We start from the raw sequence: 115,343 nt of genomic DNA on the forward strand, positions 1-115,343 counted from the left end.
GAGAATAAAAAATTATGAACATATGGGACTTGGACTGTTTATTCATTGGGGACTTTATTCTCAATTAGAACAAGGAGAGTGGACAGAATTCATCCATAACATTGATCAAAGTAAGTATGAAAAGCTAATAAATACTTTCACCGCAAAAGACTTTGATGCTGAGTCAATTGTTAAAAGAGCTAAAAGTATGGGTGCTAAATACATCGTTTTAACCACAAAACATCACGAAGGTTTCTTTCTTTATGATACAAAAGGACTTAGTAGTTTTGATGTAATGCATAGTCCTGCGGGAAGAGATTTAATTAAAGAGTATGTCGATGCTTGTCATAAATATGACATTAGTCCATTCTTTTACATGGCATCCTATGATTGGCATAATCCTTTGTATAAAGATGATTTCAATAGATATTTGAAGTATTTACAAAAATCGGTGGAGTTGCTATGTAAAAATTATGGAAAAATTGGTGGTCTTTGGTTTGATGGTAACTGGAATAAAAAAGATGCCAATTGGCATCTTGATGAATTGTATGGGACTATTCGCAAATATCAACCAGAAGCTATTATTATCAATAACACTGGTTTGAAGAATATGGGGAAGGTCATTAACTCAGAAATTGATGCTGTGACTTATGAGCGTGGAATTCCCGACGTAATTAATCATGGGGAAAAGAATCAAAAGTATGTTGCAGGAGAAATGTCAATTACCTTAAACAAACATTGGGGTGTCGCTGCCAATGATGTTGACTATAAATCTCCAAGGGAAGTAATTGAAACTATTTGTCATGGGAAAAAAGTTGGTGCAAATGTATTAGTAAATATAGGACTTACAGGTACCGGAAGAATTCCGATTATATCTCAAGAATATATGAAAATGATTGGTCTTTGGATGAAATTTTATGGCCAAGCTATTTATAGTGCAAAGCCAACGCAAGTAAAAGCTGCGGAGGGACTAAAGGATTTTGCATTAAGTGATGGAGAAAACGATTATTTATTTATTTATAATATTAAGGTCACTGGAAATAGTAATGTAGTCTTAGGTGGTGAAGGTACAAATCCACGTTCCTTCGTTGGAATTAACAAAAAAATAGAGAAAATAACCTGGTTGGATAACGATGAACAATTAAATTTTTTACAAAATAATGATATGCTTACTGTTAACGCAACCGGTTTCAGGTATGGGACTGATTTGATAGTCCGTGTGGCCAAGGTTGACTTTGAAAACTAAGGAGAAAATCTCGGTAAATGTCAGTGCCTAAGTATAAAGAAATAATAGATGTTTTAAACGAAGAATTAGGTGGTGGAAAATTACATCAAGGAGACAAGTTTTACAGTGAATCTGAAATTTGTAGCCGATTTAATGTAAGCTCAACCACTGCGGTAAAAGTATTGAATGTTTTGCAGCAACAAAATAAGGTTACTAGAATTAAAGGAAAAGGTACTTTTGTTGCAAAAGAAAATCATAAAAGTGTTGTCCTTTACACTGATCTAAATATGTCTAATGGTCATTCAGAAGGAGTTAAGGTTTTAAATGTTGAAATCAAAGATGACAAGACAGTATTAAAAAAAATGGGGCTTCATTCAAGCGACAAGTATTTAAAAGTAACAAGGATAAGATGTATTGGAGAAAAAACATCTCAATATTCTGTAAGTAATATTCGCTTGGATTATATTGATAAGAATAAATTAGATGATGATAGTAATTTTGACTCTGTTTATAGCAGAATTAAGGAAGATGCTGGGCTAGATCCTTATAAATTGCCGTACACTCAAAGAACAACTATAAGTAAGGTGAAAGATTCAAATATTTTAAATTATTTTAACGGTACAAATGATTTATATATATATCAAGAAAGATTAACTTATTTACCTATCGTGGATAATTCTATTCTAGAATATGCATATACGTATAAATTGCCAGAATTTTGGGGTATGGAAACTGAATCAGTCTTTGGTGGAAATATTTAAACAATGGGATTCTCATTGTAAAAGTTTATAATCTCAAGAAGTAACACTTATTGATGATTTAAAATAATTATATTTAGATTTTAAAGAGACTGTTTTATCACAGTCTCTTTATTTTTATAAATAAATGAAAAAATTTTCTTTCAGTCGATCAATATCATTTTGAAGATGTTTTTTTGAGATAAAGTAGTTATTTTCATGTAAGGCCTCCATATAAAACAATATTAATTATATTCTGACTAAATTAGAAATAAACAAAAAACACAATAACTTCATAATTTCGTCAATCAATTTTAAGTTTGCTTAAATAAACAAGTTTTAAAGTATAAGTATCAATTAGCAAATGACAAATTATGAAAGGAGTGTTGGTTATGCGTTTTATACCTTTACTAATAATATTAACTATTTCGATAATCAGTGGTTTAATCATCAATTATAATATTAAGGAATTTGAGAAGCGTCATTTCTATCTAATAAGTCTAGTTTATTTAACCTTTTTAGGAATGATTCTCTTTACACCAATTTCGTTCGATGGAACATCGGTTTATGCGATGTCGGCGGGAACTGGGCGGGTAAATCTGCATCAACTTGATATAATTGATATCGGTTTTGCGGAGAATATTATTTTGACGGTGCCCTTAGGGTTCTTAATTAAAAAATTATTTCCACACGTATCGATACTTTCAATGGCCTTCACTGGTTTTATGATTGGTGGTGGAATTGAAACAGCTCAGTATTACTTATCACATATATTCCTGATCAATCGGACTAGTGATATCAATGATGTGTTGGCAAATGCTTTAGGTATTGTCGTCGGTGCTATCATGATGGTAATTTATGAATATATCATTAATAAAAAGACAGTTGTCGCAACTAAATAAAACAATTAATAGGTTAATATCGACAGAATTAATCTATTAATTGTTTTTTTATGCTAGAATTTTAAGTATATGGGGGCGCTTACAAAATGGAACAAAGAATAATTGATGCAATAATGGATTTTAGAAACGGAGCCAAAACTAGCGATGACGAACGTGATAAAGGACTTCCAACTGAAGTTGAAGGTGTTAAACGTGTTGACGATATAGCTTATGGACCAGATTCGAAGTGGAATTTATTAGATCTTTACTTACCAGAAAATGTTGAAGGACCAATTCCTACTATTATAAATATTCACGGTGGTGGTTGGTGCTATGGTACTAAAGAAACTTATCAATTTTATGGATTGAATTGGGCCCAACGAGGATTTGCATTCGTAAATCCCAATTATCGTTTGGCACCAGACGTAGTTTTCCCAGAAGAGTTGGACGATGTCGATCGCTATATTCATTGGGTAGCTGATCACGCAGCTGAATACGGTCTTGACACTAATAATGTTTTCCTAATAGGAGATAGTGCCGGTGGACAAATGGCGGAACAGTATACTACTATTTTGACTAATGAAAAATATCGTCAGATGTTCGGTTACGAATTAACTGATCTGCATTTCCGTGCGGTAGCTTTAAATAGTTCGGCTAATTTCATGTTTGACCCTGGAACGATTACAGATGTGGTTGGGGCTTACTTCACACCAGAGCTTTTGAATAGTAAGCACGATCAGATCAATACAGAAGAGTATATTCAATCCAATTTTCTACCAACATATATTTGCACTGCCAATTACGATTTTATTCGTAACAACTCTGTTAAATTTGACGGCTTTTTGACAGCTAAAAAAGTTCCACATGCTTTCAAAATGTATGGTGATGAAAAAAATCCACGTGAACATGTCTTCTTAATCAATCAAAAAGATGTGATTGCTAAACAAGCTAATGACGATGAAATGGCGTTCTTTAAGAAATATTTAGTCAAATAAGACTATTCGGTAGTAAAAACTTGTCAGAGGAATTATCGTATATCATACTAAAATAAAGAGTTATTTATATGATGGAGGTTCAATGATGGCAAAAGTTTTTATTGCTGGCAAAATTCCAGATAAAGCGACAGCCTTACTAAAAGCAACTGACTTAAAGATTGATATGTATACTGATGATAAGCTAATTGATGCAACGACTTTAAAGCGACATGTGGCTGATAGTGACTTTTTGATTACACCACTGTCAACACCAGTCGATCGTGATGTGTTGGATCACGCTCCTAAGTTGAAGTTAATTGCCAATTTTGGTGCTGGAACGAATAATATCGACACGATATATGCGAAAAAGTTGGGTATACCGGTAACCAATACGCCGATTGTCTCAACTGTTTCAACAGCCGAGTCTACTACTGGCTTAATTATTGGCTTGATGCATCGTATCGCTGAGGGCGATCATCTGATGAGGACAACCGGCTTTAATGGTTGGGCACCGCTATTTTTCCTAGGTCATGAGTTACAAGGCAAGACATTAGGTATTATAGGATTAGGTCAAATTGGACAAGCTGTTGCTAAGAGAATGCATGCTTTTGATATGCCAATTCTCTATACTCAGCACCATCGTCTCCCCGTTAGCCGTGAAGTCGAGTTGGGAGCCAGATTTGTACCTCAAGCTGAACTTCTAGAAAAGTCCGATATTGTAACTCTACATTTACCACTAAATGAACATACAAAACACTTATTAGGTGCTAAGGAATTTGCTCAAATGAAATCCAGTGCAGTCTTGATCAATGCCGCTCGCGGACCAATTATTGATGAGGTAGCTTTAACACAAGCATTGAAAGAGCATATTATTGCAGGTGCAGCTTTAGATGTTTACGAACATGAACCAGAAGTGTCAGATGAGTTAAAACAGATGCAAAATGTTTTGCTTACACCACATTTAGGTAATGCTACAGTGGAGGCACGTGATGCTATGGCAACAATTGTCGCTGAAAATGTTATTGCGGCGGCTGCTGGGCAACCAATTAAGTATATTGTTAATGGACTATAAAGTGATGGAGGGAAAGCTATGTTTGCTAATTTGATAAATGAAAGTAGTCAAAATCAGTTAACTGTCAAAGTAGGTTTTTCTTGGACTGAAATGTTTTTCGGATTCTGGACACCAGTTTTTCGCTCTGATTTTAAGTGGGCTGCTATTCTAGTTTTGGCGGAAATATTGTTTGGTTCATTCACCTGGGGTGGTGGTGCCTTTCTAGTAACCTTTGTTTTCGCTTTCTTTTACAATCGTCTTTATGTGAAAGATATGGTGGCTCAAGGGTACAAACCGGCCGATAAAGCGTCTACTGATATATTGAAGAGTTACGGTTATATTTAAAATAATTTCATAATAAGAGCTAGGTAAATCCAATATGGAATTACCTAGCTTTTTTGTATCTGTAAATGTTTAAAAGTCAAAATAACTTTAAATTTATTTTGATCAGTTTCCAAGTTAACTCTGCCACCAAGCGTTGTAACAAGAGATTGTACAATACTCAATCCCAGACCAACGCTATGATTAGTGCGAGAATTGTCAGCCGTGTAAAAGCGATTGAGTAGTTGATTACTATCATCGATATTCTCATTAGTTTGATTTTCAAATGAAAGTTGAATAATGCTATCTTCATTCTTTAAAGTGACAGCCATGTCATTTGAGGCATATTTCAGAATATTACCAATAAGATTTTGAAAGATTCGTTTGAACATCATTTCATCACTATTCACAATGATTTTAGGGGCAATCTTTATTTGAGCATTGATTCGTTTAGCAGTGAGTTGATCGTAATAGTTAAACAATTCCTTTTGCAAAGTATCGGATAAATTAAATTGGACGACACTAAGATTTTTACTCTTCTCCCGGATTAAATTAAAATCCATTAAGTAGTGTAGGTAGTAGTTGACTGAGTCAAGATTGTCCTGAACTCGAACTAGATCGCGTTGATTTTTACCAGTGCTCTGTTGTGTTAATAGCTGGACGTAGCCAATTGAGACTGTCAGCGGTGTTTTGATGTCATGGGTTAAGTTAGTCAGCATTTGATTGAACTGCCTATTTTGAATTGCTTGAGTTTCTTTCAGTTGATGGGTTTCATTAAGATTAAAGTTACAGGCCAGAGCCAATTTTTTAATGATGGGTAAACTAGTTCCAGTCGTAACTTCACCATTAGTATCATTTCTATTGATATATTCTAAATCTTTAGTAATTCGTTTGATATCATGCAAAATAAGACCAAGAATCAAAACTAAAATGAAGCAGATAACTGTTAAAAATATAATCATGAAGAACTCCTCCTCAGATCAAGCGAATACCGATGCCCCAGATAGAAACAATATAATTGTTACCAGTGGCTTCGGTTAATTTATGACGTAAATTGCTAATATGAACATTTAAAGTGTTGTCTGAACTTTCAAAATATTCTTCATGCCAGACCATTTGAAATAGCTGACTTTTTTCGTAGACTTGATGGGGATGGGCTAAGAGAATTTGCAGTAAATTAAATTCCTTTTTGGATAATACCAGTGGTTGATTGTTGGCAGTAACCTCATGAGTTTGGTCATTCAAGGTAATATTGTCATAGGATAATAAATGATTGTCGCCAGGTTGAGTCTGATTTCGTAATTGTACAGAAATACGAGCTTGCAATTCAGCAATATCAAATGGTTTAGTCAAATAATCATTAGCGCCGTCGTTAAGTAAAGCGACGGTTTTTTCTTTGCTTTGAATGGCAGTCAAGACAATAATGGGAATTTGTGATTGATTACGAATAACTTTCAAAACACTTTCGCCATTGATCTGTGGCAACATTAAATCCAAAATAACCAAATCTGGTTGGACGTTTTTGAATTCGTTGATGCCACTGACACCGTCAAGAGCTCTATAAATCAAATAATCATTTGATAGAACATCAAATAGAAGAGCCTGAATGTCTTCATTATCCTCAATTATTAATATTTTTGAATGCATGCTTTAACCCCTAATTATTTGTTACCTTAATTTTATCGTATAAAAAAGATGATTTCGTTAGAATTAATAATTAATTAAGGTTTATTTATATCTCAAATTAAGTAACGTTTTCTACTATATTAATTGAAGAGGAGGGATTGTTATGACAAAGACAATTCTGTCGGTAAATAATATCAGCAAGTCATTTGGCCGTTACAAAGCCATTGATAATGTGAGCTTCAACTTACAAAAAGGTGATATTTATGGTCTGATCGGATCTAATGGTGCTGGTAAAACCACTATTATGCGTTTGATTACACAATTATCGCCACTCAAGGTCGGTGAAATTAAGTTATTTGATCAAAAAATCAATCAGCAAGCACTTAAACATGTGGGAGCCGTTATTGAAACACCAGCTGCTTTTAGTAAATTGACGGTTCAAGAAAATTTGAAATTAGTTGCCATACAGCGCGGTATTAATGACACTAGAAAAATTACAGAAATAATTAAATTCGTTGGCCTAACAGAAAAAATTCATACGAAGGCTAAAGATTTGTCACTCGGTCAAAGACAACGTTTAGGATTGGCAATAGCCATTTTACCAGAGCCTGATTTGTTGATTTTGGATGAACCAATCAATGGACTTGATCCATCAGGAATCATTGAATTCAGAAAGTTATTAAAAAAATTAAATCAGGAAAAACAAATTACAATTTTAATTTCGAGTCATATTTTGACCGAGTTATATCAAGTGTCGACGCGATTTGGTTTTATCTATGATGGACAATTGATCAAAGAGATTACTAAAGAGGAATTGGATAAAGCCAATCGGTCAGGACTTGTATTAACAGTTGATGATGTTTCAAAAGCATCGAAAATTATTGACGAAAAGTTTATGGAAAAATTTACGGTAATTGATGATAAAAATATACTGATTCATTCATTGAATGTCGATCCTTCTAAATTGAATCGGGAATTGGTTGAAAAAGGTATCTCGGTTATCAGCTTGACTAAGAAAGAAAAATCATTAGAAGATTACTATACGAATTTGATAGGAGGGATTAAGAATGCTTAATCAATTACGAACTGACTTCTATCGTCTAAGTCACACTTTGGGGATCTATTTGACACTACTTTTTGCTATGGGATATTCAGCTCTTATCACTGGTAAAAATATCATTGGTGGAATTATGGTTACGACTGATTCAATGGCAAAATTGAATTCGACAAAAATTTGGACATTAAAGGATGGCATTAATGCCAGTACTTTATCATCAAGTCTTCTGGTATATGCTTTTATCGGTATCTTTGTAATGACAGTTGGCTATGAATTTAGCCAAAAGACGTATAAGAATACTTTGGTTTCAGGGATAACTCGAACACAATTTATTATTTCTAAATATTTGGTTATGCTGATCAATATTTTCGTATTAAGTCTGGTTTATTTTTTCACCAGTATCGTTACAGGGATGTTATCGTCCCGTTCTGTAGGCACAAGCTGGTCAAAATTGCTGGCAACAGTTTTTAAGACTTCCTTAGTAATTGCCTTTTTCATTAGTGTGATTTTTGGATTAGCCATCTTGGTATTGCTCTTAACATCTTCAATCGTGACTGGTTCGATTTTTATTGTGATCTGTCCAATTTTGGTAACAACGTTACATAACATTGCTAATTGGAGTTGGTTAAAGTACTTTGACTTCTTCAGTGTTGCAATGAAGATTAGCTTAGGCTTGATTCCTAATAATCAATTGTGGAATTACATTTCGATTAGTTTGTTAGTACTTCTAGTTACTATCGTGCTGTCAGTAATAGTGATCAGAAATAAGGAGATGTAATCTGATATGAAGAAGAAATACCTCATTGGAGTAGTAACCATTGCCATTGTAGGAATTTGGATTATCAAGAGTCCTCACGAATTGACCACCGCTCAGGTTTTACAAAGATTCAGTTGGGTTGTAAAGCAAAATGGTAACAGACAAGGTGTAGCAGAGTTCACGAAATCAAAGATGAGATTGAAAAATGGCCTACATCAGCGAACTTATAAGTATAAAGTTAATGATGAGGATGTATTAATTATCAAAAACGGTCAATATCGAGGAAGTTACGATATGAGAATGGAAGCGACAGATTATAAATTAGTTCCTAAAAAACGCGGTGTTTCGTTTTCATTGATTAGAAACGATTGATAAGTTTAAGAATAAAAGGTAATCACATGTTTAATATAATGTGGTTGCCTTTTTAGTATGAACAGACATATTTATTTTGTTATTTTATATCTTGAGGTTATTGAACATGACATAGATTCAAACTTTGGCCTTTGTTGATATGACAATGAAATGCTGAAAAATTATATTTAAGTATTAATAAATATAATTAATTCTATTGGAAATTTTTAAACTATATAATCTCACCAAATAAATGGACTTAATAAACTTGAGAAAATACCTTTCTTTATTCAGAAGTTATTGATAAGTTCTAAGCATTAATGATAGAAATGGAAGGAATAACATAATGAAAGCTAAAAAATTTATGTCTTTAGGTTTAGTTGTAGCAGCATCATTATGACAAGCATTAACACGGTTTCAGCCGATAGTACTAGTTCTTTTATACCATCAAAAAACGTTCAATCATCTATTATTGAATTTGCTAGTGGCGTAACGGTAAATGAAAAATCTATTCCACTGTATGACGTTAATGGTAAGCAACTTCCACGTTTCTTAGGAGAGGGTACTTCATGGCGTGTCGATATTCAAAATATCGTTGATGGGAATATTTATTATCGTGTGGGAAATAATGAATTTGTAAAGGGTGAACAAGTTGTTCTTTACAAAAATGATTCGGGTAATATCAAAATCAGCATTAGAACACCAGCAAGCCTTTATAACAGAAGTGGTGTTAGAATCTCACGTTCTTTAGCACCTAATACGGTTTGGCATACTGATCGATTCATAACGATCAATGGAATTTCCTATGTAAGAGTAGCAACAAATGAATATGTTCAAACGGTGCCTTTGTAGCGGTGGATTAAATTTTTGAATCTTAAAATAGTATTTATTTGAATGATTAGGGAGAAAAATTATGTGTGGAATTGTTGGCTTTGTCGATGGAAAGATTGCCGATAAAAAGCCAGTTTTGAATTCAATGATGGAAGCAATCAGACATCGTGGACCCAACAGTGCGGGGACACTTCAAGACAAGAATGTAGCCATTGGTTTTAGACGTTTGAGTATCATTGATGTTAATAATGGGATGCAACCAATCTACAACGAAGATAAGACGAAGGCTGTTGTCTTTAACGGTGAAATTTATAATTATGTAGAATTACGAGAAGAATTGAAATCTTTAGGACACATTTTCAGTACTTCTACGGATACAGAAGTATTGGTGCACGGATTTGAAGAGTGGGGTATCGACGAATTGTTAAAGCAAATTCGTGGTATGTTTGTTTTTATCATTTATGATTTTGAATCGGGTGAGATCACTGGTGCAAGGGACTTCTTCGGAATTAAACCTTTGTACTATTACAATCATAATGGTACCTTTCTGTTTGCCTCTGAAATCAAAGCTTTTTTGCATCATCCTAACTTTAAAAAAGAATTCAATGAAAGATCATTGAAACCGTTTTTAACTTTCCAATATTCAGCGACTGATGAAACTTTCTTTAAAAATGTTTATCGAATTCCTGAAGGCCATTATTTTACATTTAAGAATGATCAATTGAAGATTGTTAAGTATTGGGATATGAAATTTTCTGAAGAGAATTTATCTTTAGAGGATGCCGTAGATCAAATTGATCAGGCTATGCATGATTCGGTTAAAAAACATTCGGTTAGTGACGTGCCAGTGGGTTCATTGTTATCTAGTGGGGTCGATTCTAGTTATGTAACGGCCATCTTTAAACCACAACATACCTATTCTATCGATTTTGATACGAATACCTATGAAGAAGGTAGTGCTGCTTCAGCGTTGGCCTCAAAATTAGACTTGGAAAATACTAGAGGAATAGTGACTAGAGAAGAAGCTATCAAGGCGATACCATTGATTCAATATCATATGGATGAGCCAGAAGCCAATCCTTCGTGTGTTCCGCTGTATTTTTTGACCAAATTAGCTAGTAAAGATGTGACGGTGATCCTTTCTGGCGAGGGAGCCGATGAGTTATTTGCTGGATATGCTAACTACGGTTATCATTCACATTCTAAAGTAGTTCGAATTTTAGGGGAAAATTTAAAGAAGTTGCCAAAAGGAATAAGATACAATTTAGCACGTGGGTTAAAGCACCTTCCCAATTTCCCGGGTCGATTGCACTTATATGAATCAACCGCTAAAGCAGAAGAATTCTTCATTGGACAGGCTAAAGTTTTCAGTGAAATTGAAGCTAAACAATTATTGAAGTCTGAGTATCAAGATTCAGAATCAGTTTCAGAAATAGTAATGAAAAGTTATCAAAAAATCAGTCAATCTGAAGATGAAGTCAAGAAGATGCAATACTTAGATTTACATCAATTTATGGCTAAAGATATCCTTTTGAAGGCTGATCGAATGAGTATGGCTAATTCAACCGAATTACGAGTACCATTCTTAGATACAGAAATGGCGGAGATAGCAGCGAAGATTCCTACTAGATATCTGTTAAATAGCAAAGATAGTAAATATGCCTTGAGAGTAGCCGCCCAAAGAAATCTGCCTAAAGAATGGGCTAAACGAGAAAAATTAGGTTTTCCAGTTCCAATTAGGGATTGGATCAAAACAGATGATGTATACTTAGAATTTCGTAAATTATTCTCATCTAATTTTGCCGAAAAATTTTTTGACCAATCGCTAATTATAAAAATGTTGGATGATTGTCATGAAGGAAAGAATGATGATCGTCGTAAAGTATGGACGATTTATACTTTCTTAATTTGGTACAAGGTTTTCTTTATCGATGGTGGTAAGAAACCTGATGTTGATCCACAAGTATTACTTCAAGCGTAAGCAAAAAAGTCTAGTAAAGATGGAATTATCATCCAAAATTACTAGACTTTTCTTATACGGATTTTTTACAAAAACTGTAAATCGCTAATATAGTAAAGATTGCAATATAAACAGTATAACCAATAGAAATCTGTGTTAATGACAATTGAGTCATTTGATGAAGACCATGGTTTTGAATTTGTTCACCAAGATTCATCATGTTTAAAGGATTCCATTTGAGCCAGTCAAATTTAGCAATTAATGCAATTAACATTTGATTAAAGACGTTAATGACGAAGTAACCAATGATACCAATCATTAATGCAAGATTAGAACTATTGAGCAATGTTCCTAATAGAATAACTAGGCTCATTAAGAATAATAATGTTAAAAAGTTATTGAGATTAGTTAGTAACCAAACTTTCCAAATTTTATGAGTTAATTCAAGTTTATTAGCAAAAATAAATTTAAATACTAGGCTGACCAGTGAGTTACCGACAAAAAGTAAGATAGTGAAAGTTACCAATGTGATTATTTTACTAGTGATGACTTGAATGTAGGAAAATTTTCGATAGAGCAGAGAACGCAGGGTGCCAAATTGTCTTTCTTTAGTGATGATCGTACTACAGATGGCAATGACGAAGAAAGTAATTAGGATGATAGCCATGTAATTATTAAGAAAGGCATCCCTATCGCTTAAAAATTTGGGATATTTTTTGGAACAAAAAGCAACTAATAGTTGAAAAAGAAATAATCCAATTAAAAATATTTGTGTGCTACGTTGTTTCATAAGTTTATAAGATTCTTGTCTAATCAATGTTTTCATGTTTATTTACTGGATTGAAGTCAATATTTGAGACAGGTTTTAAGAGACATTCAGAACCGCGTTTACCTTCCACAGCTCAAATAAATCATTAATCGTGATTAATAACTTATTTGAACCCTGGAAAGCATTAAATCAGGCGGCCATTTGGCTCGCAAGTGTTGCGATTTCAACTTGTAAGGGGGTCTGGTAGCCCAGTGAACTATGAATTCTCTTCCTATTGTAGAAAGCATGCACATATTCAAAAAGGACAGCAGCGGCAGTTTCATAATTCTCAAAGACCGGCACTGGATAAACACATTCCTTTTTGAGGGAAGCATGAAAAGATTCCATTGGTGCATTATCGTATGGACACCCCTTACGGCTGTAAGAGTGGCGGATATGTAGTTCTGTTAACCGTTGGTTGTAATCATCGCTGGTGTACTGTGATCCTAAGTCTGTGTGGATAATCAGGTCCCCAGTAATGGTTCGATTTTTAACCGCGCTTTCCAGGGTCTTTAAGACTAAATCAGTATCCATCTTTTTTGAGAATGAATAGCCGATAATTCGTCTTGAGTGCAGATCCATGATGGTTGATAAGTAACACCAGCCATTACGCTTCGTTTGAATATAGGTCATATCAGCGGTCCATTTTTGATTTAAACCAGTGGTCGAGAAATCCTGCTTAAGCAAGTTGGGACGCTGTTCAACCTTGGTTTTGGAAGCCGAAGCCGCTTTCCATTTATTGACGGTAACGGAGTGGATATCCAGTTCCTTCATGAGCCGGGAAATCCGTCTTGGGCTGCACCGACGCTGCAGTGGTTGAAGTTCCAGATTCAATTCATGGTGGATCTTCATAACACCGTATCGCTGCTTAAATTCCGCAAAGATCCGCAGAATCCGTTGTTTTAAGTCCGCATCTTCGGCCCGGCGTTTTGAAGGCTTTGGGGATCGATAACGATAATACTGAGCTCTGGAAACACCGAGGATTCGGCACATCTTAGTTACCTGGTGGTGATGGCTTTCTTGGTGAATGTAATCAAAAATATTGGTTACTTCTGCGCAAGGAAGCCCAGGGCTTTTTTTAGGATTTCGTTCTCCTCAGACAGGGAAGCCAGCCGCTTTTCCATCGCTTTAATTTCGTCTGGCGATTTACCGGATTGAGTTTTGGCTTGGCCCTGGATCCACTTATGAACGGTTGAATAGCCAATGCCATATTCTCTGGCCAGTTGGGCAGCTGATTCGCCTTGCTTATATAGGTTGATGATGTTTTGTTTGAATTCTTTGTCGTAACGAGTTGGCATGTAAAAATTCCTTCCTTTTGAGAGACGATTTATTCATTATACCCTCTCTTAAAAGTTGTCTCAGGAATCAGCTTACATCCAGATTTAATTGATGAACCTAGTCGTCAAATTATTAGTCAATATAGAAATGAATTGTTGGGAATTAACGGTGTAGAGAAACGTGAGAAGTATGCTTGCCGCCTAACTACTAGTCTTTTCAGTGAACCAATTGGTATTTATTATGGAAAAAAATATTTTGGTGAGGATGCTAAGAAAAATGTTCATGGCATGGTTAAGAAAATAATTAATACATATAAGAAAAGGTTAATGAAAAATGAATGGCTCAGTGAGGATACCAGAAAAAATGCCATTTTGAAATTAGATAAAATGGTCGTTAAAGTCGGTTATCCAGAAAAAATTGATCCACTTTATGATAGATTTATCATTAATAACGAGGAAACGTTATATGAGAATGTTCGTCGCTTAAGGGGAATAGAGGTTCAAAATATGTTTGAACAATATCATAGGCCTTTTGACAGATCAAAATGGAATATGTCCGGTTATGAAGTTAATGCTAGTTATAACCCTTCAACTAATGATATAACATTTCCAGCGGCTATACTTCAGCGACCATTTTACGATTTGAAACAAACCGTTAGTCAGAATTATGGTGGAATTGGTTCAGTGATAGCACATGAAATTTCACATGCTTTTGATAACAATGGTGCAAATTTTGATGAATTGGGAAATATGAAGAACTGGTGGACCCAAAGAGATTATAAGAGGTTTCAAAGTTTGACTCAGAAAATGATTGATCAATTTGACGGTATTTCGTACATGGGCAGAAAAGTCAATGGAGCCTTAGTAGTAAATGAAAATATTGCTGATGTTGGAGGATTAGCTTGTGCTTTAGAAGTAGCCAAGTCGGAGCCTAATTTTAATTGTAAAGTATTTTTCGTTAACTGGGCACTTAATTGGAGAATCAAGTCGACCAAACAAATTAATGAGATGCTCTTGTCGGTAGATGTACATTCACCGGCCCCTTTGCGTTGCAATATTATTGCGCAAGACATGGATGATTTATATAAAGCCTTTGATATAAAAAAAACAGACGGTATGTGGTTGGATAAAACACAACGTCTGAATATTTGGTAAGTTGAGTCTCTTTTTTTAGGAAAGCGTTTGCTTTTACTAGTTTACTTCGATAGAGTGAATAGGTAAGCTTATAATTGAGAGGGATTTAAAAATATGTATAAAATGATTGTTTGTGATTTAGACGAAACTTTAATGAATGATGACGGTAGTTTGTCTGCTAAGAATGCAGAAGCCATTCAAGCCGCTGCAACTAAAGGAGTTTACTTTGTACCTAATTCAGGTCGAAGCTATACTTCTTTCCAAAATGATTTGGAGACAATGCACTTAAGAAATCAGCCTAATCAATATTCAATTTCCTATAATGGTGGATTGATTTTGGAAAATAAGGATAATCGTCCCATCGCTGTCAATGCGATGCCATTTGAAATTGCTAAGGCTGTTTTTGAAGCGGGAGCAGCCAATAAAAAAGCTGCTACACACGTATATACGCAAGATACACTTTATATTTATAATCCAGTTCCCGAGGATTCAGCCTATTTGAAGAACCGTGGTGTTAGTTTTCAGGAGATGAAGGATGCTAATTTTGATCAATTCAAAAATGAAAATATTATGAAAGTCATCATGGCTTTACCAACAATGCCGGAACGTAAACAAATGCGTGCTGATGTTGAGACAAAAGTTGATCCTAAGAATTTAGCCGTAACTTATTCATCTGATCGTTATGTTGAATTTAATCCAGCTGGAATCGATAAGGGGAGTGCTTCAGTTCAATTAGGTGAATTATTAGGAATCAAACCAGAAGAAATCATTGCTGCTGGTGATAACAGTAACGATTTACCAATGCTTAAAGTCGTTGGTTTGCCGGTTAGTGTTGCTAATGGAATTGATAGTGTTAAAAAAGCTGCTAAGTATATAACAGAAGCCGACAATAATCATGATGCTTTGGCTGAAGTTATTAATAAGTTTGTTTTGTAATCGAAAAATAGAGCTAGAAATTGAAAAATTCCTAGCTCTATTTTTTTATTTCAGTTAAAATAATATAACGCCGTTATGTCCATAAAATAGCTGATGTCAAATAACTTTGATGGTGGTATAAATCTCGACAAGTTAATCTAATAACTGAGGAGGTAGGGATAATGAAAGTACATGAGCAAATTAGAAAATATCGAAAACAATATAATTTTTCTCAAGAAGAATTAGCTGACAAAATTTATGTCTCTCGGCAAACAATTTCTAATTGGGAGAATGGAAAGAGCTATCCTGATATTGAGAATTTACTCATTTTGAGTACATTGTTCCATATCACCTTAGATGAGTTGATAAAAGGAGATATCGAAGTTATGCGAAAAGAACTAGATAATCATGTTATGGATGTTTGGACAGGTGTCATGTTAATCTTTTTAGTTTTAGGAGTAGTGGCTGGAATACCATTGACCTATGCTTTGTCATGGTGGGGCTTTGGTATAACGATTGTTTTATTGGCAATCGGTATGGGAGCTTCTATTAAAGTGGAGTTAATCAAGAAAAGGCACAATACTAAGACTTTTAAAGAAATTATGGCCTTCACAGAGAACAAGAATCTTAATTTGGAAGACAGATTAAAAAGTCAAAAAGGTTATTGGAAAGAGCAACTCTTAATGATAGTTGGATCAACAATTATTACCTTGATATTGGCATTAGTCGCTCTAATTATTACAAAATTGATTATGAATTAGATCAGATTGAAGTGTTTTAAACCGTTTACGATACCGCCATTAACGTTTTCAGTAGTGATATAAGTCGCAATGTCTTTAACTTCATCAATACCATTTGCCATTGCAATGCCATAGTCAGCAAATTCAATCATTGGAATATCATTAGCACCATCACCAAAAGCATAGACTGGTTTATCTTTCATATTTAATTCTTCAAGTAAGTGTTTGATACCGCTCATTTTAGAGACACCTTTAGCAACTGTATCGAGTGAATGGTAGCCAGTATTATAGATTTGAAGTTCTGGAAATTCTTTTTGATATTTTTTACCGTCATCGTCAGTAATGACAACGAACATTGGGATAGCGTCTTTCTTGTAGAAATTAGGATCAATTTCAGGGATTTCTAGTTTTAGTGCATGAAAGAACTCTTTAATAAAAGGTGTTTGAGCACTCAAAGAGTTTCTGGTGTGTGCATGCATAAAGAGAGAATCGCCATTTCTATGAGCCATATCCATTATATTTTTGATCACATCTGGTTTAATATCATTGCTATAAACGGTTTTACCTTGAGATTCGATCAAGGCACCGTTTAAGGTAACATAAGTATCAATACCAGTAACACTTGTGGCTGCTTCAATTTCAATAGGCGCACGCCCAGTACAGATAACAGGTAAATAATCATTTTTCTTTAACTGACGAACAGCAGAGGCAACTGAGTCTTCGACTTGAGATTGGTTATTTAGTAGGGTTCCGTCTAGATCAAAAAATACGGTTCCTTTATAATTTGTTTGCAAAAGATCACCAACTTAATTTTTATTTGTGTACTCGTAATATCTTAACATATGGAAAAAATGATACCGTGGACATTTATTTCAGTTCAAAATAAAAAACAACATCTATTAGATTACTTAATACATACAAAGTGTATTGAGCTTTCTAAAAAGATGTTGTTTTTTTAGTGCGTTAAAAACTATTTAATTACGTCAGTAGCAAAAGTTGGTTCAATCGCAGCAGCATATTTCAAACCACTTACAATTGTATTACCACCAGCATAATCTTGGATTGATCCGTCATTGAAGGGGAGCCATTCGTTAGTTGAAACTTGAACGAAGTATTGACCCTTACTATTTTGAACGGAGCGGTTAACTCTCCAAGAACTACCCTTTGGAAGTGTTCTAGTTAATGAATTAGTTGAAGTGTCATACAGTGTAATATCTTTATTGAGAGTAATGGCAATAGAACCGTTGGAGAAGATACTATTGGAACTGCCCTCGTAACCACCGTTAGTTACCCATTGATTAGTTGCGACACGATAATAAATATAATGATTCATTGTCTTCTTCTGATCAGCATGCCATGAAGAACCAGCTGGTAGAGTTTTACCAGTATTATTACCATTATCATCAAGAATGTATGAAGCACTGTACAAATTGATAGTTGTATTTACAGGGGTACTTTGTCCAACTGTATTTGAAGTACCTTTGACCTGGATATTTTTAACAGGTACGTATTCATTAGTAGCAACTTGATAATAGTTATTCATACCAATTCCGATAACTTTGCCTAACTTCCAAGAAGAACCAACAGGTAGAGTTACTCCGGATAAATGACCAGTTTCGTCTACAACTTGTGCAGGGTAAGTTACCGTACCAATTTGCCCTGATTCGTTAGTATTAGTACTTGTGTTAGTATTGCTTTGATTATTTGATGTTGCAGGGATGCTTGTTTTAATACCACTTTCAAGTGCATATTCATTATTTCCAACTTGGTAGTAAGTATTCATGCCAATATTATACATGCCATCTAGTTTCCAAGAAGAACCAGCAGGTAAAGTTCTACCAGTTGGATTTCCTTGTGCGTCAACCAATTTAACGGCATAGCTCAAAGTACCGATTTGATTATCGACAGCAGGCTTAACCATAGTTGGATTTACGACAGGCATACCATCAGTAAGAGTAATATGTTCAGAACTAATATAATTGTTAGTAGCGACTTCATAGTATCTTTGTCCATTGATAAGAACAGATTTGCCTAATTTCCAAGATGATTTACCGGAAAGAAAGAGATCAGTTTGTTTACCGGTAGCATCGACCGTATAGGCACCACCATAATCAACAGTACCGATTGGATTTTTAATGGTATTGTCTGTAGTAGTCGTGGCAGCTTGAACTGGAGTTGTCATATCATTAGAAATATTTCCTAAAACAGTTGGTGCTACTAAAACAGCTAGTGTTGAAGCTAAGATGATTCTTTTCTTGTTCATTTTTGTATCCCCTTAATTATGAAAATATAAATTATTAAAGCAGGTAGGTAATTTCTTATAGTTCAATTGAATCTAGTCCTGTTGATCACCCTTTCTAACTATATTTTATGCAATATGTAGCCAATTGACTGCATTTGTCGTAAACAATCTATTTCATATCATAAAAAGTTGTAAGACAAAGAGGATACATAATCTTTTACATAAGATTACATATCCTCGTTTCAATATTTTATTGGACCACTTGTTCGTTGATAATTTGACCAGCTTCAGAGTCAGTCAAATAGTTAATACTGGAACTAATTCCGACGACAGAAGGACCCGCTTTAGTAGTTATAGTTGAGGCAGCATTCCTAGGATTAGCAGTATCAACTCTGGTGAAAATATCAACCTGACCTTGTGGCAAATCAGTTGAAGAAATAGTGTCATTTGTTTTTTGATATTTGGTTACTTGACCGGCACCAATTCGAATTAATTCCTTCTTATTAGTAAAGAGATATAAGTAGCCGAGACTATCACCACTCGCAATTGTGTCACGTGACAATTGGTAACCAGCTTGGGCGGCCTCTCTTTTTTGTAGAGCATAAGTTGAATTTTGATTTAAAGAGATTAGTGAGTATTTACTTAAATCCTGAATAGCTGAACGTTCAAAACTATCATAGCGACGTTGATAAAGATAACCATCTTTTACTAAAAGTTTTCCAGAATCATTAGCACTAGTTGTCGTTTCAGGAGCAACCCAAGTTCCGTTAAGATTGTTTAAGTTTAAATGTTTGGCCGATTTTTTATTTTGAGTGTCGACGAAAGATTTACCACGTTCAATAGTTGTAGTTTGATCAACATCCATGTATTGAATATCAATAGCGTATAATTTATGACCTTTGGCGACAAATGCTTGATTCAACGATAAATCACCAAGTTCCGGTTTTAGGAAGACTAAGTCAGTCAGTTTGTTAATTTCGAATTTAGCGCCTAGAGCTTTCAAAGCTTCGTTAACTTGATTAACCGACATATAATGAATCTTTTTCTGATATGATTTCATGTAGTGCTTACGTGTCAGCTTCTTCCATTCTAGGAAGGATGTTTGTTTATATCCTACAGCAATGGATTTAAATGAACCTTTTGAAGTAGTCCACATATCCAGATCATTAGCTTTGGATACAACGGAGGTATTTATTTTGTTGGAAACGCCAATTTTGGTTTGCTTAGAATTAATAGCCTCATTGAAAATCCAGGTTTTGGAATTGGAATTAATGACTTTTTGAGTATTTGCTTTAATATCATAGGATGCGGTTTTATGTTTAGTGCTACATCCAGAAATAAAAAGTAAGATAAAGGTTAAAATGAATAGACTTAATTTACGCATGGGGACTCCTGTCAATTTATTATAATTATTATCGCTTTATTATAAAGGTGATGACAGGGTTAATTTAATATAAAATAATATGGATATATTTTTCTGCAAAATTAAATAAATGATATTGTAACGACGTTATGCATGGTGCAACTTAGAAAGCAAGCCATTAAAATTTGATTTATCGGTTTTAATAATTAGTTCCGCAAACTAAAGTTGCGCTAGTTAATGACTTTTAAACGCAAATATAACTAATTTATTGCTTGTTTATAGTTAATTGCTATACGAAAATATAATTATAAGGATGAAATTTGTGTAGAGGGCGGGATTGAAAATGATTGAATTTTCAAGTCAATTAAAGAAATATAGAACTGACCGAGGAATTACCCAAGATGAGTTGGCAAGCAAATTGTATGTGACTAGACAAGCCATTTCAAAATGGGAGTCAGGTGAGTCGACACCTGATATGAATAATTTAGTTAAGTTATCCGATATATTTAATGTTAGCTTAGATGCTTTGGTTTTAGGAAAGCAGGAGAATTCAAAGATTGATCCAAATGAATTCACGTTTGATCCGATTCATAATAAGTATGTCAGAAAATATGGCAAAATGAATTTTTGGGATTTTTTATCGAAGAATCCTTGGGTGATTGTTTTATTAGCCATTGTTCTATTCTGGGGAGTAATGTTTATACACTGATTCATGTTAAAATAAGCCTAACAAATTATTATCACCAGAAGGGAACCACTTGATGTTCATTAATGTTGTTGAAAAATCAAAATCACTTTTTAAAGATTTTTCAGTAGTAGATTCAACAATGGATTCTAAAAAACAGGCTGCGGCCAATCCCATTTTTTCATGGCACGTGAAACATATTGCTTATAGACGTAAAAAAATTGTTATTTTTACTAACGATGCTAGTACTTTGACAGTTGTACTTTATGATATAAATGCCAAGAATCGTGCACTATTAGAGCAAAGATTTCAGGAACGTTTGGCTGAACTATGGTCAAGTTTGAATATACCTGAAGAAGATTTGAACCAATATCTTAAAGTGGCAGGTCCTTGGCAGATAGGGCCAACTGTTAATAGAAATCAATTGGGACGTCTGAATGAAGTTAGTTATTTTACTGAAATGTATTTATCAGACGGTGTTGAGGATGAGTTGTTTTTGTCGTCAAAGATGACAAGGACATTGCGTGATTCCGGTAGTAGTAAAAAAGCTAGTTTTGCTGGTGATATTCCTAGCATTATGCGACCTAATAATTTTAAATGGAATGAAATTAAGTTAGAAGAAAATTCAGTTGATATTGAAAAGTTGAAGAGAATTTGTAATGATTTGAAACAACAGGAAAGATTTCGTAAGGAAGACTTTTTCTTTGAAGATCTCGATAGAACTGATGAAGTAGTACAACAAATGGTTAAGCTGAATGATGAACTACTTGATATCTTTATTGAGGGGATAAAAGATGAATATTCCGAAAAAACTATAAAATCATATAAAAATGCTCTATTAATTTATTTAAATCAATTCTTAGCTTTCCGTCTAATATCGGTTTTTAATTATGGAGCCTCGTCGGTCGATCAAATGTATATACATGGTAGTAGTATGACTCAAACTAAACAAGTTCAGAGAAGCATGAGTAAATTATATTCATTCTTATCAGGCAATGGAGTTATGAATGTGGAGTTTGCAAAATCTATGAAGCGTGATATGAGAAATTCTATTGAATCTTTGGATTATTTAGATTACTAGATAAAATTATTTTTATAAAATAAATAATAGCTCGCAGCTAAGCACCGTAGGCTATTTTAGTTTTAAAATTGTCTTTTTACGCAAACGTTTGCTTGACAAAATATCTGCAAGGGCTTACATTAAATTACGCAAACGTTTGCTTTGTTAAAATAATTAAAGCGAGGATGATTGATTTTGAATAAATGGTGGCAAAATGCAGTTGTATATCAAGTATACCCGGCTAGTTATCAAGATAGTAACGGCGATGGAATTGGAGATTTACCAGGTATTACCAAACGATTAGATTATATTAAAAAACTAGGTGTCGACATTGTGTGGTTGAGTCCCATTTATAAATCACCTCAAGTCGACAATGGTTATGATATTTCAGATTATAAAGCAATTAATCCTGATTTTGGTAACATGGAAGACTTTGATAATTTACTCAGCAAAGCTCATAAATTAGGCTTGAAAATTATGATGGATCTAGTTGTTAATCATACATCGGATGAACATAAGTGGTTCCAGAAATCTCGAAAGGGTAAAGATAATCCATATCGCGATTATTATATCTGGCGTGATGGTAAAGATGGAAAAGCACCAAATAATTGGGGCTCATTCTTTACAGGACCAGCATGGAAATATGATGAACAAACAGGTCAGTATTATCTACACTTGTTTGCTCCACAACAACCCGATTTGAATTGGGAAAACAAGAATGTTCGTCACTCCGTTTATGACATGATGAATTGGTGGGCCGATAAAGGGGTAGATGGTTTCAGAATGGATGTTATCAATTACATTTCTAAACCCGAAGGTTTACCTGATGTTAAGAAAGCACCTGATGAATTATATGGAAATCCCGAACCAGTCGTTGCCAACGGACATCGAATTCACGAATTTCTACAAGAAATGAATCAAAATGTCATGAGCAAACATAAGATGGTTACGGTTGGTGAAGCACCAGCAGTTACAACAGATGAGGCCCAAAAATATTCCAACTTAAATGGCAAAGAATTGGATATGGTTTTCCAATTTGAACATGTGGGCTTAGATAGCAATTCAAATCCAGCATTGGGACGTTGGTCCGATAAAAAGACGTCACTTACTGATCTTCGTGAGAATTTGACGAAATGGCAAACTGCATTAGCTGGTAAAGCTTGGAATTCATTATATTGGAATAATCACGATCAACCAAGAGTTGTTTCACGTTTTGGTGACGATAGTACTGAAGAGAAGCGTGTTTTAAGTGCCAAGATGTTAGCAACAATGCTTCATTTCCAACAAGGAACTCCTTTCGTATTTGAAGGGGAAGAAATTGGAATGACAAATGCTTACTTTTATAAATTAAGTGATTACGTGGATCTTGATAGTATCAATGCTTATCACCAAATAGTCGATGAACAACATCTTCTAGATGGGAAAACGATGTTGAAGTATATGGGGATGCACAGTCGTGATAATGCCAGAACTCCAATGCAATGGGATGACAGCAATAATGCTGGATTTTCAGATGGTACACCATGGGAACACGTTAATAAGCAGTATAAAGAAATTAATGTAAAGAAGGCTTTGGCTGATCCGGATTCAATATTCTACTATTATCAAAAGATAATTAAGCTACGCCATGAATTACCTGTCATGGTTGATGGTAGTTATGCTTTGGTTAAAGACAATCAAAATGATCCTGACGTATATGCTTACACTAGAAAAGATGATGACACGACATTGTTGGTAGTACTGAATTATACGGATAAAAAATTAGAAAGACATTATGACGTTCCAGAGGACGCCAAGATTCTGATTAGTAATTATGCTGATTCTCAGGGTAATATATTACGTCCATATGAAGCAAAAGTTTATCAATTTTAATAAGTTAGAAGGAACTAGATATGGAGTCAACGGAAAAAGTAGAGGCAACTTCAGCTAAGAAAAAAGAAAAATCATTGGGCTTTGATAATGCTTTGCCAAAGTTACCAATGAAAACAATTCTTGCAATGACTTTCGGTTGTATTGGTGTCAATATGGCATTTACATTGCAAGGTTCACAAATGAGCAGGATTACTCAAACAATTGGGGTTAATCCTAATAGTTTGGGATGGTTCTTCTTGTTGCCACCACTATTAGGGATGTTTGTTCAACCATTATTGGGTAAATATTCTGATAGTACTTGGACACGTTGGGGTAGAAGAATTCCCTATTTAATCGTAGGTGCTCCAATAACGGTGATTGTTATGGTATTACTACCATTTACCGGTTCGTTTGGATTTGGCTATGGTTCCATGACAGCTTTAGTCTATGCAGCCATAGCAATTGCATTAATGGATTTGTTCAGTAATGTTTGTTTAGCACCGTACAAAATGTTAGCTGGAGATATGGTTAATGAAGATCAGAAGAATCTAGCTTGGTCTTGGCAACAAATTTTTAGTTATGCCGGTGGTATTTTAGCAGCTTTGTTGCCATTTATTCTCACAAAAATGGGTATTGCTAATACAGCTGCCAAGGGACAAGTTCCATTAACTGTTATTTGGGCATATTTGATTGGTGCTGCTATGTTATTGATTACTAGTGTAGTAACAATTCTCAATGTTAAGGAATATAATCCTGAAACATATGCTAAGTATCATAAAATTAAATCAGATGCACAAAAAGTTACACCCAGCCTATGGAAATTATTGAAGAAGGCTCCAAGAGCATTTTGGGAATTATCAGTAGTTCAATTATTTAGTTGGATTGGTATTATGTATACTTGGACATATGCAACAGGGGCTATGGCCAATAATATTTGGCACACAACTAACCCAGCATCTGCCGGATTCCAAGCAGCTGGTAATTGGTATGGTGTTATGACAGCCTTTTATAGTGTTGCAGCTTTGATCTGGGGATTATTTTATGCCAAAACAAAGGCTAATCAACGTAAATTATGGTATTCAGTTGGACTATTTGCTGACGCTATTAGTATCATCATTGTTGCCACTACACACAGTCAATGGATTGCCTTGATTGCCTTTGCATTATATGGAATTGGTAACTTTACTATTAATACACTGCCATTTACTATGTTGACAACATCATTAGATGGTAAGAATAATGGTTCATATTTAGGACTATTTAATATTGCAGTTTGTCTACCACAAATTATTGGCTCATTAGCAAGTTTTATTATCTTTCCAATGGTTGGTAGTAGCCAAAGTATGATGATGATTATTGGATTTGTAGCTATGGTAATTGGTGGCTTTTCAGTGGCTATTGTTCATGAAGGTAAATAGTAAAAATTCACTATTCAAAAGTAAAATAAACGATTAAAATATTATTGTAAGCAAATACAAGGAGGGTGGATGAATGTCAGCTACAATAAAAGATATTGCAAATAAAGTTGGAGTAGCACCGTCCACTGTCTCTCGGGTTTTGTCTAATAAGACTAAGTATTATAATTCTTTGACGGCTGAGAAGGTAAAAAAGGCCGCAGAGGAATTAGGATATAAGAAGAATCAAGCGGCTGTTGAGCTGGTAAAAAGAGAAAGTAACGTAATTGCAGCAGTAGTTAGTTCTGTAAAAACCAATTTTGCTGGAGAAATAATTGATGGAATCCAAGAAGAAGCACTAAAGCATGGTTATGATTTGATAGTAGTTTATGCCGGAAGTGCCGATCCTGATGAACAAAAAAGAGCTCTATTAACGGTCATTGAAAGACCCGTGATGGGAATATTATTACTTTCGATAGCGCTTGGAGAAGATAATCTGAAATTATTGAAAGAATCACAAATTCCTTATTGTTTTTTATCAATGGCTTTTGATGATAAAAGGCCTTTCATCAGTTCAGATGATGAAGAAGTTGGTTATAAAGCAACAAAATTATTGATTGATAAAGGTCATCGAAAAATTGGCCTAGCTGGAATTGATAAATATCCCTATACAGGTCGTTTAAGATTAAAAGGTTATAAGAGAGCTTTAAATGAAGCTGGTATTGTTTCAAAAGAAGATTGGATACAGACTGGTGATTACAGTTATCTATCTGGCGAAAAGGCGATGGATCAATATGGAAAAGATACTGACTTGACTGGTATTGTTGCTGTCAGTGATATGGTAGCAATTGGTCTATTGAATAAAGCTAGAAACTTAGGATTGAATGTTCCTGAAGATTTATCTATCGTAAGTATTGATGGTACAGAAATGTGTAGAATCGTACAGCCACAATTGACAAGTGTTTCTCAAAATTTCTTTGAAATGGGCAAGAGTGGAGTACAAAGAATTGAAGATATAAAGAAACATAAAAAGTTGGCGCACCTTCAACAGATGATTCCAACTCGTATAGAAGAACGACAAAGTATCAAAGGTATCTAAAAGGAGTAGTTGTAACCCAAATGGTTATAACTACTCCTTTTTTGTGCACATATTTTATGCAACTAATTATTTATATTGACAAGTATAGTATTAACAATTATAGTATGAACATCAATTGATATTATACTTGTTAATATGAAAAGAGAATAAAGATGAAAATAAAACAAATATTATTAATTTTAACAATGTGTATTGGAACTTTTCTATGTATGCTTGATACAACAGTTATGAATATTGCTTTACCGGCAATTCAATCTAGTATGAATGTTCCTTTGACAAGCTTATCTTGGGCGTTAAACATTTATACTATTACTTTCGCAGCCCTAACAATTCCTTTATCAAGATTGGCAGATATTTGGGGACGGAATAAAATTTATTTAGTAGGGTTATTAATTTTTGCAAGTGGGTCCTTTGTTTCAGGAATGGCAAACGTCCCAACTGTTTTAATCATTGGCCGTGGTATTCAAAGTATTGGTGCAGCAATTGTTTTTCCAACTAGTATGACGATTGCCATTGATACGATTGATCAAAAACATCGTAGTAAAGCACTTTTAACAATTGGATTGACACAAGGATTAGCAGCAACCTTGGGACCAACAATTGGTGGTGTGGTTACCCAATTCATGGGATGGCGTTGGGTGTTCTACATCAATTTACCGTTAGTGGTTTTAGCAATTGTCGGTGTTATTTTACAATTGCCATTGGGTCATGAGAAAAAGATTGATGTCAAAATTGATGTTGGTGGCATGATATCTTTGATGGTGACATTGTTTTCATTAGCTTTGGGTTTAACACAAGGAAATGATTGGGGATGGATGAATTATCGAATTATTTCTTTAACGTTAATAACAATTGTCAGTTTTATAATATTTATTATTATCGAAAAAAGAGTCACTGATCCTATGATCCGACTAGATTTGTTTAAGAATCGACAATTTTCTGGCTCGGCATTAACAGTTGTTTTAGCAGGGCTTTTATTAGTAGCTGTAATGGTTATTATGCCAACGTTTTTTACACAAGTACAAGGAAAGACTGAATTGATTGCTGCTTTACTAATAACACCAGCATCACTAATGATTTTCTTAGTATCCCCAATAACAGGAATAATAGTAGAAAAATTTGGACCGAGATTAATAATTTTTATTGGATTCTTAAGTATGTCAATGGGATACGCTGTTTTAGGATTTGTTAATTCTGAATATTATTGGCAAATCCTTTTGGGATTAATCTTAATAGGTTTTGGTTACGGGACCGTGATTGGACCCATAACGGTTTTAGCGGCATCTGATTTCAAAGGAGAAAAATTGTCGGCATCTCAAAGTGTCATGGGAGTGTTACGACAAATTGGTAATATAATTGCAGTGGCAATTTTTGTATCTATGTTGACAACTAATGTCAGCAAAGCTAAGGAAAATGCTTGGACTGACGCTCAGAAGCTGATTAGTACAAGTGAATTAACATCAACTTCTAAAAAAGACATGTTAAAGGTAACTCATAGCCATTTTGAATCTAGTGATGCCAAAACAAATGGAAATGATGAAAAAGGAATATCTGAAACTAAGGAACAGCGATTAATTCAAGCCAATGTTGCTGAGGCATTAAGAAAGGCTAAAATTAGTCAGTTGTCGGATCAACAAGGAGAACAGGTTAAAGAACAGATTACATCTGAAGTTACTAATGAAATTAAGGAAATGGTAAAAAAGGATAATCGAATAATCAATCGAGATGCTAATAAAATCAGTAAAAATGCTAACCATTTAATCAGTAAGGCATTTTTGAGCCTCTATTTTATGGCATTACCATTTACAATAATGTTTATACCAGTCTGTTTGTTATTTTATAAACGTGATGAATATAAAAAAAATATTAATGAAGAGTAAGAGAGATATTAATGATTAATTTTAATCCGTGTGTTAGTCTAAAATTATTAATGAAGAGGAGCTAGATCATCGTGAAGAGTCGACAAATTGTGCTAGGAATTTTAATGAGATCACCACAAACTGGATATGATATAACTCAAATGTTTCAAACAAGTTTTGCCTTCTTTTTCGATAGTTCATCGGGAATGGTTTATCCAGTACTTCGCAAATTAGAAAAAGAAGGAAAAGTTACTAAAGAGGTCGTTCCACAAGATGGAAAACCAGATAAAAATCTTTACACTATTACTCAAAAGGGAAAAGAAGAGTTTACTGAATATTTAAGTTCTCCAGTTGAAAGGCAAATAAAAAAGTCTGATTTTCTGGCTCGTTTGATGTTTGGTGACTATATGGAACCAGATCAGCTACGAGAGATAATCGAAGATTATGTTCGAAAAGAAAAAGAAGAAACTGAGTTGCTTAGTGAACGTTTAGAAAAGTACATCAATAAGTCAAGCCGTAAAATGACGGATACGGAGACATTGGCTTACGAGTATGGTGTCGAAGCAAATAAATTTCAAGTGGAATTTTTCGAGAAATGGCTTGAGAATCATCCTAAAATATAAAATTAGGCAATAAGAAAGAACCTTGCTAACTAATTTAGCAGGGTTCTTTTATTTGAAGATCCTTGAATTTCTAAAAGAATAATTTTGATAAGCCACTTTCAAAAATTCAGGCGTGTGTTGATATTGGAAAGTGGCTAATTCTTCTATAGTAATAGAAGATAAATTATTGAGCCATTCGTTGAATAGTCCCATACTGCCGTACGAGTGGTACTTAATAGCATATTCTTGTTCAGATGTTAATTTTGTTTGATAAAAATCTTCTACTGCTGCTTTAGCCGAAGCTATATTGAATCTCTGAATATATTGATTTATTGAATTTTGAGAGTGGTCTGTATAGGTTCGTTAGTAAAAAGTCTTTCGTTTTTCCATTTGAATTAGGCTTCTTTTAATACTGGCAATCGAATATTCCGGTTCTTTGTCTCCATAAATTAAAGAGAAATCATATAGAAAAATCCAAGCTACTAATTCATATTTATCGTGGAAGTGATAATAAAAAGTTTGAGGAATGGTGTCGCATCTTTTGCAGAGATCGACAATTCGAATTTTGTCCATAGGGATGATTTTTAACATCTTTTCTAATTCTTTGGCTAACAATAATTTAGTTTGATTTTTAAGTGTCATGGTTAACCTTTTATTTATATAAAAATGTAATTATATCTAATTTTTATACATTTTAGCATTTTTGTATAATGAAAGGCCTTGGAAATGACGTTAATATTGTCACTATGTCAAAAGTAAGAAGGAGAAATTACTATGAATATTATGATAACCGGAGCAAGTGGTGAATATGGTAATTATGCCATCGATTACTTGAAAAGATTTGCACCAGAGGCTAATCTGTTTGGATTGGTTAGAAATGAGACTAAGGGTGAGGCATTAAAAGCTAAGGGTGTTAGTGTCAGAATTGGTGATTACACGGACGTCAATTCTATGATTGATGCTCTTAAAGGAATTGATCGTCTACTTTTTGTGTCAGTCTCTAGACTTAATATTCAACAAAATGTTGTTCAAGCAGCTCAAGTTAACCATATAAAATACATTGCTTATACGAGTATTTCTCATCCTGAGTATTCGAAATTTGGATTAGAAACGATTCACACGCAAACGGAGAATTGGATTAAAGAATCAGGTATTCCTCATACCTTTTTACGAAATAGTTGGTATACGGAGTTAAACCAAGCTCTATTCGATTATGCTGCTAAAACAAAACAATTTCCGTATTTTGCTAAAGAAGGTAAGTTGTCTTTTGCCTTAAAGAGAGAGTACGCCGAAGCTGGGGCTAGAGTTATTGCTAACGGAAATTATGGCGAAGTACTCGATTTAGCAGGTGAACCTAAATCTTATCACCAAATAGCCTTTGCCACTCAAGAGGCCGTGAATACAAAATTAGATATCGAAAAGATTCCAGCTAGTAAATTTGTTTCCACGCTAGAAAGTTATAGAAAAATTCCCCTAGATAAAAATCTAGAGGAATTTTTTATTTGGGAATAACTTCAATTGTAGTACTACGAGGTCCTGCCTGAATCATTGGTGGAAGATAAGGACTATTTTGATATTTATCGTGATAACCTTGATCCACCAAATCATTAATTTTATCATTATGTAACTTTTCAAAAATTACTTCATGATTGGAACCAGCTAAGAATATTCGTCCACCTTGTTGTTGAATAGCAGAACGATACCAACGGGAATTTTGACCATTCCAAGCGCGGATAAATAATTTATCGTCGACAACGACCGACCAGATCCAAGTTGGTGTTCCGTAGGTTTTACCATCACTATAAAATGGTGAGACTCTAAAATCATCAACTTTGGCAAAACTTTGTAACTGTTCTAATGTCCATTTGTTTTCACTCGTCATAATTTTACCTAATTACCAAGGCTGGCTTGTTGAACCAACGGTGAACTCACTAACATTAGGATCTTCTGGCTGATTGATAGCAAAGGCAACATGATGGAGTCCAATTTGATATTAACCATATTTATACTTCTCCTTGAGTTAATCAATTTGCTTACATGTATTAGAGTAAGACTTGAATTAAATAATGTCTAATGCTTATAATGTATCTAAAATCATACGATATTGTAATAGCAAGGAGAAATGAAAATGGAATTACGAGTGTTGCGTTATTTCCAGGCCGTAGCATTAGAATTGAATTTTAGCCGTGCCGCTGAAAAATTACATGTTTCTCAACCAACCATTTCCAGGCAATTGAAGGATTTGGAGGATGAAGTGGGCGTAACATTGATTAAAAGAGGTGGACGCTCAATTGAATTAACTAGTGAGGGTGAATATTTTTCTAATCAGGTCAATCAGATTCTCGCTTTAGCTGATAAGACACTTGATAATATGCAGATAGGTCAGGATATTACCGGATCAATCGTTATCGGTAGTGCGGAAACAAGAAGTTTCATTAGTGTAGCTCAGTCGATTAAGGCTTTAAGAAATAAATATCCACATATTAAAGTCAATATCATTAGCACAAATGCTAACGATGTTAGGAGAAATTTAGATTCAGGGAATTTTGACTTTGGTATTGTAGTAGATCCGGCCTCAAAGAAGGATTTCGAGTTCATTCACTTATTAGGTGAGAGTCGTTGGGGAGTTTTGATGCCACGTAGTTCTGATTTAGCTAATAAAGATCATATAACACTGGATGACCTAGAGAATCGTGACATGATTGTCACACAACAGAACGGCTTTTTGGATACTTTAAAGGATTGGTATGGTGAGAGCACTAAGAAGTTCAACATTGTAGCAACTTATAATTTGCTTTATAACGCATCATTACTGGTTTCAGCCGGAGTAGGTTACACTTTGTGTGTTGATGGAATTATTAATACTAATCAATCTGACTTAATCTTTGTGCCATTGGAGCCTCGTCGAACGGCAGGAACTAATTTAGTTTGGCAAAAGGGAAGAAAGTTGTCACAAGCTGCCGAAGCTTTTTTGAAACAGATATCTAGTGATATTGATAAATAAAACTGCTAATTTAAAAATTTAGCAGTTTTTTTATTTGGCATGATAAGTTAAGTACATGTCACTTTATGCCATTAAGATTGACGTCATTTGTCGGTATTATAGGTACATAAATTGAGACGCGGAGGCAGACAAATGTCAGTTATTTTAATTACAGGTGCAAGTAGTGGGATTGGTTACCAAACAGCGGAGTTATTAGCATCACAAAATAATATCGTATATGGTGCGGCTCGTAGATTAGACAAGTTGAATGAATTAAAAAAATATAATGTCCGTCCACTGGAATTGGATATCACTAATGAAGAATCTATTAAAAGCGCCGTTAAAACTATTATCAAAGAAGAAGGACATATTGATGTTTTAATCAATAATGCTGGTTATGGTTCTTATGGAGCAGTTGAGGATGTCTCAATTGAAGAGGCCAAACGACAATTTGATGTTAACTTATTCGGAATGGCACAATTAACCCAATTAGTATTACCATATATGAGAAAACAACATGAGGGACGAATCATTAATACTTCTTCCATGGGAGGACGTTTAGTTAGTTATATGGGAGCTTGGTATCACGCTACTAAGTATGCTGTGGAGGCTTTTAGTGATGCATTAAGAATGGAAACAAAAGAATTCGGAATTAAAGTTTCCGTTATTGAACCCGGTGGTATCAAAACCAATTGGGGTTTCATTGCGGCCGATAAACTACAAAAATCTGCTCAGGGTGGTGCTTATGAAGAACAGGCTGACAAGGCAGCTACAGGAATGAGAAAACAATACTCATCCAATATGATGTCAGATCCTAAAGTCGTTTCCAAAGCTATTTTAAGAGCGGTTAGCTCAAATCGTCCCAAAACTAGATATCTTATCGGCTTTGGAGCCAAACCGCTGGTATTTGCTAAAATAATCTTACCAACAACAGTTTTTGATTTCATAATGAAGCATGCTAGCTAATAGATAGGAGTTCTTTGATTAATGAAAATAAGTATTTCTAATCAGTTTCAGATTTTTATGAATAAAATGGGTCTCAACGTTAATGATATATTGCAGGAAGCGGGAATCAATAAGATTCTTTGGAAGGAAAATATTGATCTTAATAATAGTGAATATTGGCGTTTATTGGATGTATTGGATAGCAAAATGGATGTAAGCTGATTCCTGAGACAACTTTTAAGAGAGGGTATAATGAATAAATCGTCTCTCAAAAGGAAGGAATTTTTACATGCCAACTCGTTACGACAAAGAATTCAAACAAAACATCATCAACCTATATAAGCAAGGCGAATCAGCTGCCCAACTGGCCAGAGAATATGGCATTGGCTATTCAACCGTTCATAAGTGGATCCAGGGCCAAGCCAAAACTCAATCCGGTAAATCGCCAGACGAAATTAAAGCGATGGAAAAGCGGCTGGCTTCCCTGTCTGAGGAGAACGAAATCCTAAAAAAAGCCCTGGGCTTCCTTGCGCAGAAGTAACCAATATTTTTGATTACATTCACCAAGAAAGCCATCACCACCAGGTAACTAAGATGTGCCGAATCCTCGGTGTTTCCAGAGCTCAGTATTATCGTTATCGATCCCCAAAGCCTTCAAAACGCCGGGCCGAAGATGCGGACTTAAAACAACGGATTCTGCGGATCTTTGCGGAATTTAAGCAGCGATACGGTGTTATGAAGATCCACCATGAATTGAATCTGGAACTTCAACCACTGCAGCGTCGGTGCAGCCCAAGACGGATTTCCCGGCTCATGAAGGAACTGGATATCCACTCCGTTACCGTCAATAAATGGAAAGCGGCTTCGGCTTCCAAAACCAAGGTTGAACAGCGTCCCAACTTGCTTAAGCAGGATTTCTCGACCACTGGTTTAAATCAAAAATGGACCGCTGATATGACCTATATTCAAACGAAGCGTAATGGCTGGTGTTACTTATCAACCATCATGGATCTGCACTCAAGACGAATTATCGGCTATTCATTCTCAAAAAAGATGGATACTGATTTAGTCTTAAAGACCCTGGAAAGCGCGGTTAAAAATCGAACCATTACTGGGGACCTGATTATCCACACAGACTTAGGATCACAGTACACCAGCGATGATTACAACCAACGGTTAACAGAACTACATATCCGCCACTCTTACAGCCGTAAGGGGTGTCCATACGATAATGCACCAATGGAATCTTTTCATGCTTCCCTCAAAAAGGAATGTGTTTATCCAGTGCCGGTCTTTGAGAATTATGAAACTGCCGCTGCTGTCCTTTTTGAATATGTGCATGCTTTCTACAGTAGGAAGAGAATTCATAGTTCACTGGGCTACCAGACCCCCTTACAAGTTGAAATCGCAACACTTGCGAGCCAAATGGCCGCCTGATTTAATGCTTTCCAGGGTTCAAATAAGTTATTAATCACGATTAATGATTTATTTGAGCTGTGGAAGGTAAACGCGGTTCTGAATGTCTCTTAAAACCTGTCTCAAATATTGACTTCAATCCAAAACTGAATAACGACTATTTTTATGCAAAAAAAGAGAGCCGCACTTTATCGTGCTGGTAGAATTAATCTACCAGTACGATAAAGTGTAGCTCCCTTAATATATTTAAAACTTTAATGGTTAAGACGTGTTTGGAATCTATAAGAATTCAAACTACTTTTTCAAAAAAGAAAGCACTTTTTTCTCATTTGGTTTCATATTTCCTGCTAAGAATGCAATTATAACTGCAACAACAGAAGCCAAAAATTCCCATACTGACCATTTAAAAACCAATGTTAAAATTAACATAATAAAAACCGAAATCAACATAACTCCATCTCTGGGACCTAATTTCAAATATGGAAACATCATCAGAATCACTTCTTTCATCATTTGATATATTGAATAAGCTCAACCAGGATTTGCTCGTGTATGTAGAATTTCTAGGTAGATTTTTGTTTCCTTCTAATCGTAGCTTTAACTGCACATCTATTCTAGTAAGAAGCAATCTAAGAATAATTCAAACATTCATTTAAACCCTAAGAATATTATACTACTTCTTTCATTTATTGTGAAAGCCATTTCATAAAGACGCTTAGGCAAAATTTTGGGAAAGAAGGACTTGTTGCTGACTGACTAATCAAGCAAAACCACTAGTGATCTATTTGAATTACTTGGCGACTCCAATCGGGTTCAAAAAAAGATACCCGAAGGTATCTCTAATTTACGTTTACTTGATTTTCTTGAAGCCAAGCATTAGTAGCAATGTGATACATCTTTACCTTTGTCTTGGGATTAACAGCTCGTCTATCCATGATCCATTTGCTATCTTTAGGTACGATTTTGCCTGTGAAGTTACCATTGTTGTCGTAAACCTTAGCATCAGTAGTTGCTGTAACACTTGATCCATATAGGAATTTAGCCCATGGTAAAACATCGGCAGCTGAGACGAAACCATTGGTACTAACGTGATAATATTTTTTACCATTGATAGTAGCGACAATATCGGAAATCCAATCTGAGTTTGGCGCAAGCTCTAGATCCTTGCTTTTATTACCGTAACGATCATAGACGGGAGTGACATAATTTTTAGTCGTTACACCGCCACGTAAATCGGCGGTGGTATAGTCTTTTCGTTGAGTATAGTCGGCACCTTTACGATTTGCGTCAGCCAAATCATATTTAGAAGGATTGGCGTAGTCGTTATACTTAGTCATATAGTAATCTTTGACATCAGTGGGGTCGTATTTACTGTATGATTCTTGATCATTACCCATTTCTTGAGAGAAATAAATCATGCCGGTATTTGATACACTAACACCAATTCCGACGTAACTTATGTAGGGATTAAGCATATTTTTTCTATGACCAAAATCGGGATTGGAATCATATGTTTCACTGTAAAACTCATCAGTGATTTTTTCAGCAATAATTAGGGGATCAGTTGATCCAATCATAGAAAAAGGCATTTGAGCAATATTTTCTTCGGCAGTGTAATTGTAAGGATACATGTTCGCTGAATGCCAATTGGAATGATCATCGACACCACCAGAAGTAATGAAAGAGTCAGTCCTAGCTTGGGCATAGTTGTTAAGGACATCGACTGAGGTTAGTGGCTTCAAGTCGTTTTGAGATCTGAGACGATTAAGTTCATTTAACATAGCAAGTTTAACGGAAGCAAGGTCAATGTTTTCGTAACCAGCCTGTGTTTTAGTAGTTGTTGATGTAGATGATGTATCGGTTGTTGTATCAGAATTTGTCGTAGTTAAAGATGAATCATCGTTAGTGTTAGAGGTAGTGTCAGCAAAGACAACTGTTCCCTCAAAGCTTGTAGTTAGAAGGGCGCTTGCAGCAATTAGAATTGCTGTTTTTTTTATTTTAGAAAACATAATAATATTTCCCCCGTTTCTCATAGATCATGACACATTAATTATAATGAACATTCTATATTACTTCCATTAATTAAAACAGTTAAGTTTGACAAGTAATTAAAAAATTTATAGAAATTTTTTCTGATATTCTGATGGAGAGTAACCTATATATTTATGAAACACTCTTGCAAAACGTTGATAACTTGGGAAACCACATGATTGAGCAATGAAAGTGATGGATTCGTTAGAAACCTTGAGCAATTCAGAAGCCTTTTTTAATCGATATTTAGTTAAATATTCTTTTGGCCCAATATTCATATTTTGTTTAAAGAGTTTGTATAAATAGGTTCGGTCGACCGTTAGATAATTTACGACATCATTAATTGAGATAGTCGATTCGTAATTATTGCGGATGTAGTATAAGGCCTTGGTATAGATAACGTCAGGGGAAGAAGATTGATTAGAAGAAACTTTAGGTAAGATGTTATGTAACGAATCCAATATTTCTAACAATTTGGCATTGTAGATAAAATCACTTCGATGTGGATCCTGAGAATAATTAACTATTTCAACAATTTTCTGAGGAACGATTGGAGTATCTTTAATTGAAAAAACAGGATTTCGATAAGAAATATTGATTCGTGACATATATTGTTTGATTAAGTCACCTGTAAAGCGAATCCAATAAAAAGACCATGGATCATTTCTATCAGCAATCATGGTCACGGTCTTTTGGGGTTCAATATACATAAAGTCACCCTTCTTCATATGGTAAGTAATATTGTTGCTGATGAAAGTACCTTTACCATTAGAAATATAATGCAACATATAACCTGATCGTCCTAGTGGTCCATATTGATGTGAAGGGGTTGTTGCTTCGTAACCACCAGAAGTTAGATATAAATAGGAATTATATTGTTCATTGCTAAAGACAAAATTTTTCTTCATTAATAAATAACTCCATTCAACATTTCGACATATGATATCAGCATTATACCATTTGAAAACGGTTACTTCAGTTATAGAATGAATTTGTAAGTTAAATAACGAAATAATAACTTTGGGATAGAGAGGAAACAACTATGAAGAATGATCGTAAATTATACGAGAAAATTTCTGATGAAATTCTTCCAGCAATTGGTGGAAAAGATAACGCCATTGAAGCATTCCACTGTGCAACAAGATTAAGAATTGCTTTAAAGGATGTTAGTAAAGTCGATAAAGATACTTTAAATAATATTGAATTGGTGAAGGGTGTCAATCTTAATAAGAATCAATTACAGATCATTTTTGGAGCTGGATTAGTTGATAAAGTGACTGATGTTTTTATTCAACATACAGGCATAAAGTATTATTCAGTTGATTCTGGTAGTCCTGAACCAGCAAAATCCGAGTCCAATGATAAGGAAGAAAAAAAGGGTTTTTTTCAAAGATTTATTGATGATTTAACGGGAGTCTTTACCGAAATTTTACCAGGCATTTTAGCAGGCGGTATCTTAATCGGTTTGAATAATTTATTAACTCAGAAAATTTTTGGAGCACAATCACTTGTTCAAATGTTTCCTGGTATTTCGGGAATTAGTACAATTGTTAATTTGGGTTCTTCTGGTATTTTTGCCATGTTACCTTTGATCGTAGTTTACTCAGCAACTAAAAGATACGGTGGTAGGCCTGTATTGGGCTTAGCAATTGGTGCTGTCATGATGTCAGCTTCCTTACCAGCTATGTCCGACGTTCAAACGGGGGCCGCTAAGGCTGTTATTGCCAATATTTTTGGGTGGAAGTTATCTCTAACTAATTTTGGTGGTCAAATAATTGTGGCCTTGATTATGGGATGGGTTATTGCCAAATTAGATAACTTCTTTCAAAAGAAATTACCGGGTGTAATTCAATTCGTGCTTTCACCAATGTTAACTATTTTAATTTCATCATTTATTTTATTCATGATTGTTGGACCTATCGGCGTGACATTATCAACATGGATTACCAACGCTTTAGTTTGGATGTCACAATCATTAGGGATCTTTGGTTATATAATTTTTGGTGGCATTCAACAGCTAATAGTTATCACCGGTTTGCATAATATGTTTGGTGCTATTGAAACACAATTGATTTCTACTACTCAATATGATTTCCTAAATCCATTGTTCTCTGGTGCCTTGATGGGACAAGGTGGTGGTGTTTTAGCCTTCTTATTCTTAAATCGTAAGAATGCCAAATCACGTGAAATTTCTATTTCAGCATTTTTCTCCATTCTTTTTGGTATTTCAGAACCAGCACTATTTGGTATCAATATTAAACATAAATATCCATTAATCGGTGGTTGTATTGGTGGAGCCGCTGCCGGTGCCTATATCTATTTGACTAAATTAACGGCGGTTTCCTTTGGTACAACGGGATTACCTGGCATTGCCATTGCTGCTCCTCAAAATAATGGGTATGTGAACTACATTTTGACTAATCTGGTTGGAATTGCCGTTGGTTTCTTAGCATCGTTAGTTGTTGCTAAGTTTTCAACATTTGAGTCTAAAGCTAAAGTGACAAATAAAACTAAATCAGTTGTTTCAAAACAAGTTAGTGTTGATTAATATGAGGTTAAATGACTATGACAAATAGAATTAAAGAATTTAAGAATATGGTAGATCATCTAACTGATGTTCCTAAAAAAGTTATTAATAATGAACAAATTATAACTAGCTCTAGCCCTTATCGGCAAAAATATCACGTGGAGAGTGAATCAGGTACTTTGGGTGACCCTAATGGTTTCTCTTATTTTAATGGTAAATATCAACTTTTTTATCAATGGAGTCCTTTAGCATATTCTCAAAAACCACACTATACACAACATGGTTGGAAGCATTTAGTTTCCGACGATTTGATTCATTGGCAAGATTTAGGTGCGGCTATTGAAAGTGATACAAGATACGATCGATATGGAACTTATTCGGGTAGTGCTATATCTGAAGATGATAAGTTATTAATGTTTTATACCGGTAATACTTGGATCAATACGGATACACAAAATAATTGGGTAAGAATTCCATATCAGATTACGGCTTATATGGATAAGAATAATATAGTACATCGTAATAATGATCCTATAATAGAGGGAACTGTTTCTGGATATACGGCACATTTTAGAGATCCCAAAGTTTGGAAAAAAGATGGAGAGTATTATGCCATTTTGGGAGTTCAAAGAACTAATCTAACGGGAACTGCACTAATTATTCATAGTAAGGATTTCAAAGATTGGAATTTATTGGGTGAATTAAATACTAAATATGATTCTCTAGGTTATATGTGGGAATGTCCCGACTATTTCGAATTAGATAATAATGGAGTATTAGTATTTTGCCCACAAGGATTGAAGAGTGAGGGGAATAAGTATCAGAATATTTATCAAACCTGTTATTTGATGGGAGATAAGGTGTCATTACCAGATACTGAATTCAATGCAGAGAATTTAAAAGAGTTAGATCATGGATTCGATCTTTATGCCAGTCAGACAATGTTTTCTCCAGATGGACGAAGAATCTTGATCTCATGGATGGGTTTGCCAGAAACTAGTTATCCAACTGATAAGTTTCATTATTCAGGATGCATGACGATTCCTAAAGAATTAAAAATTATAAATAATAAATTGTATCAAGTTCCCATTAGAGAACTTGATACTTGTAGAGTAAATGAACAGATCATTAAGCAAACATTAACAGATAATGTCTATCAAAAAAAATTGAGTCAGACTGCTAATGAATATGACTTCTCAATTGATTTCAAGACATCTAATGCTTTTATAATTGATCTATTTGCCGATGAGGATGATCAACGTCGATTTAGAATTATTTTAAATAAGAAAAAAAATGAGATTGTAATTGATCGTTCTACGACTGGTAAAGATATTTCAGTTGCTTACGGAACGACAAGAACACTTGATTATAGTATAGATAACGAAATTAATATTCGGATATATACTGACACATCCTCAGTTGAATTGTTTGTTAATGGTGGCGAGGAGGTCTTCACTTCTAGAGTTTTTCCAAAGAAATCTCAATCATATTTATTCTTAAATAGTGTTGGTGGAACTACTGCTGTTACGGGAAATATATATGAAATGAGCAAATAGGAGTGATTTTATGGTTGATTTAATTCATGTTGACGAAGACCAAAAAATATTTCATTTATATAATTAGGCTTTCACCAAAAACTAATAAGTTAGGGTACCCTAGTACGTACTGTACTGGTGATTACCGGCTATCAGATATTCGAAAAATGATTGTCAGACATTAATCATTACTTTAAAAGACTGATATGGATTCATATCGAACTTTTTGTTATGCATTATTGCGGCAATCTGATAAATATATTAAGCTTTTGGTGATAAATGTGAAGATACTGGGAGAAAGACATGGAACATAATGAAGAGGTTACAGTTCTAATGGATCAACTGAGTCGAACATATGCTGATCCTAAGGTTAAAGCAGACTATTATCTAGCTAAATTGATTTTGAAATGTGCCAAAGTTTTGGATAAGACTGGTGACGTTAACTTGGTTTCGGCAGGATACAGTACTAATATAAATAGTTATGTTTTCTATTTGAGAACTCAAAAAAAGAGTCTTCCTAAATCTGCAGTTGATTTGTATTATTCGTGTAAAAAGAACAAGGGGAAATATGATCCCTCAGAGCTTGATATTTACTTTAGTATGATGAGATTCTATTAGATATTTTTAATTATTTTTTCAAAAATCTTTTCTCTGCCATAATTTATTAAGCCGTTTCGATAAGTTTGATCAATATTTTTATCAAAATCAATTGTAGTTTCTGATATCTGATGAATTCGATCATGCAAATCCTTTGATAGTTTATGCTTATCAATTTTTCTCTCTGGAGCGAAAACTACTATTCTATTGGGATCTAATAGTGCAATTATGGTTTGAAGATCATTTAATAAATATTTCTCAAAAACATCTTGTTTCATTGGGTAGTGAGTGTTTTTATAGGATAGTCCCAAGGATATTTCTCCAGCTGCTCCTGATTTACCTAAAACAAGATGACCGAAGATTAATAAACCAACTCCCGGGGCATAGTTTTTAGGATAGTAAATTCCGACGATATTGTCTTCTTGATTATTTTTAGAGATGCCAAGTACCATAGCGTTGACGTCATTAATTACTTTGGCAGTAATATTAGTGTGTTCAAAAAGATACTGTTCCAAATTTACTTCGGATAATCCGGGGATATCGCTCAGAATCATTTTTTGAGTTGACTCTACACCGGAAGTTCCAATGATAATCAAATCTGGTATTACTTTTTGTTCTTGTAACATCTTTTTGATGGATTCTAATAGGTCTTCGGGATGTATAATTTCCACTTGTAAATCATTTTTAGAAATAATGTCACCGTTTAAATTGATGATTTCCAACTTTGCTACCATTTTTTGATCTATTTCTAAAATACAAATGGTTAATAGATTAAAGTTATTGCCATTAATGGTATATTGTATTGCCCGTCTACCACCAGTTGAAACTTTTTGCAGACTGCTAGTGACAATTCCTTTTTCGGTAAGGATTTTAATTAATTTATTAATGCTGACGACACTTAACCCGGTGTTGTCAGCTATTTTTTTAGATGAAAGAGAACCATTTTGAATGATAGTTTGAATAATGACCTTAAAATTTCTTTCTCTCATGAGTTCAGGAATATTTTTATCCATGAAATTTTCTCCTTAATCTTCTAGACAATTCTATATATCAATGGTATATTAATTTCACAGCTTAGTAAACTAAGTTTATAAAGATAATTAAAAAACTTTCTGGGGAGTAATAATATGAAAATTGAACACGTTGGACTTTTTGTTAATGATTTAGAAAAAACAGTCTCATTTTACGAAAAATATTTTGGAGCAACTGCTTCTGAAAAATATCATAATGTTAAAACTACATTTTCTTCAAGATTTTTAACATTTGAAGATGGAGCAAGATTGGAAGTATGTACCCGTGATGATTTGAATCAAGATAAGTTAGGTGGATATCCATTAGGATACATGCATATGGCTATGTCATTGGGTTCAAAAGAAAAAGTTGATGAAGTATCTGCACGTATAGAAGCCGATGGATACACTCATTTGAGTGGCCCAAGAGTAACCGGTGATGGTTATTACGAAAGTGTTATTCTTGATCCTGAAGGAAACCAGATTGAATTGACTGTTTAAAATAATTGTATGAAAAAAAGGAAATGAGATTAATTCTCGTTTCCTTTTTTAGGTAGAAAAAGACAGACAGCTGATAGAGCTAGCAATATCATCGATACAATATATGCCAAGGCAGGATTGATTAAATTGTAGATTAGAACGATACCGATAGTGCCTAAGGGCATTGAAATAATTGAGACTGTATTCATTAGTCCAGTTAGACTACCAATAATTTCTTCATCAGCGGTTTTCAATAAGGCGGCCGTCAATTTGGGGTTAGCTTGACCCATACAAAAACCACCAATAACCATAGAAATAATGATAATCATAAAACTCTTTAAACTTAAGAGATTAATATAGAATAATCCTAATGCCACAACACAAGTGATCATGACTGATCTGAAAGATAAATTTTTGAACCATCCAGAATGTAGAATACTTCCTAGGATTGTTCCAGCCACGAGAACAGTATTGATGATTAGTACACTTACACTGAAGGGGAGAGGTAATTTGTTTCCTTGATCAACTAGGTAAAGATTAATAACAGCATCTAGACTAGAGCCAACAGCATTTATAAAGAAAATACTACCCAGTAAAGCCCAAGCGTTAGTGTCCGAACCTTTTTCGAGCGCCTGTTTCATTTGGCCTAATAGTTTATGAATGGAAGGTGACTTATGTTTAATTTGTTCAACTTTGAGGGAATCATACCCAAAAATTAGAATAATACCTGCAACTAAAAATGTTAAAGCGTTGATATAGCCGGCCAATTGATAGTCATTTGTTAAGGCCAGTAAACTGACACCAATAGCTTGACCGACGGTCTGCATGATAGTCAAGATACCTTGAGTGATACCCAGAGCTTCTTCTTGAGATTCACGGTCGATCTTAGTTTGAATAATTGGCATACGTAAACCATTGCTGTACATACCGATAATATCTGAAAAAATATTAATTAGGATAATAATCATTAGCAAGAAGACTTGTTTTTGAGTAATTAATTGGGCCAAGAGTAAATAAAGTCCGGCTTGAATAAATTTTGTACTGGCTAACCAAACCCGCTTGTTAGAAGTTCGGTCGGCAATTTGTCCGGTAACGATACCGAGGACACCAGGCATGACTGTTGCAACTGAAACAATGGAAACCATAATACTAGCGTTAGCAAAGCTACGTGAATAGGTTAATAGAATGATATTGAATAGGCTAGTACCGATAGTTTCAAAAAAATTAGCACCAGTTAAGGTCATAAAGGCCGGATTCTTAATTAAATTTTTCATATTATCACGTCCATCTAAAATTATTTTACGTTTAAATTAATTTAAATGATAAATGAATTTTAATTGTTTGATTTCAATTTGTCAAACATTTATGCTGATAAAGAGGTGAAAATAATGTCCAAAGTTACAGTAGATCAATTTGCCAAATTAATGGTCGACGACAAAGTTGGCAAAATTTTAAAGGCCACTAAAGTCGAAGAAGGACTAACTCCAAAACAGATTTCAAAGGCCACTAAAATTCCTAATAATCAGCTATACTACACATTGAATAAAATGATGGATGCTGATCTTTTAAAAATTGTTAAACAAGAGAAAATCAAGAATTTAACTGAGAATTATTATTCTAGTTTGTTTCTGAATCAAAAAACAAAATATATTGTGGATGACGATGATAATGTTTTAAACTTCTCAGATGATTGGATCAAAGAACACGCTGAACAAACACTTCAATTGGTAATGTTGCAACATCATGAATTCATTAGTGCTTTGAGGGAAACTATTAACAATGGAAACGATGAAGACAATACTACTTCAGCACATGGGGAAATAGATTTATCTCCAGAAGGTGAAAAGAAGGTCATGTCAGATTTATTCAAGGTATTAAATAACGCTGAAAAAAATGACCCTAATCCCGATTCAAAAAATAAGCGTCATGTTAAGATTCAATTGGAAAAATGGTAGACAAGAATTTTTGGGCTGACATATTGAATCGCCAATTAAACTTCAAGTAAAATAGCAAATATGGTAAATACTAAATTGAAAAAGCAAATAGATGATAGACAAATTCAAATTTTTAAAGCACTAGCGGATCCGATCCGCTTAGAAATTATTGAATATCTGAAACATACTGATCACGAGATAGCTTGTGGTGAAGTTGGAAGAGCGGTCAATATCAGCAAAACCTCTGGTTCATATCATTTCAAGTTGTTGGAATCAGCAGGATTAATTAATATACGACGAGAAGCTCGTGAAAAATACGTTACTTTGAATAAAAGTACGTTTGATAAATATGTGACTGATTTCTATCAGAATATTTAAATATTTATCCTAAATGGTTGAATCCATTGGTATCTTTGAATTACTCAAAAAGAGACGTTCTAAAGACGTCTTTTTTTTATACAATTTTTATTGTCACAAATTTTACTGAATGATAATGTTAAATAGTTCAAAAATATTTGAACTATTTTAAAATGCTGTACAGAGGAGATTAAAATGGAAGCAACCACGAATAGAAGGATTAGTTCCACCTGGATTTTGATATTAACGTCACTAGGATTTTTCATGTCGATGATGGATTCAATGATCGTCACGACGGCTTCAACCGCAATTAGAACAGATTTTCATATTTCAGTGAATACTTTGCAGTGGGCTTTGAATGCTTACAATATAACAATTGGTGCTGTATTGTTAGTTGGCGTTTCTCTAGGTGAAAGAATTGGCCGCCGAAAAATTTATAATATCGGTATTTTTGTTTTTACTTTGGGTTCAGTTTTTTGTGCATTATCCAGTAATATTACTGTTTTGATTATTGCTCGAGTAATTGAGGGAATTGGTGCCTCAGTCATGACGCCGATGTCTATGGCAATTTTAACGCATGCATTGCCAACCTCAGAACGTGGTAAAGCGTTGGGGATCTGGAGTGGGATTGGAGGCTTAGCACTGATTGTTGGACCGTCATTGGGTGGTTTGATTGTCGCTAAATTGGCCTGGCAATGGATTTTCTGGATCAACGTTCCTATTGGAATAGCCGCAATTTATTTATCAGAACGGATATTACCAGAAAGTATCGGTAATAGTGACAAAATTGGACTAGTGGACTCCTTATTAATAATTTTTGCTTCAGCTGGTATTATCTGGTCCTTGTCAGAAATGACTGCTGCCAATTCAAAAGTTATATCAGTGTTGGTTGGTATCTTAAGTTTAGCTTTAGGAATCTGTTTTATTGCTCGTCAAAGGAATGAATCTAAACCGATGATTCCTTTAAAATATTTTCGTTCGAAGGCGTTTACTGGAGGGAACGTGGCAACTTTTTTGTTGTATGCGGCAATGTATGGTGTGGTATTTTTCTTACCACAATTTCTTCAAGTTGTCGGCCGAGCAGATTCTTTAACCGCGGGCCTAGAAATTTTACCTTGGACTGGAACTTTAGTTGTGGTAGCTCCCTTTGCTGGTAAAACAGTAGATAAATTTGGAGAAAAACTGATAGCAACTTTGGGACTTGTTTTGCAGGGAATAGGATATTTGTTGCTTTCAATTTTGGTTACTGAACAGAGTTTGTATTTAATCATGATAATTCCATTGGCATTAGCCGGTGTGGGACTCTCAATGGCGGGACCGGCCTTACAAAAATCTGTTTTAGGAGCAGTTGATCCTGAGTCTATTGGTAAAGCATCAGGAATTTATAATGTTTTCCGTTTGATGGGAGGTGCTGTAGGAACCACTATTTCAGTGATTGTATTCTATGGATTTGGTAATACTATCGATATTAATTCATTTGCCAATGGCTTTCGCGCAGCTATGATGTGTGCTGGTCTGATGTCACTTAGTGGTATTTTATTCTCATTCTGAGTCAAAAATAATGATTGAATTAAAAAATTAGTTATTATATTTTTGATTTATTTCATCAGTCTTGTTTTTTCAATGATGATTAGAAATGCATCTTGTTTATTCTTAACCAAAGATTTTTTTATGTATTTCGCCTTAAGTAATAATATTAAAAGTATTACTTGGGTAAAAATCTCTAGCAACAAAAAAGAGTGAAAATTTTTATTCGTTAGATTATATATAAAGATATTTGTATAATGATTTACTGAAGATAATAAAATCAATGCAAAATAAATAGGATGTGAGTTTGATTAATTTCAAATTCACATCCTATTTTTGTACAAATTTATAGATTCAATTCAAAAGCTAAGCGGGCGTTATCCTCGTGATTAACAGCGGGTTCACTAACATAAATTTTGCCACGATGAACGTAACCGGCACTAGTAGCCAAGTGTTTCATTCTCTTATTCAACTTATGAGTATCGATTCTAAAGTTACGAATACCATTTTGATAGGACTGACTGATAAGATTGGAAACAAAAATTTTGCCTAAGTGTTGACCAGCAAAATCACCACTGATAGCGATACGATGAATAGTTGCGTAAGGATCAGTATTATTTTCCCATTGGCCATCAGTGATTTCACGGTAATTAGGATCATCGGCAACAATTAAAGTTGCTGTACCAGCGACCTTGTTATCAACCATTAAGACCCAACATTGCTGAGCCATAATGTCATTTTTTAATGTAGCAGTATCAGGATAACCATTTTGCCATTGAGGACTACCATCTGCTTTCAACATTGCTTGAGCTTGACTAATAATGTTCATTATTTCATTTAAATCTGTAATTTGTGCACGTTTAATGTAAATTGAACTCATTTTGGTCCTCCGTATAAATAAGATAATTTAATTTTATCACTTTAATTTTTCCTAATGGTATTTGAACGAAATTTTAGGTGTAGGTAAGCGACTGAATTTTGAATTGACCATGGTATAATTGAAGACGCGTTTAATCCAAGTAGTTACAACAATGGAGGATCACATGGCAACAAAACAAGAAGAAAATAACATGGTTGATCTGGCCAAACCAGTTCACCAACAATTGAATCAGTATCGTGTGCAACAAATTCAAGCAGTTCTAACACTTTTAGATGAAGGCAATACAGTACCTTTTATTGCTCGTTATCGTAAAGAACGAACGGGGACTTTGGATGAAGTGGCAATCCGTGATATTGAAGATGAAGCTCATCGGCTAATGAAATTAAATCAACGTCGTGATGATGTGTTGAAATTGATTCAGGAGCAAGGTAAGTTAACACCTAGTTTGAAACAACAATTAGAACAGGCTACAGTTTTGCAACAAGTTGAAGATTTGTATCTTCCATATAAACAGAAACGCCGTACCAAAGCTACCATAGCTCGTGAAGCAGGATTGGAACCATTAGCTAAGTGGTTAATGACTTTTCCCGAACGTGGACTTGATGCTAAGGCAAAAACTTTTATTTCTAAAGATAAAGATTTACCCGATTTGGAATCTGTTTGGGCCGGAGTCAACGAGATTTTAGCTGAAAATTTCAGTGAACGAGCTGACTTCCGTGAATGGATTCGTGGTTATACATGGGCTCACGGGGAATTGACTAGTAAACTCAAACGAGGCGCTAAGGATAAAGACGAACAACAGGTTTATGAAACTTATTATGAATTCACACAAGCTTTGAAACAGGTTCCACCTTATCGTGTTTTAGCAATAAATCGTGGTGAACGTGAGAAAATTTTGACAGTAGGGATAACAGTTGATGACACTTCAATCTTGCATTATGGGGATTCACATTTAATCAGACGTCATAAGGGACCAGCAGTAGAAAAAGTTGAAGCGGCTTTTGCTGATGCTTATAAGCGTTTCATTGGTCCATCAATTGAACGTGAATTACGTCGTCAAATATCTGATAAGGCTGATAAACATGCTATTCAAGTGTTTGGTAATAACTTGTATCACCTATTGATGCAGGCACCTTTAAAGGGAAAAGTGGTTATGGGCTTTGATCCAGCCTATCGAACAGGCTGCAAATTGGCAATTATGGATGCAAATGGTCGCTTTTTGACTAAACAAGTTATCTATCCACATAAACCCGCTAGCAGTAAACAACGTGCCGAAGCTGGTCCAGAGTTCAAAAAATTACTGGAAAAATATCATGTAGAAATGATTGCTATTGGTAACGGAACAGCTAGTCGTGAGTCTGAAGAGTTTGTCAGTGAAATTTTGAAGACCTTGGATCACCCTGTTTACTATGTGATAGTTAATGAGGCCGGAGCTTCCGTTTATTCTGCTAGTGCTAATGCTCGAAAAGAATTTGCTAATCTACATGTTGAAGAGCGTTCGGCTGTCAGTATTGGACGTCGCCTACAAGATCCATTGGCTGAATTGATTAAAGTTGATCCGAAAGCTATTGGTGTTGGTCAGTATCAACACGATGTACCTGAAAAGGAATTGGACGAACAATTGGATCGTGTCGTTGAGACTGCCGTTAACCAAGTAGGAGTTAATTTAAATACAGCCAGTCCTGAATTGTTAACCCATATTTCTGGATTGACCGCAACTACTGCCAAAAATATTGTGACTTATAGAAATGAGAACGGTTCATTTTCTAAACGTCAAGATTTGAAATCTGTCCCTCGATTGGGGCCTAAAGCTTATCAACAATCGGTTGGTTTTTTGAGAATCATTGCTGGTAGTGATCCGTTGGATAATACAGATATCCATCCGGAAAGTTACGCCGCAACTCGAAGATTGTTGTCAGGTATCAATGTAACAATCGATTCAATCGGGACACCAGAATTACAACAGAAATTAGGTAAGCTGGATCAAAAACAATGGGCTGAAAAGTTAGATATCGGCGAATCAACTTTAGCAGATATTATTGCTGGTCTGAGTAAACCGGGACGTGACTTGCGTGATAGCATGCCAGCACCATTGCTACGCCAAGATGTTTTGACCATGGCCGATTTAAAACCAGGGATGGAACTTCAAGGTACCGTTCGTAATGTCATTGATTTTGGAGCTTTTATCGATATCGGTGTTAAACAAGACGGGTTAGTTCATATTTCTCAATTGTCTGATCATTTTGTTAGTGATCCTAGTACCGTGGTGACAATTGGTGATATTGTGACCGTTTGGGTTCTTAGTGTTGATGAAGATCGTAATCGAATTCAATTGACTATGCGTAAAGAGAATAAAAAGTAATAAAATAAGGGATCAATATTGGGCTTATAGACTAATATTGATCCTTTATTTTTAAATTAATTTGATATCTAGTTTTGTCTGTTATATGCCCAGACTGTTAAAGAAGCAAAAATCAGTACAATGACTAAATCGAATATAAGGACAATCCATGCAGTATTTGAAAACGCTCCTGTTGCCAGAATTTGACGAATAGCAGTAATCACATGTGTCATTGGATTTAAATTGGCGATTATCTGTAAAAATTTAGGCAAAGTATTGATTGGAATGAAAGCATTTGACAAAAATGATAATAGTAGCATGGTCATTAAAGAAATGCTTTCTACCATAGTTGCGCTTTTTGCCATCAATCCTATAAATGCATAGATCCATGATATAGCCCAACCAGTAAAGACAGTGATTAATATGATGACAATGATCCATCCAAATGCTACATTTGGTCGCCACCCCATGAGGTATCCGGTTGTAAGTGAAGCAACGATTGCAAGGACTAATCGCAAGATATCTGCCAATAATTGTCCAGCAAGTGGGGCAATGTGAGCGATGGGTAATGTTTTGAAACGGTCAAAGATTCCAGTCTCCATGTCTTCCTTGATTTGTGTACCAGAACCTGAGGCGGCAGATAGGATAGTTTGTATTAGTATTCCGGGAACAATTATTGGTAAGTATGCATGGACTCCTCCGGCAATAGCGCCACCGAATAAATAACCGAACAGTATCATGAACATAACTGGCTGAATTAGAACGTCCATTAGATGATCAGGATTATGTAGAGTTTTTAGAAGATTGCGATAGGCCATGGTATTAATATTTTGAATTGTGCTAATACGACTTTTCTTGATTTCCATTATTTTTTCTCCATATTTTTAATTTTTACCAATTGTTAATATCATAAAGACATCATCTAGGGATGGTTCTTGAATCTTTAAATTTGAAACATCTATTTTGTCGGTGCTTAGTTGTGATAGTCCGTCAATTATTTGTTCAGTAGTTTTGAATCTCACAGTAATGGTATTGTTAATTATCTGCGGCCTTGAATTCAATGCATTCTGAAGAATTTTGGCAGCAGGGAGGACATCATTATTTTTTATGATTTTTAAAGACATTTTTGATTCGCCAATTTCGTGTTTCAATTTATCGGGAGTACCAATTCGAATTAATTTACCATGATCAATTACAGCAACACGATCAGCGAGAGTATCTGCCTCTTCAAGATATTGTGTTGTTAGAAAAACTGTCGATCCATGTTTAACTAAATTCCGAATTGTATCCCACATTTGTGTGCGAGTCCGTGGATCCAACCCAGTTGTCGGTTCATCTAGAAAAATTATCTCTGGTCGTGTAATCAAACTAATGGCCAAATCTAGTCTGCGACGCATACCACCAGAAAATTCTTTGATTGATTTGTCAGCACCCTTTTCAAGTGAGAATTCTTTCAACAATTCATTTGTTCGTATATGAGATTCTTTTTTTGACAATCCGTTCAATCTAGAAAATATTAGTAAATTTTCTTTGGCGGTAATGTCTTCATCAACAGCAGCATATTGACCTGTTACGCCAAAAGTTGATCGTGCTAGTTTGCTGTCTTTTTTGATATCATGATCAAGAATAGTTATATTACCAGTAGTTGGTTTTAATAAAGTAGTTATCATACGGAGAATGGTGGTTTTACCATCTCCATTAGGGCCTAATAGTCCGAAGACTTCTCCCTTTTTAACAGTGAATGAAACATCATCGACTACTTTTTGATTGTTGAATGCTTTAGATAAATGTTCTACGTTAATAGCAGTGTTATTTTGCATTTTAATGACCTCTTCAAAAAATTAATCAGGTATACCTAACAAAAACAGATTATAAGGGCCGCCTGATTAAAAATCAAGAAAAATAATCAGGTAGACCTGAATTAAATTGGATATTCACGTATAATAAGAAATTGGAGGATGCATAACAATGACAAATTTAATTGATCAGGGAAAAACAGCAGGTAAGTTGGTTGAATTTAGCATGTTACAAAATATTGCTGAAGATGATGCACAGCATAAAAATGATTATAAAATGTTATTCCAAGGTCAAGGGAAAATATTATTGGCATTGTCAGACGATGATAATTTGCCACAAAAAGTTTTAGCAGATAGGCTTAATATGACACCACAATCTATGGCTGAATTTGTTCGAAAGCTTGAAAAGAGAGACTTAGTTTCACGTAAGAAATCAGTGGACGATAAGCGTGTAACTATTGTTAGTTTGACTGATAATGGTCGATTAGAAATTGAAAAAAGAATGCAAGTAATTCCAAAATACTTAAGAGCCTTAAATGATGAGGAATTGTTACAGCTTAATAATATTTTGGATAAAATAAATGAACAAATGTATCTTGATATTAAGAATGCAGATTCAACTTTACATAATAAATATCATCAACTTATGTTGAATCACGTATTGACTAAAATCCATACAAATGACTGAAGATTTAAAGTGTTAATTTAAAATTGGTAATAAATTATCGTAATATCTGTTACAGAATAATCCAGGGAGAATAATATTTTATGAAAAGAATAGCTGTTTATTGTGGAGCATCAAAGGGAAATAAATCACTTCACACAGATGCAACAGTTCAATTGGGCACTTATTTGGCAGAACACAATTTAGAATTAGTTTATGGTGGAGGCGGTGTTGGTTTAATGGGACTTTTAGCCAATACGGTTTTGGATAACGGAGGCAAGGTTCATGGTGTAATGCCACAAGAACTTGTCGATCGTGGTGCTTCATTAGATAGATTAACTGATTTAAAAGTGGTTGATAATATGAGTACTAGAAAGAAAACTATGCTTAATGATTCAGATGGTTGTATTGCGTTGCCAGGAGGTCCCGGAACGCTTGAAGAAATAATAGAGGCATTTTCTTGGGCAAGATTAGGGGATAATGATAATCCTTGTGTATTCTATAATGTGGCCGGATACTATGATTCTTTGAGAGATATGTTTGATAATATGGTTCAAAATGGATACCTAACACAGAGTGATCGCAGCAAGCTCTTATTTTCGGATTCGTTAACAGAGATATTTGAGTTTATGGAAAATTATATTCCACCTAGAATTCGTCAATATTCTAAATAAATTCTGGTTGGAAGTTTATTGGTATTAAAATAATAGGTCACAAACTTAAAATTTTAAGTTTGTGACCTATTATTTTGGAGCTTATTAAATTTATAAATTATAAAGTGATTTGGCAATCGATAGAGCGTTAAATCTGAGTGATACTAGGCAAGTATCAATATCTGTACTTAAACAAAAAATCAATGATTGAAATAATAATGAACAAAAATGCTTCACAATTGCTAGACAAGAAATTTGACAGTTATGGAGCACCTTAATTCAGGCAACCGCTTTTTTAACAGTAAATATTTAACGAATGAAACTTTAGTTCCACCATTTAATGTAATTAATTTCTTCCTTACGAATCTCATAGCCATGCTTATCGTAGAATTTGTGGCCAGATTTTCTTTCAAATCCGGAAACAAGTCTAATACCGTAACTACCATCTTCTTTTGCCCACTGTTCGGCATGTTCGATTAGTTTTGAACCAATTCCCTCATGTTGGTGATTTCCATCCACAGCTAACGTTATGATGTTCTTCAAACTCTTGTGATAAGTATTCTCATAATCGCTCATTTGAATATATCCTAGGACCTTATTGTCGTCGTTGGCAGCAACAAATAATTTGCTGTTAGGTAAGGATAGAATCTTTTGAATTTGCTTGGTTGTTTGATCAATTGGAAAGTGATAGTCCAAACTACTGATATTAATTCTATGAATCTCAGGTGCATCTTCTATAGTAGCTTCTCTTATAATCAAAATATCTATCCTCTTCTTAAAGTGTTGTAATTGAATCTAAGAAGACAATCGAAATTCTTCATGGAATTAATCTGTCTAAAAACAAGGATGATTTTATAAGTATACTCGGCCCATCGGGATCAGCAAAAACTACCCGTTTTATGGGTGCTTTTTAAATGGTTTATTTAATTTTTTAGAATTTAATTTAAAAATCTTTTATTGATAGTATATTCCATCAGGGGCAGACATTTTGGCATATGTACCAATGAGATTGCCATTAACATCATGGAAATCACCATTTGATTTTACGACTGTAACGATTGGATTCTTAGAACCAGTATCAAACCATACGTGATAGCCATCAGTTTCCTGTTTAACATTCATGGATTCTTTTGCAGCACCACCCATAGAATGAGCGACTAAAGCTGCGGCTTGGTCAGAGTTTTGAATGATTGTATCAGATTGTGGATGAGTATTAGTGTTGTTGTTTGTTACTGGTACTTGTTTTTGTTGAGTAGTTGCATGATTTGTTACTTTTGGTTGTTTGGGTTTAGCATTGGTATTTGATGTTTGTTGAGCCGTATTGTTTGAATTATTTTGGTTAGTATTTGTAGAAATATTTTGTTTATTTATTTTCTTCTTAGATTTGTCAGCTTTGGAAGCTTTCTTCACTGTTTCCATTTTTGTAGAAGAAGATTTTGAACCCTTTGAGGCTTGTTTGTTTGATTAAACCTAATTTTATTTTTTTGGGACTCTTTGATTTAAATTTTATTAAAATAAAAAAACTTCACAAATTACTGAATGAGATTGTCAGTAATTGTGGAGTTTTTGTTTTAATGAAAAACCGAGGTCTTTAGTAATAACTTTAGAACATAGGAGTAATAACAATATTATTACCTTTACTATAGCCTAAACTCAATCTAGATAATTCGGCAAAAAAATGGACACTAGATGACAATAATTCTTTCATAGATGAAATTGATAGCTGTGTTTTTGATTCATTGTAAATATCTCACAAAATAATGTTAAGCTTAAAATGACGATACGTAATTTAATTATTGTTTTGTTCTTACTAAAGGCTAAATAAATATGACGTGTGCTAAACAGCATTTTTTGAAATATTTAATACAACCGATTTACGATTATATATTAATGTTGTAGTTTTGACGATGATCGTAGATTTTTCCCCTCAAAAAAATTTTAGAGAAATCAGAAGATAAAAATAGGAAGCAAGTTTATTCTTTTAAACTTACTTCCTGATATAAATGTCATTAAAAATTTATGGGACTTAATTTAATATAAAGGATTCCAAAAATTAATTTCAAAAAACCATCGATAATGAAAACTAAATCTAAAGGAACTACTAGGAGCATTGATATTAGAACGTTAATAATTGTAAGAATACCTAAAATACCCATCATTTTACCGTGAACTGGAATAAACATGAAGAAGTGTAAACCGACTGATAATAAGACACCTAACCAAATGGTTCTCATAAAATTAATCGATGTTGTCGGATAAGTATTTCTAGCCAAGATAATAGTAAACACGATAGCAATACACATAATAATAATGGCAGCATTAGCCCAGAATTGTTGTGATTTGGTTCCTGGTCCGACACTAAGACGTTTACGGGTTTTAGAATTAAGTTCCCAGAATATACCCACACTATATAGAATTCCAAATGGAATGGTATTTGGCATGCCGTTCTTCAATTTCAGCGTTAATGAAAGCATGGCAATCCCCACAATGATAAGCCAAATGCCATTAATTCTCTGACGAGGATATTTATAAGCAATATTTTTCATAAAAAATCTCCTAAAATTTTCTAAGTAAGAGTATATATTATTGTCTTTTGAAAATATACAGCTTATTTGCACAAAAATATTATTTTTGAGCTATGTTAGTTGCTTTAATGAATAAAAAGTCATCATATCAGTTAATTAAAGAGGTTATGAAAAATTTGGATAAAATGGAGTTGGAAGAAACGGTAAACATTCCCGTTAAAATCATTCTAAAGATTGTGTTGAAGTCGTCGATGAGCAAGATCGGTAGCTTCTTTTCGTTCCCAGTTATAATAGATAGAATCGAAAAAGTGAAATTTGAAAAATGAAGAAGGAATATTTCATTTAGCAAAAAACTACTAGCCTTTTAAAGTGAAGGGTTAGTAGTTTTTTTGAATAAAAAGTACATTTCATAGTAAAGTTTTGGAACTGTCCTTATCAACTTCATATATTTAATTTGAAGTCTTGATTAAATTTTAAGTGTTTTATGAATCGTTATAAATCGGAATTTGACAATCGATAGGGCATTAAATCCAATAATCATAGCTATCATTATTAGAATATCAGATTGAATATTTAAATTAGTAGAAATAGTTGAACGTAATGAATCGATAAGATAAGTCATTGGTAACCACTGATTCATGGTTTGAGCAAAATGTCCAACTAATTGCATTGGATATAATCCTCCAGATGAAACTACTTGAGTGACTAGGATAATTGATACCAACCAAGTACCAACGCCCCCTAAAAGTGTACTTAAACAAAAAATCAATGATTGAAATAATAATGATCCAAGGATCAACTCACCAAATAAATCAAATTGAGAATTAACTTGTAAATTATTCAATTTTGTCAAAGTGAAAAATAAAATAACTGATTGAACGATGGCAACTGCTGTAATGATGGATGCCTTGGATAACCACCAACCAAAGGCTGAAGTTGGTTTCTTGTGTGGATCATTGTCATACATAGTTCCTAAAGCAATTCCTGCAACATAGATGCCAAGTGCGATTGCAAATGGAGCCATTCCAGTACCGTTATTAGGTACTTTATTAATATCGGTTAAATGTTCAGAGATAGGAGTTGCCAAATGATCGGCTGTTTGGTCATTTTTAGAAATCGTATTCAATCTGGCAGCTCCGCTTAGCAAAGCTCCTGATAATTGTTGAGTTCCGGCCTTTAATTGAGGAGATGGTGATTGACTGGATATCTGATTAGTAGCTGTCCCAGCTTCGACCATACCATTTTGAGCACCACTTAGAGCTTTGAGAATCACTTTTGAATATGTAGATGTTACTTGTTCAGATACCTTTTGATTAACATTGGTTGCGGCTCCGGTAGTTATTTTAGAAACAATAAAGTTCTGACCAGAATTGATTTTATAATTGATTTTCATTTTTTGAGGATGTGATGAAAGTAAAGTGGTTGCATTTTTAGAAAAGTCTTTGGGAATAATAATGGTCATATAGGATTTACCTGAACGCAACCGCTGTTCAGCCTTTGTTGAACTTGTCTCTTCAAAATCAAAGGTATCTTTATCCTTGAGACTTCTTGTTAAATTATCACCAATTGTAATTTCTTTGCCATTGAAAACTACTGACTTATCTTCGTTAACAATGTTTACTGGAATATGATCTACTTTCCCATAGGTATTCCACATTGAAGAGAGATAGATATAACAGTAAATAGCAGGAATTAAAGCAATTGCCAATAACACTATTAAAATTTTTTTATTATTTATGAGGTATTTCCATTCTGATTTAAACATGATTGAAATCTCCTTCAATAATTTTTTATACAACCGCATAATAGATTTTTAATATTGAGGGAGCAATATGCAAAAACAGGTAAAGTGTTGAGTGGATATGACTGTATTTTTAAATAAATCCAAATATGCTTGTGTTATATCGGTGACAAAAATACGAGAAGTGTTTATTTATTGAATTTAAATTATTTTGGATTATTATCAACTTTAAATAAACAGTCAGTTCATTTAAGAGGTGTTCTCTGATGGAGTCTAATGAAAAAAGATTAAAAACAGAAATGAAAATTCAACGGGCCTTTATCAAAATTGTTAGTGCTGAAGGATTTGATAAGTTGACGATTAGCGCTTTGATTAAAGATGCTAAAATCAATCGTGGAACCTTTTATATTCACTATTTGGATAAATATGATTTGAAATCTAAATATGAAAAAGAAATAATTTTGGATATCCAAAATATATTTTCAAATTATAAGAAACCAAATTTAGATAAATCATTGAATAAGAATAATGCTTTTTTACAATTATTCAAATATCTCTATCGTCAAAAAGAATTGTCTATATTGTTGTTGAAGGATTATGACTCCAAATTTGTTAAAGATATTAAAAATTTAGTACTATCTATTGCATCTAATGCCACAGAAAATGATGATAAATTGCCAAAAAATTATGCTAATGAACTCTTGTCGCAGGGGATATTGGACTTTTTGATCTATTGGCTTGAGGGTACTCCTGTATTAAAACCTCAAAAAATTTACGATATTTTTATCTATACGAGAACATTGAATCCTGAACAACTTTCCAATCGATGCAAATAGGGCTAGACAAATTTATAACGAATTTGTCTAGCCTTATTTTTTATAAATGAACAGTTTTAATTCATGAAATTGTCTATAAATAACTGATTAATAAGCGGTTTAAAAAATTATTTAATCAACAGAGTGTTCATCTTTGATTATTGTTGAATTAGTATCTAGGTTTTATTATCTGTACTGAAATAAGAAAAGTTATCTTTCAATATTACTTATCAAGGTTGAGGTAATTAACGATGCTTAAGAAAAATATGAAATGGATAATTTATTTTCTTTTTTTTATTTTATTAGCTAGTGGCTTTGTAGAACAATCATCAGAGATAATGCAGATATTCAACGCAAATTATATGTCGCCAATTGTCATGGTTCCTGGTTCATCAGCGGGAGAAAATCGGTTTGATTATTTAATTTCCAATCTACCTAGAGAAAAGAATCATTTTAAACACAGTGTTTTAAAAGTCAAAGTGGACGAAAACGGTAAAATGAAATTTCATGGTGGAATCCTAAGTATAGATAATCAACCTATCGTAGTAGTGTCCTTTCAAAATAATCGCGATGGATATCGGAACATCAATCAACAGGCTAAGTTGCTTGGTAAAGTTATGCAAAGTTTACAAACTAAGTATGGCTTTACAAATTTTAGGGCTCTTGGACATTCGAATGGTGGTCTAATTTGGACATTAGCAATTGAAAAGTATATTAACATTTCAAAAATGCATCTCGATTGTTTGATGACGATTGCGACACCTTATAATATGCAGGGATCAAAAATGTTGAGCGAGCTAGTTCATAACCGCAATAAGATTCCTTATAACATCACGATTTATTCAATTGCTGGTGCTAAAAACTATTCGACTGATGGTCTGGTCAAGGTGGATTCTGTTTATAGTGGAAAATATATTTATCAATCTCAGGTTAGGTATTTTACTGAGATTACCTTAACCGGAGAAAATACTAACCATTCGGATTTGCCGGAAAATAGACAAGTTATTGGGATTGTTTCTAACTATTTATTTAATAATTTGGCTGAAACCAAAACATTTTACTAATTGAAATCTGAACTACATTGTTTTTCTTGGAAATAAATTCCAGCCAAGAGTTCGATCTATCGAAATATGGAGTAACCAAATAATCATGCTACTGGTAAATAAGTTATTTGATTTAGTTATTAAGTTTATGGATAACAGAATAAGTGGTAAGAGTAACGTATGAGATAAGTTATAAGCTTTCTCACCTGTCTTGGTGGAAATGAAAAATCCCAATGCAGTAATATCGGGAATTAAATATAGAATAGGTATCAACCCCCAATTTCCCATGTGGCTATAAACGATTAATAGAGTAATGGATAGTGAAGCGTATTCATAACGATAGATTTTCGTCATCAAGAACATCTCCTATGAATTTATTTAAAAGGCAGATTGCAAGAAATAACTTGAACGAATTTAGTGACGTAAATTAAGCAAGAAGATCTCGATTGGTGTATGCCAATTAAGACATTTAAGTGGCCGTGAATTCAAATACCAATTAATTTGAATCAGCTTGTGATCGCTTAACTCTTCAATGGCTTGGCCTTTGGGAATAAAGCGTCGTAAAACTCGGTTACGGTTCTCATTACTACCGCGTTCATGTGGTGAATAGGCATGGGCAAAATAAACCTGTGTACCAGTTTGCCGTTCAATTGTCTGATAGTTAGCGAACTCTTTACCATGATCTACGGTAAGCGTCTTGAGCTTGTTTTGAAGTTGACTAGCTAGTTCAAGTACGGCTTGAGTCATGGACTGACTGTCGCGACCATGGAGCCGTTTAACAATTGTCAGGCGACTCTTACGCTCCACAAAAGTAGCCACAGCTTGACCTTTACATTTGCCAGAAAGTACGGTATCAGCTTCAAAGTGGCCGAATTCCTGGCGAGTTTCGACTTTATGAGGACGCTCCTCAATGGAGCGGCCGTGACTGAACGTACCACGCTTTTCTTTAGCACGATGACGACGAATTCCATGATCAGGCAAATCGGGCAACTGTATATCAAGCCAGCCTTGATCAATCCAGTTATAGACCGTCTTGTAGGCAATCCCAACCACATGGGCAACTTGTTCAGGGGACCACTTCTGGACTTGAATCTTTTCCTCGACCAAGTGTTTAAGGTTTTTAGTGAGCGAAGACTTCCGCCCCCGTTGACTAACCTTTCGTTCAAAGTCAGTTTGCGCTAGCTCAGCCTGGTACTCACTATTTAGCCGGTGAAGTTCGTTAAAGATGGTGGTCTTACTAAAGCCTAAGTAGTTAGCGATGTATCGCAAGGAACGTCCTTCATTATGAAGCGTTTCAATGACAACACGGTTCTGGAATGATAAAATAGTGGTGCCCATTAAGGTCCTTCTTTCTAATGGAATGTTGTGGTAACACCATTAAAGACCTTGATGGGTTTTTCTGTCCACTTAAATGTTCAACTTAAATTTTACAATCTGCCAAAAATAAAATAACATGGGACCTAACAACCAAGTCAAATAAAGGAATTAGGCAGGAAAAAATATGAATACTTCAGAATTTACAAAATATAAGTTATTGCTTTTCGATATTAAAATAAAACATGAAAATCATAACTAAGGACTGTCATGAAAAAGTATCCTATTTAGGTAAAAAAACTACTAACCCTCAAAAATTTATAGGTTAGTAGTTTTTTGTAATATAAAGTACATTTTAAATGGATTAAGCAAAATACTTTTTAGCAAGAGTCTTGTAGATATCAATATATTGCAAATAGTCGTCTTCAAAGACAAATTCATTGATCTGATGGGCACTTTCATTACCAGGACCAGCAACGACGACATCTAAATCGTGATTAGCTTGAACAAACTTAGAAGCATCAGTACCACCAGGTGCACCCACAGTCAAAATGTTGACACCGAGCACATCTTTATAGCTATCACGCACTAATTGAATGAAATCAGAATTGATATCAGTCTTAACAGGCCAATTACTGATCTTCAATTGGAATTCGAGGTTCATACGTGGATTTTCTTGGTTCATTTTATCGATCATATCTTTTAATTCAGCAATGATCTTGTCATTACCGTATTCAGGAATAGTTCTGATCTTAACAGTCATTTCTGCATAGTCAGGAATAGTGTTTTCTTGTTTACCGGCATTCATGACAGTCACTGATGGTTTAGTTGTGCCAAGCACGTCATCTTCAGTAACTACTAAATTATTGAAGTATTCAGCTTGTTTATTATAGTAGGCAATTAAATTATCTAAGGCATTGATTCCCACTTCAGGCATTGAACTGTGAGCAGCTTTACCATGTGAAACAACTTTATATGTAACTGATCCTTTATGAGCACAAAAAGCTGCAATTCTAGTTTCAGGTTTGGCACCATTAGTTTCAACTAATCCGTTGTCGATCAATTGTTCCATAACAAGACGAGAGGAAGAATTACTTGGTTCACCAACGACAAGGGCACTTAAATCATCAGCATAACCTTCTTTAGCGAGTTTTTCAGAACCGATTTCCCCAACTTCTTCACCAACGGTTGCAATGAACTTGATATTTCCGTTAAAATTAGGATCATCGTTTAGTTCGATCAAAGCAATGGCAAGACCAGCTAAACCACTCTTCATATCAGAGGAACCACGACCAAAAATTTTACCATCAATATGTTTAGGATTGAATGGTCCATAATTCCATTTACTATCATCAACTGTTGCGACGACATCTTCATGACCAGTAAAGCCAAGGATAGGGCCATCATTATTTTTGATGGTTGCAATTAGATTATAACGATTATCGGCGTATTTATTTAATTCAACGTTGATACCATGTTTTTCAAATAAATCTTTGAGATAGTTAGCGACGATTTCTTCACGATCATTGACTGTCTCTAGTTTGATTAAGTCATCTAGAACACTGAGTCTTTGTGCTTTGTCCATTTTTAATCCTCCAAGATAATGTATAATGTTCTTAATAAATGTTTCACTTACTATTTTAGTATTCTTTATTTGAAAATAATAATAAAAGGGATGTATTAAATGAAATTATTAATGAAATTAGACCTTTGGTTGGGAATTTTGCTATTAGTCATCGCAGTATTGGGTTTTATCTTTAAATGGTTTAGCAATTCTAATTTGATTTCAGCAGCAGTAGCAGGGGCAGTATTACTTTTGATTGCGGCTACGTCTGATGTCGATAAAGTACAGAAATAAAAAGATCCCACTGTGGTAGCTTTGTATTGCTACTTCAGTGGGATTTATTTGTTTTTAAGAGGTAGATTGCAACAATTAATCGAATTTTTCGGACAAGTCACCAAAGAAGACTTGGAGTGGCGTTTTCCACCCTAAACATTTCCGGGGACGCCAGTTTAAGTACTTTGAGATCATAGTCAGCTCTTCGTCCGTAACGCTCTCAATGGGCTGGTTCTTTGGAATGTGTAGCCGAATCTCGCGGTTCAACCGTTCGTTGGTTCCGCGTTCATGTGGCGCATACGGGTGGGCAAAATAATGGGCAATTCCGCAGGCTTCAAGGAAATTGAAGCCTGCGAATTCCTTACCGTGATCACTGGTGATTGACTTGATCAAGCCGCGCAACTCCTCGTTAAGCTCTAGGATTGCCTTAGTCATAGCTTTACTATCACGTCCCGGTAAACGACGAATAATCATTAGTCGGGACTTACGATCAGTAAAGGTAGCTAGGACCTCGCCCCTGGTTTTTCCTGATAGGATGGTATCGACTTCAAAATGACCAATCTCTTGACGCAGGTTAGCCTCGTCCGGGCGTTGGTTGATAAACTTCGCCCCACGTGTGTACTGACCACGACCGTCGTGGCTCTTTCGGTACCGCACACCGTGGTCTGGAAGGACCTCGCGTTTGATGTCCAACCAGCCCTTGTCCAGCCAGTTATAGAGGGTTTTGAATGGCATTTGGAGAATATGCGCGATGACTTCAAAACTCCACCGCTGTTCGAGAATGATCCCACGGACGAATTCTCTTAAATTCTCTGTTAGAAGAGTTTTCCGCCCCCGGTGAGTTAGCTTCTTTTCGCAGTCTTCCTGAGCTTGATCAGCGTCATAGTATCCCTTAGGACAGCGCTTTAGTTCATAGTTGATGGTTGAAGGAACTACACCAACTTCTTCAGCAATTTGTTTTTGTGAGTAACCAACCTTAAGCAGCGTTTGGATGACAGTTCTATCCGATAATGTTAAAATGTGACTCATGGGTAATGGACTCCTATTGTTTATAGTTTTGTCACTTAAAACAATACCGGGTCCATTGCCCTTTTTCTATCCAAATTTTTCGTCTGGGTAGAATTCTATTTAATCTTACAATCTACCAAGAATTATTTTTAGTTAACTTTTTTACGTCCCTCGGGGGTATATTTATCCCTTTGGTGTTTCTTGTATAGATAATAAATTCCACCAACAATAGCCAAGATAACGACTAATGGCAAAATTATATGAATGAAAAACGAAAATAGTAGCAAGGCTATAAAGAAACCTAAAACATACTTCCAAATATTGTTCATTGAATTCTCCTTTTTTATTGTAAGATAATTCTTATTCATAATTGATTTAAAGTCAAGTGAGACACTTTGGTTGACTTTAAGTTCTCTAGCCTGTAATATAACCTACAGTCGCTACCCTCTATAAGAAACACGGAACATAAAGGAGGCGTGAATAATTATGAAATACAGAATTCTATTAGATCTAAACGATCAATTATTCACAGCAGTTGATGTTAATGATAGTAATCGCTATGGCAACGGTACAACCATTCAAAGTGCAATTGCTAATTTAAAACAAAAAGCTGCATAATAATTTTATAAATTATCTAGTCGGGATGATATTCATCTCGGCTTTTTTGTTACTCTGGATTATCAACTGCAAAATCACCAAATTCGGCGTCAACGGCTTTAGCCAAGTCATGGGGTTCAACTAGTAAAGATTGACCAACTTTTCCAGCAGAAACAATGATTTTCTCAGCTTCATCAGCCTCTTTGGAAAAGTAGATAGGATAATTATGGAGTGAGCGGATGCCGACAGGACTGTTAGCACCATGTTCAAAACCACTGGTTTTAATCAAGTCTTTAAGAGGAACCATACCGACCTTTTTGTTGCCAGAAATTTTAGCTAATTTTTTGTAACTTAAATGTTTATCCAATGGCAACATACCAACTAATGGACCTGTCTTATTACCTGTTAAAACAAGAGTTTTGTAAATTTTATAGCCGTCACGGCTGCTTTTATCAGTAACTAACTCTTGAGTGTCGCCGTCAGGTTCAGTTTCAAAAGTCATGGGTTCATAATCAACTTTTTTCTTGTCTAAAATCTTTTCTACTAATGTCTTTTGTATTTTTTTCTTTTTACTCATTTTTCGTCACCAATCCCTAAAACTTAACTCTTACTTAGTATATAATAACAAAGCTATCAATTTTTGAAAGTAATCAAGAATGGTTGGCATAAAAATATTGTCTTATTTTAAAGCTATTGTTATATAATTAAGCAACAGGATAAGGAGCGATTAGTATGAGTTTGTTTAAAAAACATCAAGAAGATCCTGCCGAAAATGATTTTAGTAAAATTTCACAAGAAATTAAGAATAGTCCTAAAAAATTATCTGAGGCTCAAAAATTATTTAAAAACAATGAATCCTTACGTAAGAAGGTCGTTGACAAAAAGGAACAATCCCAGAAATAGGATTGTTCTTTTTTATAAATCTCTTTATTAATTAAAATTAATACTTTTCATAAATAAAAACATATGATATTATATTGAAAACGAAGTGAGGTGTAATTATGGGAGTAATCAATAATAATAATCGTTTATTAGAAACAAATGTTTTGTTGGATCGTTTTCTGACGTATCGTGAAGTTTTTACAGAACATTTCAAAACAATGAAAGTGATTGAGAGAGGGGAAGCTTTGCGTTATGAAACGTATTCTCGCTTGGCCGATAATTATATTTCAAATGTCCATCGCTTTGTTAAGTTATGTGAGGACTATATTACGAAATATAACTTGGAAAATAGTCAATTAACTGAGAAGCTTAATGATTATTTGGTAGAGGTGATTGATGCTATAAGTTGTTTGGATACAGAACACAATCTGATCAATCATGCCAAATTAGAGCAGGCTAAACAAAGAATTCATCAGAAAGAAATAGAATTTATGAACGCAATTGGACTTTTAGCAAATTAAGCTGCTAAACGTCTTTTTTTTATGGCCAAATTTTAGTAATCTTATTACTAATGGAGGAAGATTATGATTTGGAAAAAAGTAACAATTGCAATACCAAATGATTTCGACCCTGAAATTGTTTCTGAAATTTTCATGCGTGTTGGTGCTAATGGGACAGAAATGGTTGATGATGAAAATAAAGATATAAAGACAAAGATCAATTCTTATTTTGACGAAGATACTTATGATGAAAAGATCGTTAATGAATTACAACAACAAATTAATAAATTGACGCAATTTGGTTTTAATATCAATGGAGTTGAAGTCTCCGTTAGTGAACTAGATGACAGTAGTTGGCAAAATGAATGGGAAAAGTATTATCATCCAGTTAAGATCAGTCGTTATTTGACGGTTGTTCCTAATTGGGTTGATTACCAGCCAAAGAATTCGGATGAACATATAATCGTTATGGATCCAGGTAAATCCTTCGGAACTGGAACTCATCCGACTACGTATTCTTGTATGCAAGCTCTGGAATTGATTCTAGGTGATGCCCAGTCACTTTATGATGTCGGAACTGGTTCAGGTATTTTATCAATTCAAGCTCGTCAATTGGGTGTAAAAGATATCCAAGCATTTGACCTTGATCCAGTCGCCGTCAAAGCAGCTAAGGAAAACATTAAATTGAATCCTGGATGTGAAGATATTGAAGTCTTTGAGAATTCATTGCTAGATGGTATTGATGGAAAAGTTGATGTGATTGTTGCTAATATGTTGGCTGATGTCATCTTACAATTTGTTCCTCAAATTGATTCGCATTTAAATGATAACGGATTTGTCGTTTTATCTGGTATTATTAATGAAAAAGAAGCGTTAATTACTGAAAAGATGGAAGAACGTGGATTTGTCGTATTAGAAGTTTTCCACCTCAAAGGTTGGTCAACTCTAATTTGTAGAAGAAAAGAGGAATTCGAGGCAGAAGATGGAGCAATACTTCGTTAAAGAAACAATTGGACAAAACAAATTTGTCATTGATGATATAGAAAGCTATAAGCATATTGTAAAAGTTTTGCGTCATAAAGTTGGCGATGTAGTCTACTTAGTAGATGATACTGAAAGTCTCTTTGTAGCGACTATTGAAGAGATTGATAATGACAATTCTAATTTGACGGTAACAGTTAAAAAAGATAATCGTGCTACTACCGAGTTACCGATTGGAGTGACGATCGCCTGTTCATTATCAAAAAAGGATAAAGTCGAATGGATCACTCAGAAAGCAACTGAATTAGGTGCTAAGAAAATTATTTTTTTCAATTCAAAATATTCGATTATGCATTGGAAGCACAATGTCGTTGAGAAGAAGTTAATTCGTCTGCAAGAAATTGCTAAAAATGCTGCTCAACAGTCTAAGAGAAGAATTATTCCAGAAGTAGTTTATCTTGATAAATTAACCGAATTGGTTGATATGAAGGAAGAGACTAACTTAATTGCTTATGAAGAATCTGCTAAGCAAGGGGAAATAAGTCTTTTAGCTCAAACATTACAGAAAGAACCCAGATCAATTATGTGTACTTTTGGCCCTGAAGGTGGTTTTGCCCCTGATGAAGTAGACTTCTTGAATCAACAAGGATTCTTGTCAGTAGGATTAGGACCAAGGATTATGCGAGCAGAAACAGCACCCATGTACTTTCTATCAGTGCTATCATATAAATATGAACTAACAGTAAAATGAGGAAATAGAACGTGAAAAATATTTGGAAAACGATTGAAAAGTCGAAAACGACTTATATCACTTTAATCTCTATTGTTTTAGTTTTTATTATGCCAATTTTGTTTAAACTATTTCATTTAGGCAGAACAAATCGTATTATTTGGCTATTCTTTATCATTAATATTTTGTTTGCTGGCTTTATTGGTTGGTTCTCAAGAAAATATGGATTATCTTTCTATAATTTAGTCATCTTTCCAGTGATTTTTGTTATCAGCGTTTTTGTGAAATATGGAAGATATGGCTATTTCTTAGCTGGAATATATTTAGTATTAAGTATTTTGATATATTTCTTATTCGAAGATGAACGAAAATAGTTCCAAGTTAAATAGTCCACGGTCATACAATTTATGATTGTGGACTATTGTTATATAATGGACTTATAGTAATTTTCAATATTTTGGTAAAACGATTTGTAATTTGACTATAAAATACTCATAATAATATATAAATTAGAAAAGCACTCGTTGAGTGCTTTTTATTGTAGCGGGGTGAATTTAATGAAAAAAAATAAGGATTATACGCCAGAAGAAGTTTTAGATATTTGTCGTGGTTATATGAATGAAGACCATGTTGAGTTTGTTAACAAAGCTTATAATTTTGCGGCCTACGTTCATAAGGAACAAAAACGTGCCACTGGTGAGCCATATATTATTCACCCAACACAAGTCGCTCAAATCTTGGCTTCTTTAAAAATGGACCCTTATACGGTTGCTGCGGGATATCTGCATGATGTTGTTGAAGATACGAATATCACTTTAGGGGATGTTCGTGAATTATTTGGAGATCAAGTAGCTACTATTGTTGATGGCGTAACTAAGATTAGTAAATATAAGTATCATTCACATCAGGAACTTTTAGCTGAGAATCACCGTAAAATGTTATTGGCAACGGCCAAAGATCTACGTGTCATTATGGTTAAGTTAGCTGATCGTTTGCATAATATGAGAACTCTTAAAGCTTTACGTCCTGACAAGCAACGTCGTATTGCTAATGAAACTTTGGAAATCTATGCTCCGTTGGCTGATCGTTTAGGTATTAGTAAGATCAAATGGGAACTAGAAGACCTTTCACTTCATTACATTAATCCACAACAATATTACCGTATTGTTCATTTGATGAATAGTAAACGTGATCAACGTGAAGCTTACATCGCTGAAGCTATTGACTATATTAAGAAAAATGTTGATGCTTTAAATATTAAATATGATATTTACGGTCGTCCCAAGCATATTTATTCTATTTATAAGAAGATGCGTGACAAGCATAAGCAATTTTCTGAATTGTATGATTTGTTAGCTATTCGAATCGTAGTTGAATCGGTAAAGGATTGTTATGCTGTTTTAGGTTCAATTCACTCTAAATGGAAACCAATTCCTGGTCGTTTCAAAGATTATATTGCCGTACCTAAGGCTAATGGTTATCAATCATTGCACACGACGATTATCGGACCTGGTGGTCAACCTCTAGAAGTTCAGATTAGAACCTTTGCTATGCATCAAGTTGCAGAATATGGTGTTGCTGCCCACTGGGCTTATAAGGAAGGTAATTTTGAAGGAGTTCATTTGGATGACGATGAACAAAAAATCGATGTCTTCCGTGAAATTCTTGAATTACAGGAGAATTCAGACAATGCTTCTGACTTTATGAAGTCGGTTAAAGGTGAAATTTTCAATGATCGCGTTTATGTGTTCACACCGGAAGGTGAGGTTATTGAATTACCAAAGGGTGCAGTTACTTTAGATTTTGCTTATCAAGTTCACACTGAGGTTGGGAATCACTCAATTGGTGCTAAAATCAATGGCAGAATGGTACCTTTAAATTATCAATTGAAGAATGGCGATATAGTTGAAATGCTTACTAACTCAAGTTCTTCTCCAAGTCGTGATTGGGTTAATGTTGTCTTCACTTCTCGTGCTAGAAATAAGATCAAACGTTACTTTAGAACAAAGGATCGTGAAGAAAATATTGTCCTAGGTCGCGAACAAATTGAAGAAGAATTAAAGAATCGTTCCTTATCTGGTAAAAAGTATCTTGATAAGAAGCATCTAGAAATCGCTATGAAAATTTTCAACTATACTGAACCTGACGAGTTGTTCAATGCAGTTGGTTATGGTGAACTATCACCAATTAACGTGGTTCACAAACTTTTGAGTGAAGATCCTGAGAAGAAACGTGAAGCTGAAAAGAAGGAACTTGAAGATCAAGTTATTACTGAAACTGATGAAAAGCCTAAACAACCACAAACTGAGAGTCCTAAGCTTCAAAAGGAACGTAATAATGCCAACAACAGTATTTCAGTTCAAGGAATTGATAATTTACTAATTCGTTTGGCAAAATGTTGCAGTCCTATTCCTGGAGACGATATTGTCGGCTACATCACTAAGGGACGTGGTTTAACGATTCATCGTGCTGATTGTCCAAATGTTCAGAGTGAAGAGGCTAAGAGTCGTTTTATTGATGTTAGTTGGGATAATGTCACGAAAGAAAAACGTTATACGGCTGAATTGGATATTTATGCCTTTAATCGCAATGGATTGATCAATGAAGTTTTGCAAGTTATCAATTCAAATACGAATACTTTAAATAATGTTATCGGTCGTCTAGATAAAGAGAAGATGGCAATTGTTCATGTCAGTATCGGTGTTAATAACAAAGAACATTTGGATAATATTATTTCTAAATTGAAGAATATTCAAAATGTTTATGAGATAAAGAGGACGGTAGCTTAGATGAAAGTTGTAATACAACGTGTTTCTGAAGCTAAAGTTACTGTAGATCAAAAAATCCTTGGTCAAATTGATCAGGGATTTTGTTTGTTGGTGGCTTTTGCAGATGAAGATAACGATGAAACAATCAAGTATATGGCGCGTAAGATTGCCAATATGAGGATTTTTTCGGATACAGATGATAAAATGAATTTGTCAATAAAGGATGTTCAAGGGTCAATCTTATCGATTTCACAATTTACTTTGTACGCTGATACCAAGCATGGTAATCGACCAAGTTTTACGGGAGCCGGTAATTTTGAAACATCTAGTAAAAAATATGATCAGTTCAATCAAGCATTAAGAGACTATGATCTAAAAGTTGAAACTGGTGAGTTCGGGGCTGATATGCAAGTATCACTCACAAATGATGGACCAGTAACTATTTTAATGGAGCGATAAAGATGAAAAGTATTGTTTGGGATTTTGATGACACGATTGCTAATAGTTATCCAGGAATTGTATCTGCGACACAGAGATCACTACGAGAAAATTTCGATATTAGTTTGTCAAAAGATACTATCTTTAAGGAATCAAAGAAGACTTCAGTTCGTCAATTTGTAGCTGAATTGTTAAAGGATCAAGAAGATCCTAAACAGGCCGTCGATTTGTTCTATAGTGTCTATCATAGATATGAAAAGGAATATCATGATAAGATTACGTTAATTCCTCATATCAAAAATGTCTTAGAATATTGTGATGAAAAACATTATATGCAGTTTATCGTGACACATCGTGATCAATCTATTTATGATTTAGCAAAGTCATTGGGAATTGAGCACTATTTTAAAGAAATTATTAGTGTTGAAAATGGCTATAAACGTAAGCCTAATCCAGAGATGCTAGAATATCTAATTGAAAAATATGGCCTGTCTAAAGATGATCTTTGGGTAGTTGGTGATCGTGAGATAGATGTTAAATTTGGTAAAGGCGTTGGTGCCCATACCATTTTGCTCAATGATCAAGAAGTTGATTTTGATTATGAGAATCGAGTTAGTGATTTATTAGAGATTGAAAAAATTATTTAAACATGAGGATATATTTTTGGATACTGAATTAGTAAAATTAACGTATGATCAAATTGTGGCATTGCATTTACAAATCGAATCTGGCGATGAGATTGTTTTTAGCGAAAAAAGATTAAAGAGTAACCTGGAATTTTTGAATCAGTTTAAGGATTTGGAACTCTATGCAACGCATTTAATTTGCACAATGATTTGTGATGATATTTTTGAAAAATACAATCAACAGACAGCTTTAGTGGCTTTGGATTTCTTCTTGCGTCAAAATGGACATGAATTAGATTTAGACAATGAATCGGAAAGAAATCAATTGTTGGAATTAATGAAAAAGATTAAAGAAGCTGATCAATTGAAGAAGGATGATTTAGAGGAAATTAGATTAGTATTGAGCAGTTGTATTCATACTAGTACAAATGAATAAATGGTTCTTTTGAAACCAAAATACAGCACCTATTTAGGAAGTATGCACATGGTTATTAAGTTTTGTGCGATACTTCCTAAATAGGGCTGTTCGTCAAATCAAGTTGATGGCGGTTCAAGTTAACAGTTAGACCATAAATGGTCTAGCTGTTTTTTTATTTGGCTGATGAGCTTGCTCGAAGCCAAAACATTTGAATATTTATACGTTCAGTAAAGTTGTTCCAACTACGATATCCATAGGCACTACTTTTTATCTTTTTTATTCTTCCAATGATTCCCTCTAAAAATCCGTTGGAATATTTAAGCTTCAGTGCATTTAATACTTGTTTACGATATTTTCTTAATGATGTCATTGTTTGATCCATAGCGGTATTGAGTGGATGATAATTGAGTAGTATCTGATTCATTGTATCAGTATCGCCTGTTCTAATAGCCTTTAAAATATCTTGATATACTTCGTAGGACTTGGCGAAACCTTCGTCCAAATCTAAACACTTTGTGATTAAATTTAGATCCGTTTCATAATAACCAACACTGTACTGATACTTAGGGTTTATCTTTTCGATGGAATCGAATGATTCCAAGAATTTTTTCCAATCTCTCTTCATGAACAAGTATTCTTTACTTCTTTTAGGCATTCGTTTCATTACCTGTATTCTAGTTGAATTGAGAGAACGATTCATCATCTGAACGATATGAAATCTATCAACAACGACTTTGGCCTTTGGAAACAACTTTGGTACTAAATTAATGTATCCGGCATTTAAATCCAAAGAAATAGTTTTTACCTGTCTTCTGACTTTCAAAGGAAATCGACTGAAGTATTTACTGATTTGATATGAAGTTCTTCTGGGCAAGATATCACCCGTACGATGATTATCGCTATCTAACCAAATAAAGCTCATCTTGTCAGTAGACATAAATTCATCAAATGCCAAGTGCTTAGGAAGATGTTCAGGAAGTGATTTCTTGTGCATCTTGGCTTCTTCATCGATGATACGTTGAACGGTCTTATCGGAGACGTTAAAACGTCTGCCGATATCCTTCAATGATGTATTAAAAGCAGTTTCTGATAAGATCATTTGTCTAACAGGTTGTGCGATTTGACAATATTCCCAAACATAACTAGTTTTGGCTACAAAGATAGAGTTACAAGATTTACATTTATACTTTTGACGTTTCAGACTTATATACGTTGGACGTAATGATAATGATGGAGCGACTATCATATTTTTATTAAATCCATTCTTAACTAAGTGGCCTGCAAGGCCACAGTTAAGACAACGGTCAATCTGTTTAGTTAGCATTGCAAAATAGACTAAGGACTTGATGCCATTAACTAACATAAATTTTGAGTCTTCAGTAAAGATAATATTCTCATCTTTCATTTCAAGAGCGTTTCGTATAGACTTATTACTTAGGGACATCATTCAAATTCCTTTCATTGTGAAGCTGTAGAGGGTAGAACATCTAAAGGTATGGATGGTGTCTTTTTGATGTTCTAAAATAGTTTTATTAATAAATGGTATACAAAAATAGAGTTGATGGCAAAATGCCTATCAACTCTATTTATCGTACAGCCCTAAATAGGTGCTGTTTTGTATTATTAGTACTTTATTTGATAAATACCACAATAAGGCATGCTGGAACTCATATCCATACCTGTCATCCAACGGATAACTTGGCCGTGAGTAACGCAGCCAATACAATCATATTTATCTTTATATTTATCAAGTACGAAACTGACACAATCAATTATCTCTGATCCAGTTTCATAGTCAAAATCAGACAAGTGAAAGTAATAGTTCTACATGTGTAGGAATGGTGGGATGTTGTTTAACTATTTCCAAGGCCGTTTCCATCGTTCGAGTATAGGGAGAAGTCTGTTTATGAATGACGAATCAAATAAACTTTCATAAAAATTACTCCTTACTCTTCAGCTAATTTTTTATACTGTTGACGATATTTTTTCCATTCGGGTTTATCCATGAGAAAAGTTTTACCAGTATCTAGATTTCGAACATTGAGTACATAAGAGAAAGCATAAAGATCCAGTAGGGAAGCAATTAAGAATAAAATACCAACTCCTCGAATCATCAATGTAGCCAAACCAATAAATAGTTCAATATATTGTCGCTTGTTGTAGGTTCTAAATAGTTTAGGCAACTTGCCATCTTGGTCGTATAGTTCAGCAATAGTTTTTTTGGTTAATAAATTTTTAAAATTACGCATATAAAAGATCCCCTCAGTAATTCATTAAAGGTATTATAACAAAATTAATATTATATTAAATAAATTACTTGTAATTTATTTCGTAAATTCCGCAGAAAGGAGTCATGCGGTCGCCTGTATATTGAGTCATCACGCCACCATGAGTAACACAACCGATGCAAGAATACTTATCTTTATAGCAATCGAAAACAGAGTTGACTCGTTGCATAACTTCTTCACGTGTTTCAAAGTCCAAATCTGATTTGTGAGTACCATCCAAATAATCCTTATAGGCCAGAGCTAGTTGCTCCTCGGTAACGTCCATTTTACCAGATTTGTCAGGACGCCATTCGTGCAGCAACAGTTCAACTTGATTGGGAATCTGATGATATTTTAAAATTTCCTGTGCTGTCTGCATTGTGCGAGTGTAGGGGGAGATTAATAACATTTGTATTTCATTAAAAGCGGGATTTTGAGCGGCCTTGTCAGCAATTTTGATACCGTTTGGTGTTAATCTGGTTAAATCACGTGCTAATCCAGTGTAACCTACGGCATCAACTTGAGAAAAATCTGGTTCCGAATGACGAATTAAATATATTTTCATTTTTAGTATCTTCTTTAGTGTTTTCTTTTACTATACCAAAAAAACTCTCTCAATCAGTAATTAGATTGAAAGAGCTTTCTTTTTAATTATTTAAAATATTCTTTTAAACCATTTGTGACATCTTGAGCCACTTGTTCACGATATTTATCAGAATTGATGTACTTATAGTCGCTGGTTGAATTGATATAGCCTAATTCGATTAGAATTGAAGGTTGACTATTGTAATGTAAAACATATAAGTCCTTTTGTGCAGTACCACGGCTACCGATAGATAGACCCTTTAATTGACTATTGATATCATCAGCTAATTTACCATCTTTGTTACGATTATAGTAATAAGTTGTGACACCAGAACCAGAATTAGCTTCAGCACTGGAATCAAAATGCAAACTGATAAAGGCATCAGCTTGAATCTTGCTAGAGAGACGAGCACGTTCCCCGAGTGATTTACTACTATCACCAGAACGAGTCATAACAACACGAGCGCCAGTCTTTTCAAGCTGTTGTTTGATGGCTTTGGCATATTTGAGAGTAAAGTTCTTTTCAAATGTGTCTTTCCTTGATTCAGCACCGGAGTCGTTACCACCGTGACCAGGGTCTAAGATGATTGTAGCCTCAGAAATGTTTGTGGCGGCTGACTTAACAGCACTCTTAGTTCCCGAAATAGTTACGACCCAACTATCAACATAACCAACAGTACCATCAGAATCACGGACTTTGTACCATTTACCATCTTTACTTAGGTAATCAAATTTTTTACCCACTTTGACGGATTTAACAACTCGTCCGTTTTGATTTGGCTCAATTCTAACTTTAGTATTAGGTTGTGTGACAGTTACTGTCTTAATATCATTATCAGAAGTATTTGAGGATCCAGAAGTTTTTTGAGTTCCCTGGATGAAGTTAGATTTAACCCAACCGGCAGTACCGTTATACAAGATCTGTGTCCAATCTTGTTCTTGATACATGATAGTAACTTTCTCTGATTGTTCAATCGTTCCAAGAACGTCACTATTAGCGTCAGCATTTTTGAAAACAGTTGTGTTCGGTACTTTGACAATGCCCACTTTATTAGTGGCTGAACTTACTTCGGTATTATCAATTAGCCAGCTGGCAATCCAGCCGATTTTATCCCCGGATAATCTTACTTGATACCATTTGTTTTTCTCAGCTAGAATAGCTAGTTTGTCACCTTTTTTAACTTGACCCATATTAGCATAGGCGAGTCCGGGTCCAACACGGACATTAACTGAGTCTGACTGAACCACGACCGAATTGGCACTAGCTAGAGCAACTGTTGACCAACTCGATAAGGCAAGTAATAACAAAATAGCAACAAGAATCCGGTTTTTAATGAATAATTTAATTATTTTTTTCATTTAACTGATTCCTTTGTAGTCTAATTTACCGATACTACTATATGTATATATTACTGAAAAAAGCGCTAACTTGAAAGATACAATGTGAATTTTTTGGAAAAACTTGGTAGAAGGGGGAATATTTTTTCACATATTCCCAATAAATTCCAAATCTGCCTTGACTTTAAAGGTTATTTCGGATAGTTTATAAATATATTCGAAATCAGATAATTACCTTACAGAGAATCTGGCTGCTGAGAACAGATAGTAATTGATTGCGTGACGGTTTTAATCGTTTGGCAGGCGTTAACTGCAGCAAAAATACTAGGTGGTACCGTGCAAAAGAGCACCCTTGTCTGAATTAGACAGGGGTGTTTTTTTATTAAGGAGGATTTTATGCGTTATCAAAAACCAAAAGGGACAATGGACATTTTGCCTGGAGAATCAGAAAAATGGCAATATGTAGAATCCGTTGCTCAAGATACCTTTAATAAGTATCGTTTTTCTGAAATCAGAACACCAATCTTTGAATCATACGAAGTTTTTGAACGTTCATCAGGTAATACATCTGATATTGTTTCAAAAGAAATGTATGATTTTAAAGATAAAGGTAATAGACATATTGCTTTGAGACCTGAGGGAACAGCCGGCGTTGTCCGTGCTTATGTTGAAAACAAGTTATATGGACCAGAACATATCAAGCCTTATAAAGTTTGGTACAAGGGCCCAATGTTCAGATATGAGCGTCCACAATCTGGTCGCCAACGTCAATTCCATCAAATTGGAGTTGAAGCTTTTGGTTCAGATTCTCCTGAATTAGATGCTGAAATTATTACTGTAGGTCTAGAATTCTTGAATCGTTTGGGAATCAAGAATTTGAAGGTGGCTTTGAACTCACTAGGAGATCCAGAGTCACGCGCAGCTTATCATAAAGCTTTAGTCGACTACTTCACACCATTCAAAGATCAATTGAGTGATGACTCAAAGGTTCGCTTGGAAAAGAATCCATTACGTATTCTTGATAGTAAAGATGCAGAGGACAAAAAAATTGTTGCTAATGCACCATCTATCTTGGATTATTTGAATGATGCTTCTAAGGAACGCTTTGAATATCTACAATCATTGTTAGATGATCTTGATGTAAATTATGAAATTGATCCAACAATGGTTCGTGGACTTGATTATTATAACCACACTATTTTTGAATTTATGGTAACTGATCCTGCATTCGACAATAAGGAAATCACTGTTTTAGCTGGTGGCCGTTACAATGGCCTTGTTGAAGAACTTGGTGGACCAGAGACACCAGGTATCGGATTTGGACTTGGTGTGGAACGATTAATGTTGTTGCTTAAAGATGAAGATATTCCAAGTCAAAACGCTTTGGATGTTTACTTAGTAACAATTGGAGACAAAGCTGAACGTGCTTCAGTGAAGATTCTTTCTAACTTGCGTAAAGCAGGTTTTGTTGCAGATAAAGATTATCTACAAAGAAAAATCAAAGCTCAATTCAAGACAGCCAATAATTTGAATGCTAAATACACTGTAACTATTGGTGATACAGAGTTAGAGAATGATACAGCTAATGTTAAAAACATGGCAACTGGCGAACAAGTCAGTGTATCGTTAGAAAACTTAGCCGAAGAATTGAAAAAAGTCGAGGGATAAACATGGAAGAAAGAACAGATTATTGTGGCAACATTACTGAAAAGTATGTTGGTCAAAAAGTTTCTTTAGACGGTTGGGTTCAACGTCGTCGTGATTTAGGTGGATTGGTTTTCGTCGACCTACGAGATTATAAAGGAATTGTTCAATTAGTATTTAATACTGATCATCAAGATGTACTTGATGTAGCCGAAACATTGAGATCAGAATATGTTATCAATGTTATCGGTACAGTTAGACTTCGTGGCGAAGGTGCTACAAATGATGAAATGACAACTGGTAAAGTTGAAGTTGTTGTTGAAAAGGTTGAGATTCTTAACAAATCATTGACACCACCATTTGAAATCAAAGATGATATTGATTCATCTGAAGAAACTAAATTAAAGTATCGTTATCTTGATTTACGTCGACCTGAAATGCAAAAGGCAATCAGAACTCGTGCTCAAATTAAGCATTCAGTTAATGAATATCTATATGACAATGGTTTTATTGACATTGAAACGCCAAACCTAACACCATCAACACCAGAAGGTGCTCGTGATTATCTTGTTCCTTCACGTGTTTATCCTGGTCGTTTCTTTGCACTTCCACAATCACCACAATTATTCAAACAATTGTTGATGGTCGGTGGCTTTGATCGTTATTTCCAATTGGCTCACTGTTTCCGTGATGAAGACCTTCGTGGCGATCGTCAACCAGAATTTACACAAATTGATATTGAAACTTCATTCATGAACAAGAAAGAAATTCAAACAGTTACCGAAGGACTTATTGCTCGTGTTATGAAAGATGAAAAGGGTATTGAAGTTAAAACTCCATTCCCAAGAATCGACTGGGACGATGCTATGGATCGTTATGGTTCAGATAAGCCAGATGTTCGTTTTGGTATGGAATTACAAAACTTGAATGATGTTTTGAAGGATACTGAATTCAAAGTCTTCAAGAATACCATTGATAATGGTGGTCAAGTTAAAGCTATTGTTGTTAAGAATGCTGCTGACAAATATTCACGTAAAAATATCGAAAGCTATCAAGAATATATCAAACGTTTTGGTGCCAAAGGACTTGCATGGTTCAAATACAATGATGATGATATGACAGGTGGCGTATCTAAGTTTATCAAGGATCACAAAGACGCTCTTGTTGATCGCTTAGGCCTTGAAAACAATGACTTAGTACTATTTGTCGCCGACAAGAAAAAAGTTGTTGCTGACGCCTTAGGTTACTTGAGAAAGGCAATTGCTAAAGAACAACATTTGTATGATCCAAATGAATTTGCCTTTATCTGGGTTGTTAATTGGCCATTGTTTGAATATGATGAAGGAATAAAACGTTGGACTGCCGCTCACCATCCATTTACAATGCCAAATGAAGAAGATGTTCACTATCTAAATGATGGTGAGGATCCTCATAAAGCTTATGCTCAAAGTTATGATATTGTTTTGAATGGTTATGAACTTGGTGGTGGATCAATTCGTATCCACGATTACAAGATTCAAGAGAAGATGCTTAAAGCATTGAATTTCACTAAAGAAAAAGCCTATGAACAATTTGGCTTCCTACTAGATGCTTTACAATATGGTTGTCCTCCACATGGTGGTTTGGCTATTGGTTTGGATCGATTCGCTATGCTTCTTTCAGGCAAGGATAATATCAGAGATGTTATTGCCTTCCCTAAGAACTCAAATGCTACAGAACCAATGACACATGCTCCACTTGAAGTTGCAAAACAACAATTGGATGATTTAGGAATTGAAGTAAGTAAAAAAGACTAGAGAGCAGGGCAAGAAGTTACCCTTGCATAGCTTGTTTCCACAATTAAAATAGAACAGTGTTTCTTTCAAAAAGAAAGAACGTCAAAATAACCGTGATAATGATCAATTTAGACCATTATTACGGTTGTTTGTTTTGATATAAAAATATTTTCTAAAGTATTTTTATATCTAGATATTTGATTGCAATATAATAGTTTATTGTTGTAAACTTAGAACAATATTAGAAAATTATTTAAATTGTGTGCAATTTAACAATCTAACCAATTGTAGGAGTAAGTCTTTGAGCATATTTGTAGATTTAATATTTCTGATGTTTATACTGTAACTTGTAGTAATAGAGAAGGAGTGTTTTTATGGCAGAGTATAAAAAAAATCTAGAGGGTTTATCTGGTGAAGAGTTAGATGTAACTCAAAATGCAGCGACAGAACGTCCATTTAGTGGAAAATATGATGACTTTTATCAAAAAGGTATCTATGTTGATATTGCAAGTGGAGAGCCTCTATTTTCATCAGCTAAAAAGTATGATGCTGGTTGTGGCTGGCCTTCATTTAGTGAACCAATTGCTAAGTTAAAGGAAAAACGCGACACAAGATTAAGCAGGGAAAGAACTGAAGTAAGAAGTGAAGATGCTGATTCTCATTTAGGCCATGTGTTCACTGATGGTCCACAAGAATTAGGTGGATTGAGATACTGTATTAATTCAGCAGCCTTAAAATTTATTCCGTATGAAAAAATGGATGAAAAAGGATATTCAGATTATAAGAAATATGTCGACGAAGGAGATGCAGAATAATGAAAGAAGAAACCGCAATTTTTGCAGGAGGCTGTTTCTGGTGTATGGTTAGTCCTTTTGACCAACAACCTGGTATCATTTCTGTTATTTCTGGTTATACTGGCGGACATGTTGTTAATCCAACTTATGAACAAGTATGTACTGGTACCACAGGTCATACCGAAGCCGTTAAGATAACTTATGATGCCGATGTTATTTCTTATCAACAATTAGTTGAAACTTACTGGCAAGTTGCTGATCCAACTGATGCTATGGGACAATTTCAGGATCGTGGCGATAACTACCGCCCAGTAATTTATTATGCTAATGAGGAACAAAAGGCTATTGCTGAAAAGTCTAAAGAAGATTTAGCTAAATCTGGAGAATTTGATGATCCCATCGTGACTCAAATTCTTCCCGCTGAACCATTTTATGACGCTGAGGACTACCACCAAGACTTTTATAAGAAAAATCCTCTAAGATACGAACTTGAAGAAAGTGGCGGTCGTGGGGAATTTATTAAAAAACATCGGAAATAATCTAAAAGTTTGATCATTTGTGCTAATATGTTTAGGTAACTTAAGACAATTAGGAGAACTTTTAGTATGGGTGAATTAGATAAGTTGATCGAAAGACATCAATACTTATCCAAAGTTTCAGTAGCATTTTTATATTCAATTGCTGTATCAGTTGCGGTTAACATGTTTTGGACACCGGGTGGAATTTATGGTTCTGGTGTAACTGGTGCTGCTCAGTTGATTTCAACAATTTCACATCGATGGCTGCCATTTAATTTATCGACAGCGGTAATGTATTTTGCATTGAATGCGCCATTATTCGTGTTATCTTGGCGAAAGATTGATCACAAGTTTACTGTCTTTACGGTGATTGCGGTAGCTTTAGCCAGTACGATGATGCATTTGTTGCCACCAATCAAAATTACTGCCGATCCATTGGTGTGTGCAATTTTTGGTGCTGTAGCTAATGGATTTGGTACGGGGATGGCATTAAGAAATGGTATTTCAACTGGTGGAATTGATATTTTGGGAATTATTCTACGTAAGAAGACTGGTAAAAGTGTAGGAACGATAAATATTATGTTTAATATCTTTATCGTTGCCTGTGCTGGTTTCTTGTTTGGTTGGGTACATGCTTTATATAGTGCGGTCAGTATTTTTATTAACGGACAAGTTATCGACATGATCTATAACAAAGATCAGAAACTTCAAGTTATGATTGTTACTTCCAAACCTAAGAATGTTATTACGCAAATTCAAAATGAAATGAGACGTGGTATTACGATTGTGCATGATGCCGAGGGTGCTTATAAACATGAAGAGAAAACGATTCTGTTTACGGTTATCTCACGTGCTGAGTTACATGATTTAGAGACCGCGATGATTAATTCAGACCCACATGCGTTTGTCAGTGTCACAGATACTGTCAAAGTCATGGGACGATTTTATCAGGCTCATATATATTAAAAAAAGGACAAAACCGTTTGGTTTTGTCCTTTTTTGTCGAAATCACTTGCTCTGTGTTTAACGATATATCTTAAGAATAATACTTTATTTTGTTGTTAATATCATAATGTCAATTGATTTTAGTAGTAAAAATGATTTTTTACTTACTATTTTAATTTAAAAAAAGATTAATTAAGAATAAATATTTTTTAATTAAATAACATTGCCACAACTATCCTTGATATATCAATATGCAATCTAGCTTCATTTTATGGCCAATTTTCTATATAAGGATGGAATTTATAAAATATTTGCCACTTATTGAATATCATAATTTTTTTTATAAAAGAGATAATTGATAATTCGTTATGTTGTATACTTCTGATGACGAAAGGGTTGATATTTGTATGTTTTATTTTGGGAAGAAAATAAACATTTATAAATGTAATTATCGATTATTTTTTGTGTTAATTAATGTTTTTTTAATGGCGGCATATTTTTCTTATAATAACCAAACGGTCAAAGCAGATACTACAATTGGCATTCAGAAAATGTTGACAATAAATAATGATTTGACGGCCAACAAAAGTACGACTTCTTTATTATTAACACCATTAACGGATGCTATTGTTAGCAGTGGTAAAGATGGTACTTGTACGTGGGATATTGATAGTGATGGTAAATTAACGATTCATACTGGGGTTTTAACAACTGATCAAGGAAGCTGGATTTCATATGCTAGTTCAATTACTAGTGTCTATGTTGATAAAGGAGTCAGCATTTTAGGCACGGGTAAAGATTATGGACCTTTTTCGGGATTGACTAATGCTAAAACTATTGACGTTACAAATTTGGATGTTTCTAACGCAGCTGCCTTAAAAGCATTTTTTAGAAATGACTCTAATCTAATTCAAATCATTGGTTTAAATACTTGGAATACTTCAAAATGTACAGATATGAGCTATTTATTTTTAGGTGATAATTCGCTGACTAGCATGGATATATCTAAATTTGATACCTCTAATGTAACAAATTTAAATTATACTTTTTCTGGTGTTGATTTCACAAAGAGTGATCCCAATGAGATTAAAAATTGGAATGTTTCAAAAGTGGATACAATGAGTTATTTGTTTAACAAGACAATTTTTGATTCATTAGATTTAAGCAATTGGAATATTTCCAGTGTGACCAAAATGAATGGTATGTTTTCAGGTGATAGTAACATCGATAAAGTGAAGAATATTGCTGATTGGGATACATCAAAAGTAACTAGTATGTTTAGTAACACTAAAGAGACTGATTTATCTTTTCTTGAAAATTGGGATGTTTCTAATGTTAAAGATATGAGTTATATGTTTTCAGGAAATTCTAATTTAATGGGACTGGATATTTCTAAATGGAAAACAACTAGCCTTTCCAATGCAGGGTATATGTTTTATAACTCTCGTTTATTAAATGAAGATAATTTAAAAGGGTATCAATCGTTGGTAACCAATAAGGTTACAAATATGGCAGGAATGTTTGGCTTTACGAATTTTAAAACTATTGATTTGTCTAAGTATGATACATCTAATGTTAAGTCAATGGATTATCTTTTTATCAGTGCGAGTAATTTAAAGAAGATAATTGGGAATTTTGATACTAGTTCGGTGACCAGTATGAATTATATGTTCAAAGGGACAAATCTTAGTGATACTGATGAGTTTAATATTGCTGACTGGGATACTTCCAAAGTAACATCAATGGACAATATGTTCAGTGACGCCAAAATACCTGATATTGATTTTTTAAAAAATTGGAATACTAATTCATTGACCAGTATGAACTCGATGTTTTCAGGATTTAGTGGTACAACAACGATTCCTTTGCAAAATTGGAATGTTTCAGAAGTTACAAATTTTTCCAAAACCTTTTATGGCGCAAAAACGTTAACTTATTTGCCGATAGAAAATTGGGATACATCTAATGCAAAGAATTTTAATTCTATGTTTGGTTCGATGACCAGTTTGGAAACGTTGGATCTTTCAAACTTTGATACTACTAAGGCAACCGTAGCTACCGATATTGCCTCAACTAATGAAACTGAAAATAGTAATGTTGATAACATTTTTACTAATGATACTTCCCTTTGGAAAATAGAATTAGGTCCAAAAGTGGTATTACGAACATCATCAGGAATCGCTGCACCTGTTTCAGGAACGATCATTCCAGGTACCTCTTATAAAGCAGATAGTGATAGATGGCAAGAGGTCGATAATGCAAATGGAGGAACTGATCATGTACCGGTTGGTGATTTGATAACTAATGAGGCAATTATGAAGAAATTCTCTTCACCAGGAAGTTCTACCGTAACTTATGTTTGGCAACAACAACCTAAAACTGACGTATCTTTGGAGGTGCCCGACATAGAGTTTGGAAGCGTTTCAAGCTATTCAGGTTTGGTCCTTCGAAAAACGAATGAGTTTTCTATAGAGATCACGAATAGTAATTATCCAGAGGAAGCTATGCAATCGTCTTTATCAGTTTCAATGGAAAGGCCTCTGACAGATATTTCTGATAATACAAAGACTTTAAATAATGTACTGATCTTTAAGGGTAATGATAATGATAATATTCTTTCATCAGAACCAACCGAAGTTTATGATGGAAAAATTGGTGTAGGAACGAATGATTTGAAATGGGATAGGTATCATGGCGTTTTACTAAATATGAATAATGATAAGTATGCACCGAATGGTAATTATTCGACAATCTTAGATTGGACCCTTACGAGTAGTATTTAGAATTTTTGTCAGTAATTAAGTATTTTTGATTCCTTAGCTTAAAGTAGATGTTCTATTTCGTTGAATCTGACTAATAATGTCCTCAACTGAAACATTTTTAATATTATTATCTTTTATGCCTAGTATACATAGTATAAAATTGATATTGATTTTATTCCAATATCAAAAGAGTATAGAATCTAATTTATTTAATTTGTTAAAGGGAGAGGAATTTAAATGATAATTGGTTCACATGTTGCTATGAAGGCACCTAAAATGCTAGCGGGTTCAGCTAGAGAAGCACATAGTTATGGTGCTAATGCAATGATGATTTTTACGGGCGCACCGCAGAATACACGTCGTAAAGATGTTTCAGAAATGAATATTCCAGAAGGTCAGCGCTTATTGAAGCTTTATGGAATTGATCACATCATTGGTCACGCACCATATATCATTAACTTGGGTAATACAGTAAAACCGGAAAATCTTAAATTTGGTATTTCTTTTATGCATGATGAAATAAAACGTGCCGATGCATTAGGAATTGAGGCATTGAGCTTTCATCCAGGAGCACATTTGAAGCAAGGTCCAGATGTTGCGCTCAAACAAATTGGACAAGCGTTGAATGAGGCAATTGACCCTAATCAAAAAGTTTCCATAGCAATTGAAACAATGGCTGGTAAAGGTACAGAAGTCGGGACAAGCTTTGAACAATTAGCTGAAATTTTTGATAATTGTGCTAATAATGATAAGCTGTCAGTAACAATGGATACTTGTCATATGAGTGATGCAGGATACGACATTAAAAATGATTTTGATGGTGTTTTGAATGAATTCGACCATATTATCGGTTTAGACAAGTTATCAGTGATTCATTTAAACGATTCTAAAAATGAGCCGGGCTCGCATAAGGATCGTCATGAGGATATTGGTTTCGGCACAATTGGTTTTGATGCTTTGAATTATGTGGCTCATCATCCACAACTGGAGAGCGTTCCTAAAATCATGGAAACACCTTATGTTAAAAAAGATGAGAATGACAAAAAGGGAATCGCACCTTTCAAACCAGAAATCGAAATGCTTCGTGCGGGTAAGTTTGATCCAGAAATGAAAGAAAAATTAATTCAAAATAATTAAAAAGCTAACTCATTTGAGTTAGCTCTTCTTATACCCATTGAAATTTAATTGTTCCATGATAATAGCTGCTGTTTCCTCAATCGAACGATCGGCTACGTTAATTACAGGACAGTTCAATTTTTCATAGATTTTATTTGAGTAGTCTAATTCTTTTTGAATTTCATCTTCTTCAGAATAAGTGGTGTTGGCATCCAATCCATAAGCAATCATTCTTTGACGGCGAATTTTTTGCAAAACATTCATATCATTAGTTAATCCAACTATCTTGTGGGGATCAACGGCCCATAGTTCGTCTGGAATGGCTAATGAGGGACCAATTGGTAAATTAGCTACCTTGATGTTTTTATTGGCGAGATAGAGCGATAGAGGCGTTTTAGAAGTTCTGGAGATACCCAGGAGAACTAAATCGGCTTCTAAGAAGCCTTTAGGATTTTGACCATCGTCATTAGTTACAGTGAATTCCATGGCAGAAATCATGTCGAAGTAATTTTTATCTAATTCATGTAGAAGTCCTTTTTTGCGTAAAGGCTTTTGATGTGTCATTTGTGAAAATGTACCGATGATTGGATTTAAAATATCGTAATAAACTAGATGATTGTCCTGACAAAATTCATTGATCACATTACAAATTTCGGTTGAAACAATCGTATGTAAAATGACTCCTTGCTTCTCTTTTGCCAAATTTAGGATGTTTTCTAGCTGTGAATTGTTTTTTACGAATGGATATTTTGTATAAGTTGTATCCATATCTGGAAACTGTGCAAAAGCCGCTTTGGCAACGCGCAGAGCGGTTTCACCGACACCGTCGGATAGAACAAAGACATTTAATTTCTCTTTCATAATAAATTCCTCCAAAAAAATTTAAAAAAATATTTGAACATTAACTTCTTTTTGTTATAATAACATATGAACTGCAAGAGCAATAGACAGTTACGTTAGAATGCGGAAGGAGGGATTATCATATGGCAAAAACCGTCGTTCGTGAAAACGAGTCGCTTGATGATGCTCTTCGTCGATTCAAACGTTCTGTTTCAAAGAGTGGTACACTTCAAGAATATAGAAAACGTGAGTTTTACGAAAAGCCAAGTGTCAAGAGAAAGTTAAAGTCAGAGGCTGCTCGCAAGCGCAACAAGAAACGTCGTTAATAGTTTCTTTTAAGGTTAAGACAATTTAAATTGTTTTAACCTTTTTTTTGTCAAAAAAATTCAGCTTTGTGATATCATTCAAGGTAAGATGGAGGTTTGTTTTTATTGACAGAAAAAGTTGAACAAAGTAAAGAAAGCATTCAAATCAAAAATCCTCAAAACGCAATCAGTCTTTTTGGTGTAAATGATAGTAACTTGCATTTAATTGAAGAAGGGTTAAGTGTAGAAATTCATGCATTTGGCGATCGTTTAGACGTTACGGGTGCAGAGGACAATGTTAAGCACGCCGTAAATCTTCTAAATAAATTCATGGAATTAGTCAACAGTGGTGTAACTCTGGGATCAGCCGATATTGTAAGTGGACTAAAGATGGATGAACGTGGTACATTGGATTATTTTGGTGACTTATATAAAGACGAGTTGATCAAAGATTTCAGTGGTAAACCGGTTCGTGTACGTAATTTTGGCCAGAGACAATATGTTAATGCCATTAATCATAATGATATTACTTTCGGTATTGGACCTGCTGGTACTGGTAAAACTTATTTAGCCGTTGTTATGGCTGTAGCGGCCTTGAAACAAGGCAAGGTTCAGAGAATCATCCTTACTAGACCGGCTGTTGAGGCTGGAGAGAGCTTAGGATTTTTGCCAGGTGATCTTAAAGAAAAAGTCGATCCGTACATGAGACCTATCTATGATGCTCTGTATGCGATCCTAGGATCTGATCACACTAGCCGCTTACTTGAAAGAGGTGTGATTGAGGTTGCACCTTTAGCTTATATGAGAGGCCGTACGCTGGATGAGTCATTTGTTATCCTAGATGAAGCTCAGAATACTACTAGAGAGCAAATGAAGATGTTCTTAACACGTTTGGGTTTTGATTCTAAAATGATTGTTAATGGTGATATTTCTCAGATTGATTTGCCAGGTCACACTCGTAGTGGTTTGATTCAAGCACAATCAGTTTTGAAAAATTTACCACACATTGAATTTGTTAACTTCACTTCAGCCGATGTTGTTAGACATCCGGTGGTTGCTGAAATTATTGACGCTTATGAGGATTCGGATAAAAAAGAAAAATAATATTGGGGAATTATTATGGACTTAGAAATTTTTAATGATGATAATTTGATCGACAAAAATAGAGAAAATTGGGTGAAAGATATTGTTCAATTTACTTTTAATCAATTGGAATTAAAGGAAAATACACAACTATCGATTCATTTTGTAACTAAAGATGGTATTCATGATATTAATAAAGAATATCGTAATGTTGATCGTGCGACTGATGTTATTAGTTTTGCCATTAATGATGGTGAGGATTCACTAGATTATCTAGAGAATCAAATTCCCGATTTACCAGTTGATTTAGGTGATTTGTTTATTAGTACTGAAATTGTAGCAGAGCATGCTAAAGACTATGAACATTCATTTGATCGAGAACTAGGCTATACAATCGTGCATGGAATTCTTCACTTGAATGGTTATGACCATATCAAGAAAGAAGACGAGAAAGTCATGATTGGTTTACAAGAAAAGATTTTGGGCGCTTATGGTTTAGAAAAATAAAAATTGAAAGAGTGGATAATTGTACTTTGATTATCTGCTCTTATTTTATTTGGCAAATTACAAGTTTAATCCGAACAAGCCCGGAATCTTTCAATGGCAGTCTGTTGATGATGTATTTTTAATGGTCGTTGATTAATTAGTTCAAGTGCTGCTAGGATCTCATCAGTCGTTACTTGGCTAAAATTGGTCTTTTTCGGGAAGAACCAGCGTAACCGTCTATTAAAATATTCATTGGAACCTCGCTCCCATGGTGAATATGGATGGCAAAAATAAACTTTGATCTGATAATCCTGTTCTAAGGCCTGATAATTGGCAAACTCTTTACCATGATCAACAGTAATGGATTTTACTTGGGGACCGAAGGCCCCCATAAACTTGCCAAAGGCGGTGTTTAGAGCCTTAGCCGTTCTATTAGGGGCTTTGATGGCCCATAGAAGTCGGGTCTTACGTTCTACGAATGTAACCAGACATGATCGTGACTCACCTCGACTAGAAAGCACCGTATCTACTTCCCAATGACCAAAAGCTAACCGTTGATTAACAGTTGTTGGCCGTTGTTCGATGGAAGTCCCACTTGTAAATTTCCCACGATTTTCGCTCACTCGGTGCTGGCGGACATTCCGATTGGGTAGATCAGTCAATTTGAAGGGGAGCCAGCCACGATTAAGCCAATTATAAATTGACGCAGTGCTCAAGTTATAAGCGGCCGCAATGGTTTCTGGTGACCAGGTTAATCGTAAGTGATTGGTAATTAAAGTCGCTAATGCTGCCGTCAGCATCGAACGACGACCGCAATTCCGCCTTTTGCGATCTGCATCTTGCTGAGCTAATTCTGGATCATAAGGTTTAACCCGGTCCAACTCATAGCTAATCGTAGCTTTGGTGACGCCTAAGGCGTCAGCCATTACTTGGTAAGATTTATTCCCCTCATTGACCAGTTGTGCTAGTGCGCCACGTTGAAAACGTGATAAAGTAGATGTACCCAAAGTAATCACTCCCTATATTGGTTGGAATTAGCTACTACCATTGTAAGTGATTGCTTTGGGCTTTTTAATTTCTGTTCGGATTAATTATAGAATTTGCCATTTTGAAAAATAAGTGAGCTTTTACTTTTTAGTTTGCGTAATCTCTTGTATTATAAACATAGTAGAAATACAAAAAGGAGACTGAAACTAGTGGAAATTAACGAACAAGAGCTATTTGATATTGCTGATAGGACTATGCAAAATGCTTACACTCCTTATTCTCATTACCAGGTTGGCGCAGCTATTCTTTGTGATGATGACAAAGTCTATTCTGGTGTTAACGTCGAAAATGCATCATTTGGTCTAACTAATTGTGCTGAAAGAACAGCTATCTTTAAAGCTGTTTCGGAAGGCGCTAAAAAAGTTAAGGCAATCGTAATCACTAACGGGACTGAGGAAATGTCAAAACCTTGTGGAGCTTGTCGTCAAGTAATGAGTGAATTTATGGGACCAGATGATATTGTCTTTTTAGCTAATAATCGTAATGACTATAAGAAATATACTTTCAAAGAAATTTTGCCACTAGCATTCAGTGATGAGGATATGAATTAATATGGATAATAAAAATTATAAATCAGGTTTTGTAGCAATTATTGGACGTCCTAATGTTGGTAAATCAACATTTATGAATCGTATTATTAAAGAACAAATTGCTATTACATCACCTAAAGCACAAACAACGCGTAACAAGATTCAAGGAATTTTTACTGATGATGAACGTCAGATTATTTTCTTGGATACACCGGGAATCCACAAACCACATAATGATTTGGATCAATACATGGATAAGGCTGCCATTTCTGCTCTTAAGGAAGTTGATGCTGTACAATTCATGACAGAAGCTGGAGAAAAAGCTGGCCCTGGGGACAAATTTATCATTGAAGAATTGAAGAAAGTTAAGGCACCAGTTTTCTTGATTCTAAACAAGATTGATTTGATCAATCCTGATGAAATGATGCCACAAATTGACGAATACAAAGATTTGATGGATTTTGCTGAAGTTATTCCAATTTCTGCAACTAATGGTAACAACGTTGATGATTTGATCGACTCTTTGACGAAGGCTTTGCCAGTTGGACCACAATATTATGCTGATGACCAAATTACTGATCACCCAGAATACTTTATTGTCGGTGAATTGATTCGTGAAAAGATTTTGGAAGATACACGTGATGAAATTCCTCACTCAATTGCTGTTGTAGTTGAATCAATGAACCAACGTAGCGCTGCTGGTAAACTTCAAATTGAAGCTTATATTTATGTTGAACGTGATAGTCAAAAGCCTATTGTTATCGGACGTGGCGGTTCTATGTTGAAGAATATTGGTATTGGTTCACGTATTAAGATTGAACATCTGTTAGGTGAGAAGATTAATTTGAAGCTTTGGGTACGTGTTAAGAAAAATTGGCGTGATGATCCAGCCTTTTTAGCTAGTGCTGGCTATTCATTGAAGGACTTGAATAATTAATGCATCAAACGGCAACTAATTTCTTTGGAATTGTTGTACGACGTCAACGTTATAAAGAACGGGATGCTTTGGTCACAATTCTGACGAAAGAATATGGTTTTAGAACTTTTTTGGTTCGTAGTACGCAAAACTCTAAATCCAAGATATCAGGTTCAGTAATTACGTTTTCATATGGTGAATACTCAGGCGTAGTTCGTGATGATGGGCTGTCATACTTGAATTCGGCTAGTAATATCAAGCAATTTGATGAGATTGTACAAGACATTGAATTAAACGCTTATGCTACTTTTCTATTTGATCTGTATCATGAGGCTTTTATTGATGATCCGGTACCAGATAAATGGTATCGGGAGCTCTTTAAGGCCTTGTTGTACATTGATAATGGCTATGATGCACAGATCATTGTCAATATTATGCAGATGAAATTATTAGATGCCTTTGGAGTAAAGCCTAATATGGACGCTTGTGTAGTCGGTGGTGAAACTGAGGGGGTCTTCGATTTTTCGGTTCTTTTAGGCGGATTGATCTGCTCAAATCACTTCGATAATGATATCCATCGTTTGCATATTCCTAAAAGAATCATCTATTTTTTGCGTTTATTTAGCAAAATTAGTTTAGATCAAGTTGGTAAAATTGAAATTAAAGAAAATAATAAAGATTTGATTCAACATGCAATTGATGCGATTTATTTAGGAACGGTTGGATATTATCCTAAAAGTAAGACTTTTATCGATAAAATGAAGCGTTGGCGCTTTTAGCTAATTGACAATCTTTATGAAAATGGTTATATTTGTAATTGTGAAAACAGCGACAGGGGATGGTGGAAGCCCTGATTAAGATTTATGGCGTATAATTTTCATTTGAATATAAAAGAGCAGGACTTTGTCCTGAATTAGGGTGGAACCGCGAATAATCGTCCCTTGCAGAGAGTGCCTAAGTGTACACTGCAAGGGATTTTTTTTTGTTTTGCCTGAAGGGAGAAAACATGGTTAAGAAGTTAAATATACAAGATATGATTCTTACTCTTCAAAAATTTTGGGGTAGTAAGGGCTGCATGTTAATGCAAGCATATGATACAGAAAAAGGTGCCGGAACAATGAGTCCATACACATTCTTACGTGCAATTGGACCAGAACCATGGAATGCTGCTTACGTTGAACCATCAAGACGTCCAGCTGATGGTCGTTATGGTGAAAACCCTAACCGTTTGTACCAACATCATCAATTCCAAGTTGTTATGAAACCAGCTCCAGAAAACATTCAAGAATATTATTTGGATTCATTACGTGCCTTAGGTATTGAACCACTAGAACATGATATTCGTTTCGTTGAGGATAACTGGGAGAACCCATCAATGGGTTGTGCCGGTGTTGGTTGGGAAGTTTGGCTTGATGGTATGGAAGTTTCTCAATTTACATACTTCCAACAAGTCGGTGGACTTCAATGTCATCCAACAACTAGTGAAATCACTTACGGTGTTGAACGTCTAGCATCATACATTCAGGATGTAAACTCTGTTTATGATCTTGAATGGGGCGACGGTGTTTTGTATGGTGATATCTTTAAGGAACCTGAATACGAACATTCAAAATACTCATTTGAAGAAAGTAACCAAGATATGCTTTTCAAATTCTTCGATGAATATGAAAAAGAAGCTAATCGTTTGATGGATCTAGGTTTAGTTCACCCAGCTTACGATTACATCTTGAAATGTTCACATACATTTAACTTGTTAGATGCTCGTGGTGCTGTTTCTGTTACTGAACGTGCTGCTTTCTTATCACGTATTAGAAAAATGGCACATAAGGTTGCTAAGGCCTTTGTTGAGGAAAGAAAGAAACGTGGCTTCCCACTTCTAGCAAACAGTCAAGCAAAGGAGAATGAAAATGGCTAAAAATTACTTATTAGAAATTGGATTGGAAGAAATGCCAGCCCATGTTGTAACTAAGAGTGTTAATCAATTTGCTCAAAGGGCAGAGAAATTCCTTAAAGAAAATCGTATTTCTTTTGATTCAATTGAAAAATTTTCTACTCCTAGAAGATTAACAATTCTTGTTAAAGGTATTGCTGATAAACAAACTGATATTGATGTCAAAGCTAAAGGTCCATCTAAAAAGATTGCTCAAGATGCTGATGGCAATTGGACAAAGGCTGCACAAGGATTTGCACGTGGACAAGGCATGACACCAGATGACATTTTCTTTGAAGAACTAAAGGGTGTTGAATATGCTTATATTCAAAAGCATGAAGATGGTCAAAAAGTTGAAGATGTATTGAGCCATATGGATGAAGTCATTAAAGCTATCACATTCCCTACAAGAATGCGTTGGGGTTCATATGATTTCGAATATATTCGTCCAATTCATTGGTTGGTATCTCTACTTGATACTGAAGAAGTACCAGTCAAGATTCTTGATATTACTTCTGGACGTATGACTCGTGGACACAGATTCCTAGGTGAAGATGTTGAAATTGATGACGCTAAGAACTATGTTGAAAAATTGAGATCACAATTTGTTATCGTTGATGCTAAAGAACGTAAACAAATTATTTCTGATCAAATTAGTAAAATTGCTACAGACAATAAGTGGGATATTGATGTTGATGCCGACTTGTTGGAAGAAGTTAACAATCTAGTTGAATTCCCAACAACTTTCTATGGTTCATTTGATAAGAAGTACTTGGAAATCCCTGAGGAAGTCCTAATCACTTCAATGAAGGATAATCAAAGATACTTCTATGTACGTGATCAAAGTGGGAAGTTAGCTCCTTACTTTATCGGTGTTAGAAATGGTAATACAGAACATATCGAAAATGTTATTCGTGGTAATGAAAAAGTTCTTGTTGCTCGTCTAGAAGATGCTGATTTCTTCTTTAAAGAAGACCAAAAGAAGACAATTGCTGATTATGTTGAAAAACTTAAATCAGTTAACTTCCATGTTAAAATCGGTACAATGTATGAAAAAATGGCTCGGGTTCACCAAATTGCTGAACATTTGGCCAAATTATTCAAATTAGATGAAACTGAAACTAAAGATTTATTACGTGCCAGTGATATTTATAAGTTTGATCTTGTAACAAGCATGGTTGATGAATTCCCAGAACTACAAGGTGTCATGGGTGAAAAGTATGCTGAAATTATGGGTGAAACAGAAGCTGTTGCTCATGCTGTTCGTGAACACTACATGCCAATTTCTGCTGAAGGTGAAGTACCTGCAAGTAAAGTTGGGGCAGCTCTAGCTATTGCTGATAAATTAGACTCATTAGTTACTTTCTATGCAGTTGATTTGATTCCTAGTGGTTCAAATGATCCATATGCATTGCGTCGTCAAGCTTATGGTATTGTCAGAATTCTTAATCAATATCAATGGTCATTGAATTTAAATGATCTTCAAGATTACTTGAAGGCTAACTTAACAGTTCCTGCTAAATTAGATTTAAGTAAACATGAAAAAGACATTGATGACTTCATGATTGACCGCGTACGTCAATTATTGAAACAACAAGATATCCGTGTGGATATTATTGATGCTGTTGCTGGTGGTTCAAATGTTGATCCAATCGCTATGATTGATGTTGCTAAAGTACTACAAAATCATATTGCTGATGATGACTTTAAAGTTATCATGGAAGCATTAGGTAGAATTGTTAACCTATCTAAGAAGGCTAAGTTTGGCTATTCAGACGATTTGACAGTTGACGATTCATTATTTGAAAATCCATCAGAAGCTAAGTTGAAGGAACAAGTAGCTAAAATTAGTGATGATAATGCTGAAGATCTATTCAAACAATTGGCAGCACTACGTCCAACAATTGATTCATACTTCGATGAGAATATGATTATGGCTAAAGATGAAAAGGTTAAGAATAACCGTTTAACACAATTAGTTATTGCTAATAACTTGATTGCTAAACTTGGTGATCTTTCTAAAATTGTTACGAAATAGTTTTATATAAAAAGATAAAGAGGCTGTGACATAAGTCTCAAAAAATAAAAGCTGATGAATGAGATTCTTATTTCATTCATCAGCTTTTTCTGTATCATTATATAAAAAAAGAGAAGATACCTCGCACGCATCTTCCCAAAATTTATCACTCCAAAAGGAGATCAAAAACCATGAATAATTATAACATAGACCAAATGACATTAAGTATTCCTTTAGATTACAAACCAAAAGAAAATCATCCAGCTAGATTTATCAACGATCTTGTCGAATCGCTTAATATTGAAAAAGTCTATTCTAGCGGGAGGCCGCGAGAATATGACTTACGTGCAATGCTAAAATTGATACTTTTTGCGTACTCTCGCAGTGTAATGACTAGCAGAAAGATTGAAGAATTTGCTGAAGAAAATATCGTTGCTAGATGGCTTACACAATATCAAGTTCCCTCATATAGAACCATATGTAGATTTAGAATTTCAGATGAGATTGAAACTTTACTTGATGATAGCTTGACGAATTTAACTAGTGTTTTAAAACAAAATGGTCTGATTGATGAAGTGTCCTTTATTGATGGTACGAAAATATTGGCAGATGCCAATAAATTTTCGTTCGTTTGGAAAAAGAATACCATCAGATTCGATGATATGAATAAATCTCAAATTCAAAACTTATTGTCCGAAATAAACGAGGTACGATTAGGTATCGTCGAAAATCCTTCGGATCTTTCTGACGATGCTCTAGAGGAAGTACAAATAAAACTTGAATTACATCTTGAAGATTTAAACGCCAGAATAGAAGCTAATCCTAAAAAATCTCCTAATCCTGATAAACAAGAACGCCGAAAATTAAAATCATATTCCCGAAAACTTGATAACCGTATTGATAAAAAATCTGAACACGAAAAACAGATGAAGAAATTCGATAAAAGAAATAGTTATGCTAAAAGTGATGAAGACGCAACATTTATGAGAGTCAAGGAAGATCCCATGCTGAATGGTCAATTAAAACCTGCATACAATGTTCAGATAGCCACTAGTAATCAATTCATTACAGGTGTTGGAATGTTTCAAAATCCAACTGATACAAGAACATTGATACCATTTATAAAACAGCTTGAAGAGAACCATACGCTTGGCGACGTGATCGTCGCCGATGCGGGATATGGTTCTGAAAGTAACTATCAATTTTTAGATGATAACTATAAGAAATACGTTATTCCGTACTCTACTATGCTCAAAGAGAATTCAAAGAAATGGAAAACAGATGAAAAGAAGGTAATGAATTGGAATTACTACGAAGACGATGATTATTATATAAATCCTCAAGGTGTCCGTTTCAGTTTTAATGCATATCGAATAAGAACTGATAAATATGGATTTAAACGTTACTTTAAAGAATATATTTCCGAGATATTTGATGATGATCACAATAGGATTCCTCAGGCGTTCACGCCTGGTGGGAATCGTAAAAGAATATACATCAATCCTTCATTGGAATATTTTAAAGCTAGCATGAGAAGTAAACTTTCGATTCCCCAATATGCTGATATTTATGCACGTAGAAAAAATGACGTGGAACCAGTCTTCGGAAATATGAAGGCTTGTTTAGGTTTCAAAAGATTCCATGTTAAAGGATTGAATAAAGTTAAAAAAGAAATGATGATCGTAGTAATGGCATTGAATATCAGGAAACTGGTATCAATGTCATTTTTTATTTGTATTTTTAGAGAACAAAAAAGTTCGATGTGGAATTTTTTCAAATTCGCATCGAACTTTTAAGATAAAGAGACTGTTTTGTCACAGCCTCTTTTTTTGGAATTAATTAATATATGTATGAAATTTTATTTATTAAAAAATTTGCTTTCTTTTGTTGTTTGAATAATGGTTGGTTGTTGCAAATGGATATAGAAAGATGCCATCATGAAACAACATTTGATGACTCAAAAAAATTATGAAAAGTGGTTTTTCAGTAGGTAAAATTTCAAGCATTAATAATATAATTAACCGTAAAGTTTATAATCCTGGATCTTTGGGATTAGAAATTTATTGTTTTGCGAATGATTACATTAGTGCATTTTTATTCACCAAAAGAAGAAATAACGAAGTAATTTTGAATTTGCTTGTAATCTGGTTTACAAAAACAATTTTCATATTAAAATAGTCTAATTACGTGACTTTTGTACTAAACCGTGTATAATAAATAGTTGACAAGCGACTAGTGGTCCCAGTTTGCACTTTTTTGTGGGAGCACTTTTTTATTTCTAGATCGTTAGTGAGCAGTTCAACATGTTTGTTTTCTTGAAATAGATGTGTTAAATTGTGTGCCTGTCTTATAAATATTCTGTGAGGAGGTGTATGCTATGGCAACACGAATTCCTCAGGAATTCATCGATGAGGTTACTGCAAAGACTAATATTGTTGATGTGATTAGTAAGTATGTACAGCTGAAAAAATCCGGTAAAAATTTGTTTGGACTTTGCCCGTTTCATGAAGAAAGAACTCCTTCATTCTCTGTAGCGGAGGACAAACAAATTTTTCATTGTTTCAGTTGTGGTCGTGGTGGAAATGTTTTTAAATTCATTATGGAAATTGAGAATAAGACTTTCCCAGAAGCTATAATTGAAGTTGCTCAAATGGGGAATATTTCTGTACCCGACCAATACCAAGCAAGTACACCATATCAGAACTCTGATAGTCATGTTTTGCTTAAGATGTATGCTGATGCAGCTAAGTTGTACAGCCACATTTTACTAAAAACGGAAAACGGTACACAAGCTTTGAAGTATTTGAATAACCGTGATTTAGGTGAAGATTTAATCAAGACCTTTAATATCGGTTATGCTCCAAATAATAACGATCTCTTATTGCAATTCTTTAAGGGACGGGATGTCAGTGAAGACGTCTTGAGAAAATCGGGATTGTTTGCCGAGAATCAAGAGGGACAATTATTTGATCGATTTCGTGATCGGGTAATGATTCCAATTACTGATGAATCAGGCAATATTATTGCTTTTTCCGGTCGGATTTTGGATAAAACTGCTTCGACAGCTAAGTATCTGAATAGTCCGGAGACGCCAATCTTCAATAAAGGGAAAACATTATTTAATCTGAATAATGCTAAAAAGGAGATTCGTGAAAAAGGCAACGTAATTTTGTTTGAAGGATTCATGGATGTCATTAGTGCCTATAAAGCTGGTGTTACCAATGGTGTGGCTTCAATGGGTACTAGTTTGACAGATGATCAGTTATATACTTTAAGTCGTTTAACTAATCAAATTAATGTTTGTTACGATGGCGATGATCCAGGAGTTGAAGCTACTTATCGAGCTTTGACTCAAATGAATGATAATCGTTTCACTTATGGTGTTATCAGTATTCCCGATAAGAAGGATCCTGATGAATTTATCCGTAGTGAGGGTAATGAGAAGTTTCAGAATTTAACTAATAATGGTGTGCAGACACCAATTTCGTTTATTCTGAATTACTTCAAACGCAACTATAATTTGAATAACGAACATGATCAGTTAGAGTTTTTAAACCAATCTTTGCATGAGATAGTTAAGTTGCAATCACCGGTTGAAATCGATATGTATGTTGGTCGGGTTGCTGACGAAATGGGTGTTTCCAAAGAGGCTATTAACAAGGAATTGGATGCTTTACGTCGACAACAGGCAATTAAAGAACCAGCCAACAATTATAAAGATGTTCAACAGAGAGCTTTAGAGAAAGTAACTTCAAGTGTTAAGCCCAAGTATAATCGTTTGGAGAAATCAGAACGTTACCTATTATATTGGGCAATTAATTATCCCGAAGTTCGTATTAATCTTAAGGGTGATGGATTCAAATTTGTTCATCAGAGTTATCAACGTATTTTTGATAGTTTATTATCTTATGTCGATTCAGACAATGTGGAAGAGGAAATTAATATTTCTGATTTTATGAATGTCTTGGATAATGATGATAAGAATTTGCTAGCCGATTTGGAAATGATGAATATGCCAGAAGAATATAATGATCAAGAAATTGAAGATTATATCAGCAATATCAAAAATTCCAGTCTGGAAGAGCAGATCAAAGAAATTAATGAACAACTAAAAAAGGCGGCGATGGTCGGTGACAATAAATTGCAGTTAGATTTAACTAAGCAATTGATTGAGGTTAGAAGAATTCTTAGCAATTAAGCATACTGGAGGAATATAATATATGGCAACAAAGAAAACAACAGTATCAAAAGAGTTAAAAACTGCTACAAAGAAGCTCATCAAGGATCTTAAGAAAACTGGTAAGATCACTGAAGATGACCTACAAGAAAAGATTATCAAACCTTACAAGTTGAAGGGTGAAGCTCTAAATAACTTCATCAGTGAATTGGAAGATGTTGGTATCGGTGTTGTTGATGACAAGGGTAATCCAAGTAAGCTTGCACTTCTTAAAGAAAAGAGTGAAGAAAAGAAGAGTAAGAAAGAGACTACTACTGCCCCAACAGATATTAAAGTTAATGATCCTGTACGTATGTATTTGAAGGAAATTGGTCGTGTTCCTTTACTTAACGCTCAACAAGAAGTTGATCTTGCTTTGAAGATCGAAAAGGGTGATGAAGAGGCTAAACAAGCTTTAGCTGAAGCTAACCTTCGTTTGGTTGTTTCTATTGCTAAGAGATATGTTGGACGTGGAATGCAATTCTTGGATTTGATTCAAGAAGGTAACATGGGTCTAATGAAGGCTGTTGAAAAATTTGATTACAGATTAGGATTCAAATTCTCCACTTATGCAACATGGTGGATCAGACAGGCTATTACGCGTGCCATTGCCGATCAAGCCAGAACTATTCGTATCCCAGTTCATATGGTCGAAACTATTAATAAGTTGATCAGAATTCAACGTCAATTGCTTCAAGACTTAGGTCGTGAACCACTTCCTGAAGAAATTGGTGCCGAAATGGATATGCCTACTGGTAAGGTTCGTGATATTTTGAAGATTGCTCAAGAACCAGTTTCCTTGGAAACACCTATTGGTGAAGAGGATGACTCACATCTAGGTGACTTTATTGAAGATTCTGATGCTACAAGTCCTGAAGATCACGCTTCTTACGAACTATTGAAGGAACAACTAGAGAATGTTCTAGATACTTTGACAGATCGTGAAGAAAACGTCTTACGTTTACGTTTCGGTTTGGACGATGGTCGTACAAGAACTCTTGAAGAAGTTGGTAAAGTATTTGGTGTTACTCGTGAGAGAATTCGTCAAATTGAAGCCAAAGCTTTGAGAAAATTACGTCATCCTTCTAGATCAAAACAATTGAAGGATTTCCTTGAATAAATAAAATAAACACTCAGTATTCCTGTATAGGATGCTGAGTTTTTTTTTGTAAAATCCAAAAAAGACGTTAATTTATTACATAATTTGATGTTATTAAAGTAAAAATATAAATGAATAATTTATTAAAATTAAATAATAATATTTGTGAAAATGTTATTCACAAATTTATTAACCATTGTTATACTCAAGTCGGTTTTAGATGAAGTAATATTGGGGGAAATTATGAAAAAAATCTATGTACGAGACCGACTACTTAAGAATTCACTATTGACTTGTGTAACAGCTTTAACCGTTGGGGCTGGGTTAGTTATTAATACTCAGATCGTTAAAGCTTCTGACGTTGATAATGATTCTACAGAGGTCTCTCAATTACAAAATAGTGCTACGAATAGTACTACAAGTAGCGTTGCGACTAAAGCAACATCTACAGTAATTTCAGATAAACCTGCAACAACTGCACTAAATTCTGATACAAATACTACAGAAAAACAAATACTTGAGGAAACACAGTTAAAAGCAGCTACATCAGCAAATAGTACGACACAAAATGCTGATGCATCAGAACAGGAAAATGATAATAATGTATCAGATGCTTCAGTTTCCAAACCACAAGCAACACCAGTAACTAAAGCTGATGGCAACAATCAAGTTACGAATGTAAATAAGGATAATTTCAATGATTATTTCACAACTAATGGGACTGCTACCTATGATCAAAAATCAGGGGTTGTCACATTAACACCTGACCAAAATAATAAAATTGGTAATTTCACACTGAATGAAAAAATTGATTTGAGCCAAGACTTTACTCTTAAAGGTGGAGTCAATCTAGGAAATAAAACGCAGAGTAAAGGTGGAGCCGATGGAATGGGCTTTGCTTTCCATAACGGAAATACTGGTGATCTCGGTAATGCCGGTGGCAATATGGGTATTGGCGGTTTGCAAAATGCTCTTGGATTCAAACTTGATACTTATCATAATAACTATCAGGCACCTAATAGTTCCCAAAATAATGCAGAGATAGATTACAATAATTCAAATGATTTTGGTTGGGCTGCCGATCCGACCAATTCGACTCAATTTGGCGCTTTCGTGACAACATCTAATCAAAATATCATTGCCAAAAATAAAAAACCGGCTCAAAGATGGTGGGCTGAAACTGATGCCAAATCAGTTAAGGCTTTAAGTGCTAGTGATTTGGACAACAAATTTCATGACTTTACAATTGCGTATACAGCCGACAATCGGGAAATAAAAATTAGTTATGCTGATAATAGTAAAGGTACCTTAGTATGGAATAGCGCAGTGCCCACATCTTATGGTGATTCATTAGCCTTGAGTGTTACTTCATCAACTGGTGGCAATAAAAATAAGCATCAATTTAGACTGGACAGTTTGGAGTTCACTAAGGCTGCATCAGTAAATGTTAGACATATCGATTACTTTACAGGTAAGGATTTGGTTGAAGACACAGTCAGCTACCCTAATGGCGCCTCCGTTGGAGGGACCTATCAAACAGCTGTTAAAGATATTCCTGGGTATTATTATGTGGGATTAAATGGAACAACAGCAACAATAACTGCTCAAGGACAAAGTGTTTCCCTTCCTATTAAAGTAATGGATCTAGTACAGACCAAACTACTTGGAGTGTAAGTAATAACGGCTCGTTTGAAGAAGTTGTAAACCCAGCAATTGATGGTTATAAAATTCAAAGTGTTGAAGAAAATGGTGTTTCACAAACTGACTTGACAGCAGTTGAATCCAAAGAAACTTTCTTTGGCGATAAGGATAAAGAAATTACTGTTTATTATGTAAAGGATAACGATGCTTCAGTTCAAGTTCGTCATATTGATTATTTCACTGGAAAAGATATTGCAACTGATAATACTCTGACTTATTCAAATGGAGCAATTGTTGGTAGCACTTATACTACTAACCCAATGAATGTTAATGGATATAAATATGTGGCTTTGAATGGTCAAACTATAGACGTTAAAGGAACAAAAATTCCTATTAATGTTAAGGGTGTAGAGTCTAGTTTGCCTGCTAGTGGTGATTTAATAAAGGGCCACAACGGGACTGTAACTTATGTATATGTTCCAACAGATTTTCAAATTATCAAATCTCCCGTTAATGAGACAATTCATTATGTAGAAGAAGGAACAAATCTACCATTAGCCAGTGATTATCAGGCTGATCCAATTATATTTGTTCAAGTAACTCGAAATGGTAAATCAGTAGTGATGTACCATAATGAAAATGATGGCTTATCAATGGATGATCCTAATGCTTGGCATAATGCAGACAATCAAAATGCTAATTTCAAGGAAGTTAGGAATCCAGAAATTGCAGGTTATCATGTTGTCAAAAATGATGCTAATTCTGATTTGGATAAAGTTGAAATGAAATCAACAAATTATCAAGGTACCGATCAGGAATATACAGTTTATTATGCAAGGGATGTTGATGCTTTAGTCAATGTTAGACATATTGATTACTTTACAGGTAAGGATATTGTATCGGATAATACTTTAACGTATCCAAATGGTGCTCATTCAGGCGAAAATTACACATCAAATTCAATGGATATTCCAGGTTATAAATATATTGGATTAAATGGATCTAGTGTAACCGTGAACTTGAATGGACAAACGATGACACTTCCTATCAATGTTAAAAACGAGAAAATAAGTATTCCTGCTGCAGGAACCCTAACTAAGGGTGATAATGGAACTGTTATTTATGTTTATCTACCAACTTTGGATAGTATCAAGACAAGTACTGTCAACGAAACAATCCATTATGTTGATTATGATACTAATGAACCAGTCGCCACTGATCATGTAGCAAATAAGATTACTTTTGTTCAAGCAACTAAAGGTGATAAAACAGTTACTTTTTATCACAATGGCAATAACGGAAGTTTGAAAGATCCTAAAAATTGGAACATTAGTAATACTGGTATCTTTAATGAGGTCAAGAATCCTGAAATTGATGGTTACAAGATTTATAGAGTTCAAGGCCAAGCTGATTTGGAAAAAGTTGAAGCTAAGTTGACTGAATTTGGCGGCAAAGATCAGGACTATACGGTTTATTATGTAAAAGATACCGACGCCATGGTTAGAGTAAGACATATTGATTACTTTACGGGTGAAGATATAGTTGATGATACTACTTTGACTTATCCTAACGGAGCTAGTCAAGGCAATGAATATTCATCTACAAAGGAAAATATTCCAAATTATACCTATATTGGATTAAATGGTTCTAAACCTGAAATAAGTTTAGCTGGACTCAATCTACCAGCAACTATTTATGCAAAAAATAATCGTGAAGTTAGTTTATCAAGTAAAGGAACTTTAAATAAGATAGGTGATAATGGAACAATCATCTATGCTTATGTGCCAACACCTTCGGGAATCAGTTATGGAGCACATACAGTTAGAGAAACAATTCATTATGTAGAAATTGGAACAAATGATACTTTGCATGCAGATTATATCTCCCCATCAATCATCTTTGTTAATGGAAGTGCAAATGATAGATCTGCACAACTTTACCATAATAATGCTGATGGCCCAGTGACTGACACTGATAGTTGGTACTACGTTGGATCAAAACTTTCAAGAGCCTTGATTAATAGTGGTGTACCACAATTTTCAGAAGTACCAAATCCAGAGATTGCTGGTTATCACGTTGTTTTAGTTGATAAGAATGAAGTTGATCCTGATAACTTGGATAGTGTTGAGGATAAAGTTACTGACCCTGAAAAGACCGATGCTGATCATGAATACACTGTTTATTATGCAAAGGATAAGGAAGAACCAGGCAATCCAGAAGAACCGGGTAATCCCGAAGAGCCAAGCAATCCAGAAGAACCAATTAACCCCGAGGAACCGGGTAATCCAGAGGAGCCAAGTAACCCTGAAGAACCAAGCAATCCGGGAGAATCAGTCAACCCAGAGGAATCAATCGATTCTGAGGATCATGGCGATTCGAATGAAACAAGCAACTCTGAAAATACACTTGTTTCGCTAAATCCTGACGAAAATAGCGGAAATGGTACTACCAATGTATTAAACAATGTTGTAAAGAAAGAAGTAGGAAGTCTTCCACAAACAGGAAATAAGAAGAATTCTTGGCTATCATATTTGGGGGCCGCACTATTATTCTTCGTTCCAGCTATTTTAAAAAAACGTATTTAAATGTGTTAGTAGTCAAAGGTTAATTTAAAAAAATAGTATTCAAATTCAAATTAATAATAAGTGTTCATATTGATCAATGATTGGAAAGATTCCAATATAGGTCAGTATGGACATTTTTTTATTGAAATAGAATCTAATTTAATTGAGGTAAGGGCCATTTAAAAACTGAAATAGGTACAGAATTGCCGTATTTGAGACATTTTTCTTAATATGTTTCTGAAAATCAGTAGTTTTAGTTTATATTTTTTCACAATTTGATTTACAATTAATATATCTACTTTTTTGGAGGATGTTATGTTAGATAAAAAGATTTATGACGAAATATTTTCACGTTCATTTACTATTCCTATTAGGGTTGTTTTTTGGGACGGGAAAGAAAAGAATTATGGACCAGAGGGAAAGTCTGATATAACTATTAAGTTTAATGACAAAGTTCCTATTTCTGAAGTTGTAAAACATGCTACCCTAACTTTAGGTGAAGCATATATGGATAAGAAAATTGAAATTGAAGGTTCAATCCAGAAACTGATTACTTCTGCTTACACTCAATCTGACAGTTTTATGTCCAGTTTAAAATTGAAAAAATACATTCCTAAGTTTAATCACTCAGAGGAGGGTAATAAGAAAGAAATTCAAGAACATTACGATATTGGTAATGATTTCTACAAATTGTGGCTTGATAAGACTATGACCTATTCATGTGCTTATTTCAGAACTCCAGAGGATACTTTGGAACAAGCTCAAATGAACAAAGTGCGTCATATTTTGAATAAGTTAAATACTAAACCCGGCGAAACAATTCTTGATATTGGTTGTGGTTGGGGAACAATGATGTTCACTGCAGCTAAAAAGTATGGTTTGAAAGCAAAAGGTGTTACATTAAGTCAAGAGCAATACAATTATGTAAATCAAAAGATTCAAGACGAGAATTTGAGTGACCAAATGGAAGTTATGCTTGAAGATTATCGTGAGGTTAATGAAAAATTCGATCATGTTGTTTCTGTTGGTATGTTCGAACATGTTGGTAAAGATAATCTACCTGGTTACTTTGAAACAGTTAAGAGTGTTTTGAAACCAAATGGTAATGCTCTAATTCATGGTATTACTGGTCAACATTATGGTGTTGGTGTTGATGCCTGGTTAGTTAAGTATATTTTCCCAGGTGGTTATATTCCCGATGTTAAAGAAAACGTTGGTCATATTTTAGATGCAGGACTTCAAATTGATGACTTAGAACCGCTTCGTCGTCATTATCAAAAGACTGTTGAAATTTGGGATCATAACTTTAATAAAGTTGTAGATCAAGTTGATAAAATGTACGGTGAAAGATTCGTTCGTATGTGGGACTTGTATCTACAAGCATGTGCTGCTTCCTTTGAAAGTGGCAATATTGATGTTATTCAATTTCTTTTGACAAATGGACCTAGTGGTACAGCAATGCCAATGACACGTGAATACATGACAGACTTAGATAAAAAGACTGCAGAATAGAGGTTAAAGTGACTTTACTTTCAAAGAGATTACAAGCCGTTTACCAAATGGTTGATAAAGATACAAGAGTGGCTGATATTGGATCAGATCATGCGTATTTACCAGTAGAATTGATAGAGGAAAAAGTTTGTCAATTTGCGATTGCTGGTGAAGTTGCACCTGGTCCTATGTCACGTTCCAAAGAAGACGTTGATAAGTTTGGATTGAGCAAACAAATTGATGTTCGTTTGGGTGATGGCCTAGCTGTTATTAAACCAGAAGATCAAATTGATACAGTTGTAATTGCTGGAATGGGTGGTATTTTGATTCAAAATATTCTCACACGAGCAACCACAGATCAGTTGTCCAATGTTAGGACGCTAATTTTACAACCTAATATTGGTGAACCGCTGGTACGTCATTGGTTAGTCGAAAATAATTTTGAAATTGTTGATGAAGATATTGTTGAAGAAGAACATCATGTTTATGAAATTATTAAAGCTAACAAAGTTGAACAAGCTAAGCCGCTGAATTCAGCCCAATTTTTAATGGGTCCCGTACTAATGACCAAGAAGACGCCAACCTTTATTGCCAAATGGCAACATAAACTTAATAGTTATCAAAAGGCCGTTGAGAATATGTCCCATGCAAAAAAGATTGATCAAGCCAAAATTGATTTAATGAACCAAGATATTAAATATATTGAGGAGATATTATAATGGTAGAAATTCAAGTTCAAGATATTATTAATCGAATTGAAGAATTTGCTCCATTGTCAATTAAAGAAGATGGTGATCCAACTGGTTTCCAAATCGGCAATCGTAAACAAACTGTTCATCGTCTTATGACGACACTAGATGTTCGTCCACAAGTTGTTAAAGAGGCTATTGATAAGAATGTTGACTTCATCTTAGCTCATCATCCAATTATGTTTCATCCGGCTCGCAATTTGGATTTAACCTCACCACAAAACCAAATGTACCGCGATTTGTTATCACATAACATTGCCGTACATGCTGTTCATACTAATCTTGATAAAGCTCATGGTGGAATGAATGACTGGTTAATGGAAGAGTTAGGTCTGAATAATATTAGTTATTTAAATGAAGATGACGATTATTCTTTGGGACGTATGGGTGAATTGAAAGAACCGATGGAACTAGTTGATTTTGCTAAAATGGTCCGTGATGCCTATCATGTTCCTAATCTTCGTTATGTTAAATCAGATCTAGGTCAAAAAGTTAAAAAAGTTGCCATAATTGGTGGCGATGCCGGAAAGTTTTATCCGGAAGTTATTAAAGCTGGTGCTGACACCTTCATTACTGGGGATGTTTATTATCATACTGCACATGATATGATGGCTAATGGGCTCAATGTTATCGATCCAGGACACCATATTGAAGCAATCTTTATTAAAGAAATGGCAAGTTTGTTAGAAGATTGGAAAAAATCTAATAAATGGGACCTAGATATAGTACAATCAGAAGTAGATACAGAACCATATAATTTCTTATAGGGAGAGTGTAGTAATGGCAATAAAATATGAAAAATTAATTCCTCGTTTCTTAGGATACGTTAAACAAAATACTCGTTCAGATGAAAATTCGACAACAATTCCTTCAACTGAAAGACAAACTGTTTTCTTGAAGAAATTGGCCACAGAATTGGAAGAAATTGGTCTGAAAGATGTAAAAATTCGTAAGGTTGATTCATATTTAACCGCCGAACTACCATCTAATCTTGATTATGATGTCCCAGTCTTGGGATTGATTTCTCACATTGATACAGCTGACTTTAATTCAGAAGATATCAAACCTAAAATCGTTGAAAATTACGATGGCAAGAGCGTTATTAAACTTGATGATGCTGGTGAATACACATTAGATCCAAAAGTATTTCCTTCATTGACGAAGTATGCTGGACAAACATTGATTACAACAAGTGGCGATACACTTCTAGGATCTGATGATAAATCAGGTGTTGCAGAAATTATTACAACTATGGAATATTTGATTGCCCATCCGGAAATCAAACACGGTAAGATTAAGATTGGCTTGGGACCTGATGAGGAAATCGGAACTGGTGCTAAGAATTTTGATGTTCCTGACTTTGGTGCTGATTTTGCATATACAGTTGATGGTGGCCCTGTTGGTCAATTGGAATACGAAACTTTCAGTGCTGCAGGTTTGAAAGTACATATTACTGGTAAAGATGTTCATCCTTCAGAAGCTAAGGGCATTATGATCAATTCATTGACTGTTGCTCGTGAGTTTGAAGACGCTTTGCCTGCTAGTGAAGTACCAGAACAAACTGATGGACGTCAAGGTTTCTTCCACTTACTAGAAGAAAACGGAACTGTTGATCATACTGATATGTCTTATATCATTCGTGATTTTGAACGTGATGGTTTGGAAGCTCGTAAAAATAAAGTTACTGAAATTGTTAAGCAATTGAACGACAAGTATGGTGAAGGAACTGTTAAGATCGACATGGGTGATCAATATTACAATATGATCGATGTTATCAAGAACCATATGGATGTTGTTAAGATTGCTGAAAAAGCAATGAAGAATTTAGACATTGAACCTGATGAAGCCCCTGTTCGTGGTGGTACTGATGGTTCAACTATTTCCTTTAAAGGTTTACCAACACCTAATTTGTTTGCTGGTGGCGAGAATATGCATGGACGTTTTGAATATGTGGCTGAAGAGTCAATGGAAAAAGCAGTTGATGTTGTTCTTGAAATTATCAAATTAAACAGTGAGAATAAAAAATAAATTAAATTTGACTCTAGCTGAAGGAAGAATCCTTTGCTAGAGCCTTTTTTGTGGTAAATACTTCATAATAATTTTGTTATGTAACCTTAAATTGATTTGAATTGACTATGATGGACAATAATGCTATCTTAACGGTAATAAATAATGGAGGAACCGCGTATGCTGTTCATTTAATAGGATTTTCATTAGAACATGGAAAAAATAGGTCTTGAACCTATCTTATTTTGTGTACCCTAATGCCTTGCGAATGGACGAAAGATACTTTTTCTCTTTTTGTGGTGCAGTGGGTAAACTGCACCCTTTTTTTCGCAAGTTTTAGAGTACCGTCACTTGTGAAGGGAATAAAAAATTGAATATTATTGAAAAATATGGTTTTACAGATGAAATCAAATCATCAGAGAATAATCTTGGAAAATTAATTTGGGCTCGTGTAACTAGCCAGCATCGAGACTTATATCAAATTGTAACTGACCGAGGTTTTTTGCAGGCTAAAATTTCGGGTAAAATGAATCATCAAATTGTTAATACAACTGAATATCCTGCTGTTGGCGATTGGGTATTAATTTCAGTAGAAGCTAACGCAACAGGAATTATTCGAAAACTTTGGCCACGTAAAAGTATTTTAGCCCGCGAGGCTTCAGGTAATGATAGTAGTGGTCAGGTTATTGCCAGTAATATCGATACAATTTTTATTTGTATGTCGTTGAATACCAATTTCAATCCCCGTAGAGTTGAACGTTATTTAACAATGGCTTGGGATAGTGGAGCTACTCCAGTAGTAGTATTGACTAAATCGGATTTATGTAATGATATTACTGCCAAATTACAAGAACTAGAAGACGTTTGTATGGGTGTTGATACAGTTGTTTGTTCATTTGAAATGAAAACAGGATTAGATGAACTATCAGCTTATATTAAGCCTCAAAAAACAGTTGCTTTCATTGGCTCGTCAGGAGTGGGTAAATCATCTTTGATCAATTGGCTTTTAGGAGATGCTGAATTAGAGACTAAAAAGGTTAGAAAAGGTGACGATAAGGGTCGACATACAACAACATCACGACAATTAATACTATTACCAAATGGAGGTATCGTTATTGATACTCCGGGTATGAGAGAATTACAATTATTTGTCGGTAATCTCTCTAAAACCTTTGAAGATATCACGCAATTGGCAAAAAAATGTCGTTTTCGTGATTGTAGTCATCAAAATGAACCTGGTTGTGCGGTAAAAGAAGCGGTAAAAGACGGACGTTTGGATGCTGACAGATTGAAGAGCTACCTTAAATTGCAACGTGAAATGTCCTATAGCAAAATGAATTCACGCCAATTAGAAAATGAAAAGATTAATCAGGCATTTGGCAGTAAAAAGGCCATGAAAAAATCGCGTCAACATATGCAACGAATTAAACGTCGTTAAAATTTCGAAAAATGGGACATCAATTTTGATGTTCCATTTTTTTGTGAAGAATAACAGCACACTTGTAAAATAATATGTTTTACGAAAACATAATAATAAAATAAAAAAATTATCATACCATCAACCAAAAGATGCATTAATAAAAACTTTACGCAAAAATAGAATTAAAAAATCCGGCAAATTCTATAATTAATCCGAACAGAAATTAAAAAGCCCAAAGCAATCACTTACAATGGTAGTAGCTAATTCCAACCAATATAGGGAGTGATTACTTTGGGTACATCTACTTTATCACGTTTTCAACGTGGCGCACTAGCACAACTGGTCAATGAGGGGAATAAATCTTACCAAGTAATGGCTGACGCCTTAGGCGTCACCAAAGCTACGATTAGCTATGAGTTGGACCGGGTTAAACCTTATGATCCAGAATTAGCTCAGCAAGATGCAGATCGCAAAAGGCGGAATTGCGGTCGTCGTTCGATGCTGACGGCAGCATTAGCGACTTTAATTACCAATCACTTACGATTAACCTGGTCACCAGAAACCATTGCGGCCGCTTATAACTTGAGCACTGCGTCAATTTATAATTGGCTTAATCGTGGCTGGCTCCCCTTCAAATTGACTGATCTACCCAATCGGAATGTCCGCCAGCACCGAGTGAGCGAAAATCGTGGGAAATTTACAAGTGGGACTTCCATCGAACAACGGCCAACAACTGTTAATCAACGGTTAGCTTTTGGTCATTGGGAAGTAGATACGGTGCTTTCTAGTCGAGGTGAGTCACGATCATGTCTGGTTACATTCGTAGAACGTAAGACCCGACTTCTATGGGCCATCAAAGCCCCTAATAGAACGGCTAAGGCTCTAAACACCGCCTTTGGCAAGTTTATGGGGGCCTTCGGTCCCCAAGTAAAATCCATTACTGTTGATCATGGTAAAGAGTTTGCCAATTATCAGGCCTTAGAACAGGATTATCAGATCAAAGTTTATTTTTGCCATCCATATTCACCATGGGAGCGAGGTTCCAATGAATATTTTAATAGACGGTTACGCTGGTTCTTCCCGAAAAAGACCAATTTTAGCCAAGTAACGACTGATGAGATCCTAGCAGCACTTGAACTAATTAATCAACGACCATTAAAAATACATCATCAACAGACTGCCATTGAAAGATTCCGGGCTTGTTCGGATTAAACTTGTAATTTGCCTTTATAAAACTTATTTTTAGGGGAGAATATGTTGATAAAAAAACAATTGTTATATGCGACCTTGTTTGCTTCTAGCTGCCTTTTTTCAACCACGGTCGTTAAGGCTGATGAAGACACCAGTAGTCAACAACAAGCAATAACAACACAAGCAAGTACTCAGATAAACACAACAGATAATGTTTCTGAGAGCAATAAGAATTCGGTTTGGATTCAAATTCCTGAGAGTTCAAATGAAGAAGCTGTTCAAGATAATACAGTTAATCAAAATGGAGATAACACTTCTGTAACAACATCGGATAATTCGAATGATGTTCAGTCTCCAGCTACTACTCAAGATAATCAGTCAACTCAGGCCGTTCAAGAAGCCCAATCGACTTATCATGATGAAGCTGTAAATGGTGTATTTACCATTGGTAATAGTGTCGTAAATTTGCATGATAATAATGATCGGCCAATTACGAACCGTTACTTAGGTCCAAATACTGCATGGCGTGCCGATTATCGTCGTACTTATAAGGACAAAGTTTATTACCGAGTTGCCACTACTGAATATGTAGATTCAACAATGGGAACTTACCGTGACTATGCTCAACCATATGACGGTGTTGCCACAGTTGTCTATAAGAGTGGTGCCAGTGTTCATGATTTCCAAGGCTTTGGTGATAAAGCAGTTTACTTGGGAAATAATTTGCCAACCGGTAGTAGTTGGAAAGTTAATAGTCGTGCTCAAATCGGTGGTAAGGATTGGTATCAAGTTGGAAGCAATACTTGGGTGCCACAAGATTATGTTGTCCTTAGTCAAGGTCAGTATCAAGATGCTAAATGGATTTCAGGAGTTCCTTTGATTGCTCAAAGACCTGAATTACCAAATGGTTGTGAAATTACTGCTGTAACAATGATGTTGCAATATGCCGGAGCCAAAGTTAACAAGATGCAAATGGCTAGGGAAATGCCTCGTAGTAGTGATCCTAATTATGGTTATATTGGTCAACCTTGGGATGGAACTGGAATTACAATTTTTCCACCAGCTTTGATGAATTTGGTCGAAAAGTATGCAGGTACAGCCAAGAATTTGACTGGTCAAAATTTCAATGCTATCAAGTATCAAATTAATATCGGTCATCCGATTGTGACATGGAATACACTATATGGATTTCCATATCATGCTTTAGTTGTGACAGGCTATGACAAGAATTATGTCTATTACAACGATTGCTGGACTAATCAAACTCTCCAAATGGGGATTAATCAATTTATCAATAATTGGAACACGCAAAAAAGACGTGCAATAAGTTATTAAGGGGAAAGAAAAAATGAATAAAAAGTTTCAATTTGCTTTTGTTTGTGGTGTAGCCTTGGCTGCAGTTACTTTATCACAACAAAGTGTTAAAGCTGACACAATAACAGATAACGATGCTCAAACAACTGAACAAGTTGCTAAATCACAAGCTGTTTCACAATCACAAACAACAGATCAAACTCAAAACCAAGAACAAGTATCTGATGATACTCAAGTTCAAGCAGATCAAAATAATCAACGAGTTACTCAAACTGAACAAACAACTAACGATGATGATGATGCTCAAACTCAAAATATTGATACTCAACAAACTGCTCAAGATGCATCAACTCAAGCAACAACACAAGCTAATTCCACAGCAAGTAATATCACACAATTAAAGGGAATCGTTGACACAAAAGGATTCACACAACTTTACACTCAAGATGGTACTGCTATTTCTAACCGCGTACTAGGTGGAAATACTGCCTGGTTGACAGATCAAAAGTTAGTCTACAATGGTCAAACTTTCTACCGTGTTGCTACAAACGAATATGCTAATGCCGACAACGTTATTTTGACATATGGACATCAAAAGAGTGGTGTAGTTCGTGTTAAATCATGGGGAGCTGCAAGTTATTCTCGTAACGAAGCAGGATTTTACAAGAACGGTCAAGCCAATTATGCTGCTAACTCAGTTTGGAAATACAATCGTACAGATAATGCTAACGGTAGAACTTACTACCAAATTGGTAATGATATTTGGTTGAACAGTGATGATTCAGCTGTAGGAGCCGCATATCAAAATCCAAGTGGTTGGTTACAAATTCAAAATAGTCAAATCAAACCTAGTGGTGGTTCTGTTGGTTATGACTTATATAACGGCGTTGAAGGTGTCAAAGTTTGGTTAGTCAGAAGATACTTTGGTTACTCAAATGCACATACAATTTATGATGGATCAGTTGCTTCAAGTGTTAGATCACTCCAATCAAGAAAAGGTCTATCTGTAACGGGTGTCGTTAATTTAGCAACATGGAAAGCTATGGGCTATTCAGAAGCTGATTGGTATGGTATCGATTCTTACGTAGCACCACTTCAAACAAATATTACAAGTACGCGTTCACAACACATTGAAGCCATGATCAACCAAGCAAACAAGTATCTTGGTAAGACATGGATTTCTGGTGCCGGAAGTATGCCTGCTTATGGTGTTGATTGTTCAGGATTAGTTACACAAGTACTTTATGCGTCAGGTATTGATTCAGCACCAATTTCAAACATTCAACATGCACAACCAGGTCATGAATGGAACAGTCGTGATTACTGGTCAGATTCAAGAATTCCACATATTAACTTTAATGACCGTCAAAGAGGAGATTTGATTTTCTTCACTGACCCATCAACAGGAATTATCTGGCACGTTGGTATTTTATTGAACCGTGACACAATGATTGAATCATGGCCATATGCCGTTCAAGTACATTCAATTTACGGTAATCGTGGAAATATCGCTGGTGTTAAGAGATTATTTGCATAATTAAAAATAGTATATATGAGTTGTGCGATACTAAGAGCACAGCTCTTTTTTATGAAATGGTTTATATCTTTTAATGTAAAGAAATTGCAAAACCTTGTTATTTCGCCAAAATTTGTTAAAGTAAAAATATTGAGATAACTATGTATAGTTATCTATAGTAAAAGAGCATGGCCAATTCCATGTACAAAATAAAGGAGAAATTATTATGCCTCTAGTGCACATTGATCTTATTGAAGGCCGTAGTCCTGAGCAATTAAAGGGTATGGTTAAAGATGTTACTGACGCCATTGTTAAAAATACTGGTGCTCCTGCAGAACATGTTCATGTCGTTTTGAATGAAATGGCTAAAGAACACTACGCTGTTGGTGGAATTTTAAAGAGTGACGAAAACTAAAAGCCGAAAGGCTTTTTTTAATTTGGAGGTAAAATGTTAGAATCAGTTTTTCCGAATAAGGACCTTACAAAGCAGCAACAAGCGATTTTCGATCAAATACTATCATTCACTAATCAAGGATTGAAAAGTCCTCAGAAGTCTATTTTTCAACTAAATGGGGATGCTGGAACGGGTAAGAGTGTTATTTTAACGCAACTATTCTTAAATATTGAAACATTAGCGAAACAGAACAAGACGGATAATTACTTTCTAGTTAATCATCCCGAGCTATTAAAGGTTTATCAAGAAAATGCTGGTGAATTTGATCAGCTACGCAAAAATCGTTTTCTTAGGCCGACAACTTTCATCAATCGGATGCATAAGAATCAGCAACAGGCCGACGTAGTAGTAATTGATGAAGCTCATTTACTATTAAGTGAGAGTGATAACTACAATAATTTCACGCAAAAGAATCAATTATCAGAGATTATCAAATTGAGTAAAGTTGTAATCTTAGTTTTTGATGCTCATCAAGTTTTGAAATTAAAAAGTTATTGGTCAGATAACTTTTTAAAACAAATCATTCCGAATCAAGTCAACTTTGAGAGTGCAACCTTAACAACACAAATGCGTATGCAGGCACCGCAAAAAGTTTTACAGTGGATCAATGATTTAACCGATAATTTACAAATCACACCTTTAGAGCAAGAAAATACGGACTACCTATCAATGAATAGTACTTATGATTTTCGAGTTTATCACGATGCCGAAAAGATGTATCAAGCTTTAAAGACAAAGAATAAAGAAGTAGGAGAGTCACGAATTGTGGCAACCGCTGATTATCCATCGACTTTGGATGGTAAGAAACATTACGTTAATGAAGGTGAATTTCATTTGCCATGGGATCAGTATAATTATTCCAATACCACTTGGGCTCAAAAGCCAGAAACAATTAATGAAATTGGTTCGATTTATACTGTTCAAGGATTCGATTTAAATTATGTGGCGGTGATTATTGGACCGTCAATCGCCTATGATAAAAATAATCGTATCAAGATAGATATCGATAAGTATGAGGATCAGGAAGCCTTCAAGAAACGACATGATAACGATATTGTTAATTTGAATGACGTTAAGAAAAGGATTATTTTGAATTCGATGAATGTTCTGTTAAAACGTGGTGTAAAGGGATGTTTTGTTTATTTTCATGATTCAAGAATATTTGATCAATTGAAAAAATAGAATATATAAAAAGCCGGCAGTCAAATGATTGTCGGCTTTTTAAGGGTAAACTACAAATATTGCATTATTGATGTAGTTTAATATATTCCAAAATAGTCTTTTTTTCGTCTTTAGTTGCTTCGTAGTCGCCTGACTTCAAGTTATGAACACGTTCAACTGAAAGATGACTTTCGAATGCAAATTGTGTATCATTCATATCTTTATCTTTTTCATACTGAATTATCATTTCAGCAATATTTGGTTTATCCATGAAACTACCTCCAATAAGTTTGTTTAAAACTTAAATCTAAAAGATTGCCCATCTAGTAAATGGCCAATAACGCCACTTAACTTCACCAATGACACTCTTTTTACTAATGAAACCAATAATACGACTGTCCTTTGAAACAGTTCGATGATCTCCCATAACAAAGTAAGTTCCAGCAGGGACCTTATTAGTCTTCTCAACTTTTTTTAGATAAGAATTGCTGTAACGTGTCTTATATTCGGGTGAATTCTTAGCTAGAGAACTTAAAGTAAAATCGTAGGTATAACTATAAGGTTTACCAGCATATAAACTAGTATCAGGTTCCTTTAATTTAGAACCAGCTTTGAGGAAGTCCTCCTTGTATAGTTTACCATTAATATACATTTTGTTGTTCTTAGAAACCACTGTGTCCCCAGGCAAACCGATCACTCGTTTGATATAAAATGAACCGGCTTCGTCTGGAGCTTTCAAGACGATAACATCACCACGTGAGATAGTTGAATGTCTAGCAGCGATTACTTTATCCCCATTTTCAAAGGTCGGTTGCATCGATGGTCCTGTTACCTTGTCATTAGAAAGGATGTACTTAAACCCTAAAAAGAAAATAGCATAGATTGCAAGTGTCATAGCAATAGTTTGTAACCAGAACTTCCAACCTGACTCTTCTTCCTTTTGA

Annotated in this window: 116 protein-coding genes and 2 pseudogenes (2 of these 118 only partly in view); 80 read left to right on the forward strand and 38 right to left on the reverse strand. The window is 34.7% G+C overall.

Annotated features, from left to right (window positions below; translation table 11 throughout):
* The 6 genes from ACI6PB_RS05795 to ACI6PB_RS05820 form a co-directional block, all read left to right on the forward strand.
* A protein-coding gene (locus ACI6PB_RS05795) for an alpha-L-fucosidase (protein ID WP_404327964.1) crosses the window boundary here: on the forward strand, positions 1 to 1,225 show its 3' portion. It extends 17 nt beyond the left edge of the window; 1,225 of the gene's 1,242 nt are visible here — the last part of the coding sequence; its start codon lies off the left edge, out of view; its stop codon occupies positions 1,223 to 1,225.
* A gap of 17 nt (positions 1,226 to 1,242) precedes the next feature.
* Complete coding sequence (locus ACI6PB_RS05800) at positions 1,243 to 1,965, forward strand: GntR family transcriptional regulator (protein ID WP_404327915.1); 723 nt, start codon at positions 1,243 to 1,245, stop codon at positions 1,963 to 1,965.
* Between the two features lie 368 nt (positions 1,966 to 2,333).
* The gene (locus ACI6PB_RS05805; protein WP_404327916.1) at positions 2,334 to 2,843 is read left to right on the forward strand and encodes a VanZ family protein; all 510 of its coding nucleotides are present in this window, start codon (positions 2,334 to 2,336) and stop codon (positions 2,841 to 2,843) included.
* A gap of 86 nt (positions 2,844 to 2,929) precedes the next feature.
* The gene (locus tag ACI6PB_RS05810; RefSeq protein WP_404327917.1) at positions 2,930 to 3,817 is read left to right on the forward strand and encodes an alpha/beta hydrolase; all 888 of its coding nucleotides are present in this window, start codon (positions 2,930 to 2,932) and stop codon (positions 3,815 to 3,817) included.
* Positions 3,818 to 3,902: 85 nt separating this feature from the next.
* Positions 3,903 to 4,868: a 2-hydroxyacid dehydrogenase family protein gene (locus ACI6PB_RS05815; protein ID WP_404327918.1), complete on the forward strand. Its 966-nt coding sequence runs from the start codon at positions 3,903 to 3,905 to the stop codon at positions 4,866 to 4,868.
* Between the two features lie 18 nt (positions 4,869 to 4,886).
* Positions 4,887 to 5,192 carry a DUF2628 domain-containing protein gene (locus ACI6PB_RS05820; protein ID WP_404327919.1) on the forward strand — a complete coding sequence of 102 codons (306 nt, stop codon included), beginning with the start codon at positions 4,887 to 4,889 and terminating at the stop codon, positions 5,190 to 5,192.
* 44 nt (positions 5,193 to 5,236) lie between these two features.
* On the opposite strand, the gene ACI6PB_RS05825 is transcribed toward ACI6PB_RS05820, so the two are convergent.
* Together ACI6PB_RS05825 and ACI6PB_RS05830 are read right to left on the reverse strand one after the other, a co-directional pair.
* Positions 5,237 to 6,130, reverse strand: coding sequence for a sensor histidine kinase (locus ACI6PB_RS05825; protein ID WP_404327920.1), 894 nt, complete (start codon positions 6,128 to 6,130; stop codon positions 5,237 to 5,239).
* Between the two features lie 13 nt (positions 6,131 to 6,143).
* Positions 6,144 to 6,815, reverse strand: a complete 672-nt coding sequence (locus ACI6PB_RS05830; RefSeq protein ID WP_404280200.1) for a response regulator transcription factor — start codon at positions 6,813 to 6,815, stop codon at positions 6,144 to 6,146.
* 142 nt (positions 6,816 to 6,957) lie between these two features.
* Here ACI6PB_RS05830 and ACI6PB_RS05835 point away from each other — a divergent pair, with 142 nt between their 5' ends.
* The 5 genes from ACI6PB_RS05835 to asnB all read left to right on the forward strand — a co-directional run bounded on the left by ACI6PB_RS05835 (position 6,958) and on the right by asnB (position 11,771).
* Positions 6,958 to 7,869, forward strand: coding sequence for an ABC transporter ATP-binding protein (locus ACI6PB_RS05835; protein WP_404280202.1), 912 nt, complete (start codon positions 6,958 to 6,960; stop codon positions 7,867 to 7,869).
* Positions 7,862 to 8,629: an ABC transporter permease gene (locus tag ACI6PB_RS05840; protein WP_404280204.1), complete on the forward strand. Its 768-nt coding sequence runs from the start codon at positions 7,862 to 7,864 to the stop codon at positions 8,627 to 8,629. The genes ACI6PB_RS05835 and ACI6PB_RS05840 overlap by 8 nt, the downstream gene beginning before the upstream one ends.
* 6 nt (positions 8,630 to 8,635) lie before the next feature.
* Positions 8,636 to 8,980: a hypothetical protein gene (locus tag ACI6PB_RS05845; protein ID WP_404327921.1), complete on the forward strand. Its 345-nt coding sequence runs from the start codon at positions 8,636 to 8,638 to the stop codon at positions 8,978 to 8,980.
* A 375-nt stretch (positions 8,981 to 9,355) separates the two neighbouring features.
* Entirely contained in the window at positions 9,356 to 9,811 is a 456-nt protein-coding gene (locus ACI6PB_RS05850) for an SLAP domain-containing protein (RefSeq protein ID WP_404327922.1), read from the forward strand.
* Positions 9,812 to 9,872: 61 nt separating this feature from the next.
* Complete coding sequence (gene asnB, locus ACI6PB_RS05855; RefSeq protein WP_404327923.1) at positions 9,873 to 11,771, forward strand: asparagine synthase (glutamine-hydrolyzing); 1,899 nt, start codon at positions 9,873 to 9,875, stop codon at positions 11,769 to 11,771.
* A gap of 52 nt (positions 11,772 to 11,823) precedes the next feature.
* On the opposite strand, the gene ACI6PB_RS05860 is transcribed toward asnB, so the two are convergent.
* The 3 genes from ACI6PB_RS05860 to ACI6PB_RS05870 form a co-directional block, all read right to left on the reverse strand.
* Complete coding sequence (locus tag ACI6PB_RS05860) at positions 11,824 to 12,576, reverse strand: ABC transporter permease (protein ID WP_404280208.1); 753 nt, start codon at positions 12,574 to 12,576, stop codon at positions 11,824 to 11,826.
* Positions 12,577 to 12,708: 132 nt separating this feature from the next.
* Entirely contained in the window at positions 12,709 to 13,599 is an 891-nt protein-coding gene (locus tag ACI6PB_RS05865) for an IS3 family transposase (protein WP_309511209.1), read from the reverse strand.
* Positions 13,600 to 13,604: 5 nt separating this feature from the next.
* A complete protein-coding gene (locus ACI6PB_RS05870; RefSeq protein WP_002816285.1) occupies positions 13,605 to 13,856 on the reverse strand; it encodes an IS3 family transposase in 252 nt (83 codons plus the stop codon).
* Positions 13,857 to 13,943: 87 nt separating this feature from the next.
* Between ACI6PB_RS05870 and ACI6PB_RS05875 the strand changes: the two genes are divergently transcribed.
* The 3 genes from ACI6PB_RS05875 (at position 13,944) to ACI6PB_RS05885 (ending at position 16,645) form a co-directional block, all read left to right on the forward strand.
* Entirely contained in the window at positions 13,944 to 14,990 is a 1,047-nt protein-coding gene (locus ACI6PB_RS05875) for a M13-type metalloendopeptidase (RefSeq protein ID WP_404327965.1), read from the forward strand.
* 93 nt (positions 14,991 to 15,083) lie between these two features.
* Positions 15,084 to 15,905, forward strand: coding sequence for a Cof-type HAD-IIB family hydrolase (locus tag ACI6PB_RS05880; RefSeq protein ID WP_056955931.1), 822 nt, complete (start codon positions 15,084 to 15,086; stop codon positions 15,903 to 15,905).
* A gap of 161 nt (positions 15,906 to 16,066) precedes the next feature.
* Positions 16,067 to 16,645 carry a helix-turn-helix transcriptional regulator gene (locus ACI6PB_RS05885; RefSeq protein ID WP_025085573.1) on the forward strand — a complete coding sequence of 193 codons (579 nt, stop codon included), beginning with the start codon at positions 16,067 to 16,069 and terminating at the stop codon, positions 16,643 to 16,645.
* On the opposite strand, the gene ACI6PB_RS05890 is transcribed toward ACI6PB_RS05885, so the two are convergent.
* The 3 genes from ACI6PB_RS05890 to ACI6PB_RS05900 form a co-directional block, all read right to left on the reverse strand.
* The gene (locus ACI6PB_RS05890; protein WP_025085572.1) at positions 16,642 to 17,418 is read right to left on the reverse strand and encodes a Cof-type HAD-IIB family hydrolase; all 777 of its coding nucleotides are present in this window, start codon (positions 17,416 to 17,418) and stop codon (positions 16,642 to 16,644) included. The genes ACI6PB_RS05885 and ACI6PB_RS05890 overlap by 4 nt on opposite strands.
* A gap of 176 nt (positions 17,419 to 17,594) precedes the next feature.
* Positions 17,595 to 18,887, reverse strand: coding sequence for an SLAP domain-containing protein (locus ACI6PB_RS05895; protein WP_404327924.1), 1,293 nt, complete (start codon positions 18,885 to 18,887; stop codon positions 17,595 to 17,597).
* 229 nt (positions 18,888 to 19,116) lie between these two features.
* Positions 19,117 to 20,250, reverse strand: coding sequence for a hypothetical protein (locus tag ACI6PB_RS05900; RefSeq protein ID WP_309510961.1), 1,134 nt, complete (start codon positions 20,248 to 20,250; stop codon positions 19,117 to 19,119).
* Between the two features lie 322 nt (positions 20,251 to 20,572).
* Between ACI6PB_RS05900 and ACI6PB_RS05905 the strand changes: the two genes are divergently transcribed.
* From ACI6PB_RS05905 to ACI6PB_RS05935, 7 genes are all read left to right on the forward strand, one after another.
* Positions 20,573 to 20,938 (forward strand): helix-turn-helix transcriptional regulator, encoded by a 366-nt coding sequence (locus ACI6PB_RS05905; protein WP_309510960.1) that lies wholly within the window; start codon positions 20,573 to 20,575, stop codon positions 20,936 to 20,938.
* A 52-nt stretch (positions 20,939 to 20,990) separates the two neighbouring features.
* On the forward strand, positions 20,991 to 21,995 hold the full coding sequence (locus ACI6PB_RS05910; protein WP_025085568.1) for a DUF6933 domain-containing protein: 1,005 nt from the start codon (positions 20,991 to 20,993) through the stop codon (positions 21,993 to 21,995).
* A gap of 174 nt (positions 21,996 to 22,169) precedes the next feature.
* Positions 22,170 to 23,846: an alpha,alpha-phosphotrehalase gene (locus ACI6PB_RS05915; protein WP_404327925.1), complete on the forward strand. Its 1,677-nt coding sequence runs from the start codon at positions 22,170 to 22,172 to the stop codon at positions 23,844 to 23,846.
* A 20-nt stretch (positions 23,847 to 23,866) separates the two neighbouring features.
* Positions 23,867 to 25,243, forward strand: a complete 1,377-nt coding sequence (locus ACI6PB_RS05920) for an SLC45 family MFS transporter (RefSeq protein WP_025086137.1) — start codon at positions 23,867 to 23,869, stop codon at positions 25,241 to 25,243.
* 73 nt (positions 25,244 to 25,316) lie between these two features.
* Positions 25,317 to 26,318 carry a LacI family DNA-binding transcriptional regulator gene (locus ACI6PB_RS05925; RefSeq protein ID WP_025086136.1) on the forward strand — a complete coding sequence of 334 codons (1,002 nt, stop codon included), beginning with the start codon at positions 25,317 to 25,319 and terminating at the stop codon, positions 26,316 to 26,318.
* A gap of 152 nt (positions 26,319 to 26,470) precedes the next feature.
* Positions 26,471 to 28,198, forward strand: a complete 1,728-nt coding sequence (locus tag ACI6PB_RS05930; protein WP_025086135.1) for an MFS transporter — start codon at positions 26,471 to 26,473, stop codon at positions 28,196 to 28,198.
* Between the two features lie 89 nt (positions 28,199 to 28,287).
* Positions 28,288 to 28,800: a PadR family transcriptional regulator gene (locus ACI6PB_RS05935; protein WP_404327926.1), complete on the forward strand. Its 513-nt coding sequence runs from the start codon at positions 28,288 to 28,290 to the stop codon at positions 28,798 to 28,800.
* A 48-nt stretch (positions 28,801 to 28,848) separates the two neighbouring features.
* Here ACI6PB_RS05935 and ACI6PB_RS05940 read toward each other — a convergent pair.
* Together ACI6PB_RS05940 and ACI6PB_RS05945 are read right to left on the reverse strand one after the other, a co-directional pair.
* A pseudogene (locus ACI6PB_RS05940) lies at positions 28,849 to 29,127 on the reverse strand (TetR family transcriptional regulator); the annotation flags it as partial.
* A gap of 15 nt (positions 29,128 to 29,142) precedes the next feature.
* The gene (locus tag ACI6PB_RS05945; protein WP_404327927.1) at positions 29,143 to 29,421 is read right to left on the reverse strand and encodes a hypothetical protein; all 279 of its coding nucleotides are present in this window, start codon (positions 29,419 to 29,421) and stop codon (positions 29,143 to 29,145) included.
* A 132-nt stretch (positions 29,422 to 29,553) separates the two neighbouring features.
* Between ACI6PB_RS05945 and ACI6PB_RS05950 the strand changes: the two genes are divergently transcribed.
* Complete coding sequence (locus tag ACI6PB_RS05950; protein WP_025086251.1) at positions 29,554 to 30,291, forward strand: NAD(P)H-binding protein; 738 nt, start codon at positions 29,554 to 29,556, stop codon at positions 30,289 to 30,291.
* Here ACI6PB_RS05950 and ACI6PB_RS05955 read toward each other — a convergent pair.
* On the reverse strand, positions 30,278 to 30,661 hold the full coding sequence (locus tag ACI6PB_RS05955; protein WP_025086252.1) for a DUF2255 family protein: 384 nt from the start codon (positions 30,659 to 30,661) through the stop codon (positions 30,278 to 30,280). The genes ACI6PB_RS05950 and ACI6PB_RS05955 overlap by 14 nt on opposite strands.
* Before the next feature lie 12 nt (positions 30,662 to 30,673).
* Positions 30,674 to 30,751: pseudogene (locus tag ACI6PB_RS05960) on the reverse strand (oxidoreductase); the annotation flags it as partial.
* A gap of 156 nt (positions 30,752 to 30,907) precedes the next feature.
* Between ACI6PB_RS05960 and ACI6PB_RS05965 the strand changes: the two are divergent.
* The 5 genes from ACI6PB_RS05965 to ACI6PB_RS05985 all read left to right on the forward strand — a co-directional run bounded on the left by ACI6PB_RS05965 (position 30,908) and on the right by ACI6PB_RS05985 (position 34,144).
* On the forward strand, positions 30,908 to 31,783 hold the full coding sequence (locus ACI6PB_RS05965) for a LysR family transcriptional regulator (protein WP_404327928.1): 876 nt from the start codon (positions 30,908 to 30,910) through the stop codon (positions 31,781 to 31,783).
* Between the two features lie 132 nt (positions 31,784 to 31,915).
* Complete coding sequence (locus ACI6PB_RS05970) at positions 31,916 to 32,728, forward strand: oxidoreductase (protein WP_404327929.1); 813 nt, start codon at positions 31,916 to 31,918, stop codon at positions 32,726 to 32,728.
* A 21-nt stretch (positions 32,729 to 32,749) separates the two neighbouring features.
* A complete protein-coding gene (locus ACI6PB_RS05975) occupies positions 32,750 to 32,929 on the forward strand; it encodes a hypothetical protein (protein WP_404327930.1) in 180 nt (59 codons plus the stop codon).
* Positions 32,930 to 32,996: 67 nt separating this feature from the next.
* Positions 32,997 to 33,248, forward strand: coding sequence for an IS3 family transposase (locus ACI6PB_RS05980; RefSeq protein WP_002816285.1), 252 nt, complete (start codon positions 32,997 to 32,999; stop codon positions 33,246 to 33,248).
* A gap of 17 nt (positions 33,249 to 33,265) precedes the next feature.
* Entirely contained in the window at positions 33,266 to 34,144 is an 879-nt protein-coding gene (locus ACI6PB_RS05985) for an IS3 family transposase (protein WP_404327966.1), read from the forward strand.
* A 273-nt stretch (positions 34,145 to 34,417) separates the two neighbouring features.
* On the opposite strand, the gene ACI6PB_RS05990 is transcribed toward ACI6PB_RS05985, so the two are convergent.
* From ACI6PB_RS05990 to ACI6PB_RS06000, 3 genes are all read right to left on the reverse strand, one after another.
* Complete coding sequence (locus ACI6PB_RS05990) at positions 34,418 to 34,618, reverse strand: hypothetical protein (protein ID WP_025086378.1); 201 nt, start codon at positions 34,616 to 34,618, stop codon at positions 34,418 to 34,420.
* A 344-nt stretch (positions 34,619 to 34,962) separates the two neighbouring features.
* Entirely contained in the window at positions 34,963 to 36,132 is a 1,170-nt protein-coding gene (locus ACI6PB_RS05995) for a CAP domain-containing protein (RefSeq protein ID WP_025086377.1), read from the reverse strand.
* A 108-nt stretch (positions 36,133 to 36,240) separates the two neighbouring features.
* Entirely contained in the window at positions 36,241 to 37,062 is an 822-nt protein-coding gene (locus tag ACI6PB_RS06000) for an AraC family transcriptional regulator (RefSeq protein ID WP_025085714.1), read from the reverse strand.
* Between the two features lie 134 nt (positions 37,063 to 37,196).
* Here ACI6PB_RS06000 and ACI6PB_RS06005 point away from each other — a divergent pair, with 134 nt between their 5' ends.
* The 3 genes from ACI6PB_RS06005 to ACI6PB_RS06015 all read left to right on the forward strand — a co-directional run bounded on the left by ACI6PB_RS06005 (position 37,197) and on the right by ACI6PB_RS06015 (position 40,834).
* Positions 37,197 to 38,702, forward strand: coding sequence for a PTS transporter subunit EIIC (locus ACI6PB_RS06005; protein WP_309510958.1), 1,506 nt, complete (start codon positions 37,197 to 37,199; stop codon positions 38,700 to 38,702).
* A 17-nt stretch (positions 38,703 to 38,719) separates the two neighbouring features.
* Positions 38,720 to 40,237: a sucrose-6-phosphate hydrolase gene (locus ACI6PB_RS06010; protein WP_025085712.1), complete on the forward strand. Its 1,518-nt coding sequence runs from the start codon at positions 38,720 to 38,722 to the stop codon at positions 40,235 to 40,237.
* A 282-nt stretch (positions 40,238 to 40,519) separates the two neighbouring features.
* Positions 40,520 to 40,834, forward strand: a complete 315-nt coding sequence (locus ACI6PB_RS06015; RefSeq protein WP_025085711.1) for a bacteriocin immunity protein — start codon at positions 40,520 to 40,522, stop codon at positions 40,832 to 40,834.
* Here ACI6PB_RS06015 and ACI6PB_RS06020 read toward each other — a convergent pair.
* Positions 40,831 to 41,826 (reverse strand): ROK family protein, encoded by a 996-nt coding sequence (locus ACI6PB_RS06020; protein WP_404327931.1) that lies wholly within the window; start codon positions 41,824 to 41,826, stop codon positions 40,831 to 40,833. The genes ACI6PB_RS06015 and ACI6PB_RS06020 overlap by 4 nt on opposite strands.
* Positions 41,827 to 41,940: 114 nt before the next feature.
* Between ACI6PB_RS06020 and ACI6PB_RS06025 the strand changes: the two genes are divergently transcribed.
* Positions 41,941 to 42,324, forward strand: a complete 384-nt coding sequence (locus ACI6PB_RS06025) for a VOC family protein (RefSeq protein ID WP_025085709.1) — start codon at positions 41,941 to 41,943, stop codon at positions 42,322 to 42,324.
* A 29-nt stretch (positions 42,325 to 42,353) separates the two neighbouring features.
* On the opposite strand, the gene ACI6PB_RS06030 is transcribed toward ACI6PB_RS06025, so the two are convergent.
* Positions 42,354 to 43,577 (reverse strand): MFS transporter, encoded by a 1,224-nt coding sequence (locus ACI6PB_RS06030; RefSeq protein ID WP_404327932.1) that lies wholly within the window; start codon positions 43,575 to 43,577, stop codon positions 42,354 to 42,356.
* 114 nt (positions 43,578 to 43,691) lie between these two features.
* On the opposite strand from ACI6PB_RS06030, the gene ACI6PB_RS06035 reads away from it, so the two are divergent.
* From ACI6PB_RS06035 to ACI6PB_RS06045, 3 genes are all read left to right on the forward strand, one after another.
* Positions 43,692 to 44,258, forward strand: a complete 567-nt coding sequence (locus ACI6PB_RS06035; RefSeq protein ID WP_025085707.1) for a helix-turn-helix domain-containing protein — start codon at positions 43,692 to 43,694, stop codon at positions 44,256 to 44,258.
* Between the two features lie 60 nt (positions 44,259 to 44,318).
* Positions 44,319 to 44,615 carry an ArsR/SmtB family transcription factor gene (locus ACI6PB_RS06040; RefSeq protein ID WP_404327933.1) on the forward strand — a complete coding sequence of 99 codons (297 nt, stop codon included), beginning with the start codon at positions 44,319 to 44,321 and terminating at the stop codon, positions 44,613 to 44,615.
* A gap of 174 nt (positions 44,616 to 44,789) precedes the next feature.
* Positions 44,790 to 46,145 carry an MFS transporter gene (locus ACI6PB_RS06045; protein ID WP_056955928.1) on the forward strand — a complete coding sequence of 452 codons (1,356 nt, stop codon included), beginning with the start codon at positions 44,790 to 44,792 and terminating at the stop codon, positions 46,143 to 46,145.
* Between the two features lie 322 nt (positions 46,146 to 46,467).
* On the opposite strand, the gene ACI6PB_RS06050 is transcribed toward ACI6PB_RS06045, so the two are convergent.
* Positions 46,468 to 47,001, reverse strand: coding sequence for a GNAT family N-acetyltransferase (locus tag ACI6PB_RS06050; protein ID WP_404327934.1), 534 nt, complete (start codon positions 46,999 to 47,001; stop codon positions 46,468 to 46,470).
* A gap of 163 nt (positions 47,002 to 47,164) precedes the next feature.
* Between ACI6PB_RS06050 and ACI6PB_RS06055 the strand changes: the two genes are divergently transcribed.
* Positions 47,165 to 49,363 (forward strand): Tex family protein, encoded by a 2,199-nt coding sequence (locus ACI6PB_RS06055; protein ID WP_056955927.1) that lies wholly within the window; start codon positions 47,165 to 47,167, stop codon positions 49,361 to 49,363.
* Positions 49,364 to 49,431: 68 nt separating this feature from the next.
* On the opposite strand, the gene ACI6PB_RS06060 is transcribed toward ACI6PB_RS06055, so the two are convergent.
* Together ACI6PB_RS06060 and ACI6PB_RS06065 are read right to left on the reverse strand one after the other, a co-directional pair.
* Positions 49,432 to 50,208, reverse strand: a complete 777-nt coding sequence (locus ACI6PB_RS06060) for an ABC transporter permease (RefSeq protein WP_025085704.1) — start codon at positions 50,206 to 50,208, stop codon at positions 49,432 to 49,434.
* Between the two features lie 18 nt (positions 50,209 to 50,226).
* The gene (locus tag ACI6PB_RS06065; RefSeq protein WP_056955926.1) at positions 50,227 to 51,162 is read right to left on the reverse strand and encodes an ATP-binding cassette domain-containing protein; all 936 of its coding nucleotides are present in this window, start codon (positions 51,160 to 51,162) and stop codon (positions 50,227 to 50,229) included.
* A gap of 148 nt (positions 51,163 to 51,310) precedes the next feature.
* Between ACI6PB_RS06065 and ACI6PB_RS06070 the strand changes: the two genes are divergently transcribed.
* Both ACI6PB_RS06070 and ACI6PB_RS06075 read left to right on the forward strand, forming a co-directional pair.
* Positions 51,311 to 51,826: a MarR family winged helix-turn-helix transcriptional regulator gene (locus ACI6PB_RS06070; protein WP_025085703.1), complete on the forward strand. Its 516-nt coding sequence runs from the start codon at positions 51,311 to 51,313 to the stop codon at positions 51,824 to 51,826.
* An 80-nt stretch (positions 51,827 to 51,906) separates the two neighbouring features.
* On the forward strand, positions 51,907 to 52,476 hold the full coding sequence (locus tag ACI6PB_RS06075) for a TIGR00730 family Rossman fold protein (RefSeq protein ID WP_056955925.1): 570 nt from the start codon (positions 51,907 to 51,909) through the stop codon (positions 52,474 to 52,476).
* A 303-nt stretch (positions 52,477 to 52,779) separates the two neighbouring features.
* On the opposite strand, the gene ACI6PB_RS06080 is transcribed toward ACI6PB_RS06075, so the two are convergent.
* From ACI6PB_RS06080 to ACI6PB_RS06095, 4 genes are all read right to left on the reverse strand, one after another.
* A complete protein-coding gene (locus ACI6PB_RS06080; RefSeq protein WP_025086204.1) occupies positions 52,780 to 53,214 on the reverse strand; it encodes a GNAT family N-acetyltransferase in 435 nt (144 codons plus the stop codon).
* Between the two features lie 195 nt (positions 53,215 to 53,409).
* On the reverse strand, positions 53,410 to 53,865 hold the full coding sequence (locus ACI6PB_RS06085; protein WP_404351229.1) for a hypothetical protein: 456 nt from the start codon (positions 53,863 to 53,865) through the stop codon (positions 53,410 to 53,412).
* A 599-nt stretch (positions 53,866 to 54,464) separates the two neighbouring features.
* Entirely contained in the window at positions 54,465 to 55,001 is a 537-nt protein-coding gene (locus ACI6PB_RS06090; RefSeq protein ID WP_056955924.1) for a DUF6609 family protein, read from the reverse strand.
* 445 nt (positions 55,002 to 55,446) lie between these two features.
* Positions 55,447 to 56,745 (reverse strand): YhgE/Pip domain-containing protein, encoded by a 1,299-nt coding sequence (locus tag ACI6PB_RS06095; RefSeq protein ID WP_025086206.1) that lies wholly within the window; start codon positions 56,743 to 56,745, stop codon positions 55,447 to 55,449.
* A 242-nt stretch (positions 56,746 to 56,987) separates the two neighbouring features.
* On the opposite strand from ACI6PB_RS06095, the gene ACI6PB_RS06100 reads away from it, so the two are divergent.
* Positions 56,988 to 57,557 (forward strand): TetR/AcrR family transcriptional regulator C-terminal domain-containing protein, encoded by a 570-nt coding sequence (locus ACI6PB_RS06100; protein ID WP_404327936.1) that lies wholly within the window; start codon positions 56,988 to 56,990, stop codon positions 57,555 to 57,557.
* A gap of 230 nt (positions 57,558 to 57,787) precedes the next feature.
* Positions 57,788 to 58,600: an alpha/beta hydrolase gene (locus tag ACI6PB_RS06105; protein ID WP_404327937.1), complete on the forward strand. Its 813-nt coding sequence runs from the start codon at positions 57,788 to 57,790 to the stop codon at positions 58,598 to 58,600.
* A gap of 12 nt (positions 58,601 to 58,612) precedes the next feature.
* Here ACI6PB_RS06105 and ACI6PB_RS06110 read toward each other — a convergent pair whose 3' ends face one another.
* The 3 genes from ACI6PB_RS06110 to ACI6PB_RS06120 form a co-directional block, all read right to left on the reverse strand.
* Positions 58,613 to 58,942, reverse strand: a complete 330-nt coding sequence (locus ACI6PB_RS06110; protein WP_404327938.1) for a DUF4260 family protein — start codon at positions 58,940 to 58,942, stop codon at positions 58,613 to 58,615.
* A gap of 51 nt (positions 58,943 to 58,993) precedes the next feature.
* On the reverse strand, positions 58,994 to 59,917 hold the full coding sequence (locus ACI6PB_RS06115) for an IS30 family transposase (RefSeq protein ID WP_404327429.1): 924 nt from the start codon (positions 59,915 to 59,917) through the stop codon (positions 58,994 to 58,996).
* Positions 59,918 to 60,257: 340 nt separating this feature from the next.
* Entirely contained in the window at positions 60,258 to 61,478 is a 1,221-nt protein-coding gene (locus tag ACI6PB_RS06120; RefSeq protein WP_404327939.1) for a M20/M25/M40 family metallo-hydrolase, read from the reverse strand.
* Positions 61,479 to 61,589: 111 nt separating this feature from the next.
* On the opposite strand from ACI6PB_RS06120, the gene ACI6PB_RS06125 reads away from it, so the two are divergent.
* Positions 61,590 to 61,751: a hypothetical protein gene (locus tag ACI6PB_RS06125; RefSeq protein WP_193322478.1), complete on the forward strand. Its 162-nt coding sequence runs from the start codon at positions 61,590 to 61,592 to the stop codon at positions 61,749 to 61,751.
* Positions 61,752 to 61,826: 75 nt separating this feature from the next.
* Here the strand turns inward: ACI6PB_RS06125 and ACI6PB_RS06130 are convergent, their stop codons facing one another.
* Positions 61,827 to 62,759 (reverse strand): IS30 family transposase, encoded by a 933-nt coding sequence (locus tag ACI6PB_RS06130; RefSeq protein WP_404327227.1) that lies wholly within the window; start codon positions 62,757 to 62,759, stop codon positions 61,827 to 61,829.
* Between the two features lie 128 nt (positions 62,760 to 62,887).
* Positions 62,888 to 63,067, reverse strand: a complete 180-nt coding sequence (locus tag ACI6PB_RS06135) for a hypothetical protein (RefSeq protein WP_054642122.1) — start codon at positions 63,065 to 63,067, stop codon at positions 62,888 to 62,890.
* Between the two features lie 157 nt (positions 63,068 to 63,224).
* On the opposite strand from ACI6PB_RS06135, the gene ACI6PB_RS06140 reads away from it, so the two are divergent.
* On the forward strand, positions 63,225 to 63,356 hold the full coding sequence (locus tag ACI6PB_RS06140) for a hypothetical protein (protein WP_264372395.1): 132 nt from the start codon (positions 63,225 to 63,227) through the stop codon (positions 63,354 to 63,356).
* A gap of 49 nt (positions 63,357 to 63,405) precedes the next feature.
* Here the strand turns inward: ACI6PB_RS06140 and ACI6PB_RS06145 are convergent, their stop codons facing one another.
* A complete protein-coding gene (locus tag ACI6PB_RS06145) occupies positions 63,406 to 63,912 on the reverse strand; it encodes an aminoacyl-tRNA deacylase (RefSeq protein WP_404327941.1) in 507 nt (168 codons plus the stop codon).
* A 155-nt stretch (positions 63,913 to 64,067) separates the two neighbouring features.
* On the opposite strand from ACI6PB_RS06145, the gene ACI6PB_RS06150 reads away from it, so the two are divergent.
* The 9 genes from ACI6PB_RS06150 (at position 64,068) to ACI6PB_RS06190 (ending at position 70,696) form a co-directional block, all read left to right on the forward strand.
* On the forward strand, positions 64,068 to 64,238 hold the full coding sequence (locus ACI6PB_RS06150; RefSeq protein ID WP_170206966.1) for a hypothetical protein: 171 nt from the start codon (positions 64,068 to 64,070) through the stop codon (positions 64,236 to 64,238).
* Between the two features lie 98 nt (positions 64,239 to 64,336).
* Positions 64,337 to 64,738, forward strand: a complete 402-nt coding sequence (locus tag ACI6PB_RS06155) for a hypothetical protein (protein ID WP_025086094.1) — start codon at positions 64,337 to 64,339, stop codon at positions 64,736 to 64,738.
* A gap of 63 nt (positions 64,739 to 64,801) precedes the next feature.
* Positions 64,802 to 65,719, forward strand: a complete 918-nt coding sequence (gene prmA / locus ACI6PB_RS06160; RefSeq protein WP_025086095.1) for a 50S ribosomal protein L11 methyltransferase — start codon at positions 64,802 to 64,804, stop codon at positions 65,717 to 65,719.
* Positions 65,700 to 66,449, forward strand: a complete 750-nt coding sequence (locus tag ACI6PB_RS06165; RefSeq protein WP_025086096.1) for a 16S rRNA (uracil(1498)-N(3))-methyltransferase — start codon at positions 65,700 to 65,702, stop codon at positions 66,447 to 66,449. Before prmA ends, ACI6PB_RS06165 begins: the two co-directional genes overlap by 20 nt.
* Positions 66,450 to 66,460: 11 nt before the next feature.
* Complete coding sequence (locus ACI6PB_RS06170) at positions 66,461 to 66,802, forward strand: hypothetical protein (RefSeq protein ID WP_025086097.1); 342 nt, start codon at positions 66,461 to 66,463, stop codon at positions 66,800 to 66,802.
* 183 nt (positions 66,803 to 66,985) lie between these two features.
* Entirely contained in the window at positions 66,986 to 69,217 is a 2,232-nt protein-coding gene (locus tag ACI6PB_RS06175; RefSeq protein ID WP_056955935.1) for a bifunctional (p)ppGpp synthetase/guanosine-3',5'-bis(diphosphate) 3'-pyrophosphohydrolase, read from the forward strand.
* Entirely contained in the window at positions 69,218 to 69,655 is a 438-nt protein-coding gene (gene dtd / locus ACI6PB_RS06180; RefSeq protein ID WP_404280337.1) for a D-aminoacyl-tRNA deacylase, read from the forward strand.
* A gap of 2 nt (positions 69,656 to 69,657) precedes the next feature.
* Positions 69,658 to 70,281, forward strand: a complete 624-nt coding sequence (locus tag ACI6PB_RS06185; RefSeq protein WP_025086099.1) for an HAD-IA family hydrolase — start codon at positions 69,658 to 69,660, stop codon at positions 70,279 to 70,281.
* 16 nt (positions 70,282 to 70,297) lie between these two features.
* Positions 70,298 to 70,696, forward strand: a complete 399-nt coding sequence (locus tag ACI6PB_RS06190; protein ID WP_025086100.1) for a hypothetical protein — start codon at positions 70,298 to 70,300, stop codon at positions 70,694 to 70,696.
* A gap of 154 nt (positions 70,697 to 70,850) precedes the next feature.
* On the opposite strand, the gene ACI6PB_RS06195 is transcribed toward ACI6PB_RS06190, so the two are convergent.
* The 4 genes from ACI6PB_RS06195 to ACI6PB_RS06210 all read right to left on the reverse strand — a co-directional run bounded on the left by ACI6PB_RS06195 (position 70,851) and on the right by ACI6PB_RS06210 (position 74,889).
* Positions 70,851 to 72,083: an ISL3 family transposase gene (locus tag ACI6PB_RS06195; protein WP_227005137.1), complete on the reverse strand. Its 1,233-nt coding sequence runs from the start codon at positions 72,081 to 72,083 to the stop codon at positions 70,851 to 70,853.
* Between the two features lie 541 nt (positions 72,084 to 72,624).
* A complete protein-coding gene (locus ACI6PB_RS06200; RefSeq protein ID WP_056955964.1) occupies positions 72,625 to 72,927 on the reverse strand; it encodes a hypothetical protein in 303 nt (100 codons plus the stop codon).
* A gap of 64 nt (positions 72,928 to 72,991) precedes the next feature.
* A complete protein-coding gene (locus tag ACI6PB_RS06205) occupies positions 72,992 to 73,510 on the reverse strand; it encodes a histidine phosphatase family protein (protein ID WP_025086121.1) in 519 nt (172 codons plus the stop codon).
* 86 nt (positions 73,511 to 73,596) lie between these two features.
* Positions 73,597 to 74,889 (reverse strand): N-acetylmuramoyl-L-alanine amidase, encoded by a 1,293-nt coding sequence (locus ACI6PB_RS06210; RefSeq protein WP_404327942.1) that lies wholly within the window; start codon positions 74,887 to 74,889, stop codon positions 73,597 to 73,599.
* Between the two features lie 375 nt (positions 74,890 to 75,264).
* Here ACI6PB_RS06210 and hisS point away from each other — a divergent pair, with 375 nt between their 5' ends.
* From hisS to ACI6PB_RS06245, 7 genes are all read left to right on the forward strand, one after another.
* The gene (gene hisS, locus ACI6PB_RS06215) at positions 75,265 to 76,536 is read left to right on the forward strand and encodes a histidine--tRNA ligase (protein ID WP_404327943.1); all 1,272 of its coding nucleotides are present in this window, start codon (positions 75,265 to 75,267) and stop codon (positions 76,534 to 76,536) included.
* 2 nt (positions 76,537 to 76,538) lie between these two features.
* Positions 76,539 to 78,308, forward strand: a complete 1,770-nt coding sequence (aspS, locus tag ACI6PB_RS06220; protein WP_025086124.1) for an aspartate--tRNA ligase — start codon at positions 76,539 to 76,541, stop codon at positions 78,306 to 78,308.
* Between the two features lie 353 nt (positions 78,309 to 78,661).
* Positions 78,662 to 79,102: a peptide-methionine (R)-S-oxide reductase MsrB gene (msrB, locus tag ACI6PB_RS06225; protein WP_309510951.1), complete on the forward strand. Its 441-nt coding sequence runs from the start codon at positions 78,662 to 78,664 to the stop codon at positions 79,100 to 79,102.
* Entirely contained in the window at positions 79,102 to 79,620 is a 519-nt protein-coding gene (gene msrA / locus ACI6PB_RS06230) for a peptide-methionine (S)-S-oxide reductase MsrA (RefSeq protein WP_025086125.1), read from the forward strand. The genes msrB and msrA overlap by 1 nt, the downstream gene beginning before the upstream one ends.
* 66 nt (positions 79,621 to 79,686) lie before the next feature.
* Positions 79,687 to 80,565 carry a YitT family protein gene (locus ACI6PB_RS06235; RefSeq protein WP_025086126.1) on the forward strand — a complete coding sequence of 293 codons (879 nt, stop codon included), beginning with the start codon at positions 79,687 to 79,689 and terminating at the stop codon, positions 80,563 to 80,565.
* Positions 80,566 to 81,029: 464 nt separating this feature from the next.
* Entirely contained in the window at positions 81,030 to 83,327 is a 2,298-nt protein-coding gene (locus ACI6PB_RS06240) for a BspA family leucine-rich repeat surface protein (protein ID WP_404327944.1), read from the forward strand.
* Positions 83,328 to 83,543: 216 nt separating this feature from the next.
* A complete protein-coding gene (locus ACI6PB_RS06245; protein WP_025085763.1) occupies positions 83,544 to 84,443 on the forward strand; it encodes a deoxyribonuclease IV in 900 nt (299 codons plus the stop codon).
* Positions 84,444 to 84,461: 18 nt separating this feature from the next.
* On the opposite strand, the gene ACI6PB_RS06250 is transcribed toward ACI6PB_RS06245, so the two are convergent.
* A complete protein-coding gene (locus tag ACI6PB_RS06250; RefSeq protein ID WP_025085762.1) occupies positions 84,462 to 85,283 on the reverse strand; it encodes a pyruvate, water dikinase regulatory protein in 822 nt (273 codons plus the stop codon).
* A gap of 122 nt (positions 85,284 to 85,405) precedes the next feature.
* Here ACI6PB_RS06250 and rpsU point away from each other — a divergent pair, with 122 nt between their 5' ends.
* The 3 genes from rpsU (at position 85,406) to ybeY (ending at position 87,157) form a co-directional block, all read left to right on the forward strand.
* Positions 85,406 to 85,588 (forward strand): 30S ribosomal protein S21, encoded by a 183-nt coding sequence (gene rpsU / locus ACI6PB_RS06255; protein WP_010019742.1) that lies wholly within the window; start codon positions 85,406 to 85,408, stop codon positions 85,586 to 85,588.
* A gap of 105 nt (positions 85,589 to 85,693) precedes the next feature.
* The gene (locus ACI6PB_RS06260) at positions 85,694 to 86,671 is read left to right on the forward strand and encodes a PhoH family protein (RefSeq protein ID WP_025085761.1); all 978 of its coding nucleotides are present in this window, start codon (positions 85,694 to 85,696) and stop codon (positions 86,669 to 86,671) included.
* Positions 86,672 to 86,686: 15 nt separating this feature from the next.
* Entirely contained in the window at positions 86,687 to 87,157 is a 471-nt protein-coding gene (ybeY, locus tag ACI6PB_RS06265) for an rRNA maturation RNase YbeY (RefSeq protein WP_309510949.1), read from the forward strand.
* Positions 87,158 to 87,222: 65 nt separating this feature from the next.
* Here ybeY and ACI6PB_RS06270 read toward each other — a convergent pair whose 3' ends face one another.
* Positions 87,223 to 88,143, reverse strand: a complete 921-nt coding sequence (locus tag ACI6PB_RS06270) for an IS30-like element ISLsa1 family transposase (RefSeq protein WP_404327580.1) — start codon at positions 88,141 to 88,143, stop codon at positions 87,223 to 87,225.
* Between the two features lie 132 nt (positions 88,144 to 88,275).
* Here ACI6PB_RS06270 and ACI6PB_RS06275 point away from each other — a divergent pair, with 132 nt between their 5' ends.
* The 20 genes from ACI6PB_RS06275 (at position 88,276) to ACI6PB_RS06370 (ending at position 114,420) form a co-directional block, all read left to right on the forward strand.
* A complete protein-coding gene (locus ACI6PB_RS06275) occupies positions 88,276 to 88,734 on the forward strand; it encodes a cytidine deaminase (RefSeq protein ID WP_373887535.1) in 459 nt (152 codons plus the stop codon).
* Position 88,735: 1 nt separating this feature from the next.
* A complete protein-coding gene (gene era, locus ACI6PB_RS06280) occupies positions 88,736 to 89,650 on the forward strand; it encodes a GTPase Era (protein ID WP_404327945.1) in 915 nt (304 codons plus the stop codon).
* Complete coding sequence (gene recO, locus ACI6PB_RS06285; RefSeq protein WP_025085758.1) at positions 89,650 to 90,408, forward strand: DNA repair protein RecO; 759 nt, start codon at positions 89,650 to 89,652, stop codon at positions 90,406 to 90,408. Before era ends, recO begins: the two co-directional genes overlap by 1 nt.
* A gap of 227 nt (positions 90,409 to 90,635) precedes the next feature.
* Positions 90,636 to 91,544, forward strand: coding sequence for a glycine--tRNA ligase subunit alpha (gene glyQ, locus ACI6PB_RS06290; RefSeq protein ID WP_404327946.1), 909 nt, complete (start codon positions 90,636 to 90,638; stop codon positions 91,542 to 91,544).
* Positions 91,537 to 93,597 (forward strand): glycine--tRNA ligase subunit beta, encoded by a 2,061-nt coding sequence (gene glyS / locus ACI6PB_RS06295; protein ID WP_404327947.1) that lies wholly within the window; start codon positions 91,537 to 91,539, stop codon positions 93,595 to 93,597. The genes glyQ and glyS overlap by 8 nt, the downstream gene beginning before the upstream one ends.
* 170 nt (positions 93,598 to 93,767) lie before the next feature.
* On the forward strand, positions 93,768 to 95,372 hold the full coding sequence (locus ACI6PB_RS06300) for an IS1182 family transposase (protein WP_025086411.1): 1,605 nt from the start codon (positions 93,768 to 93,770) through the stop codon (positions 95,370 to 95,372).
* A gap of 581 nt (positions 95,373 to 95,953) precedes the next feature.
* On the forward strand, positions 95,954 to 97,774 hold the full coding sequence (gene dnaG / locus ACI6PB_RS06305; protein WP_025085755.1) for a DNA primase: 1,821 nt from the start codon (positions 95,954 to 95,956) through the stop codon (positions 97,772 to 97,774).
* Positions 97,775 to 97,796: 22 nt separating this feature from the next.
* Entirely contained in the window at positions 97,797 to 98,912 is a 1,116-nt protein-coding gene (gene rpoD, locus ACI6PB_RS06310; RefSeq protein WP_025085754.1) for an RNA polymerase sigma factor RpoD, read from the forward strand.
* Positions 98,913 to 99,134: 222 nt separating this feature from the next.
* Complete coding sequence (locus ACI6PB_RS06315; RefSeq protein ID WP_404327948.1) at positions 99,135 to 100,565, forward strand: lectin-like domain-containing protein; 1,431 nt, start codon at positions 99,135 to 99,137, stop codon at positions 100,563 to 100,565.
* A 92-nt stretch (positions 100,566 to 100,657) separates the two neighbouring features.
* Positions 100,658 to 103,117, forward strand: a complete 2,460-nt coding sequence (locus tag ACI6PB_RS06320; RefSeq protein ID WP_404327949.1) for a mucin-binding protein — start codon at positions 100,658 to 100,660, stop codon at positions 103,115 to 103,117.
* 294 nt (positions 103,118 to 103,411) lie between these two features.
* Positions 103,412 to 104,608, forward strand: a complete 1,197-nt coding sequence (locus ACI6PB_RS06325; protein WP_025085066.1) for a cyclopropane-fatty-acyl-phospholipid synthase family protein — start codon at positions 103,412 to 103,414, stop codon at positions 104,606 to 104,608.
* Between the two features lie 8 nt (positions 104,609 to 104,616).
* Positions 104,617 to 105,306 carry a tRNA (adenine(22)-N(1))-methyltransferase gene (locus ACI6PB_RS06330; RefSeq protein ID WP_404327950.1) on the forward strand — a complete coding sequence of 230 codons (690 nt, stop codon included), beginning with the start codon at positions 104,617 to 104,619 and terminating at the stop codon, positions 105,304 to 105,306.
* Complete coding sequence (locus tag ACI6PB_RS06335) at positions 105,306 to 106,103, forward strand: Nif3-like dinuclear metal center hexameric protein (protein WP_404280367.1); 798 nt, start codon at positions 105,306 to 105,308, stop codon at positions 106,101 to 106,103. Before ACI6PB_RS06330 ends, ACI6PB_RS06335 begins: the two co-directional genes overlap by 1 nt.
* Before the next feature lie 13 nt (positions 106,104 to 106,116).
* Positions 106,117 to 107,364 carry a peptidase T gene (gene pepT, locus ACI6PB_RS06340; RefSeq protein WP_404327951.1) on the forward strand — a complete coding sequence of 416 codons (1,248 nt, stop codon included), beginning with the start codon at positions 106,117 to 106,119 and terminating at the stop codon, positions 107,362 to 107,364.
* Positions 107,365 to 107,713: 349 nt separating this feature from the next.
* Complete coding sequence (gene rsgA / locus ACI6PB_RS06345; protein ID WP_404327952.1) at positions 107,714 to 108,781, forward strand: ribosome small subunit-dependent GTPase A; 1,068 nt, start codon at positions 107,714 to 107,716, stop codon at positions 108,779 to 108,781.
* 273 nt (positions 108,782 to 109,054) lie between these two features.
* Positions 109,055 to 109,975 (forward strand): IS30-like element ISLsa1 family transposase, encoded by a 921-nt coding sequence (locus ACI6PB_RS06350; RefSeq protein WP_404327580.1) that lies wholly within the window; start codon positions 109,055 to 109,057, stop codon positions 109,973 to 109,975.
* A 42-nt stretch (positions 109,976 to 110,017) separates the two neighbouring features.
* Entirely contained in the window at positions 110,018 to 111,289 is a 1,272-nt protein-coding gene (locus ACI6PB_RS06355; RefSeq protein ID WP_309510947.1) for a C39 family peptidase, read from the forward strand.
* A 13-nt stretch (positions 111,290 to 111,302) separates the two neighbouring features.
* Complete coding sequence (locus tag ACI6PB_RS06360; RefSeq protein WP_404327953.1) at positions 111,303 to 112,805, forward strand: NlpC/P60 family protein; 1,503 nt, start codon at positions 111,303 to 111,305, stop codon at positions 112,803 to 112,805.
* 205 nt (positions 112,806 to 113,010) lie between these two features.
* Positions 113,011 to 113,199: a 2-hydroxymuconate tautomerase gene (locus ACI6PB_RS06365; protein ID WP_025085059.1), complete on the forward strand. Its 189-nt coding sequence runs from the start codon at positions 113,011 to 113,013 to the stop codon at positions 113,197 to 113,199.
* Between the two features lie 33 nt (positions 113,200 to 113,232).
* Positions 113,233 to 114,420 (forward strand): DUF2075 domain-containing protein, encoded by a 1,188-nt coding sequence (locus ACI6PB_RS06370; protein ID WP_404327954.1) that lies wholly within the window; start codon positions 113,233 to 113,235, stop codon positions 114,418 to 114,420.
* A 64-nt stretch (positions 114,421 to 114,484) separates the two neighbouring features.
* Here the strand turns inward: ACI6PB_RS06370 and ACI6PB_RS06375 are convergent, their stop codons facing one another.
* Positions 114,485 to 114,670 carry an LBP_cg2779 family protein gene (locus ACI6PB_RS06375; protein ID WP_025085058.1) on the reverse strand — a complete coding sequence of 62 codons (186 nt, stop codon included), beginning with the start codon at positions 114,668 to 114,670 and terminating at the stop codon, positions 114,485 to 114,487.
* 36 nt (positions 114,671 to 114,706) lie between these two features.
* Positions 114,707 to 115,343: the 3' portion of a signal peptidase I gene (gene lepB / locus ACI6PB_RS06380; protein WP_025085057.1), read on the reverse strand. The gene runs 29 nt beyond the window's last position; only the last 637 of its 666 coding nucleotides appear in the window; its start codon lies off the right edge, out of view — the gene reads right to left on this strand; its stop codon occupies positions 114,707 to 114,709.

It is taken from the genome of Companilactobacillus paralimentarius (assembly GCF_963227125.1).
GTDB classification, from domain to species: domain Bacteria; phylum Bacillota; class Bacilli; order Lactobacillales; family Lactobacillaceae; genus Companilactobacillus; species Companilactobacillus paralimentarius.

What these genes read in the sequence shown, in the direction of transcription:
- ACI6PB_RS05885 (WP_025085573.1), top strand. Translation starts at nt 16,067, where the DNA reads ATGAAAGTACATGAGCAAATTAGAAAATATCGAAAACAATATAATTTT.
- ACI6PB_RS05850 (WP_404327922.1), top strand. Translation starts at nt 9,356, where the DNA reads ATGACAAGCATTAACACGGTTTCAGCCGATAGTACTAGTTCTTTTATA.
- ACI6PB_RS06245 (WP_025085763.1), top strand. Translation starts at nt 83,544, where the DNA reads ATGATAATTGGTTCACATGTTGCTATGAAGGCACCTAAAATGCTAGCG.
- ACI6PB_RS06250 (WP_025085762.1), bottom strand. Translation starts at nt 85,283, where the DNA reads ATGAAAGAGAAATTAAATGTCTTTGTTCTATCCGACGGTGTCGGTGAA.
- ACI6PB_RS06130 (WP_404327227.1), bottom strand. Translation starts at nt 62,759, where the DNA reads ATGAGTCACATTTTAACATTATCGGATAGAACTGTCATCCAAACGCTG.
- ACI6PB_RS05820 (WP_404327919.1), top strand. Translation starts at nt 4,887, where the DNA reads ATGTTTGCTAATTTGATAAATGAAAGTAGTCAAAATCAGTTAACTGTC.
- ACI6PB_RS06060 (WP_025085704.1), bottom strand. Translation starts at nt 50,208, where the DNA reads ATGGAAATCAAGAAAAGTCGTATTAGCACAATTCAAAATATTAATACC.
- asnB (WP_404327923.1), top strand. Translation starts at nt 9,873, where the DNA reads ATGTGTGGAATTGTTGGCTTTGTCGATGGAAAGATTGCCGATAAAAAG.
- ACI6PB_RS06175 (WP_056955935.1), top strand. Translation starts at nt 66,986, where the DNA reads ATGAAAAAAAATAAGGATTATACGCCAGAAGAAGTTTTAGATATTTGT.
- msrA (WP_025086125.1), top strand. Translation starts at nt 79,102, where the DNA reads ATGAAAGAAGAAACCGCAATTTTTGCAGGAGGCTGTTTCTGGTGTATG.
- msrB (WP_309510951.1), top strand. Translation starts at nt 78,662, where the DNA reads ATGGCAGAGTATAAAAAAAATCTAGAGGGTTTATCTGGTGAAGAGTTA.
- ybeY (WP_309510949.1), top strand. Translation starts at nt 86,687, where the DNA reads ATGGACTTAGAAATTTTTAATGATGATAATTTGATCGACAAAAATAGA.
- ACI6PB_RS06210 (WP_404327942.1), bottom strand. Translation starts at nt 74,889, where the DNA reads ATGAAAAAAATAATTAAATTATTCATTAAAAACCGGATTCTTGTTGCT.
- ACI6PB_RS05925 (WP_025086136.1), top strand. Translation starts at nt 25,317, where the DNA reads ATGTCAGCTACAATAAAAGATATTGCAAATAAAGTTGGAGTAGCACCG.
- ACI6PB_RS06105 (WP_404327937.1), top strand. Translation starts at nt 57,788, where the DNA reads ATGCTTAAGAAAAATATGAAATGGATAATTTATTTTCTTTTTTTTATT.
- ACI6PB_RS05845 (WP_404327921.1), top strand. Translation starts at nt 8,636, where the DNA reads ATGAAGAAGAAATACCTCATTGGAGTAGTAACCATTGCCATTGTAGGA.
- rpsU (WP_010019742.1), top strand. Translation starts at nt 85,406, where the DNA reads ATGGCAAAAACCGTCGTTCGTGAAAACGAGTCGCTTGATGATGCTCTT.
- ACI6PB_RS06185 (WP_025086099.1), top strand. Translation starts at nt 69,658, where the DNA reads ATGAAAAGTATTGTTTGGGATTTTGATGACACGATTGCTAATAGTTAT.
- ACI6PB_RS05835 (WP_404280202.1), top strand. Translation starts at nt 6,958, where the DNA reads ATGACAAAGACAATTCTGTCGGTAAATAATATCAGCAAGTCATTTGGC.
- ACI6PB_RS05880 (WP_056955931.1), top strand. Translation starts at nt 15,084, where the DNA reads ATGTATAAAATGATTGTTTGTGATTTAGACGAAACTTTAATGAATGAT.
- ACI6PB_RS05870 (WP_002816285.1), bottom strand. Translation starts at nt 13,856, where the DNA reads ATGCCAACTCGTTACGACAAAGAATTCAAACAAAACATCATCAACCTA.
- ACI6PB_RS05980 (WP_002816285.1), top strand. Translation starts at nt 32,997, where the DNA reads ATGCCAACTCGTTACGACAAAGAATTCAAACAAAACATCATCAACCTA.
- ACI6PB_RS06355 (WP_309510947.1), top strand. Translation starts at nt 110,018, where the DNA reads ATGTTGATAAAAAAACAATTGTTATATGCGACCTTGTTTGCTTCTAGC.
- ACI6PB_RS05810 (WP_404327917.1), top strand. Translation starts at nt 2,930, where the DNA reads ATGGAACAAAGAATAATTGATGCAATAATGGATTTTAGAAACGGAGCC.
- ACI6PB_RS06240 (WP_404327944.1), top strand. Translation starts at nt 81,030, where the DNA reads ATGGCGGCATATTTTTCTTATAATAACCAAACGGTCAAAGCAGATACT.
- ACI6PB_RS06045 (WP_056955928.1), top strand. Translation starts at nt 44,790, where the DNA reads ATGGAAGCAACCACGAATAGAAGGATTAGTTCCACCTGGATTTTGATA.
- ACI6PB_RS05965 (WP_404327928.1), top strand. Translation starts at nt 30,908, where the DNA reads ATGGAATTACGAGTGTTGCGTTATTTCCAGGCCGTAGCATTAGAATTG.
- pepT (WP_404327951.1), top strand. Translation starts at nt 106,117, where the DNA reads ATGGCAATAAAATATGAAAAATTAATTCCTCGTTTCTTAGGATACGTT.
- ACI6PB_RS06070 (WP_025085703.1), top strand. Translation starts at nt 51,311, where the DNA reads ATGACAAATTTAATTGATCAGGGAAAAACAGCAGGTAAGTTGGTTGAA.
- ACI6PB_RS05920 (WP_025086137.1), top strand. Translation starts at nt 23,867, where the DNA reads ATGGAGTCAACGGAAAAAGTAGAGGCAACTTCAGCTAAGAAAAAAGAA.
- ACI6PB_RS06205 (WP_025086121.1), bottom strand. Translation starts at nt 73,510, where the DNA reads ATGAAAATATATTTAATTCGTCATTCGGAACCAGATTTTTCTCAAGTT.
- ACI6PB_RS06055 (WP_056955927.1), top strand. Translation starts at nt 47,165, where the DNA reads ATGGCAACAAAACAAGAAGAAAATAACATGGTTGATCTGGCCAAACCA.
- dtd (WP_404280337.1), top strand. Translation starts at nt 69,218, where the DNA reads ATGAAAGTTGTAATACAACGTGTTTCTGAAGCTAAAGTTACTGTAGAT.
- ACI6PB_RS05970 (WP_404327929.1), top strand. Translation starts at nt 31,916, where the DNA reads ATGTCAGTTATTTTAATTACAGGTGCAAGTAGTGGGATTGGTTACCAA.
- ACI6PB_RS06005 (WP_309510958.1), top strand. Translation starts at nt 37,197, where the DNA reads ATGAAGAATGATCGTAAATTATACGAGAAAATTTCTGATGAAATTCTT.
- ACI6PB_RS06120 (WP_404327939.1), bottom strand. Translation starts at nt 61,478, where the DNA reads ATGGACAAAGCACAAAGACTCAGTGTTCTAGATGACTTAATCAAACTA.
- ACI6PB_RS06140 (WP_264372395.1), top strand. Translation starts at nt 63,225, where the DNA reads ATGAAATACAGAATTCTATTAGATCTAAACGATCAATTATTCACAGCA.
- ACI6PB_RS05840 (WP_404280204.1), top strand. Translation starts at nt 7,862, where the DNA reads ATGCTTAATCAATTACGAACTGACTTCTATCGTCTAAGTCACACTTTG.
- ACI6PB_RS06075 (WP_056955925.1), top strand. Translation starts at nt 51,907, where the DNA reads ATGAAAAGAATAGCTGTTTATTGTGGAGCATCAAAGGGAAATAAATCA.
- ACI6PB_RS06050 (WP_404327934.1), bottom strand. Translation starts at nt 47,001, where the DNA reads ATGAGTTCAATTTACATTAAACGTGCACAAATTACAGATTTAAATGAA.
- ACI6PB_RS06020 (WP_404327931.1), bottom strand. Translation starts at nt 41,826, where the DNA reads ATGGATAAAAATATTCCTGAACTCATGAGAGAAAGAAATTTTAAGGTC.
- ACI6PB_RS06195 (WP_227005137.1), bottom strand. Translation starts at nt 72,083, where the DNA reads ATGAAAGATGAGAATATTATCTTTACTGAAGACTCAAAATTTATGTTA.
- ACI6PB_RS05910 (WP_025085568.1), top strand. Translation starts at nt 20,991, where the DNA reads ATGTTCATTAATGTTGTTGAAAAATCAAAATCACTTTTTAAAGATTTT.
- ACI6PB_RS06090 (WP_056955924.1), bottom strand. Translation starts at nt 55,001, where the DNA reads ATGAAAAATATTGCTTATAAATATCCTCGTCAGAGAATTAATGGCATT.
- ACI6PB_RS05905 (WP_309510960.1), top strand. Translation starts at nt 20,573, where the DNA reads ATGATTGAATTTTCAAGTCAATTAAAGAAATATAGAACTGACCGAGGA.
- ACI6PB_RS05895 (WP_404327924.1), bottom strand. Translation starts at nt 18,887, where the DNA reads ATGAACAAGAAAAGAATCATCTTAGCTTCAACACTAGCTGTTTTAGTA.
- ACI6PB_RS05900 (WP_309510961.1), bottom strand. Translation starts at nt 20,250, where the DNA reads ATGCGTAAATTAAGTCTATTCATTTTAACCTTTATCTTACTTTTTATT.
- dnaG (WP_025085755.1), top strand. Translation starts at nt 95,954, where the DNA reads ATGGCAACACGAATTCCTCAGGAATTCATCGATGAGGTTACTGCAAAG.
- glyQ (WP_404327946.1), top strand. Translation starts at nt 90,636, where the DNA reads ATGGTTAAGAAGTTAAATATACAAGATATGATTCTTACTCTTCAAAAA.
- ACI6PB_RS06115 (WP_404327429.1), bottom strand. Translation starts at nt 59,917, where the DNA reads ATGGGCACCACTATTTTATCATTCCAGAACCGTGTTGTCATTGAAACG.
- ACI6PB_RS05800 (WP_404327915.1), top strand. Translation starts at nt 1,243, where the DNA reads ATGTCAGTGCCTAAGTATAAAGAAATAATAGATGTTTTAAACGAAGAA.
- ACI6PB_RS06315 (WP_404327948.1), top strand. Translation starts at nt 99,135, where the DNA reads ATGAAAAAAATCTATGTACGAGACCGACTACTTAAGAATTCACTATTG.
- ACI6PB_RS05995 (WP_025086377.1), bottom strand. Translation starts at nt 36,132, where the DNA reads ATGTTTTCTAAAATAAAAAAAACAGCAATTCTAATTGCTGCAAGCGCC.
- ACI6PB_RS06100 (WP_404327936.1), top strand. Translation starts at nt 56,988, where the DNA reads ATGGAGTCTAATGAAAAAAGATTAAAAACAGAAATGAAAATTCAACGG.
- ACI6PB_RS05815 (WP_404327918.1), top strand. Translation starts at nt 3,903, where the DNA reads ATGGCAAAAGTTTTTATTGCTGGCAAAATTCCAGATAAAGCGACAGCC.
- ACI6PB_RS06125 (WP_193322478.1), top strand. Translation starts at nt 61,590, where the DNA reads ATGAAATTAGACCTTTGGTTGGGAATTTTGCTATTAGTCATCGCAGTA.
- ACI6PB_RS06015 (WP_025085711.1), top strand. Translation starts at nt 40,520, where the DNA reads ATGGAACATAATGAAGAGGTTACAGTTCTAATGGATCAACTGAGTCGA.
- ACI6PB_RS05825 (WP_404327920.1), bottom strand. Translation starts at nt 6,130, where the DNA reads ATGATTATATTTTTAACAGTTATCTGCTTCATTTTAGTTTTGATTCTT.
- prmA (WP_025086095.1), top strand. Translation starts at nt 64,802, where the DNA reads ATGATTTGGAAAAAAGTAACAATTGCAATACCAAATGATTTCGACCCT.
- ACI6PB_RS06135 (WP_054642122.1), bottom strand. Translation starts at nt 63,067, where the DNA reads ATGAACAATATTTGGAAGTATGTTTTAGGTTTCTTTATAGCCTTGCTA.
- glyS (WP_404327947.1), top strand. Translation starts at nt 91,537, where the DNA reads ATGGCTAAAAATTACTTATTAGAAATTGGATTGGAAGAAATGCCAGCC.
- ACI6PB_RS06150 (WP_170206966.1), top strand. Translation starts at nt 64,068, where the DNA reads ATGAGTTTGTTTAAAAAACATCAAGAAGATCCTGCCGAAAATGATTTT.
- ACI6PB_RS06000 (WP_025085714.1), bottom strand. Translation starts at nt 37,062, where the DNA reads ATGAAGAAAAATTTTGTCTTTAGCAATGAACAATATAATTCCTATTTA.
- ACI6PB_RS06235 (WP_025086126.1), top strand. Translation starts at nt 79,687, where the DNA reads ATGGGTGAATTAGATAAGTTGATCGAAAGACATCAATACTTATCCAAA.
- ACI6PB_RS06165 (WP_025086096.1), top strand. Translation starts at nt 65,700, where the DNA reads ATGGAGCAATACTTCGTTAAAGAAACAATTGGACAAAACAAATTTGTC.
- ACI6PB_RS06010 (WP_025085712.1), top strand. Translation starts at nt 38,720, where the DNA reads ATGACAAATAGAATTAAAGAATTTAAGAATATGGTAGATCATCTAACT.
- ACI6PB_RS06360 (WP_404327953.1), top strand. Translation starts at nt 111,303, where the DNA reads ATGAATAAAAAGTTTCAATTTGCTTTTGTTTGTGGTGTAGCCTTGGCT.
- ACI6PB_RS06145 (WP_404327941.1), bottom strand. Translation starts at nt 63,912, where the DNA reads ATGAGTAAAAAGAAAAAAATACAAAAGACATTAGTAGAAAAGATTTTA.
- ACI6PB_RS06335 (WP_404280367.1), top strand. Translation starts at nt 105,306, where the DNA reads ATGGTAGAAATTCAAGTTCAAGATATTATTAATCGAATTGAAGAATTT.
- ACI6PB_RS05945 (WP_404327927.1), bottom strand. Translation starts at nt 29,421, where the DNA reads ATGACACTTAAAAATCAAACTAAATTATTGTTAGCCAAAGAATTAGAA.
- ACI6PB_RS05955 (WP_025086252.1), bottom strand. Translation starts at nt 30,661, where the DNA reads ATGACGAGTGAAAACAAATGGACATTAGAACAGTTACAAAGTTTTGCC.
- aspS (WP_025086124.1), top strand. Translation starts at nt 76,539, where the DNA reads ATGGAAGAAAGAACAGATTATTGTGGCAACATTACTGAAAAGTATGTT.
- ACI6PB_RS06035 (WP_025085707.1), top strand. Translation starts at nt 43,692, where the DNA reads ATGTCCAAAGTTACAGTAGATCAATTTGCCAAATTAATGGTCGACGAC.
- ACI6PB_RS06030 (WP_404327932.1), bottom strand. Translation starts at nt 43,577, where the DNA reads ATGAAAAATTTAATTAAGAATCCGGCCTTTATGACCTTAACTGGTGCT.
- hisS (WP_404327943.1), top strand. Translation starts at nt 75,265, where the DNA reads ATGCGTTATCAAAAACCAAAAGGGACAATGGACATTTTGCCTGGAGAA.
- rpoD (WP_025085754.1), top strand. Translation starts at nt 97,797, where the DNA reads ATGGCAACAAAGAAAACAACAGTATCAAAAGAGTTAAAAACTGCTACA.
- ACI6PB_RS06095 (WP_025086206.1), bottom strand. Translation starts at nt 56,745, where the DNA reads ATGTTTAAATCAGAATGGAAATACCTCATAAATAATAAAAAAATTTTA.
- ACI6PB_RS06065 (WP_056955926.1), bottom strand. Translation starts at nt 51,162, where the DNA reads ATGCAAAATAACACTGCTATTAACGTAGAACATTTATCTAAAGCATTC.
- ACI6PB_RS05975 (WP_404327930.1), top strand. Translation starts at nt 32,750, where the DNA reads ATGAAAATAAGTATTTCTAATCAGTTTCAGATTTTTATGAATAAAATG.
- ACI6PB_RS05805 (WP_404327916.1), top strand. Translation starts at nt 2,334, where the DNA reads ATGCGTTTTATACCTTTACTAATAATATTAACTATTTCGATAATCAGT.
- ACI6PB_RS06025 (WP_025085709.1), top strand. Translation starts at nt 41,941, where the DNA reads ATGAAAATTGAACACGTTGGACTTTTTGTTAATGATTTAGAAAAAACA.
- ACI6PB_RS06110 (WP_404327938.1), bottom strand. Translation starts at nt 58,942, where the DNA reads ATGTTCTTGATGACGAAAATCTATCGTTATGAATACGCTTCACTATCC.
- ACI6PB_RS06365 (WP_025085059.1), top strand. Translation starts at nt 113,011, where the DNA reads ATGCCTCTAGTGCACATTGATCTTATTGAAGGCCGTAGTCCTGAGCAA.
- ACI6PB_RS06300 (WP_025086411.1), top strand. Translation starts at nt 93,768, where the DNA reads ATGAATAATTATAACATAGACCAAATGACATTAAGTATTCCTTTAGAT.
- ACI6PB_RS06370 (WP_404327954.1), top strand. Translation starts at nt 113,233, where the DNA reads ATGTTAGAATCAGTTTTTCCGAATAAGGACCTTACAAAGCAGCAACAA.
- ACI6PB_RS06325 (WP_025085066.1), top strand. Translation starts at nt 103,412, where the DNA reads ATGTTAGATAAAAAGATTTATGACGAAATATTTTCACGTTCATTTACT.
- ACI6PB_RS05950 (WP_025086251.1), top strand. Translation starts at nt 29,554, where the DNA reads ATGAATATTATGATAACCGGAGCAAGTGGTGAATATGGTAATTATGCC.
- ACI6PB_RS06200 (WP_056955964.1), bottom strand. Translation starts at nt 72,927, where the DNA reads ATGCGTAATTTTAAAAATTTATTAACCAAAAAAACTATTGCTGAACTA.
- ACI6PB_RS05830 (WP_404280200.1), bottom strand. Translation starts at nt 6,815, where the DNA reads ATGCATTCAAAAATATTAATAATTGAGGATAATGAAGACATTCAGGCT.
- era (WP_404327945.1), top strand. Translation starts at nt 88,736, where the DNA reads ATGGATAATAAAAATTATAAATCAGGTTTTGTAGCAATTATTGGACGT.
- ACI6PB_RS05860 (WP_404280208.1), bottom strand. Translation starts at nt 12,576, where the DNA reads ATGAAAACATTGATTAGACAAGAATCTTATAAACTTATGAAACAACGT.
- ACI6PB_RS06155 (WP_025086094.1), top strand. Translation starts at nt 64,337, where the DNA reads ATGGGAGTAATCAATAATAATAATCGTTTATTAGAAACAAATGTTTTG.
- ACI6PB_RS06375 (WP_025085058.1), bottom strand. Translation starts at nt 114,670, where the DNA reads ATGGATAAACCAAATATTGCTGAAATGATAATTCAGTATGAAAAAGAT.
- ACI6PB_RS05930 (WP_025086135.1), top strand. Translation starts at nt 26,471, where the DNA reads ATGAAAATAAAACAAATATTATTAATTTTAACAATGTGTATTGGAACT.
- ACI6PB_RS06040 (WP_404327933.1), top strand. Translation starts at nt 44,319, where the DNA reads ATGGTAAATACTAAATTGAAAAAGCAAATAGATGATAGACAAATTCAA.
- recO (WP_025085758.1), top strand. Translation starts at nt 89,650, where the DNA reads ATGCATCAAACGGCAACTAATTTCTTTGGAATTGTTGTACGACGTCAA.